Raw genomic sequence first — 115,343 nt, forward strand, 5'->3', positions numbered from 1 at the left:
TCGGCATGATTGAAGCCGGTCGTGGTCTGCACCAGCGAGTCGAAGCCGCGGCGCTCCGCCCACGGACCGGCATGGCCATAGGCCGACAGCGTCACGTAGACGATGCCGGGATTGATGCTGGCCGCCTGTTCCGGCGAAAAACCAAGACCGGCGATCGCGCGCGGCCGGTAGCCTTGCGAAAAAATATCCGCTTCCTTCAACAGATCGCGCAACACGCCGCGGCCCTGCTCGCTCTTCAGGTCGACAAAACCCATCAGCTTGCCGCGTCCGGTATCGATGGTGAGCCACGGGATGGCCGGCAGATCGGGGCCGGAGATCAAGAGCACGTCGCCGCCATGGGCGGCGAGCGTTCGTCCCGCGACCGGCCCCGCGATCACGCGCGACAGATCGAGCACGCGGATGCCTGACAGCGGACGATCGCCCGCGGGCCAGGGCTTTGGCGCCGCCTCGCCGATTTTGGTAATCGAGATCAGCGGCAATTGCGCCAGCGCCTTCGCATGCGGCGTCGCCGACCATGCGTCGTGTGAGCGCATGAAGGCGACGAGGCCGCCGGCGGCATAGGCCGCGGTCTCGAACGCCTCGCCGTCCCATTGCATCAGCGCGGCCTGCACCTCGTCGCGCTCCGGTCTGCAGTTCAGCACCCGGCAGACGGCTTCGCGGTGATGGGGAAAGTTGGTGTGCAGCCGCACAAAGCCGTCGCGTGCCTTGTAGACTCCGGCGATCGCGTCCCAGGCCGGCGGCGGTGGCTTGCCGTCGACGCGCAGATAGCGCTCGCTTCGACACTCGACCACGGCATGGCGCAGATCGACCGCCACGTCCTGGCCCTCGCCGCTGCGCAATTTCCAGATTTCGGCAGCCGCGAGGCCAGTCACGGCAACGCTGACCCCTGCTGCGGCGGCGGCGCGGAACGAGGACGGCAATTGCGCCTCGTCCCCGCTCAGCCTGACCGCGGCGAGCGCGGCCGGATCGCCGCCGGCCGACGTCCAGATATCGGCGAGGATTTCTGTTGTGCTTTGCATCACCGTTCCTCTTTCCTAAGCTGTAGCGTTTTCGAGCGAAGCATGCCCTCGGACTTGATCCGAGGGTGGACGCCGGTTCGCATAGCAATCAAGCTTGCGCAAATTGCGTAGACTTATCTGCGGTAGAAAACGCGTCAAAACAAAACTGAAGCTCTCTGCCCGACCATGGAAGGAACTGCAATGGCTGCCATCGATCCCGTGACGGCCGGGGCCGTCCTGCTTGCAACCGCCGCGACCGACGCGGTCTATGTCATGTTCACCTCGGCGGTGGTGGCGCGCAAGCGCGTGCCGGCGGCGACGTGGAGCAGCGTCTGGTATCTGCTGTCGTCCTATGCAGTGATCAGCTACACCGAAAACTGGGTCTATGTTGCCTTTGCCGCGGTCGGTTCGTGGCTCGGCGCGTTCGCATCGATCACCTTTTTGCACCGCCCGCCGGGCGGCCCGCCGGTGGGTGCGGCGCCGGAGTAGGCCCACCGTCATTGCGTGCCAACGGGTCGCGCGAATGCGCGCCCGATGACAGGCTCCGCGAAGCAATCCATTTCGCCACATAAACAAGTATGGATTGCTTCGTCGCTTCGCTCCTCGCAATGCCGGTGATAGACATCACACGGCAGTTAGAGCTTCCGTCAGCGACGCGATCACCGCTACACTGCGCCGGTCAACAAAGGAAAACAAAATGGATCTGGGATTGAAGGGAAGAAACGCAGTCGTGCTCGGCGGCACCCGTGGCATTGGACGGGCGATTGCGGACACGCTGGCCGGCGAAGGCGCCGGCGTAGCGATTTGCGCGCGCAATGCCGATCAGGTCGCGGGCACGGTTGCCGAACTGAAAGCCAAAGGCGTCAAGGCTACCGGCGCCTCCGTCGACATTACCGACGGCGCGGCGCTGAAGGCGTGGATATCCGCTGTCGCGCAGGAACTCGGCAGCGTCGACATGCTGTTCTGCAATGCCGGCGCCATGGCGCAAGGCGGCGATCCCGCCTCATGGGAACAGAACTTCCGGCTCGACGTGCTCGGTGCCGTCAACGCCTTCGAAGCCGCCCGTCCGTTCCTCGAAGCAAGCGGCGCCAAGACCGGCGATGCCGCTGTCGTGATCATTTCATCGATTTCGGCAGCCATCGCCGACAACACCAGTTCGTATGGCCCGGTCAAGGCGGCCCTGATCCACATGGCCAAGGGATTTGCGCGGCAATACGCGGCCAAGAAAATCCGCGTCAACGTGGTGTCGCCCGGCACGGTCTATTTCAAGGGCGGCGTCTGGCACCTGCGCGAACAAAACCAGCCGAATGTCTATCAGGCCGCACTCGCCCGCAATCCGACCGGCCGCATGGCGACCCCGCAGGATATCGCCAATGCCGCTGTGTTCCTGGCCAGCGCGGTCTCCTCGTTCACGACCGGATCGAACCTCATCGTCGACGGTGCGATTTCGAACCGCGTGAATTTCTAGCGACGGCCGAGAAAACGCAAAGTGGGTGGAGGCGTATTTGCGTCGTGCCCGCCTTGCGGAACTACCGGCAGACCGGCCTCTGGCGAAGCCGCAGATGGCAGGCGGTTCACGTTGGCCCGTCTCGGCCCTGAAATATTTCACAACGCTCTCGAACCCGTTTGCCTCCAGCCTCGTCAAACTTCCGTGCGAGCCATTCCGGTATCGCCGAAAACACGGGAATGGAGAATTCAAATGTCGATGAAGAGGACATTATCTGCAGCCGCGTTGGGCGCCCTCGTAGCGATGAGCGCCGCGGCCGCCAATGCCAATACTGTTTCGCCACATATGTGTGATGGAGCTGTGTCGATGCGGGCGTGCGGGAGCCACTTGGCATATCTTGAAACACTTCGCGTGCGCCGCGGCGACACGACACCGCAGAGCCCGCAGACCCTCGATCCTCAGGCGCTTCGCGATGCCGGCGGAGGCGGTGGAGGCGGCGGCGGTGGTGGTGGTGGCGGCGGCGGTCGCTAAAACAAATTGAGTTCATAGACCGATTGAAACGCCACCGGAATGACCCGGCGGCGTTTCAAGGCGTGATCCATGCTCTTGCGACAGCGGCACTTCACTCGATGGTTTCGTCGGCGCCGAGCATTGAGATCGACCGCCCGAGAGCGCGGAGAAATAAAAGGAAGCCTCAAAATAAAAAGAAGCCCCGGGCTATGCCGGGGCTTCTGGTCCGATTTATACGGTCCAACGAATCTTCAGCAGGCCGCTCAAATCTGACGGGTGAAATTCGGGCAGCAATGATCCATCCCGCCATTGGCCAGGCACTTTTGAATGGCCGAGCTTTTGGCAGCTTCAAAAGTCGGGCCCTTTCCAATGCCTGATGCCTTCGTCATGGGGCACCAGGACTTGATACCGTAATGTCCTTGCCAAAGGCTGCGCCCGAACCAACCAAAAGAACGAAAGAAATCGCAAATAAACGTTTCATGCTTCCCTCCTGGTGCAATAACGTGCGCAAGTTAGACGACACATTTATTCAATACAATCAAAACCGGCATTTATGACGGGATATCCTCGCATCCTCCTGGCGGTGGCACTGGCCGCTCTTCCCTGTTCGGCGAGTGCAGAGCTGCTCTTGCGGAAGGATGGCGTCGCTCTCGCGGTAACCACGCTTGCCGATCGGGTCGTCTTTTGTATCTCTGCGTCCGGCGACCAGAAAGTCTCGTCCGAATACGGGGTCGAATTCAGGTCCGCTGCCCGTGACGCCAGGTTTTGGCTGGACGCCCTGCCCAAGGTCGTTACAGGGGCGCCCTATTACTTCGATCTTCCGCTGCGGATAGAGCTGAAGACGCGCGGCAGTGCGCGTGAACGGCACGTCGATCTCAATCTTGGCGTTTGTTCGGCCGCAGCGAACGCCTGCCTGCCCGTTACATTCGAGGTCAGCACACCGATTGCTGCCCAGGACAAGCCCGCATCGGATTGCTCCGCACCCAACTGATCGTGAGATGCGGACGTCGCCCGATCCGACCCGGATCCGCCAACTGCCAAGTTGAAACAGACTCCGCAAGCATCTTCCTGGCACAAATCGCTAAATTTGAAAGCAATGCGCTAAGGCGCCTTTACGAAATCACCGTCAATCTGCAGCCTGTTTCAACGATTGCCTGAAGCCTGATCGGTTCTCAGAACCAGGCTCCGGTATCTTATTTCGACGCGTCCTGCTCGACGCAAACCGGTATCCATTTCGCTCGAAAACGTCATAGCGATTGGGTCCAACGACGGATGGTCATCATGGCTGTTGATGAACTGCGGACAAAGACACAGCGCGAACCGCGACGCGAGATGAACAAGCGGCCGGCCTGGTTTACGCGCGATGACGGCATAACGAGAGTTGAATGCTTCGTCCTGGACGTCTCGCCGGGCGGCGCCAAGATCATGACCGACGCCGCTATCGACGTCAGGGACAACTTCGTGATGGCTGTCATGCCGGAGCGTCCGAAGCGCCAGTCCTGCGAGGTGGTCTGGCGCCGCGGCCGGACCTACGGCGTAAAATTCCTGAGCTGAGACACCAGATCCCCTTGCTCAGCTGCGCGTCAGACCGGCTTTCGCCGCACATCGTGATGCGCGCCATTTGCGATGGCATTTCGAAAAAGTCGCCTTGCTGCCTTGATGCCCGACGACTTGCCGGAACTTCGCCTGACGCCTGTCAAAGAATCGACACAGCCAAAATCTTCTAATCGACTCCGGTGCTGGTACGCTTTCGGAGTCGGTCGCTTGGACAAACTATTCTTCGCCATCATGGCCGGCAGCCTGGTATTTCTTCTCGCCATGAGCGCATTCGTCATCAGCCTCTAGGGCTGGTTCGACAAACTCCACGAAGCCAATCAGCTCAATGAAAATCCCGGGATGGCGGCAGGATGCGAACGTTGCGCGGGTGGCGGATTTTCTGCGCGGGCGCATCGGGATGGTCGCGGCGGTCGCCGTTGAGAACTCCGTCGTTGAGGGAGCCGTCGTTGAGCGGCTCGATCAGCGCAGGACCGGCCGGCACCGCATGCTTGCGGATGAACGCATCGTCGGCGAACCCGATCAGATCGCCTGAACGGTCGAACATCCGCTGCGCCACCAGGTGCGTCACCTGTTCCGGACTGCTCTGGATATAGCCCTCGACCAGAATCAGGCGTGCGCCCATCACCTCCTTGCGATATTGCTCCATCACCTTGGGCCACACCACGATATTGGCGATGCCGGTTTCATCCTCCAGCGTCATGAAGACGACGCCCTTGGCGCTGCCCGGCCGCTGCCGCACCAGCACGACGCCGGCACAGCGGACCCGGCGACGATCGTTGCGATGGTTGATTTCGTTGCAGGCGACGACGCGCTCCTTCGCAAACATCGCCCGCAGGAATTCCATCGGATGACCTTTCAGCGACAGCCGCATCGTCTGATAATCGGCGACCACCTGCTCCGGCAGCGGCATCTCCGGCAATGGTTTTGCGTTCTCGTCGGGCTGCTCGCGCGCGACAGCGACCTCGAACAGCGGCAGCGGCACGTCATCGGGCAGCCGCCGCACCGCCCACAATGCGGCGCGGCGATCGAGCCCGATGGAACGAAACGCATCGGCATCCGCCAATAATATCAGCGCACGTTTCGGCAACGCGGTGTCGCGGGCGAAATCCTCCAACGAGGTGAAGGGACGGCGCGTGCGGGCGGCGACGATGCGATCGGCCCAGTCGTCGGCACTTTCATCGGGAGCCGTGCCCCGGAATAACGACTGGATGCGCTTCAGGCCCTCCTCATCCGGATCATTCCACCTGAAACCGTCGATCTGCCGAAACCCAAGCCGCACCGCGCAGTATTCATTGCTCCCCTGCTCCAGCGTGTTCTGCGCAAAGCTGTAGGACACATCGATCTCCCGCACCTCGACGCGATTGTCGCGGGCGTCGCCGACGATCTGCGCAGGCGCGTAAAATCCCATCGGCTGTGAATTCAGCAAACCGCAGCAGAATGCGTCGGGATGATAGTGCTTCAGCCAGGACGAGATATAGACGAGCTGGGCAAAGCTCGCCGCGTGACTTTCCGGAAAGCCGTAGGAGCCAAAGCCTTTGATCTGGTTGAAGCAGTTTTTGGCGAATTCGGGATCGTAGCCGCGCGCGATCATGTTACCGATCATCTTGTCTTCGAACTTGCCGATGGTGCCGAGATTGCGGAATGTCGCCATCGAACGCCGCAAGCCGTTGGCTTCCTCCGAGGTGAATTTCGCCGCCTCGATGGCGATCCGCATTGCCTGCTCCTGGAACAGGGGCACGCCGAGCGTCTTGTGCAGCACGCGGCGCAGTTCATCCTTGTCGCCATGTTCCGGCGCTGGCGACGGATAGCTGACCTTGTCGATGCCGTTTCGCCGCCTGAGATACGGATGCACCATGTCGCCCTGGATCGGACCGGGACGCACGATCGCGACCTCGATGACGAGGTCGTAGAACGTGCGCGGCTTCAGCCGCGGCAGCATGTTCATCTGGGCGCGGCTTTCGACCTGGAACACGCCGAGCGATTCACCGCGGCACAGCATGTCATACACACGCTCGTCATCCTGCCGGACGGTGGCGAGTTCCCAGCGCTCGCCCTTGTGGTCCGCGATCAGGTCAAAACATTTGCGGATGCAGGTCAGCATGCCCAGCGCCAGCACGTCGACCTTCATCATGTTGAGCGCGTCGACGTCGTCCTTGTCCCACTCGATGAAGGTGCGGTCGTCCATCGCGGCATTGCCGATCGGCACATAGGTATCGAGCCGGTCCTGGGTCAGCACATAGCCGCCGACATGCTGCGACAAGTGCCGGGGAAATTCGATCAGCTCGGTGGCAAGTTCAACCGCAAGCTCGACCATCGCATTCGCCGGATCAAGCCCGGCCTGCCGGACCTGCATCTCGTTGAGGCCTTTGCCCCAGCTTCCCCACACGGTATCGGCCAGCGCGGCAGTCACGTCCTCCGTCAGCCCCAGCGCCTTGCCGACATCCCGGATCGCCGAGCGCGGCCGATAGTGGATGACGGTCGCAATGATCGCGGCGCGGTGGCGACCATAACGGCGGTAGACATATTGCATCACCTCCTCGCGCCGCGAATGCTCGAAATCGACGTCGATGTCGGGCGGCTCCAGCCGCTCCTTGGAAATGAAGCGCTCGAACAGGAGGTCGACCTTGGTCGGGTCGACCGAGGTAATGCCGAGCACATAGCAGACGGCGGAGTTTGCCGCCGAGCCCCTGCCCTGACAGAGGATGTTCTGGCTGCGCGCATAATGGACGATGTCATGCACGGTGAGAAAATAATGCGCGTATTTGAGTTCGGCGATGAGGGCGAGTTCCTTGCGCAAGGTGGCGCGCAAAGTGTCGTCGATCTTGCCGCCGAAATATTTTTCGACGCCAGCCCAGGTCAGATCTTCCAGATGACGTTGCGCGGTCTTGCCCGGCGGCACCGGCTCGTCCGGATACTGGTATTTGAGCTGGTCCATTGAAAAAGTGATCAGGCTGGCAAAACGCATGGTTTCCGCAATCGCGTCGGGGAGCTCGCGAAACAGCCGCGCCATTTCATGCGCCGGCTTGAGATGGCGCTCGGCATTGGCCTCCAGCCGTTTGCCAATCGCGTCGATGGTGGTCTTCTCGCGGATGCAGGTCAGCACATCCTGCAGCGGGCGGCGGGCGGGATGGTGGTACAGCACCTCGTTGGTGGCGAGCAGCGGCACTTTGGCCTTTGCTGCGAGATGATGCAGCCGCGCCAGCCGGCGCCTGTCGTCGCCGCGATAGAGCAGGCTCGCGGCGAGCCACACGCCATCGGCGGCAGAGCTCTTCAAGCGTGCCAGGATTTTTTCAGCACCCGTCGCATCGAAGCGATGCGGCAGCGTCAGCACCAGAAGCTGGCCCTCGGCAAACTCCAGCAGGTCATCGAGCCTCAGATGGCATTCGCCCTTTTCGATTTTCTTGATGTCGTCGCCGCGCTTGCCGCGGGTCAGCAACTGGCACAGCCGGCCGTAGGCGGCGCGATCGCGCGGATAAACCAGAATATCCGGCGTGCCATCGATGAAGACGATACGCGAACCGATCAGAAGTTTTGGCTTGTTCTCGACTTCGGGATTGCCGAGTTCCTTGTAAGCCCGCACCACGCCGGACAGCGTGTTGTGATCGGCAATGCCGATCACGGGAATGCCGAGCCGGCTCGCCTCATGCACATAGGCGCGCGGGTCCGAACCGCCGCGCAGGAACGAGAAATTGGTGGTGATGCCGATCTCGGCATACGGGATTTTCAAAGGTCCGTTCATGCGAACAGCCCGTGCACGAACCATTTTACCGGAACCGGTTCGCCTTCTTCGCCGGCCAGTTCGCTTTCATAGAGCCCATCGCGAAAGATCCAGAACCGCAGGCCGGCTTCATCCTCGATGCGGAAATAATCCCGCGTCAGCCGCGCGCCGTTCTGCTTCCACCACTCCATGGCGATGCGTTCGGGACCCTCCACCCGCGCCACGGTGTGGGTGACGCGGCGCCAGGTGAATTGATGCGGCGGCCCGTCCGGCACGGTCGCAAACGGCACCTTGATCGGCTCCGGCCTTTCGAACAGCCGCAACGGCCGCAGCGGCGGCTCGCTCTCGATGCGTTCGGGCCACGTAGCCTGAATGGCTGCCGCCAGATGGTGCTGCGCCGGCACCGCCAGGACAGCGTGTTCCGGAATATGGGTGTCCTGCGGCAGATGCACGACGACGCGCTTGCCGCCGATGCGCGCAGCGATGCGGTCGATCAGGGCGGCGAGTTCGTCATTGTCATGGACCGACGCATCGAGGTCGCGCTGCTGCTGCACCATGATTTCGGTGCGGCTCGCGGACAGGCGAATGAGATCGAAACCGAAACCGGGATCGAGGGGATCGTTGAGCGCCTCGAGCCGTTCGCGAAACAGGCGGTCGATCACCTCGCGCTTCGTCACCGGGCGCCCGGTATCGACCGCGATCGTGCGTACCGCGCCGTCGGTGCGGAAGAAGCTCGCTTCCAGCCGCCGCGCACCCTTGCCCTGTTTGTCCATCGCCGCGACCAGCATGGCTGCGAGCGCCGACAAGTTCATCGCGATCACGGTTTCGGTGGCGACCGGTTCGGGAAAGCGTTTCTCGACGATGTAATCCGGCAGCGGTTTGCGCGGACTGATCGGCGCATCGCCCTGCCCCAGCGCATGCTCAAGGTGAGTAGTGAAAGCGGCGCCGAACCTTGCCGCGATCTCGTGGCGTGCGCGCGAGGCAACGTCGCCGATGGTCTTCAGCCCGGCGCGGCGAAGCCCGCCGGCGATGGCCTCGCCCGTACCGAGCGCGGTGACCGGCAGCGGCGCGACGGCTTTGGCCTCCTCGCCGTCGGCTACGATTTTTCCCGACACGTGCCGCGTCAGGGTGCGCGCGCAAACCGAAGTCGAGGCGATCGCGGCGCTGACGGCAAAGCCCCGTTGTGTCAGCGCGCCGGTGACGGCCTGCAGCAGTGCTGCCTCGCCGCCGAACAGATGGGCGCAGCCGGTGATATCGAGGAACAGGCCATGCGGCGGATCGAGCGCCACCAGCGGCGTGAAGCGGTCGCACCAGTCGGCGATGTCGTCCAGTGTCTGGCGATCGGCGGCCTCGTCGGCGTCGAACACCGTCAATTCCGGACAGATCGCGCGGGCATTGGCGAGCGGCAGGCCGATTGAGAGGCCGGAGTGCGCAGCAAGATCGTCGAGGGCGTAGATTATCAGCGCGTTGCTTTGCTTTGCGATGACGACGTGGGGTGTCTCTTGCCTTACCTCTCCCGCTTGCGGGGGTCGAGACGAGCGAAGCTCGCTCTTAGGTCGGATCGCATCGAAAGATGCGATCCGGGTGGGGGAAGCTCTCTCCACACGCACAGTCTGACTCGCGGCGGCACCCCCACCCCAACCCTCCCCCGCAAGCGGGAGAGGGGGCGCACTGTTCGTTTTGTTAGAAATTGCCTCACGCCGTTCGTTTGAAATCGTGAGCGTGAACTTGCGTTTGATGCGGTCGATGGGCAGGCGCGGCAGCCACAGGCTGAGGATACGCCGACGGTTCTCTGGCCGGTTCGCTGAAAAGGCACTCATCACATTTCCATTCCATGATCCACCGCCCGACCGGGCCATGACGGTTACGAACGAGTTGCGCGTCGAACACCGGCGCGCCCCATGCGTTCCAAGGCGCCGCAGGCATTGACGGCGCGCCCGGCGACGAATGCGCCGCACGCACGACCCATCTTGTTTCCGCGGTCGAAGGCTGCGGCGTAGCCGCCACCCGCAGCAGCAAGGCGGTGACGCCGGAGGTTTGCGCCGCCAAGTTAAGTTTGCGGCTGGCGACGAGATCGAGCTGCCGCGCCTCGCCCCAGACTTCCAGCACGACGGCGCCGAGTGCGTCGCAGGCCAGCGCGTCGGCGGCGGTGCGCAACGCGGCATCGGCGTCCGCCGCACGCACCGTCACCAGCAGACGCGGATCGAGGCCGAGTTCGCGAACCCCGCTCATCGACAGCGCGCCGGATTCCAGTTCGGAAAAATCCTGCCGCACCCAGACCAGCGGCCGGCGCGGCGTCAGCCGCCCGGCGAGGCCGGCGATGAAGCCGGTGGCCGCCGCACTCTGGTGCCCCTCGGAAAACACCTCATGCACCGCAGCCATTGCGAGGCCGCCTTGCAGCGTCGCGTCGGCGCCGGCGTGACCTAGCGTTACCTTGTGATGCGCATAGGCATCACCGGGCGCCTCGATGCGCTCGATGCTGCCACGCAAACGCGCAAGCGTGCTGGTGCGTGCGGTGCTCATGCCCCGCTCCTTCAAGAATTTCGCCTTCGACGGTTCTTCGGATGAACCCGCGGCTGGCTCATTTGTTCATGGTATGTTCTAATATAAAGCTAACAGGACCCGCGGAGTCAATGGGATTGGCGTCTCGGGAAATTCATCAATGGAATCAATATGGTGTGGATAGACATGTAGCTCGGCTGGAAATCCAGGAAGAAGTTCAAGAGGAAGCTGATGCACCACATCACCCTCGGCAGCGAAACCGATTTCGACGGCTGGCGCAAAGCTGCCCGCGCGCTGGTCGTGAACCGGGTAAAATCGTCCGAGGTGATTTGGAGCGTGCGCGGCCATGCTGCCAAACCGGTCGAACCATCTGCAACGCCACTCAAACCTGTGCGCGACACCTTCAAGGTGCCAGCCAGGTTCGTCGCGCTGGTGCAATCTGTGATCCTGCATCGCGACAACGAGCGCTTTGCCCTTCTCTATCGCCTGCTGTGGCGGTTGCGGACCAGACACGATCTGCTTGATATCGCGACCGATCCCGACGTTGCACTGGTGCATGCGATGGCGAAGGCCGTGCATCGCGACATGCAGAGGATGCAGGCCTCTCTCCGCTTCCGCGAAATCGGCCGCGAGCAGAAAGCGCACTACGTCGCCTGGTTCGAACCGGAACATCACATCGTCGTGGCTGCAGCACCCTTCTTCGCGCGCCGCTACGCCGACATGCCCTGGTCGATCCTGACGCCTGATATCTGCGCACATTGGAACGGCCATGCCGTCGCGGTGACACCGGGCATCGACAAGACCGAGGACCCGAACCGGCTGGAAGAAATCTGGCGGCGCCACTCCGCCGACATTTTCAATCCCGCACGGCTGAAGACGCAAGGCTGCAGGTGAAGGTCATCCAGGCCGGCGCGGAAATACCCACAGCCGCGATACGCAACCGTCTGCAACCGCCATGTCTCATGAAATATAACGGTGGGAAATTTGACAAATATATGTACAACCTTTAATTGATAAACGAATATCGTATTCTTCAGGAATTTGGAACGTCCTGTTCACGCCATGACGTTCCGCTTCAGGCCGACGCGCTGCGCGGTGCTACCAGCCCCGGCGCCGTGCAGCGCGCGGTCTACTCTGCTCCCCTTCCCCATAATGCTGATCACACAGGCATTCGCTTGGCCGCGCGCCAATCGGCGAAGACGTGCGAAAAGAAGTCCGGCGAAAAATTGTGCAATGCGAGCCGGGCACGGAGCGCATTTCGCGCTGCAGCGCAACTGTCATCCAAACTTCAAATCCATCAGTCAAAAAGTGCCCTCAACGTATAATAGAGGGCGTCAGAATGACCGATATTACACTCAATTCATCGATGGCCGAGGGAGCGCCGATCCAGCCGGCCTCGCGGCCCAATCTCGACAAGGGTTTTAACCCGCTGACGATGATCATCTTCTTCGGCATTCTTGCCGCAGGGTTGCTGTTCGTCTCCTACAGCATTTATTCCGACGTCGACGCGACCGGCACCCGGGTCACGAGCTATCTGCCCTATATCCTGTTGTTCGTGGCGCTTCTGATCGCGCTCGGCTTCGAGTTCGTCAACGGATTCCACGACACCGCCAACGCGGTCGCGACCGTGATCTATACCCACTCGCTGCCGGCCGAAGTCGCCGTGATGTGGTCGGGCCTGTTCAACTTCCTCGGCGTGCTGTTTTCCACGGGCGCGGTCGCCTTCGGTATCGTCTCGCTGCTGCCGGTCGAACTGATCCTTCAGGTCGGAAGCAGCGCCGGCTTTGCGATGGTGTTCGCGCTGTTGATCGCCGCCATCCTGTGGAATCTCGGCACCTGGTATTTCGGCCTGCCGGCCTCCTCGTCCCACACCCTGATCGGTTCGATCATCGGCGTCGGCGTCGCCAACGCGCTGATGCGCGGCCGTGACGGCACCTCCGGCGTAGATTGGGGCAAGGCCACCGAGATCGGCTACGCGCTGCTGCTGTCGCCGCTGGTCGGCTTCGTCTGCGCCGCCGTCCTGCTGCTGCTCTTGAAGATGATCGTCCGCAATCCGGCGCTGTACGCAGCGCCCGAAGGCAACAAGGCGCCGCCGCTCTGGATCCGCGGCCTTTTGATCGCCACCTGCACCGGCGTCAGCTTCGCCCATGGTTCGAACGACGGCCAGAAGGGCATGGGCCTGATCATGCTGATCCTGATCGGCACCGTGCCGACCGCCTACGCGCTGAACCGCGCGCTGCCGGAATCCCAGGTGGCGCAGTTCCAGCAGACCTCGGAAGCCGCTTCCAAGGTGGTCGCCGCCAAGGGCGCCGGCCACAGCATCATCGGCAATCCGCGTCCGGCGGTGACGCTATACGTCGCCGAACACAAGATCAGCGAGGGCACCTACCCCTCGCTGGCGGTGCTGGTGAAGGACGTCGGCGACCAGGTCGCGAAATACGGCTCGCTCAACAAGGTGCCGGCCGAAGTCGTCGGCAACACCCGCAACGACATGTACCTGACTTCGGAAGCGATCCGCTTCCTGATGAAGGACAAGGAAAACGACCTCAACAAGGAAGAGGTCGCGACCCTGAATGCGTATAAGGGCTCGCTCGACCAGGCCACCAAGTTCATTCCGACCTGGGTCAAGGTCGCGGTGGCGATCGCGCTCGGGCTCGGCACCATGATCGGCTGGAAGCGCATCGTCATCACCGTCGGCGAGAAGATCGGCAAGACCCACCTGACCTACGCGCAGGGCGCCTCCGCCGAGCTCGTCGCCGCAGCGACCATCGGCGCCGCCGACATGTTCGGCCTGCCGGTCTCGACCACGCATGTGCTGTCCTCCGGCGTCGCCGGCGCGATGGCGGCGAACGGCTCCGGGCTCCAGATCGCCACCATCCGCAACATGGTGATGGCTTGGGTGTTGACGCTGCCGGCCGCGATCCTGCTGTCGGGCACGCTCTACGTGATCTTCTCACGCGTGTTCTGACGGCGACTGCCCAAGGACGGAAGCCGTCCGTCTTCGCTGCGATGCGATCAAAAAGCCCGCGCTGACAGCGCGGGCTTTTTTACGTCACCATTGCTGACCATCCGCCAGCAAAAGCCGTCGCCCGCGCAAATAGCGCTGCGGCCGGTTCCGGTTTGGGTCTAAGCTCGCCCGGCAACTTCAAAGAATTGCACAAGAACAATCCGGTTCAACCGTTTCTTGAGTGTCTTCTTGGGGGGAAGCATCACCATGACAATTCAGAGAGAGCTTGTATTTGCCGGCTTGCTGCTGACGGCACCCTTGTTGTCGCTGCCGGCTGCGGCGGAAGACAAGAAGAGCACGAGTGCCGCGCCGGCCCGACCGGCGCCTGCGCCCGCCCCGGTCGTGCGTGCCGCACCGCCGCCCGCTCCTGTCGTCCGCGCGCCCGCACCGGCACCCGTCGCTCGCGCCGCACCGACACCGGCGCCCGTGGTTCGCGCGCCGGCGACCGTCACGGCCACCAGGCCGGCGTCGACGGTGGCGACGAAGCCCGCCGTGACGACAACGGCAGTCAAGCCCGCGACCACCACCGCGACCAAGCCTGCAACGACGGCCCCGGTCAAACCGGCGACGACGACGGCGGCGGGCACCACCTCGAACATCGACCGGGCGCGCAACCGGATCCAGAGCCAACTCCCCGCGGATGGCGCGGTGCGGGGAGATACGCAGAAAAAGCCCAGTATGGTCGGGGTTCAGGCCAGCGAATTCAAGCCGACAGTGCACGTCAGACCTTCGGCCGCGCCGCCGTCCCCGGGACAGCCGAATTTCCCGAAGCGGGCACCGAACGATCCCGCCCCGACCAATCCGCTGACCACCCGATAATCCGGTTGAAGCGGCCCATAGCGTTTTCGAGCGAAGTGGTCGCCGGTTCGCGTAAAGAAAACGCGTCAGATCAAAAGACGAGAGCCCGGTTCTGATTCAATCAGAACCGATAAGGCTCTAGCTGAGACGCAAATAAAGAAGGCCCGCATGGGAGATGCGGGCCTTCTTTCACGTGAGATCGAAGTTCAGGCGACTACGCCGCCAGCGTGTTCTCGACCAGCTTGATCCAGTACGAGGTGCCGTACACGATCGCCTCGTCGTTGAAATTGTAGGCGGGGTGATGCAGGCCGGCGCTGTCGCCGTTGCCGCAGAAGATGAACGCACCCGGCCGCGCTTCCAGCATGTAGGAAAAATCTTCCGCGCCCATCATCGGCGGCGATTCATGGACGTTGGCCTCGCCGGCGATCTCCTTCGCCACCCGGGTCGCAAACTCGGTCTGCGACGGATGATTATGGGTGACGGGATAGCCGTGCTCATAGACCAGATCGATCTTGGCGCCGGTGATCTGGGCGACGCCCGCGACCACCTCGTGGACGCGCTTTTCGATCAGATCACGGGTTTCCTGCGTCAGGGTGCGAACGGTGCCGCGCAGTTCGGCGGTCTGCGGGATCACGTTGCGGGCGTTGCCGGCGTGGAATTCGCAGATCGAGATCACCGCCGACTCCAAGGGATCGACGGAGCGCGACACGATTGATTGCAGCGCCGTAATCAACTGCGAGCCGACCAGCACGGAATCGATGCATTTGTGCGGACGCGCGGCATGGCCGCCGAGCCCTTCGATCTTGATGTCGATCGAGGCGGTCGCGGCCATGATCGGACCGGGGCGGATGGCGAAGGAACCGACCGGGAGTCCCGGACCATTATGCATGCCGTAGACCTGCTCGATGCCGAACCGGTCCATCAGCCCGTCCTTGATCATCGCCGCCGCGCCGGCACCGCCCTCTTCGGCGGGCTGGAAAATCACGACCGCATCGCCGGCGAAATTCCGGGTCTCGGCGAGATAGCGGGCCGCGCCCAGCAGCATCGCGGTATGGCCGTCATGGCCGCAGGCGTGCATCAGGCCCGGATTCTTGGAGGCATATGGAAGCTTGGTCGCTTCCTCGATCGGCAGCGCATCCATGTCGGCCCGCAAGCCAATCACCTTGATGTCGCCCTTGCCGGCCGGCTTCTTGCCCTTGATGACGCCGACGACGCCGGTCTTGCCGAGGCCGGTGGCAACCTCGTCGCAGCCAAATTCGCGCAGCCGGTCCGCCACGAATGCTGCGGTGCGGTGCACTTCGTACAGCAATTCGGGGTTTTCATGAATATCGCGGCGCCAGGCCTGGATATCGGGTTGCAGATCGGCGACGCGGTTGACGATGGGCATGGGATTTGGGACCTCAAGTTGAAACGCTGCTGCCTCTGTAGCATGCAAGGGGCGAACCACCCAACAGCCTGCAGGCACCTCACCCCTGCCGTCATGGCCGGGCTTGTCCCGGCCATCCACGTCTGACTATTAGGACGGAAAGGACGTGGATGCCCGGCACAAGGCCGGGCATGACGAAGATCATGAACGGGCGGGAAAATGCCGAAGCGGCTCGAAGGTGATTTCGACTATATCGTCGTCGGTGCGGGCACCGCCGGCTGCATCATGGCCAACCGGCTGTCAGCCGACCCCAAAAACCGGGTGCTGGTCCTGGAGGCCGGCGGCAACGACAACTGGATCTGGTTCCACATCCCGGTCGGCTACCTCTTTGCAATCGGCAATCCCCGTTCCGACTGGATGTTCAAGACCGAACCGGAACCGGGCCTCAACGGCCGGGCGCTGGCCTATCCCCGCGGCAAGGTGATCGGCGGTTCGTCGGCCATCAACGCCATGATCTCGATGCGGGGACAGGCCGCCGATTACGATCACTGGCGCCAGCTCGGCCTGACCGGCTGGGGCTATGACGACGTGCTGCCACTGTTCCGCCGGCTCGAGGATCACTTTCTGGGCGAGAGCGAACATCACGGCACCGGCGGCGGCTGGCGGATCGAGGCGCCGCGGTTGTCCTGGGACATTCTCGATGCGGTCGGCGACGCCGCCGAAGAGATGGGCATCCGCCGCATTCCGGACTTCAACACCGGCGACAATGAGGGCGTCAGCTATTTCCACGTCAACCAGAAGCGCGGCCGCCGCTGGTCGTCGGCGCGAGGTTTCCTCAAGCCGGTGTTGAACCGCCCCAACCTGCGGCTGGAAAAGAACGTGCTGGTCGATCGCCTCATCGTCGAGAACGGCCGCGCCGTCGGCGTGCGCTTCATCCAGGGCGGCGCAGTCGTCGAGGCGCGCACCAAGGGCGAGGTCATCCTCTGCGCGGGATCGATCGGATCGACGCAGGTGTTGCACCGCTCCGGCATCGGTCCGGCCGACTGGCTGTCGCCGCTCGGCATCGACGTCGTGCTCGACCGGCAAGGCGTCGGACGCAATCTGCAGGACCATCTGCAGCAGCGCGCGATCTACCAGGTCGAGGGCGTCCGCACCCTGAACGAGACCTACTACTCGCTGGTCCGTCGCGGCCTGATGGGACTCGATTACGCCTTCCGCCGCCGTGGCCCGCTGACCATGGCGCCGTCGCAGCTCGGCATCTTCACCCGCTCGGATCCGCATCGCGAGCGCGCCAATATCCAGTTCCATGTGCAGCCGCTGTCGCTCGACAAGTTCGGCGATCCCTTGCATCGCTTCCCCGCGATCACCGTCAGCGCCTGCAATCTGCAGCCGACCTCGCGCGGCACCGTGCGTCTCCGTTCCGCGGTGGCTGACCAGGCGCCGATCATCGCGCCGAATTATCTCTCGACCGACGACGACCGCCAGGTCGCGGCCGACGCCATCCGGACCACGCGGCGGCTGATGAAGCAGCGACGGCTGGCCCAGTATCGCCCGCAGGAGTACCTGCCCGGCCCCTCCGTCGGCGACGACGACGCGTCGCTGGCGAAAGCCGCCGGCGATATCGGCACCACGATCTTCCATCCCGTTGGCACCGCCAAGATGGGCACGGCCTCCGATCCCGCCGCCGTCGTCGACGAGCGCCTGCGCTTTTATGGCATTGCCGGACTGCGCGTCGCCGATGCGTCGGTGATGCCGACCATCACCTCGGGCAATACCAACACGCCGACGGCGATGATCGCGGAAAAAGCTGCTGCGATGATCCTTGAGGATGCGCGGTAGCGGATCGCTCTCATGACGAACCCGCATCGCATTTCGGTCGGCCCCGAAGACGAGCGTATCGCGCTGGCGTTATGGGGCGAGGCGAACTCGGGCAAACCGCCCGCGCTGCTGCTGCACGGCACCGGCTTCGTCGCCGAGGTCTGGGACGACGTCGCCCGCGAGTTGGCGTCGCGCTACACCGTCTACGCACTCGACCGCCGCGGCCATGGCGACAGCCACAAGGCGGCGGCCGACCGCTATCACTTCCAGGATTTTGCCGAAGACCTGTGCCGGGTGATCGAGACACTCGACCTGTCGGATATCCATGGCATCGGGCATTCGGCCGGCGCCACCGATCTGCTGCTCGCCGCAAAACTACTGCCTGGGCGGTTCTCACGCCTGTTCGTGATGGAGCCGACGATCATGGATCCGCGCGCGGCGCGCACCGACGTCACCGGCTTGAGTAAATTTGCGACCGGCGCCGTGCAGGGCGTGCTGCGCCGGCAGGCCGAATTCGACAGTGCAGACGTGGCCTTCGCGCGCTATCGGGCGGCGCCCGCCTTCGCCGAATGGACCGAGCCCTCGCTGTGGGCCTACATCCATCACGGCTTCGCCCCGCTGGGGGATGGCCGGGTGCGGCTGCGCTGCACGCCTGAAATCGAGTCCGCGCTGCTGCAGCCGATCTTCGAGGCGATGGAACAGGTCTACACCGGCGATATCAGAGGCAATCCCTTTCCCTGGCTTTCAGAGATCAAATGTCCGGTGCGCATTGCGACCGCGGAAAAATCCTGGCCGATCTACAAGGAAATGGCATCGCGGGCCGTAGCGCTCATTCCCGGCGCCAGCCAATGGTCATTCGACGGTGTCGGCCACTGCGTCGGACAGGAAGCTCCGCACCAGTTGCTCAAAGCCCTCTCGGCATTCGAGGCCCGGCCGGACCGGGGCGCGTACCCATAAAAATATGCGATGACCGCTTTTGGGGCCGGATGTCCACTGGTCACCCCGAAATGTTGCCGGACTTCGACGTTCTCGCGCAGAGTTGCACCCTTTCATTAAGCCTACATTGCATAGCGCAAAATGGCTGCGAGCGATTTGCCGCCTGGAATATCGGCTCTTCGCACGCCAAGAATCCGGCCGCCCGAGCGGATGACACGGTTCGCGATTTCGTCGACTACGCCGTAGTTGCTCGCGTCGGCCGATTTTGAGAAGCTGATGGCGCCATTCGTCTCATCGACCGTACCGGGAACGACCTCGTCTATATCAACCAACATGGTCTCCACCGCACCATAGGTTGCTGCTCGCGCGGCGGATGCGATGTCGGTCGTGGCTCGACCTCGCGTGCCACGAAGGCCGTCTTCCACCGGGCAATCTCATCCCGATTCAAGCCGTCCAGCAAAGCGCGAGCACGATCCGCGAGTTGGGCATCGGTCAGGTATACGGGACTGCCGTCGATCCCCGACTTGGCCAGATGAGCGTAGGTGTTGACCGACCGATAGATGGAAGCGAGCGGTTCGCTCGCGGCCAGCACCAGCGGGACGTCACTGCCAGTCAACAGCCCGCGCAGCGCCTGATCGACCTTGCGGGCGAATTGGCGCAACAAGACCTTCTGACCTTCCGATCCCTGAAGACGGCCGCTCGGCGAGCGGTCGTTGACGGTGGAGCGCCCGACGGCGCTGGCTGCGTCCTTTGGCGCGCCATCGACACTTACGACCGCGGCTGGCAGGTCGGCCGAAACCTGGATAACGCGGACCCCGCCTTCCGCCAGCGCCAGCACGAAGCAAGTATTGGGAAATGCGACGGCGCGCAGCAGCGGCTTGAGATGAAACCGATCGGACACCTCGACGATTGTTGCCAGCGTATTGGGCACACGGAAGGTCCGCGCGTTGTCCGGGGTTGCGAGCACTGCGAGGCTGCGCGCCTGGAACCGCCAGAACTCGTCGTCATCAACCAGGTCATCGAGATGCTCCATCAGCGCGGCGACGCGACGCTTGTCGGCGTTTGCCGTCTCAAGCTGCCGCAAGGCCTGCTTGGCGAGATTCTTCAATTCGATCCGGTCACCCGCCGTTTCCTGGCTCACTGGCGTGGTGGGTAGATAAATCGAGACACAGATGTCGTCGCGGTGGGCCGCCAGCGATTTCAGATCGGCTGGACTCGGGATGTCGACATAAAGCATGACAGTGATACTCCGCTATCTGAGCTGTTCACTGACGGAGGCCCATAGGCCAGTGCCGTGCTCTTGCGCTGTCGATTATGGGCAGAGACTGACCGTAAGTCGAACACGATTGCTGAATAAGTGCCGGTCGTCGGGAACTGTCGCTGGTTTCAGGAGTGACGTGGACATCGCCACGCCGATGGGCAGGAAGACCCCAAACTCCTGTTGCGTGCGCTGCGGGCGTTTGAACAAGCAGGCTGGCATAAGAAATGGCCGCCCCTTGGCAGGGACGGCCGAACGCTACGCGTACCAACTCGACGCGTCCTAAACCGTTTTAGTGCTTGCCGTGGTGCTCGGCGTGATGACGGCTCGCCTCGGCATGATGTTCTTCGGCGTGGCTGGCATGGCCGTGGGCGCTGTGCGCGTGGTGGGCGGCCTTTTCGTGATCGCCGGATTCGTGGTGCTTGGCGGCTTCACGGTGATGCTTGGCGGCATGCTCGTGATGTTCGGCGGCCTTGTGGTGATGTTCGACGGCGTGTTCGCTCATGTCTGCACTCCCGATTCTGGCGGTTAAAGTCCCGCTGATCTACGCAAATCCGCTGACACTTTGCTGACGGCCGCACGACACGTTTGTTAAAGCTGACGCGGCCTCCGGAGCGCCCCCGGGGCTTCCGCTCACGAAAACGTCATCGCCGGCCCCGCCTCGGGCCGGACTGCCGGGAATAAACCCGCCGTACCGCCGATCACGTCCCCGGAAGCCCAATCAAGGGCTCAGGGAGATCTGTCATGAGCAATCACGACCATCACGATGAAGGAAACGGCGTCAGCCGCCGCAAGGTGCTGGAATGCATGACCTGGGCCGGCACCGGCGTGCTCTGGACCGTTACCGGCGGCGTGCCGCACTCGCTCGGCCTGGTCGGATCTGCCGCCGCCGCCGAAGCCACCGGCATGACCTTCCTGCAGATCAGCGACAGCCATGTCGGCTTCGACAAGCCGGCCAATCCGAACGCGATCGGCACCCTCGAGGAGGCCATCAACAAGGTCAAGGCGATGCCGGCCAAACCGTCGTTCATGATCCATACCGGCGACATCACGCATCTGTCGAAGGCCTCCGAATTCGACGACGCCGAACGCATCATCTCGCAGTCCAAGCTCGACGTGCACTACGTGCCGGGCGAGCACGATTTCATCGACGAAGAGGTCAAGCTCTACAAGGAGCGCTATGGCAAGGGCACCAAGGGTGCCGGCTGGTATTCGTTCGATGCCGGCGGCGTTCATTTCGTCGGCCTCGTCAATGTCGTCGATCTCAAGGGCGGTGGCCTCGGCAATCTCGGCAACGAACAGCTTGAATGGCTGGAGAACGACCTCAAGGGCCGTTCAAAATCCGCCCCGGTCGTGCTGTTCGCCCATATCCCGCTGTGGACGGTGTATCCGCAATGGGGCTGGGGCACCGAGGACGGCGCCCGCGCGCTGGAATACGTCAAGGGCTTTGGCTCGGTCACCGTTCTGAACGGCCACATCCACCAGGTGATGCAGAAGGTCGAAGGCAACGTCACCTTCCACACCGCGCGTTCGACCGCCTTCCCGCAGCCGGCGCCAGGGGCAGCCCCCTCACCCGGACCGATGAAGGTCGAGGATGCGAAACTGCGCAGCATGCTCGGCGTCGCCAGCATCAACTTCAAGCAGAACAACCAGCCCCTCGCCATCATCGACACGCCGCTGCAGGGCTAAAGAGGGATACTGAAAATGACTTCGATCAATCGCCGCGACTTCGGCATCGCCGTGGTCGCGACCATGCTCCTGCCAGTCGTCACCGCCCGCTCGGAGGAAGCGGCCGATCCGCTGGCCGTGCATATCGACAACTTCGTGTTTCAGCCGGCCCAGCTCACGGTGAAGGTCGGCCAGACCGTCACCTGGACCAACCGCGACGACATTCCCCACACCGTGGTCTGCCCGGGCAAGTTCAGGTCGAAAACCATGGATACCGACGGCACCTTCGCGTTCACATTCACGGCGGCCGGCGAATACAAGTATTTTTGTTCGCTGCACCCGCACATGACAGGGATCGTGAAGGTTGAATAACGCACCCAACCAAGGCATCACAACGATGCCCGGCCGGTGGATCGACCCCGGCCGGGCAAGAGCGCTTTCTGCTGCAGCCGGACCAGAGGCGATGCCACTTCGAGCATCCGAGGACAATCCCGAGAAGGCACGGCGCTTTCGCGAGGCGGCGCTGCCCTATCTGAACGACGCCTATACGCTGGCGCGCTATTTGCTGCGCGACCCCACCGATGCCGAGGACGCGGTGCAGGAATGTTACCTGCGCGCGTTCAAGCATTTCGACAGCTATCGCGGGCCGGCGATGAAGCCGTGGCTGTTTGCGATCCTGCGCAATGTCTGCCGCGCCGAATATGCCAGGCGCGCCACCACGCCGACCAGCGCGATCGAGGACGTGCCGGAAAGCGCCGAGCAGGCACCGCTCTGGCACGAGGCCCAGGAAACGCCGGAGACGCAACTGGTGCGCGCCAGGGATTCCGACACCGTCCGCCGGATGGTGGCGGCGCTGACCGAACCATTCCGGGAGACTTTCGTCCTGCGTGAAATTGAGAACTTGTCGTACCGCGAGATCGCCAACGTTGCCGAGGTGCCGGTCGGTACCGTGATGTCGCGTCTCGCGCGCGCCCGCGCCATGCTGCGCTCAGCATGGCTTGCGGAACAGGAGCAACCGAAATGACCTGCGACGAAGCAGAAATCCTCCTTCAAGCCCTGATCGACGGCGAACTCGATGCCGGCCATGCCCGCGACGTCGAAAACCATGTCGAGGGTTGCCCGCATTGCGCGGCGATGCTGAAAGATTATCGCGAGATGAGCAAGGCGATGGCCGATGACGGCGTGCGTTACACCGCGCCTCCGGCGCTGCGTGCGCGCATCGAGGCGGCATTGCCGCAACCGCGTCAGCTGCAGAGCCGGCGCGCGGTGCTGCGCGGCTTTGCGATGGGCTCGGCCGTGTCGGCACTGGCGGCAACCGGCCTGGTCGCCATCGTGCTGCGTCACGACGACATGGAGCGGATCCAGTCCGAAGTGGTCTCGGCGCATCTGCGCTCGCTGCAGGCGGGCCACCTCACCGACGTCATCTCGACCGACCAGCACACGGTCAAGCCGTGGTTCAACGGCAGGCTCGACGTCTCGCCGCCGGTGATCGACCTCACCGCGCAAGGCTTTACGCTGATCGGCGGCCGGCTCGATTATGTCGACGCGCGCGCCATCGGCGCGGTGGTCTACCGCCGCCGCCAGCACGTCATCAACCTGTTCGTGTCGCAGACCGCGAGCACCGAGCACCGCCCCGCCAGGATCGAGACGATCCAGGGATTCAACATCCGACACTGGAGCGATCGCGGCCTGAACTACTGGGCGGTCAGCGATCTCGCCAAGGACGAGCTCGCGGATTTCGGCGAGCGGTTCGAGAGCTCGATGCGGAGCGGGACGGCGGGGTGAGAAAAATCAGATCGTCATCAGTCGTCGGCGGACAAGCCCGCAAACCGATGCGCGAGAGTCCGTTTTTCGACCGGCGTCATCGCAGAGGTTTTAAGGCCCGCATACGAACATGATGTGATGTGATGTGAATCTCTACCTGATCGCGCGGATGCCGTCGGTTGGAAGCCTCTGTCGAAAATTCCCTAGTCGGGCTTGTTCTCCTGGTCCTTTGCCGCCAGTGCCGCAATCAGCGCAAACCGCGACTTGTCCACGGCCTCGGCAGGACCCAAGCCGCGCATAGCGTAGTACAGATCGCGGCCCAGCATGACGATATCGGGATTGTAGTCGCTTGCCACTCCTGCCATCCGTACCGCTTCTTCCAGCACCGCGGCGCGCGCGACCGATTTGTTCACCAGATGCAGATCGCATGCCTCCGGCGCGCCGATCAGCCGCGCATTGTAGATAATTTCGAAAAGCAGCTTTTTGGGTAGCGCGTCCCTGACGATGGCGAGCGCCAGAAACGGGAAAAGACCGTTGGCCGCTTCGGGCAAGCCAAGCGTTGCGTCGTCGGCCATCACGGCAAGATCAGCAGCGGCGACAAGACTGAAGCCACCGGCGTGGGCATTGCCGTTCACAGCGGCCACCAGCGGCTTTCCAAGGGCCGCCATCGCCCGATACAGGTCGACGGAGGCGCGGCCGAACTCGGCGCGACCGGCCACCGACGGCCCTGCCCCTTTATAGTCGCCGCCGAGACAAAACACCTCGCCATGACCCGTCATCACACAAGCCCGGACCAACGGATCTCGCCGAGCCGTCTCCAGGGCCGCGGTCAATTCTTCCGCCATCTGCCGGCTGAGGCGATTGCCGTGGTCGGGCCGTTTGAGGGTCAAGACCGACACCCGGTCCACTTGGCTCACTTCCAGTTGCGTCACGGCCGTCCCGTTCCCCTATGCGCCTGCCATTGTCTCGGGAGATCAGATCGCGAGCTTGCCACTCGCCTCCTCGAGCCTGCCCCAGGCATCGTCGCCATACTTGGCTTTCCAGTCGCGGTAGTAGCTTGTCTTGGCCAGCGCGGCGCGAAACGCGTTCTTGTCGACCTCGTGCAGATCCATCCCGTTCTTGATCAGCACCTGACGAAGCGAGGTACTCAGAGCGGCCACATCGGCGCGCTGATCCATACTGGACTTGTCGAACTCGGCGACGACGAGCCGTTGCATGTCCGCCGGCAGCGCTTCCCAGGATTTCCGGTTCGCCAGCGGCCAATAGCCGTCCCAGCTATGGCTGCTCATCGAGCAATATTTCTGAACTTCGTAGAGCTTGGACGTCGCGATGATAGCCAGCGGGTTCTCCTGGCCCTCGATCACCTTGGTCTGCAGCGATGTGTACACCTCGTTGAAATTCAGCGGTGTTGGAGACGCCGCCATCGCCGAAAAAAACGAAGTCAACATCGGCGCCAGCGGTACCCTGATCTTAAACCCCTTGAGATCTTCGGGCGTCCTGATGTCGCGCGAACCCGAGGTGATCTGGCGAAAGCCGTTGTCCCAGATGCGAAACCCGCTCACCAGCCGGCTTTTCTCGATCTGTCCCTGCACATGGTTGCCAAGGCCGCCGTCGAGCGCCTTCCACACCACGTCATAATCGGTGAACGCATAGGCCGTGTTCAGAATGCCCGCAACCGGCACGAATACCGCCAGGATCGAGGTCGAGAGCAACTGGAAATCGATGCCGCCATTGCGAAGCTGGCCGAGGAGATCGGTGTCGGATCCGAGCTGGTTGGCCGGAAACAGCTTGATATCGAGCCGCCCGCCGGACTTTTCCTTGATCCGATTGAGCGCTTCCTGCATCCGCAGATTATTGGGATGGCTGGGATCCTGGCCGGTGCTGAGTTTGTAGTCGAATTCGGCCGCCGATGCGCGGCTCGGAATAAAGGTCGCCAAGGGCAGAACGGCTGCCGCCTTGGCAAAAGCTCTGCGACTTAGCGCGCTGGATCGGCTCTTGGTCATTCCCGAACTCCCCTATTTTGTTTTTTGCATTTGACGTCGATATCGTCGCGCCTACGACGAAAAGCGTTTCTCCCGCGCGGCCATTTCCGGCAGGCCGATGAATTTGTTGAATTCATCGAACGGCGTCAGGCGGTCGGCGACCGCGTTGGTGGAGCCCTCCCGCAGGAATATCTCCATCATTTCCTTGACCGCCTTGTGCATCGCGAACATCGGCTCGATCGGGCACAGCGCGTAGTCGAAGCCGAGTTCATAGACCTCCTTCATCGACAGATACGGGCTCTTGCCGGAACGGGCCATGTTGAACAACAGCGGCTTGCCGAGCGGCTTCAGGCGGCGTGATATCTCCTTGAGATGATCGATGCTTTCAGGCGCATCGACGTAGAGGCCGTCGGCGCCAACCTCCGAATAGGACTTGAGGCGCTCGATCGCATCGTCAAGACCAGAGACCGCAACCGCGTCGGTGCGCGCGACGATGAAGAAGTCTGGATCCTGGCGCGCTTCGAGCATGGCGCGCAGTTTCTGGCGCATTTCCTCGGGCGGAATCAGCTGCTTCCCGGCGAAATGCCCGCACTTCTTCGGCATTGCCTGATCCTCGAGATGCAGCACGGAAGCGCCGGACTCTTCCCACAGTTTCATGGTGCGCTGCGCTTCCAGCACGCCGCCGTAGCCGGTATCCGCATCGGCGAATACCGGGATCGTCGTCACCCGGCAGATCCTGCGGATGTGCTCGAACATTTCGGTCTGGCTCAGCACGCCAAAGTCCGGCTCGCCCGCAACAATCGCGGAGGCCGCAAACCCACTGACGTAGATCGCCTTGGCGCCGGCTTGTTCCGCGAGCTTTGCGGTCACGGCATCATGCGCACCCATGCAGATAAACGGTGGAGTTCTGAGCAATTCGCGAAAACGCGCGGAGCGAGACAAGGCAGTTCCTCCCGAAACTTTTCCGCGGCGGAGCCGCCGCAATCTGTGTTAGCGCTAACATTAAACGGATTGAAGCCTCTTAACAAGACCCCTTCCTCTGAACCGACCATCCCGTTGCCTTGCGGCCCAGGGGTTGTGAGGCCATAAATCTGCAACAGATTCGGAACGATCGGCGCGATGGGCAAGATTGACAATTCAAGGAGGGCCAGGAAAAAGCCGACCGCCGCGAAGGCCGCGGGACCGGCGGCGGCGCGCGGCGCGCGAATGACCGACGTCGCCCGGCTCGCCGAAGTTTCGATTATGACGGTTTCCCGCGCATTACGGCATCCCGCCGTCGTCGATCCCGAAACGTTGAAGCGGATTCACGGCGCCATCAACGCCACCGGCTATCTGCCAAACCGGATTGCCGGCAGCCTGGCATCGCAGCGCTCCAATATCGTGGGGTTGGTGGTCCCGAGCCTGCGCAATTCGCTGTTTGCCGAAACCGTCAAGGGCGTCGCTGATACGCTCGGCGCCGATTTCGACCTGATGATTGCCGACAGCGGATACGTGCTTGACGGCGAAGAGACCGCAGTCGCTGCGTTTCTGAGCCAGAGGGTATGTGGCATCGTCCTGCACAACACCAAGCATACGCCGCGTACCCGACGGCTGATTCAGTCGGCCGGCATTCCCTGCGTCGAGACCGGAAATCTGGTCCGGCGTCCGATCGACATGGTCGCTAGCTTTTCCAATCGCAAGGCTGCCTTTGAAATGACCGCCTTTCTTGTCGGAAAGGGATATCGGCGAATTGCGTTTGTCAGCCTGCCGCTGCGGGACAATGATCGCGCCCGCGAACGGCAATCCGGATATCTCCAAGCGCTGAAGCAGTTCGGCCTGCCTGTCGATCGCAGGATCGTTCTGGAATCGACGCCCGGCCTGCGCGGCGGGGCCCACGCCTTGATCGAACTGATGAAGGTGCGTCCCAAAATTGAAGCAGTGTTCCTGACCGGTGACGTGCTCGCCACCGGCGCGTTACTGGAGGCCAACCGCAATGGCTGGCTGGTGCCCGACACTATTGCGATCGCTGGATCCGACGACAACGAGTTGCAGGAATGCGTCTCGCCTGCCCTCACATCACTGCGATTTCCGCGCTACGACATCGGCTGCACGGCAGCTTCCATGTTGCTGAATCGGATCAGCGGCAATCTGCCGGCGGCTCATATCGTCGATCTCGGCTTCCAGATCATTCCGCGTCAGAGTACTTGACGGCGCCTGCTGCCTTTTGCCTGAGCCGTGGAATCGACCGGACCCCCGCCATCTGGCGCGACATTGCCGGTCAAATCATGCTCAATTCGGCTTGTTGACGGACGATTCATTACGCGCGACGCGACGACGTCGCTTTGCTCATCGCAATGACGGATAGGCTTGGCTACGCCGTCTTGCGCACGGCGTTATCGACCAGGGTCTTGCCGAGCGACCAGATCGCGCCGGGGACCTTGTGGCTGCCGGCAATCACTTCGTCGAAGGATTTTTCGATCCAGCGGCAGTCGTCATCGGTGATGACGAGCGGCGGCAGCAGCTTGATGGTGTGGCTGCCGTGGCCGGAGACCTGGGTCAGGATCTTGTGTTCCTTGAACAGCGGCACCGTGATGAGCTGACAGAACAGGCCCTTGTTGGCGGCCTCCAGCACGTTCCAGGAAGCCCTGAGCCGCAGCGATTTCGGCGGACCGAACTCGATGCCGATCATCAATCCCTTGCCGCGCACTTCCTTCAGCAATTCGTAGCCGGGCACCATCCGGGTCAGCGCCAGCCGCAGCTCGGCGCCGCGCTTGGCGGCCTGCTCGACCAGCTTCTCGGCCTTGATCACCTCGAGCGTGGCGATACCGGCCGCCATCGCCAGATCGTTCTTCGCAAAGGTCGAGCCGTGCACGACGGCACGGTCCATTTGATTGAATATCTTGTCGAAGATGCTCTTGCGCGTCAGCAGCGCGCCGACCGGCACATGACCGCCGGACAGCGCTTTGGCCAGCAACACCATGTCGGGTTCGACATTCCAGTGCTCGACCGCGAGGAATTTTCCGGTGCGGCCGATACCGGTCTGGATCTCGTCGGCGATGAACAGCGCGCCATATTTGCGGCAGAGCGCGGCGGCACCCGGCAGGAACTCATCGGAGGGCATGTTGACGCCCTTGCCTTGAATAGGCTCGACGATGAACGCGGCCACCTGACGCGACGACAGCGCCTGTTCGAGCGCTGCGAGGTCGTTGAAGGGAATCTGCGTGCATCCCGGCAGCAGCGGCTCGAAACCGGAGCGGAAGTTTGGATCGTCCATCAGCGACAACGCGCCGTAGGACAGACCATGGAAAGAGTGGGAACAGGACACGATGCCGGGCCGGCCGGTCGCGCCACGCGCGAACTTGATCGCGGCCTCGACGGTTTCCGCGCCGGAATTGGCGAAGAACACCTTGTCCAGATATGGCACATGCTCAAGCAGACGTTCCGCCAGCACGCCGGCCAGCGTGGAAACATCCAGTTGCACCAGATTGGGCAGATTGCTGTCGAGGACGCTCTTGAGAGCCTCGCGCAGCGCCGGATGATTGCGACCAATCGCAAAAACGCCAAATCCGCTCAGTAGATCGAGATAACGTGCGCCGTCACGATCGAACAGGTATTGGCCTTGACCCTTCTGAAAGCCGACATCGTAGCCGATGGTCTTGAGCACGCGGACGAGCTGCTCGTTCAAATGGCGCGCATGCATGGAACTGCGCTGCGCCTGCCGCTCCACAAACATCTCGGAAACGTCTAGATTGGGACTTAGCATTTGTTACATACGTCGGTTGATGGGCATTTCGTCAACTGAAAACGCTCAATGCGGCTTTTTGACCCCCGCGTTGGGATTCATCCAGATAAGCATAGGTTCGAACCATGTTGCACTGCCCAAAGACTGTCGCGCGCAAAATAGTTTATTCCGCATTTTTTTTAGCCACAGGTCTTAACGCCGCGCTGGCGGCCGATGTCACCGGCGACTGGCGGGTCGCCGACGGCGTCGCCAATATCCGGGTCGCCCAATGTAACGGCAGCATGTGGGGTGTGGTTGCCTGGGAGAAAACCCCGGGCGGACGCGATATCCACAATCCGGACGCCTCCAAGCAGAGCCGGCCGACGCTAGGCATGCCGATCCTGATCGACATGAAGAAGAAGGCCGGTGTCGCCGATACATGGGAAGGCCAAGTCTATAACGCCAAGGACGGCCAGCTCTACAGCTCGACCATCAAACCGGCCGAGACCGACCAGCTCGAGATTCAAGGCTGCGTGCTGGGCTTCCTCTGCGGCGGCGAAACCTGGACCCGCGTGGCGCCGCCGATTCCCTCAAGCCCCGCCAACAGCATGGCCAAGGGCGCGCCGAAGGGCGTCACAGGCGCGTTGCCCAAGAACCCGTCGACCAGCTTGGCAACCACCGCAGCGCCGCCAGTTCCGCCGAAGACCACCGGCGCGGCGGCCCCGGCGCCGAAGCCTGGTCAGAAGCAGGCGGCCGGCCAGCCGGGCGATATCGGCGATATCTGCCTACTCCCCGACATCGCGCGGTTTGCCCATTAAAGCGGGCTGGAACAGCAGCACTGCAGCGAGCGTGGTGACAAGCGACAGCGCCAGCAATTTGCCCATGCTGGCGGTTCCGGGATGACTGGATAGCCAGAGGCTGCCGAATGCCGTCGCGGTCGTCAGCGCCGAGAAAAATATCGCCCGCGTCAGGCTGGTCTGCAGCAGGTTTGTCCTGCCCGACCGCCATGCCGTCACGTAATAGATCTTGAAGGCAACGCCGATGCCGAGCAGCAGCGGCAGGGCTACGATATTGGCAAAGTTGAGCGGCAGTCCGATCAGCACGCAGATCTCCAGCGTTACCGCGCCCGCCACCAGGAGCGGCACCAGCGTCAGCAGCACGTCGGTTATTCGCCGCAGCGCCAGCCAGAGCAGGACGCTGATCACGAGCAGCGCCCAGATGCCGGCATGGACGAACGCCCTGACAACGGTGTCGCCGGATTTGAGGATCGAGACCGGTCCGCCGATCGCGGTCGGTTCGGCCGCCAGCACCGCATCCGCAAATCTACGGAGATTGTCGTTGTCGTTGGAATCGCCCTTCGGCAGCGCTTCGACGCGCATCAGCCCGTCCTTGGCCTTCCAGCCGGCGACCAGTTCCGGCGGCAGCGTGTTCAAGGTGACCGGCGCGGCTTGCAGGGCGTTCTTGAGCTGCTCGAACACGATCTTGAGCGAGCTGACGAAAATGTTCTGCGCCTTGTCGCGCGTCTCCTGATTTGAACCGGCGAGCTTCGACAGCCCGTCCGCCAGCCGCCTTGCTGCGACCGCGCCCGGCCCCTTGCCGTCGCCCGCGGTCTTGCGCAGGCTTTGGACTGTTCCTTTCAGCGCTTCCACGTTCTCCTCGTCGGAGGGCGCGGCATCGACCTGATCGGGATTGAGCGCCGGCCCCAACGCCTTGGCGGCCTGCGCGATCAGCTTCAGTTTCGCCGGTTGATCCTCGGGCACGAAACTGTCGAGCGACATCACGCGAAGGACTTCCGGCACTTTCTCAAGCTTCGCTTCGATCTTCTTGGCGTCGGCTTCGGAATTCGTCATCACGTTGATGGCGTTGGCGCCGGTGTTGGGATCCTTGCGCAGGTCGAGGAAGGTCGCGATCGACTCGGCGTTCTTGTTGCGCAGGTTGATCGGGTTGAAGTCGAACTTCATGAAATAGAGCAGCGGCAGACCGGCGACGGCGACCAGCAGCGTGCCGACGATGATGATGACGCGGTGTTTTTCGAGGAAGTGATCGACCGGCGCCAGGAAGGCGTAACCGACTGGCTCACTTTCTCCGGGCGGATTGATCAGGTCCAGCAGCGCCGGCAGCGTCGTGATGCTGGTCAGGAACGCGACCAGCATGCCGGCGCCGGCAATCTTGCCGAGTTCGGCAATGCCCTTGTAGTCGGTCGGCAGGAAACAGAGGAACCCGGCCGCCGTTGCCATTGCGGCCAGCGAAAGCGGAACCGCCGCGCGGCGCGCCGCTTCTTCCAGCGCCATCGTCAGGTTGTCGTTCTTGAAACGCTCGGAACGGTAACGAACGCTGAACTGAATGCCGAAGTCGACACCGAGGCCGATGAACAGGACGGCGAAGGCAACCGACAGCAGGTTCAGCGAGCCCACCATCATCAGGCCGGCGGCGGTCGTGATCGAAAGACCGACGAACAAATTGACGAACACCGCAAAAATGATCTTCGCCGAATGCAACGCCAGCCAGAGGATGATCAGCACGATGACGGTGGTAACGATGCCGTTGCGGATCGCGCCGTCCTGAACCGTCGCGTATTCCTCGTTCGCCATCGGGACCGGCCCGGTCAGGCGGACGCGCGCGCCATAGGTGCCCGCGAAATTGAGTTCGGTAGCCGCCTGCCGGATCGCGTCGGTTGCGGTCTTGCCGGGTTCCAGTGCCTGATAATCGAGGATCGGCTTGAACTCGATGAAGGCGCGCTTGTCGGCGTCGGTCAGGGGTTTGTCGCTGACCAGTTCGCGCCAGGAGAACGTCGCCGTCCCCTTGGAGAGGATGTTCTCGACCGTCTGCGCGATCAGGTTGAAGGGCCGCTCCGCATTGTCGAGCTTGACCTGTCCGCGCTTGATGCCGGCAAGTCCGGTCTCCAGCGCGCCGGTCAGGCCGCGGATCGACGGGTCGCCGGCCATGATCTCGATCAGGGGCGCGGCCGCTGCGAGCTGGCCGGTGACCTTGCCCACCTCTTCCGGCGGCAGGAACAACAGGCCGTTCTTCTCGAAGAACTCGCCCGAGCCGAGCGGCGTGACCGCCTCGAAGTTCTTCTTGTCCCCGGAAAGCTTTTCCGTGAGCGCCTTGGCCGCGGAACCGGCGAGTTCCGGCGTCGGCGCTTCGACGACGGCCAGAATCAGCGTTTCGCGGTCAAAGGCATGCTCGAACTGGTTGTCGCGCTTGCGCCAGTCCAGATCGGGCGAAATCAGCGTGTTGATGTCGGTGTTGATGGAGAAATTGCGGGCGGTATAGAAGCCGGCGCCGATCGCCAGCAGCAGCGACAAAACGACGACAGGGGTGGCGAAGCGGGTACAGGTTCTGACAATCGCGACGACAATATTGGTCAGCACATCATTTCTTTCTACGTCTCAAGAGCCTGCCGAAAACGCCCGCTGTCTAGCGGAGTTCCATGGGCCGATCTAATGTTGTTTGGTTACTTTCCCGCAGGGTTGAACGAAAGCCACCCAAACCCTCCGGAACGGCGTTGCCGGCCGGTATAGACCGCCGCAGGGGGCGATAAAGTGACGAACAAGTGAGGATGACAGAGGGCCGCAGATCAGATAACTGTATCATAATACCGAATATCCGGTAACCAAGCCCGATGCATCTTTTCTAGTCGTTCTTTTTTTGACACAAAGCCCTGTACTTCCATGTGCTTGGGTAGGGCAAACAAGCAGGACCCGGCCGTGGTGCGGATATTGCAGTTATCCGGCAAGTCCGGCTGCTCGGAGGCTTTCGAGTGATTTTGCCAGTGAATTTGCGAAAGAAGTTGGTGCACCTTGCGTAACGAGCAGCCCATGGAAGTGTATCTGGCGCAGCCGCGCGGATTTTGCGCCGGCGTCGTGCGTGCGATCGAGATCGTCGAGCGCGCACTGGAGAAATACGGCCCCCCGGTCTATGTGCGCCACGAGATCGTGCACAACAAATACGTGGTCGAAAGTCTGCAAAACAAGGGCGCGATCTTCGTCGAGGACCTGTCGGAGGTGCCGCCGCGCGCGGTGACCGTGTTCAGTGCCCACGGCGTGGCCCGCAGCGTCGAGGAAGAGGCCGCCGCCCGCGGCCTGCCGGTGCTCAACGCCACCTGCCCGCTGGTCACCAAGGTCCATAATCAAGGCAAGCGGTATATGTCGAAGGGCCGCGCCCTGATCCTGATCGGCCATGCCGGCCACCCCGAGGTCGAGGGCACCATGGGCCAGGTTCCCGGGCCGGTTCTCCTGGTCCAGAACGTCGACGACGTCGCCGCCCTGACCCTTCCGACCGGTGCCCCGGTGGCCTATATCACCCAGACCACCCTCAGCGTGGACGATACAAAGGACATTATTGCGGCCCTTCAGGCCCGATTTACTGATATTCAAGGCCCGGACATCCGGGATATCTGCTATGCGACACAGAACCGTCAATCTGCGGTAAGGGACCTGAGCAAGCTGGTGGACGTCATTTTGGTGGTTGGGGCCGCCAATAGTTCCAACTCAAACAGACTGCGCGAAATCGGCACCGAGGTCGGGGTCGCGAGTTATCTCATTGCCGATGGCAGGGAGTTGAACCCTGATTGGCTGAAAGACGCGAAGGCCGTCGGCATCACGGCGGGCGCCTCGGCGCCCGAAGTTCTGGTCGACGACGTGATCGAGGCTTTGAGACGTATCGGACCCGTCAAGGTGTCGGTGCTTCCCGGCCGGGAAGAAAATATCGAATTCCGGCTTCCGGCCGAACTGACTGCGGGCTGATCCACACACTCCTTTTCGAGTCCAGAAAGAAACCTTCTCAATGGCAATACCCTTCTTCAAGGAACTGCGTATCGGGGGCTATCTCGTCAAGCAGAAGCTGCTTGGCCGGAAACGCTATCCGCTCGTGTTGATGCTGGAGCCGTTGTTCCGCTGCAACCTCGCCTGCGTCGGCTGCGGCAAGATCGACTATCCCGATGCGATCCTCAATCGCCGCATGTCGGCGCAGGAATGCTGGGACGCGGCCGAAGAATGCGGCGCACCGATGGTGGCGATTCCCGGCGGCGAGCCCCTGATCCACAAGGAGATCGGCGAGATCGTGCGCGGCCTCGTGGCGCGCAAGAAGTTCGTCTCGCTCTGCACCAACGCGCTGCTGCTGGAAAAGAAGCTCGATCTGTTCGAGCCCTCGCCCTACCTGTTCTTCTCGGTGCATCTCGACGGCCTGAAAGACCACCACGACAAGGCGGTCTCGCAGAAGGGCGTGTTCGATCGCGCGGTTTCCGCGATCAAGGCCGCGAAGGCCCGCGGCTTCACCGTCAACGTCAACGCCACCATCTTCGACGGCCATCCGGCGGAAGAGATCGCCAAGTTCCTCGACTTCACCACCGAGCTCGGTGTCGGCGTCTCGATGTCGCCGGGCTACGCCTATGAGCGCGCCCCCGACCAGGAGCACTTCCTCAACCGCACCAAGACCAAGAAGCTGTTCCGTGACGTGTTCGCGCTCGGCAAGGGCAAGAAGTGGAACTTCATGCACTCCGGCCTGTTCCTCGACTTCCTGGCCGGCAACCAGTCCTACGAATGCACCCCGTGGGGCATGCCGGCGCGCAACATCTTCGGCTGGCAGAAGCCCTGCTATCTGCTCGGCGAAGGCTACACCAAGACCTTCAAGGAATTGATGGACACGACCGACTGGGAAACCTACGGCACCGGCAAGTACGAAAAGTGCGCCGACTGCATGGCGCATTGCGGCTACGAGCCGACCGCGGCCAACGCCGCTTTGCTCAATCCGCTGAAGGCGATGTGGGTCGCGCTGCGCGGCATCCGGACATCAGGTCCGATGGCGCCCGAGATCAATCTCGATAACCAGCGTCCGGCGCAGTACATCTTCTCCTCGGAAGTGCAGAAGCGCCTCTCGGAGATCCGCCGCGACGAAGCGGAGGCCGCCACTGCCAAGCAGCAGCAGAAAGCCTCCACGGCCGCATAGAGCCACACTGACGGAAATCAAAAAGCCCCGGTTCTGATGGATCAGAACCGGGGCTTTTCGTTTAAAGCGGTCGCTGGCGGCCGTCAGATATCCACCGTGGCGAGGTCCTCGCCACCGATCAGGAAGCCCCGGCAGCCGCGCAACGAGCGCAGCGCGCGATTGAAGTCGATTCCGGTGGAGACCAGCGCGCGCAGCGTCGTCGGATTGCGCACGAGGCCGCGCAGCACCTTGCGCAGGTCGATATCGCCGTTCGGCTTGATGGCGCTTTTAGCCAGCGCCGGCAGCGACCGGCTGGCGGGATCCGAAATGACGCGCAGCGCCGCGAACGGAATGCCCGCCTCGGCCGCATAGGCCGCCGCGATGTGGCTCTCCATATCGACCGCGGCAGCCCCGGTCTCGGAATGCAGCGCGGCCTTGCAGGCGGTCGCTGCGATCACCTGTTCCACGCCGGCAAGGCCGCCGCGAACCACGCGCCGGCGCTTCAGCGCGGCGCTGGCGATCATTTCCTCGTTCAGCGCCAGACCGGCCAGAAAACGGGTATCGCCCGACAGAACCTCGGTCGCCACCACCACGTCGCCCGACTTCAACGACGGATCGAGCCCGCCGGCAACGCCGAACGAGATCACACCCCTGAATGACGATGGATCAAGCGTCGCAAGCAGTGCGCGCAATTGCTGCGGATCGCTGCTGCTACAGATCACGATCATGCCGGGCCCCGCCGCTATGCGGGCCTCCTGCACCAGACCGGTAACGATCAAAACCGGCCGCGGATCAATCGAATTGAGATCAACCGAACTGTCCACGGTCGCGGTGGCCCCCGCCGCCAAAATCACATCCCGACCCCTACCACCCTGCTATTGGTGCTTCTCAAATTGCGATACCGCGCCAGCGCCCAGAGCGGAAAGAACTTCGAGTAACCATGATACCGCAAGTAAAACACCCGCGGAAAGCCCGTTGCCGTGTAGCGCGCCTCGTCCCACAGCCCTTTTTCGGTCTGTGTGCCTTTTAGGTACTGGACCCCCCGCAGAACGGCCGGGTGTTCCACCTCGCCCGCCGCCATCAGTCCAAGCAAGGCCCATGCCGTTTGCGAGGAAGTCGACGGCGCATCCTCAAATCCCTTGTAATCGAGTCGGTAGCTGACCGCATCCTCGCCCCAGCCGCCGTCCTTGTTCTGGACGGAAACCAGCCAATCCACCGCCTTTCGCATCATCGGGTCCCGGTGGTCGATTCCGGCCGCATTGAGCGCGCAAAGCACCGACCAGGTTCCGTAGATGTAGTTCAGCCCCCAGCGACCGTACCACGAGCCTTCGGCGAGCTGGGTGCGGCGAAGATACGCAACCCCGTCCGCCAGCGGCTTGCTGGACGCCGCGGTCTCGCCGAGCTGCGCCAGCATCGAGATGCAGCGCGCGGTGACGTCCTCGGTCGGCGGGTCGAGCAGCGCGCCGTGGTCCGAGAACGGGATGTTGTTGAGGTAATATTCGAGGTTGTTGGCGTCGAACGCCGCCCAGCCGCCGTCCCGGCTCTGCAAGCCCTCGATCCACTCGCGGCCGCGCGCGATCGCCGTATCGTATTCCTGGCTGCCGAACTGCCGCCGCGCGCGATCCATCGCCATCACGACAACCGCGGTATCGTCGAGATCGGGATAATGCGGGTTGTTGTACTGGAAGGCCCAGCCGCCCGGACGGACATCGGGAGCTTTCGCCGCCCAGTCGCCCTTGAGGTCGAGCACCTGCTTGGGCTTCAGCCAGTCGAGCCCCTGCTTCATCTTGGCCAGCATGTCTTCGCCACCGGCCTCCGCCAGTGCGTGGCAGGTGAGCGCCGTGTCCCACACCGGCGAGACGCAGGGCTGGCAATAGGCCTCGTGCTCGCCGATCACCAGGAGCCTGTCGATGCCCTTGCGGGTAACCGCGCGCGGCGGAAAATCCTCTCCCTTGCCGAGCGCCTCGTACATCATGACGATGTTGGCCATCGGCGGATAGATCGCGCCCATGCCGTCTTCGCCGTTCAGCCGCTCTTCGGTGAAGGCGAGCGCGGCATCGATCGCGCGCTGGCGCAGCTTCTTCGGGAACAGCGGTTCGACTACCCGCAGGATCCTGTCGAGCGTGCTGAACAGCGTGAACCAGCCCCAGCTCTGGTGCGGCGCCTTCTTGGTCATGCCGACCGACTTGGGATCCTGCAGGAACAATTCGTCGATGCCGACGCCTTTGGGATTCTTCGCCAACGGCTTCAACGCCGCCATCACCATCAACGGCACGATCGTGGTGCGCGCCCAGTAGGAAATCCTGCTGAGATGAAACGGCGACCACATCGGCAGCAGCATGATCTCGACCGGCAGCACCGGTACGGCGCGCCAGCTCAACACGCCATAGAACGCCAGCAGAAACCGCGTGAAAACGTTGACGCCGCTGGCGCCGCCGCGCGAGCGGATCGCCTCGCGCGCCCGCACCATATGCGGCGCGTCGACGGAATCGCCGATCATCTTCAGCGCGAAATAGGATTTGACGCTGGCGCTCATGTCGAACGGGCCGTCCTGCACCAGCGGCCAGCCGCCATGACGGCCTTGCGTACGCCGCAGATAGTTCCCGAGCTTGGCTTCGAGCGCGGCGTCGACAGGCTCGGCGAGATAGTGGCGCAGCAGGATGTATTCGGCCGGAATCGTGCTGTCGGCTTCCAGCTCGAACACCCAGTGCCCGTCGGATTGCCGATAGGCGAGCAGCCCTTGTGTCGCCGCGGAGATGCTCTTCTCCAGGGCTTCGGGATCGACTGCAACGGTGTGATCGCCGGACAACATTTCGCTAGACATCCCTCTCTTCGCGACCGGCCGCCGTGAGGCCGGTCACGCAACGTGACCGGTCACGCAACGTCCTGTCAGGCGTGCTGCCTCGACAAAACCAGATCGGCGGCGCGGTCGCCGGACCGCACCGATCCCTCGATGGTTGCCGGCAACCCGGTATCAGTCCAGTCGCCGGCAAGAAACAGGTTCTTGTAAGCCGTCACCGGGCCCGGCCGCAGCGCATTCTGCTCCGGCGTCGCCTCGAAGGTAGCACGGCGTTCGCGCACGATCTGCCACGGCGGCAAGGCCGGTTCTCCCGGCAGGCCGGCGGCCTTGCAGACATCCTGCCAGATCGCCTGCGCCAGTTCCTCACGCGGCAAATCGATCAGCTGGTCGCCATTGCTGATGGTGACCGACAGCCGCTGCGGGAACGCAAACAGCCATTCCACCAGCCCGCCAACGACGCCGACGAGCGGCGGCGCATCCCTTGGCGGATCGAAGCGGAAATGCGCATTGACGATGGCGCGGAATTTCGACGGCGTCTTCAGCCCGGGCAGCAGCGACGCGGCGGGACGCGGCGGTACCGCGAGCACCACGACATCGCCGGCGCCGACCGCCATGCTGTCGCCGCCGAATTTCAGTTCGCCGACCTTGTCGCCGGCGATCGCGAATTCGCGCAGCTCGTGTCCGAGCTGGACCGAGCCGCCCTTGTCCTGCAACAGCTTGATCGCAGGTTCGACCAGCACCGCGCTGAGGCCGTCGCGCGCGATCAGCGGCCGGCAGGCCTGTCCGCCCGCCAGCAGGGTTTCGCGCACGATCGCGCCGGCCAGGCCGGCCGAGCCTTCGGGCGGATCGACATTCAGCGCAGCCAGCAACAGCGGCTGCACCAGCCGCCGGTACAGCGTGCCCTCGCAGGGGATCGCCTTGCCGACAAGCTTGTCGGTCCCTGCCCAGATCAAAGGCATCAATGCCAGATAATCGAGCAGGCCGGTGTCAGGAACGCGGCGCGCCTCGTCGAACACCCACAGCGGCAGGCGGCCCTCGCCGAGGTCGAGCTGCCAGCGCTGGCCGGTCGAGAGGTCGACAAAGGGAAACTGCGCGCGCTTCGGTCCGACCAGCCCCGCCTCGGTCCCGATCGATTTGGCGTAGGCCAGCGCATGGCGGTTGCCGGACAACAGCAGATGGTTGCCGTTGTCGATGGTGAGGTTGGTGGCGGCGTCGAAATAGGACCGGCAGCGGCCACCGGCCTGCTGCGTGGCCTCGTGGACATGCACCGTGTAATTCGCATTCGCCAGCCGCACAGCCGCCGAGAGGCCGGAAATGCCGGCGCCGATGATATGAGCGTTTTTTTGCATCAGATGATCGCGTAACGGAGAAGGATGGCGATCTTCGCCATCTTGTTGACGCGAACCGGCGCGCGCGGAGCGGCAAAGCCCCGGGCAATCAACAGCTCCAGTATCGCACGATAATATTTCGACATGATCCGGGGCGCGCGCACGACGCGCCGCGAATTGCGGCTCATGATCTGGTCGGCCTGGTCGAAATGCGATTTCGCGCGCTCGACCAGCGGCAGGCACACTTTCGGCAGCGTCCGTTCGGCCGAGACCTTCACCGGATCGTCGCTGGTGATGCCGGCGTGCAGCAGGCCCTCGCGCGGCAGATAGAGGCGGCCGAGGCCGGCGTCCTCGTCGATGTCGCGCAGGATGTTGGTGAGTTGCAAGGCGCGGCCGAGATGGTGGGCGAGCAGGATGCCGTCATTCTCGGGCAGGCCGAACACGCGCACCGACAGCCGCCCCACAGCGCTGGCGACGCGGTCGCAATAGAGATCGAGGGTCGCCATGTCGGGCGCCCGGATGTCCTGCGGCACGTCCATCTCCATGCCGTCGATGATGGCCAGGAAATCCTCGCGCTTGAGGCCGAAGCCGCGCACCGACGACACGTAATCCTTCAGCCGCTCCGGCGGACGGCCCTGGTACAGCGCGTCGATGTCGTCGCGCCATTGCTGCAGCGCCGCCAGCCGCTCGGGCCGCGGTCCGTCGGAGTCTGCAATGTCATCGACCTGCCGGCAGAAACTGTAGATCTGGAACATCGCATCGCGCTGTGCGCGCGGCAGGATGCGCATCGCGGCGTAGAACGAACTGCCGGACGCGGTGGTGCCGTAATCTGCGTTGGCCGCCGCCGTGTCCAGCGTCATGCGCCGGCCGCCGGGTTCGACACCGGCCGGCGACCGATCGCGCGGCGGGCCATCTCGCCGGCCATGCCGGCGAAGCTTTGCCCCAGCAATTCGAGCGGCGAAAGATGCACGCGCTCGCTGAGCGGATCGCGCACCTTGAGCATGCCGACGATCCGGTCGGCAAAGGCCTGGATCACGGAAATCTCGAGCCCGAGCCGGAAATCCCGCACTTCGGCGCCAAGCGATTTGCTTTGATCGAGCAGCGCTTCGGTCCGCACCGCGAGCGCCTGCAGGCAGGCCAGCAGCGCCGGCGGCGACTTCGCCTCGCCCAGCATCTCGACGGATGCGCCTGAAGACGCCAGCGCATCGCGCGGCAGGTAGACACGGTTCAGATTCTTGTAGTCCTTGGCGCAGTCCTGCAGATGATTGTTGATCTGCAGGCCGGCACATAACGCATCGGACGCGACCCAGGTCGACGTGCTTTCACCGTGGACGTCGAGCATGAAGCGGCCGACCGGCATCGCCGAATAGCGGCAATAGTGGATGACGTCGTCCCAGTTCTCGTAGCGCAGCTTGGTGACGTCCATCCGGAACGCGACCAGCACGTCGAGCGCGTGACGCGGCGGCATCGTACGATCAGCCAGCGCGCGGCGCAGGTTGACGGCTTCCGGCTGGGTATCGCCGTTGCCGAGCAGTTCCGCTTCCATCAAATCGAGATAGCGCAGCTTTTCGTCCGCAGCCAACGTGGCGTGGTCGGCGATGTCGTCGGCGGTCCTGACGAAATTGTAGAAGCTGAGAATCAGCGCCCGATGACGCGGATGAATGATCCACGACGCGACCGGAAAATTCTCGTCGCGGTGGGTCTTTCCCGATCGCAGTTCGCTCGCGCTGGTCATCAAGAACTGGCTACATTCGTCTGGTTTGGCGGCATGCACCGACGCTTGGCGCATGCGTTTGGATCGCGTCCCCATATAGGGGAATACGCCGCCAAAACCAATGCTATCTGGGCTGATCAGCCCTCCCCGCCGCGCCTGCAATCGGGCCGAAATTGGCCTGACGCAAAGGTTAACGGGTGCAGGCGTCGCTTATTGCCCGTGGTTCTTGAGCACCTGATCGCAGGCCTGGGTGATCTTGGGACGATTCTGCTGCAGGCACGCCAAAATGGTGAAATCGCCCTGGTCGATGACCGGACGGCAGAAACGCTGCACGTCGCGGGCACACGCCTTCTGCTCCTCCGCCGTTCCGCTGCGTTGCTGCTGGGCAAAGGCGTCCGACGAAACCGCAATCGACAGCAGGGAGAGTGCCAGGAGAAATTTACGCATCGTATTCCTTCATTTCGGCAGCAAAAAATCCTGTTCCCGAATTGCGTTTCGGCATCGCCGGGCGGATTTTGTGGGATGGCAGGCGCCGCGTAGCGCAGCAACGAACCAGGGACAAGGACTGCTAAATGCGGCCAAATTTACGACGATGCCAACGCTTTTCATAACCGACTGAAATCTAAAGTGTATTTCTGCTTTAGCTTTCTTTGCAATTGACCGTTGCGGATACACGTAGCGCATAGCTACATGATGCCGGCGCGGTAAGGCCGGGATGTTTTTCGAATCCGTCCGATGAAAATGCCGTTTGCCCTGCGGTGGTTGCCGGCAGCGGCGGTTTTATCAATTGAACCAAACATTCCGCGGGAACACTAAACCTTCGATGCGGCGAGACATATTCTCCAGGGAACGTCTATTTTGATGGGAAAATTCACGATGAAACTGTTCGGTTCCAGCTTGTTCGGTCAGGCACTCACGGCTGCTGGCGTCGGCGCCGCGCTCATGTTGTCGGTCACCGCTGGCCAAACCCAGGCCGGGGGCCCCTTTGCCGGTTTTGACGGATCATGGACCGGCGCAGGCACGGTCGCGCTGTCCGACGGCACCACCGAGAACATCCGCTGCAAGGCCGACTACAAGGTCAACGCCAGCGGGCTCGGCCTGAAGCAGAACCTGCACTGCGCCAGCGACAGCTACAAATTCGATCTCTCCAGCGACGTCACCAGCCAGGGTGACCGCATCTCCGGCAATTGGAGCGAGAAGAGCCGCAACATCTTCGGCAATCTGCAGGGCACCGCGGGCGGCGGCCAGATCAACGTGTTCGTCGAGGCTTCCGGCTTCGCCGCCAACCTGAATTTGCGCACCACCGGCAACAAGCAGGTGGTCCAGATCGACTCCAAGGGTGAAATCCGCGGCGTCAAGATCACGATGACGAGGACCTGACGCACCGCGCCCGCGTCTTCCAGACCGCTTAAAGCAAAGCGCCCTCGGATTTGCTCCGAGGGCGTTTTCTTTTGGGGCGTTTTCGTCTGGCGATCCGACTTGGAAAAGCTACTCCGCCGGCTTCGCCTGGCGCGCAGTGCCGCGCAGCTTTTCCGACAGATTGATCAGGAACATCGACGTCGGCCGCAGGATGAAGAGGTCGGCGACCAGCGCCGCAATCATCGAGAACGCGCTGAGCCAGCCGAACAGGCGCAGCGACGGCAGGTCGGAGAACACCGTCACCACCAGGCCGCAGGCCAGCACCACCGTGGTCAGGATCAGCGCCGGACCGACCAGCACGGTTGCCCGCTCCACCGCCAGTTCCGCGCTGACGCCGGGCTTTCGCTCGAGCCGCAGCCGGTTGAGGAAGTGAATCGTCGCACTCAGGCCGAGGCCGAATGACACCGTCAGCGCCACTACGCTGGCGAATTGCAGCCCCTCGCCCATGATCGCCAACACCGTCCCCGATGCCACCACCGGGAAAATGCCGGGCAGGATGCAGGAAAACATCACCACGACCGAGCGGAACGCCAGCCCGATGAAGACCGCAACCAGCAGGAATTCCACCGTCAGGCCGCGGTTGAGCTTCTCGATCATGTTGGAGCTGTTGCGCGCGGCAATCACCGAAAGGCCGGTGACCGCAATTTCGTAACCCGGATGCTCCGAACGCACCTTGTCGAGCCCCTTGTCGAGCTTGTTCACCACCGGAAGCAGCGCACTTGAATCGATATCGGGTACGCGGCCCGACACCACCACCGCATCCTGGTCGGCCGAGATGAAGCGCCGGACCAGATGTTCGGGGATCACGCTGACATATTCCTTCAGGGTCGCCACGTCGTTGCTCCCCGCCTTCTCGGCGAGCCAGCGGCGCAGCGTTTCCAGCGACCAGACGTTGCCGACGCCGGCCGCGGTTTCGACCATGGAATGAACGTCGGCGATCGTCTTCAGCGTATCCGGCGCGTAGAGCGAGGCGCCCTTGGGAAATTCGATCAGGACGTCGACCGGATTGGCGCCGGTGAGCTTGGCATCGAGACGGCTCGACGCCTCCACCGCCTGCCGCTTGTCCGGCACCTGGTCGGCCAGCCGGTAGCGCGGCTGCAGGTTGGCGTAGACGTAGCCCATGCTGGCGACGACGAGCACCGCGATCAGGCTGAACAGCCCGGGGCGGCCGACCATGCGTACCGCGATCCAGTAGCAGAAGTTGCGCAGCGCCTGCACGCCCGCGTCGGCGCCCTGGAACTTGACCGCCATGACCTTTTCGTTGCGCACAAAAAGCACGCCGAATACCGGCACCAGCGACAGCACCGCGATCAGCGCGATGATAGTGGCCGCAAGGCCGGCCTCGCCGAATTTGCGGATCAGTTCGGAATCGGAGAATTGCAGGGCGATGAACGAGATGCCGGCGGTGCCATGGGTGAGCACGCAGGCGGGACCGACCACCAGCACGGCGTTCTTGAACGCGGTGTACTTGTCCTGGCCCGCGATCAGGCGGTCGCGCGCCGCGAATGTCAGCTGCATCGAGTCGGAGAAGCTGATCACCATGATGAGCGGCGTCATCACGTTGAGGAACATGTTGAGATTGAAGTTGGCCCAGCCGAGGCCGCCGAGCGCGAGCAGGATCGCGATGATCGGCGGGAAGGCGGCGACGACCATGAACGATATCTTGCGGAAGAAGATGATCGCGATGATGCAGCCGGCCAGAATGCCGAGGATGTTGTAAGTCAGCCCGTCGCGCTTCACCGCGTTGCGGATTTCGAGCTGCATGACGGGAACGCCGGAGAGCTGGGCGTTGAGCCCGCTGCCGGCAAGATCTTCCGCCATGATCTTCCTGATGTCGCCGACCGCCTTGGTGAGATCGTTGCTGGCGACGATGTTCGGCTCCAGCGACAGCACGATCAGCGCCAGCGTGCCGTCCTCGCTCAACAGCTTGCCGCGGATGATCTCGTTCGCCTTCACGGTCTCGGCGAACTTGTCGTAGGCAGCACCTTCCGGCAGTTCCGATGGGAACAGCGCCGCCGGCAGCTTGCCGGGTTCCGGCGCCTGGCGTGCCGAGAACAGCGAGACCAGACCGCGCACGCCATCGACCAGTTGCAGGTCGGTGACCATGTCGCGGAGCTTTTCGAGGTTTTCGCGCGCCAGCAGCGTCTTGCCTTCGACCACGACCAGCACGTCGAATTCGGTCGCCGGGAAGCGCTTGGTCACGGCCTCGTATTGCTTGTAGTCCTTGGAATTGGAGCGAAACAGCTGGCTCAGCGAGTCGTCGATCTTGATCCGCTCGATCCCGAACAACGCGGCGATCATCAGTGCGACGAGAACGATGCAGGACATGATCGGCGCCTTGACCGCGATCAGGCCGAGGCGCTCCAGCCCAAAGGCGATGCTCGTACCCTTTACCGGCTCCTCGATCGCTGCGACGTGGACCTGACTTTCGGAATTCTTGTCGAGCATACCCTGTCCAGTTCTCACGTCGGTGTCGGTTGTGAAGCTTGCTTGGGTCGGTGGCGCAATAGCGGCTTCTTCAGCCCTGTCTGATCGGCGCTAGCCCTTGAAATCACGCGGTAAATTAACGCCGCCGTTTTACAGGTCCGAACCCGATCCGGCAAGCGCGCGCGGCGGGGCAAATCGGCGTGCGGATGACGAAAATGCGCGTTAAGTCTCTGATTTGTCACACCGGGCTCGCTCACAGGGCCGAACTGGCCGCGATCTGCGCCGGCGGTCCTCCGCTTTCGTCCTTCAGGGCGACGCCGGTGAGTTGCCGCGCGAGCCCTTCACGAACCAGCCACGCAATCTTGAACGCGGCTTCATCGTAACTCAGGCCGGCGCCGTGGATGTTGGAGATGCAATTGCGTTCGGCGTCGGTCAAGCCGATGCGCGGTCCGAACGTCAGATAGGCCCCGAGACTGTCCGGCGCCGACATGCCTGGCCGCTCGCCGATCAACATCACCACCATGCGCGCGCCGAGCGCAGCACCGATCTCGTCGCCCAGCGCCACGCGCGCGCCCGACGCAACCACGACCGCGCCTACTCCGATGCTGGTCTCCGCCAGCCGTCCAGCAAGGTTGCGAACCAGTTCGACCGCGTGAAGGTTGACCGCAGCCGGCGACAGGCCGTCGCCGATGACGACGGCAAGCTCGCAACGATTGTCGCTCCGGTCGGCCAGCAAACTCCGCGATCCGGCGTCGAGCATGCGGCCAAGGTCGGGACGGCGCAGATAGTCGCGCCGGTCGGGCGCCTGGCTTGCGACCTCAAGCACGTTCAGGCCGAGGCCGGCCAATTCCGCGCTCAGGCGCGGGGCATCGAAGGCGGCATGGACGGCATCGCGCGCGCGTGCGTGGTCGAGCGTGAAAGCGAGCAACGCCTCGGTCGGCATGCTCGCCCCTGCCCGGCCGAGCCCGACGCGGGCCGGCGTCAGTTCGCGCAGACGCTTGATCGAAACGGTCGCAATCGAACCGGGCACCGCCGGCGTTTTCATGACGACTTCCAGGGTTTGCTACTCGGCGGGGACCGAGGCCTCGCGCAGCCGGATCGAATAGTTCGACGCGCTCTGCTGACCGACCGACGCCGCGCGCGCGAACATGATCAGGTGATGTGCGATCATGGACGACGCGATCAGCCCCTCGATGTCGCCACGGCGCAGCCGCCCCAGCGCGAATTTCCAGAACACGCGTCTGTAATCGCCGAGCACACCGACCTTCCAGAAAATGTTCCGGAGCATGATCAAGGCGCGCTTGATGTTGGCCCAGCTCTTCTGCTCGGGGGTTACCGGCACCTTCAACCGCCGCGCATAGGTGTAGTCGCACTGATACTGGTAGCGCGCGAACAGCTTTTCCGGCGCATAGGCGACTGCCATGCATTTGCGCCACGAATCGACCACCTGATCATAGGGCAACAGGAACGCGACGTTGGAGTCGCGGCTTTCGTCTTCCTCGAGCAGACGGCCTTCGCGCTCCAGCCGATCCCACAGCGGCGTCTTCGGCAGCGCCTGCAGCAGATTGATCGTCAACAGCGGAATCCGCGATTCGTCGACGAACGCCAGCAGCGCGTCGCCGGTTTCCGGCTTGTCGGTGTCGAGCCCCATGATGATGCCGGAGACGACTTCCATGCCGTAGGAATTGATGGTGTGAACGCCTTCCAGGATCGGGACCATCATGTTGTGGTCCTTGTGCATCGCCTTCAGTGCCTCGGGATCCGGCGTCTCGATGCCGCAGAAGATCGTGACGAAGAAGGCATCGCGCATCTTTTCCAGAATCTCGGGCCGCTTGGCGATGTTGAGCGTCGCCTCGCAGGCGAGCCGCATCACGTAACCGGTCCGCTTCTGCCATTCGACCAGGTGCGGCAGCAGATCCAGCGCCGCCTTGCGGTTGCCGATGAAATTGTCGTCGACGAAATACACCGAGCCGGTGACGCCGCATTCGCGCAACTTGTCGAGTTCGGCGATGATCTGTTCCGGCGATTTCAGCCGCGGGTTGCGGCCATAGAGGCCGGGGATGTCGCAGAACTCGCACTGGTAGGGACAGCCGCTCGAATACTGGATGCTGCCGAGGAAGTATTTCTTGACCTCGGCGAGTTCGTACGCGGGAATCGGAAAATCCGTCATCGCCACGCGATCGACGGTCTTCAGCACCACCTGCTGTTCGGGGCGAGACGGATCGTGCGCCAGCCGCGCGAACAGCTCATTGGTGGCATCGCCGAGTTCGCCGACATGGAGATAGTCGAACGAGGGGTAGTAATCCGGACATGCGCTCACCGACGGCCCGCCGATCGCAACCGAAAGATCGAACGCATGCGCGCGGCGGCAGATGTCGTTCATCTGCTGGCGCTGGATATGCATACCGCTGACGAACACCGCTTCCGCCCATTCGAAGTCTTCCTTGGTGGCGGGGCGGATGTTCTCGTCGATGAAGCGCACCGGCCAGTTGGCCGGCAGATAGGCCGCGATCAACAGCAGTCCCTGCGGCGGCATGAACGCCTGGACGCCGTCGGTCAGGGGATAGGCATATTCGAAAGTGCCAAAAGAAGACGTATAGCGCGGAAAGACGCACAGGATGCGCCGAACCGTCTCAATGCCTTCAGCTCTCATTCAAACTTCCTCAGCCAAAGCCTTCGCAAATCTAAGCACGACATTGAAAGCTGGGCCAGAATTTCTTCAACATTGTGGCAGTCGGCTTAAACGCGCCATCGGTTCAATGGTTGCACAAAAACCGCCGTCCGCAGCCTCCAGCCGGCCCTCAGGCGATCAGCCGTGAGGCAAATTCGGGCAGCAGGCCCGCATTGCCCGCAATCCGGAAGTCGGCGCCGGCCAGACCGGCCCGCTGCAGCCAGTCGTCGAACTCCGGCGCCCGCTTCAGGCCGAAGAGGTCGCGGACATAGAGCGCGTCGTGGAACGAGGTGGACTGATAGTTCAGCATGACGTCGTCGGCGCCCGGTACCCCCATGATGAAGGTCACGCCGGCGGCCGCCAACAGCGTCAACAGGTTGTCCATGTCGTCCTGGTCGGCTTCGGCGTGGTTGGTGTAGCAGATATCGACACCGAGCGGCAGCCCGAGCAGCTTGCCGCAAAAGTGATCCTCCAGCCCGGCGCGGATGATCTCCTTGCCGTCATAGAGATATTCGGGACCGATGAAGCCGACCACGCTGTTGACCAGCAAGGGATCGAACGCGCGCGCCACCGCATAGGCCCGCGCTTCGCAGGTCTGCTGATCGACCTGGTGGTGGGCATTGGCCGACAGTGCCGAGCCCTGCCCGGTTTCGAAATACATCACATTGTCGCCGACGGTGCCGCGGCGGAGCGACAGTCCCGCCTCCCGCGCCTCCCGCAACAGCGCCAGGTCGACACCGAAGCTGCGGTTGGCGGCTTCCGTTCCCGCAATCGACTGGAACACCAGATCGACCGGGAAACCCTGCCGGATCAATCCGAGCGTGGTGGTGACGTGGGTGAGAACGCAGCCCTGCGTCGGGATCTGCAGCCGCGAAATGATCCCGTCCACGAGCCGCAGCATGCCGCCGATCACGGCCGGGTCGTCGCTCGCCGGATTGATCCCGATACAGGCATCGCCGGATCCCAACAGAATGCCGTCGAGGATCGAGGCGGTAATGCCCTTGGTGTCGTCGAAGGGATGATTGGGCTGCAGCCGCACGCTCATCCGTCCGCGCAAGCCGATGGTGTTGCGAAAGGCTGATGTCACCGCGCATTTTTTGGCGACCAGAATCAGGTCCTGGTTGCGCATCAGCTTCGAGACGGCCGCGGCCATTTCCGGCGTGATCCCGCGCGCCACCTTTTGCAGCGTCTCTGATGTCGCGGCATCGGACAACAGCCAGTCGCGGAAGGCGCCGACCGTCAGCGACGATATCGCTGCAAAGCCCGCGGCATCGTGGGTATCCATGATCAGGCGGGTGACCTCGTCGTCCTCGTAGGGGACGACGGCCTCATTGAGAAATTGCTTGAGCGGAACATCGGCGAGCGCCAGCCGCGCCGCGATCATCCGTTCCGCGCTGTCGGCCGCGAGGCCGGCAAGGCGATCGCCGGAGCGCGGCGGCGTCGCTTTGGCAAGCAGGTCGCGCAAATCATCGAACAGATACGAGGTGGCATCAATGGCTTGGCGATAGACCATGGTGGCTCCAGACCCGCCGGCGCGTCCGTGGGGCGGATAAGGAGTCTAGCATCCCGCCATGACATGCCGGGTGCCTGCATCTTGCCCAGGGCGACACCGGCTGCGCGCTATGGTCGCAGCGCTTGCGGCGTATTCAGCCGACAGAATCCAGATCAAACATTCAAGTATTTGAAAATGCTAGATAATTATAGATAGTTGCAGCTTCATGAATTTCCCGCATTAAGAAATTCTCCATCAAAATTTAGCATAATTTTCAGCGGCCGACTGTGCTCCCCGGCCTGTTTTGGAGTGCCGGTATGGCCGAAATTGCAAAATCCCCTCATTCATTTTCTGGTGGCGCCATGTCATCCCGGTCATCCCGGCTTTCGCTCGCCGCCAAACTCTACGCGATCTTCGCGTTGTTCGCCGTGCTCACCGCCGCCGTCACCGTGTTGTCCGAGTACAACACGCGCAGCAACACCGAGCTCACCGAAGCCGTCGCGACCGCGAGCCGCGCCGCGCTGAACGTCGAGCGGGTCAATTCGCTGGTCTATGCGGTCGTGATGGAATCCCGCGGCATCTACATGTCGACCGACGTGGCGACCGTGAAGAAATACGGCGAAGGCCTGCTGAAGTTCAACGAACGTCTGCTGGCCGTCGTCAAGAACTGGGAGGCGCTGGTCCAGGCCGACGACGCCGAGCAATTCGCCACCTTCAAGAAGCGGATCGACCAATTCGTCGACTTCCGCAAGGAGCTGGTGCGCCGCGGCGTCGAGGTCAGTCCGGCGGCAGGCCGCGAATGGGGCGACAACGATGCCAATCGTGAGGTGCGCTCGGCGCTGAACAAGGATCTCGAGGCGCTTTCCAGGGTCTATGCCGAACGCAGCAAGAAGCTCGCGCAGCAGACCGATGCCAACCACATGCTGGCCTTTGTGCTGACCTGCCTCGGCGGTCTGGCGCTGGTCGTGGTCGTGCTCGGCGTCTTGATCATCGCCCGTTCGATCGCGCGCCCGCTCTCGGCCATTACCGACACCATCAAACGCGTCGCCGAAGGCGCCGAGGGCGTCGAGGTGCCGCATACCGGCCGTGGCGACGAGATCGGCGCGCTGGCGCGGGCGATCCAGATCTTCAAGGAAGCGATGGATCGCAATCGCAACCTCAATTCGCAGGTGCTGCAGGATTCCAAGGCGCGCGACCAGCGCGCCCGCCAGATCGAAGCTTCGGTCGAAGCGTTCCGCGAAGCCATCGGCGGCGTGTTGCGCGCGGTTACCGACAATGCGACCTCTATGCGCAGCACCGCGGAGACCATCGCCAGCGTCTCGTCCGATGCCAGCGGCCGCGCAGTCGCGGCCTCCAGCGCTACCGAACAGGCGTCCAGCAACGTTTCCGCCGTCGCCGGCGCCGCCGAAGAACTGTCCGCTTCCGTCGAGGAAATCGGCCGCCAGGTCCGACAATCCGCCGGCGCCGTCGAGCAGGCGGGCCTGCGCACCGAGAAATCGATCGCCGAAATCGAAGGCCTTGCGGCCGCAACCCAGCGTATCGACGGCGTGCTCAGCCTGATCCAGGCGATCGCCGAACAAACCAACCTGCTGGCACTGAATGCGACCATCGAGGCCGCGCGCGCCGGCGATGCCGGCCGCGGCTTTGCGGTCGTCGCCCACGAGGTCAAGGCGCTGGCCGAGCAGACCGCCAAGGCGACCGCCGAAATCGGCCAGAACGTCGGCCTGATTCAGACATCAACCAAGAATTCCGTCGATGCGGTCCGCGAAATCGGCAACGCCGTGCGCGAAATCAACGAGGTGACGTCGATCATCGCCAGCGCCATCGGGCAACAGGATGCGGCAACTCGCGAGATTTCCGCCAACGCGCAACTGGCAGCGCAGGGCAATGGCACGCTGGTCGTCAATATCGGCTCGCTGAGCGACGCCATCGGCACGACAAGCACGGCGGCAGCCTCGGTCCTGACCGCCTCCAGCGACCTCACCGCCACGGCCGAGACGCTGTCCCGCGAAGTCGAAAAGTTCTTCCGCGACCTGCGCGCCGATTCAGCCGAGCCGCGGCGAACGGGGACCTAGAGGCCGGCATAATTCGCACGCAGCCATACCGTTCAGGACGCGACGGTCGTCAACTCACATCGAATGCTAGGCGGTTTGTTCGGAAGGAACGACCGGATGGCAATCCAGTCAAAGTCGGTAAGTTCATAACGCATGATTCGAAGCCCAGTTTGGGCGCTTGAAGCACTTCCAAACCAATGCCTTCAATCAGCAAACCCGGACAATCGGCATTTCCGAGATCAGCCTCTAACCGGACGTGCTGGGGGCATGCCAGGATCGACGCAAATGACCCATTGCGGAAGTTGAACCCGCTTCCTTAAAAATAGAGCGATTAGTGATGCGAAAGGTTGACGTGATCAGTTTATGCAACCAAGTGTCATAATGTTTCGCTCCCAATATTCGCACCTCCGTCCGTGCAGTCGTGTGTTTTTTCAACCGTCCTAAGTCCACAGCCCAATGAACCACTCGAACCTGGCACCGTTCCTTTTCCTCGCTATGGTTCCCATGGCGCTGAGCTTGCAACTCTTTTATCACTACCTTTTCGACGTCAGATTGGGAGCGACGGCCGTCGAATTTGTCATTTTCAAACGATTTGTTGTTTGGGCGATCCCGCGCGATGAGATCACGAGATTTGATAAGCTTTCTCTTTTGGAGACTGCCTTCACTGGCTTCTGTTTCCCGAGCCGGCCATTCGGGCCGTACGTTCTCCTTCATCGTGACCGAGGCTTTTTTCGGAGGGTCATTGTGACGCCGAGGGATGCGGACGAATTCTGCAATGCGTTTAGAGCGCAATGGGCGTCGGCTAACAGAAGCGCAACGACAGCTTAGGCCACGTAGGCGCTTTGGTCTGCAAATGGCACTTCGCGTCGTTTCGTTGCTATGCAACGATACGTCGGCCAACGGGCGCATAGCGGACGCTGGCAAGGCGTCCGGCCGGCGCGTTTATAGGTTCCCGGCCTAGCTGGAGCGAGATGAGATGAGTTGAGCCGTGACGACGGATCATCTCATTTTGTGCCTATGGACGCTACGCAGCACGGGGGCCGCAAACGGGGCTCATTCTACTTTGCATGGGGTTGTTTTCGCGATTTTGTGGATGTCACTCCACCAGCAGCACATCCACCGCGACGCTGAGCTTCTGCTTGCGCGAGCCGACGATGATGCCGTCGACCGGCGAGACGTCGGAGAAGTCGCGCCCGATCGCCAGAATGATGTGATCGTTCCCGACCAGGAGATCGTTGGTCGGATCGAAACCGATCCAGCCGATATCGAGGCCGCACCACACCGACACCCAGGCGTGGGTGGCGTCGGCGCCCTGCAGACGCGGCTGGCCCGGCGGCGGGATGGTGCGCAGATAGCCGCTGACATAGGCCGCCGGCAGTCCGAGCCCGCGCAGGCCCGCGATCATCACATGGGCAAAGTCCTGGCAGACGCCGTGGCGTTTCTCGAACACTTCCGCGAGCGGCGTCGAGATCACGGTGGCCTTGGGATCGTACCTGAAGTCGGTGCGGATCCGGTGCATCAGGTCGACCGCGCCGGCGACGACCCCGCAGCCTGGCAAAAAGCTTGCCGCGGCATAGGCGGTGACCGGCGCCTGCACCGGCACCAGCGAACTGGCAAAGACGTAGCCGACCGGCGAGGCCGGACCGAGGCTGGTGGCCTCGAACGCCACGTCGCGGACGTCCTCCCATGACGGGCTCGGTGCGGTGCGTTCAAGCACCTGCCGCGACACCGACACACGCGAGCGGGAATCGATCCGCAGGGTGCGATGCGCAGTTTCGATCAGGACGCTCTCGGTATGGGTGCCGAAGAAATCCCGCCTCACCGTGCGCTCGACGGGCCGCGGCCGGATGTCGACGCTGTGGGAGACCAGTTGCTGGCCGTCGCCCGACCGCGGCTCCAGCCGCAGCGAGCAGCGCGCAAAGCTCACCGGGCTCTCGTAGGCGTAGGTCGTGACGTGACGGATGTCGTAGATCACGCGAGGCCCGTGAGCTTCTCCGGCCGGCTCGCATTGGGTCCGTGCGGGAAATAATGCAGACCGATGGCATCGGCGAGGTTGAGCAGGTCCTGCTCCAGCGCGAACAACGCCTTGATATCGAGCGCCGCGGCTTCCGCGGTCGTCAGCATGGCCTGCAGCGCCACCGCAAGGCGTTGCGGCCGCTCGATCAGACCGTGCTCCTTGAGGCTCGGAAGGCTCGCAATATGCTCGTTGAGCGCCGCCACCTGAAACGCCACCGAGCGCGGATTGTAGGGATCGAGCACCGCGAGATCGCGCACCGGCGCCAGCGCCGGGCCGACCAGATAGCGCGAGCGATAGGTGATCTGGCAGTCCACCAGCGTCAGCAGCACGTCGAGATCCTCGTCGCCGGCCTCGTCATAGCCGAACTGCCGGGCGAACCGCGCGGTATTGATGGCGCGCTCGATGCGGCGGCCCATTTCGAGGAAGCGCCAGCCGGCGGCGCGGTTCATGTTCTCCTGGGCCAGACCGGCAAAGCTCGCCAGCTCCTGCAGCGTCAGTTCGGCGGCGCTGACCACCGCGTCGTCGTCATCGACCTGCAAAGCAAGCCGTTCCGTCATCTCGGTGATGACCTGCCAGGCGTCGGGCGAAAGCCGTTCCCGCAAGGAGGTCGCGGTACGCTGCGCCGATTTGAGCAATGACAGCGCCGAGCCGAATTTCTCCGGGTTTTGCAATGCCTCGGCGACGACCTTTGCAGGATTCGCCCGGCTTGCCTGCGTGGCGGCGCCCCAGGTCACCAGCAGCCGCTGAATGCGCTCGACCGATGGCAGCGACGTTGCCGGCCCGCTCGACGCTCCGTTGACCGGATCGCGCGTCGGCGTGCCCAGCACACGGATCAGCCGCAGCGTCGCCTCGGCGCGCTCGAGATAACGGCCGAGCCAGAACAAATTGTCCGCGGCGCGGCTCGGGACCACGCCGGCAATCCGCTTGATCCGCACGGTATCGGCCGCCGGTAACAGCGTCGAGGTGGCAACCGCCTTGTCGGACACGACCCAGACATCGGCCGAACGCGCGCCGTCGCCCATCGACACGGCGCGGGCGTCGGGCTGCTCGGCGATCCGGCAGAAGCCGCCGGGCAGGATGGTCCAGCCGCCGTCGGCGGTCGCCGCCGCGAACACGCGCAGCACGAACGGGCGCGGCGCGATCCGCCCGTCCTCCCACACCGGCGTGGTCGACAGCCGCACCAGTTCCTGGCCGACATAATCGACGCCGCGGTCGGCGATCGCGCTTTTGAGCCGGTCGCGATCTGCCGGCGACAACTCGCCGGCGAGCACGGGGCCGTGACCCGGGAAGCCCGGAACGGACCGGCTATAGGCGCCCTCGATCGCGAAATCGTCGAGCCGGTCCAGCACTTCCTCGCGCGCGGATTTCTGGCCGCACCACCAGGTCGCGATGTGCGGCATACTGAGGTCTTCGCCGAGGAAACGCCGGCTCAGGCTTGGCAGGAAGCCCAGGAGCGCCCTCGCCTCCAGCACGCCCGAACCCGGCATGTTGGCGACCACCACGCCGTTTTTGCGCAGCACGTCGATCAGGCCGGGCACGCCGAGATGCGAGGACGCATCGAGTTCGAGCGGATCGAGAAAATTGGAATCGACCCGGCGCAGCAGCACGTCGAGCCGCTTCAGGCCGGCGACGGTGCGGATATGGATGCGGTCGCCGCTGACGGCGAGATCGTCACCTTCGACCAGCAGGAAGCCGAGATAGCGCGCCAGCGTGGCATGCTCGAAATAGGTTTCGCTGAAGGCGCCCGGCGTCAGCAGACCGATCCGCGGCTCGTCGCGGTCGGCGCCGGCGCGAAGCGACTCGCGAAATGCCTCGAAGAACGGCGCCACGCGTTCGACATTCATCGACTTGTAGAGGTTGGAAAAGGCGCGCGACAGCACCAGGCGGTTTTCCAGCGCGTAGCCTGCGCCCGACGGCGCCTGCGTGCGGTCGCCCAGCACCCACCAGCGCCCGTCGGGGCCACGGCCGACATCGGCGGCATAGAGATGGAGATAGCGCCCGCCTGGCGGTTTGACGCCGCACACCGCGCGCAAATATTCGTTGCTGCCGGCGATGGCGGCAGCGGGTATCGCGCCTTCCGTGACCAGACGGCCCTCGCCGTAGAGATCGCGCAACACCATTTCGAGAAGCTGCGCGCGTTGCGCGATGCCCGCGCTCAATTGCTGCCAGTCGGTCTCGTCGATGATCAGCGGCAGATGGCTCAGCGGCCACAACCGGTCGGCGGTCTCGCCAGGCGCGCGGTAGGTGACGCCGGCTTCGCGCAGGTGCCGGTCGGCGGACGCAAATCGCTTCTCGACATCCGCCGGCGCCATCGCGGCAAAGGCATCGAAAAACCGGGTCCAGACGGCGCGGGGCGCCCCGTCCTGGCCGATATATTCGTCGGGGATACCGGGCAGCCGGGCATAGTCGCGGGTCCACTGCGCCATCCGGCGCTGCCCCGGACGTGCCTTGCTTTCCTGACTGCTGCCCTGACTATTGCCTTGGCCGGCCTGTCCCGCCATTCGAATTTCCCGCCCTCGCCCCTGATGAAATCAGATTCGAGGTCCCGATTTTATGTTTTTGACGCGTTTTCTTAAGCTCATCCCCGGATCGGTCCGGGCGGGCGCCGTTGCCCGAAAACGCCAAGAAACCTCAAGAAAACGTCAAGCCAATCAATGCAGGAGCGGCGTCCTCAAGTCGAGGGTCAATGGGAACTCAATTGTGCGTTCTTCCGGCGGCGGATCGATCCTGCCCGGGGTGTGGCCGTGGTCCTGAAAGCGGGCCAGCCGCCTTGCTTCGGCCTCGTAGGAATTGACCGGCTTGGTATCGTAGCTGCGGCCGCCCGGATGGGCGACGTGATAGACGCAGCCACCGAGCGAGCGGCCGTTCCAGGTGTCAATCAAATCAAATGTCAGCGGCGCGTGCACCGGAATGGTCGGGTGCAGGCCCGACGCCGGTTGCCAGGCCTTAAACCGGACGGCCGCGACCGCCTCACCGGAGCGCCCGGTCGCGGTCATCGGCATCCGCCTGCCGTTGCAGGTCACGACATGGCGGCCCTCGACGAAACCTTCCGCCTTGATCTGCAGCCGTTCCACCGAGGAATCGACATAGCGCACGGTGCCGCCCGCCGAGCCCTCTTCGCCGAGCACATGCCAGGGCTCCAGTGCCTGACGCAGCTCCAGCGCAACGCCGCCATGGTGGACGCGACCGAACACCGGGAAACGAAACTCGAGCTGGGCCGCATACCATTCCGGCGAGAAATCGTAACCGGACTGCCGGAGCTCTGCGAGCACGCCTAGAAAATCCTCCCAGAGGAAATGCGGCAGCATGAAGCGATCGTGCAGCGTGGTGCCCCAGCGCACGAACTTGCCCTGCTGCGGTTCGCGCCAGAGTTTTGCGACCAGCGCGCGGATCAACAATTGCTGCGCCAGCGACATCCGCGGATCGGGCGGCATTTCGAGCGCGCGAAACTCAACCAGCCCGAGACGGCCGGTTGGGCCATCCGGCGAATAGAGCTTGTCGATGCAGATTTCGGCGCGATGGGTGTTGCCGGTTATGTCGACCAGGATGTGGCGGAACAGCCGGTCGACCAGCCACAGCGGGGCCTTCAGCCCTGGCGGCGGCACGTGGGTCAGCGCGACTTCAAGTTCGTAGAGGCCGTCATGACGCGCCTCGTCGAGGCGCGGCGCCTGGCTGGTCGGGCCGATGAACATGCCGGAGAACAGATAGGACAGCGACGGGTGGCGCTGCCAGTACAGTACGAGGCTCTTCAGCAGATCCGGACGGCGCAGGAACGGCGAAGCTTCTGGCGTGCTGCCGCCGACCACGACATGATTGCCGCCGCCGGTACCGGTGTGGCGGCCGTCGACCAGAAAGCGATTGGCGCCGAGCCGGGTTTTGGCGGCATCTTCATACAGGCCGAAGGTGATATCGACCGCCTCGCGCCAGCTCTGCGCCGGCTGGACGTTGACTTCGATCACGCCCGGATCGGGCGTCACCTTGATCACCTCGACGCGCGGATCGTAAGGCGGCGAATATCCCTCGATGTTCAGCCGGATCTGCATTTCCTCGGCTGTGGCTTCGACCACCGCGATCAGCGCCAGATAGTCTTCGATCTTCTCGACCGGCGGCATGAACACGCACAACACGCCGTCGCGGATTTCGACCGACATCGCGGTGCGCACCGGCGTGACCCGGCGCTTCGGCTGCAGCCGCTTTGGCGTCGCGTCGCCGATCTCCGCGTCCTTGTCCTCGACCGCGAGTTCCAGCCGCGGCTCCATCGGATCGCGCTCGACGATGTAGGGATATTCTTCCGGAGGGATATACGGCAACGAACCGATCGGCAGCCGCAGGCCGAGCGGGGAATCGCCGGGCACCAGGAACAGATGGCTGCGCCGCAACTGCCAGTGCTCGCTCATCCAGTCCGCGGCACCACCGTCCACGCGCTGCACCGGCAGCACAAAACCCCTCGGCGTCGTCAGTCCCCGGTCGAACTCCCGCGCCATGCGCGCGCGCTCTTCGGGATCGGCAAGCCTGGAATCGCCGGGATCGACATTGACCGGCAGGGCTGCTTCCTTTTGCAGCCAGTGCATTGGATCTTCATAGGCCGGCATCACGTATTCCGGGCCGAGGCCGAGCCGCTTCGCGATGTTTTTCGTCAGCCATTCGGCGTCGTCGACGTCGGCTTCGCCGGGGCTATCGACCTTGGCGATCAGGTCGGAATTCTTCCAGATCGGCACACCGTCCTTGCGCCAGTAGAGCCCGAACGCCCAGCGCGGCAGGGTTTCGCCCGGATACCATTTGCCCTGCCCGTAATGCAGCAGTCCGCCCGGCGCAAAACGCGCGTGCAATTTCCGAATGAGTTCGTCGGCCAGAGCCCGCTTGGTCGGACCGACGGCGGCGATATTCCACTCCGGCGATTCCAGATCGTCGATGGAAACGAAGGTCGGCTCGCCACCCATGGTCAGCCGCACGTCTTCGGCCTTGAGATCGGCATCGACCTGCTCGCCGAGTTTGTCGAGGCGCGCCCAGGATTCGTCGGAGAACGGCCGGGTGATGCGCGGCGCCTCGCGGATGCGCTTGACGCTCATGTCGAACGCGAACTCGACTTCGGCGAAGCCTGCGGTGCCCGAGATCGGCGCCGCCGAGCGGTAGTGCGGCGTGGCCGCAACGGGAATGTGCCCCTCCCCCGTCAGCATGCCCGAGGTAACGTCGAACCCGATCCAGCCCGCGCCCGGCAGGTAGACCTCGGCCCAGGCATGCAGGTCGGTGAAATCGCTTTCGACCTCGCGCGGGCCTTCGACCGGGTCGATGTCCGGCCGCAACTGGATGAGATAACCGGAGACGAAACGCGCGGCGAGCCCGAGGTGACGGAAGATGTGGATCAGGAGCCACGCCGAGTCGCGGCACGAGCCGGAGCCGCAGGACAGCGTCTCCTCCGGCGTCTGAATGCCTGGCTCCATCCGGATGACGTAACTGATCTTTTTCTGCAGTTGCGCGTTGAGCGCGACCAGGAAGTCGACGGTGCTGTCGGCCTCGCGCGGAATGTCCTTCAGGTAATCCGCGAACTTCGGCCCCTGGTCCGACGTCGCCAGATAGGGCGCCAGCTCGGTCTTGAGATCGCTGGTGTACTGGAACGGAAAACTCGACGCATACGCCTCGACGAAGAAGTCGAAGGGATTGACCACGGTCATCTGCGCGGTGAAATCGACCTCGATCTTGAGCTCGGTGGCCTTCTCCGGAAACACGAACCGCGCCAGCCAGTTGCCTTGCGGGTCCTGCTGCCAGTTCACGAAATGGTTTGCCGGCGTCACCTTGAGCGAATAGCTCAGGATCGGCGTGCGCGTATGCGGCGCCGGGCGCAGGCGAATGGTTTGCGGGCCGAGATCGATCGGACGGTCGTATTTGTAGTGCGTAACGTGATGTAGCGCGACGAAGATCGACACAGACCGAACACTCCAGCAGCTTTTTTAAGCAGAACACTGGTTCCGGTACGGATCAAGCACTAACAACGGGCAGCGGTTGCCTACGGGAAGTGCGGAAGCAGGCTGTCGTCCCGGCGAACGCCGGGACCCATACCGCGTGATCTATCGAAAAAATCGAGATCGCTAACGCCGTCCGCCCAATCAAAGCCGGTGGCTATGGGTCCCGGCGTTCGCCGGGACGACAACATTACATCGTCGCGCCGAGCACCCAGGGCGCGAACTCGGCGCCGCCGAAATCGAAACTTTCGCTCTTGGTCGGCTGGCCCGAGGCGGTCTTCAGCATCAATTCGAAAATGCGCTGGCCGCATTGCTGCACGCTCTCCTCGCCGTCGAGGATGGTGCCGCAATTGACGTCCATGTCGTCCTCCATGCGCTTGTACATCGGCGTGTTGGTCGCGAGCTTGATCGAGGGCGCGGGCTTGCAGCCGAACACGCTGCCGCGGCCGGTGGTGAAGCAGACGAGGTTGGCGCCGCCGGCGACCTGCCCGGTCGCGGCGACCGGGTCGTAGCCGGGCGTGTCCATGAACACAAAACCCTTCTTGGTGACGGCTTCGGCGTAGTTGAGCACGTCGACCAGATTGGTGCTGCCGGCCTTGGCCATCGCGCCCAATGATTTTTCGAGAATGGTGGTGAGGCCGCCGGCCTTGTTGCCGGGGCTCGGATTGGCGTTCATCTCGGCGCCTTCGCGCTGTGTATATTCTTCCCACCAGCGCATCAGCCCGACGAGCTTTTCGCCGACCTCGCGGCTGACCGCGCGTCGCGTCAGCAGATGTTCGGCGCCGTAGGTCTCCGGCGTTTCCGACAGGATCACCGTGCCGCCGTGGCGCACCAGAAGATCGCTCGCCACGCCAAGCGCCGGATTGGCCGACACCCCTGAATAACCATCCGAGCCGCCGCATTGCAGGGCCACGGTCAACTCGCTCGCGGAAACCGGTTCGCGCTTCACTTTGTTGGCATCGGTCAGCGCCTCGCGCACGAAGGCGACGCCGGCCTCGACGGTCTTGCGGGTGCCGCCAACTTCCTGAATGTCCATCGCGCGCAAACGTCCAGCGAGCTTCTGCTCCTGCATCAGGCCACCGATCTGGTTGACCTCGCAGCCCAAACCCAGCACGACGACGGCCGAGAAATTCGCGTGCCGCGCATAGCCGCCGAGCGTCCGCCGCAGCAGCGCCAGCGGCTCGTCCTGCGTCATGCCACAGCCGGTCTTGTGCGTCAGCGCCACCACGCCGTCGACGTTCGGAAAATCCGCCAGCGGATTGTCGCCGGTGAACGGGTTCTTCTTGAAGATGTCGGCGACCATGCCGGCGACATGTGCGCTGCAATTCACCGAGGTGAGGATGCCGATATAGTTGCGGGTCGCGACACGGCCGTCGGAACGGCGGATGCCGTCGAAGGTAGCCGGCAGGTCGAAGTTCGGCGTCGGCGTGACGTCGACGCCATACGCATAATCCTTGGCGAAATCGCCCATGCCGCAGTTCTGGGTGTGGACGTGCTGGCCCGGCGCAATCGGCACCGTGGCAAAGCCGATGATCTGGCCGTAGCGGCGGATCGGTTCGCCCACCGCAATCGGCTTGATCGCGACCTTGTGGCCGGCGGGAATGCGCTCGACGGTCGTGACCCCGTCGGACACCACCATGCCCGGCGGCAGGCTCGAGCGCGCAATCAGCACGCCGTCGTCAGGATGCAGGCGAATGACGGGTGCCGGGGCCATGGGGTATCTCCTCTAAAGTGGGCGAGTAGCGAATAGCGAATGGCGAATAGAAAAACTACCCGCTATTCGCCACTCGCCATTCGCATATCTTACGCCTTGCCGCCGGAATCCTTGCGGGTCTGGTTGACCTGCATCTTGGCGTAGGTCTGCATCAGGCCGCTCTCGTTCGACAGCGTCACGAGCTTGAAGCCCATGTTGATCGCGCGCACCGCGCCCTCGGCGCCCGAGCAATGGATGCCGGGGTGAAGGCCGCGCTTGCCGCATTCCTTGACGATCTTCTCGTAGATCTTGAGGATTTCCGGCTCATCGCGATCGAGCTTCGGTACCAGGCCGTAGGAGAAGCCGAGGTCGGAGGGGCCGACGTAAACGCCGTTGATGCCCTCGACGTCGAGGATCGATTCCATGTTCTCGATCGCCGTCTTGGTCTCCATCATCGGCAGCAGCACGATCTCGTCATTCGCGGTCTGCTGGTAGGAGCCGGCCGAACCGTACATGCCGGAGCGGATCGGGCCGTTCGAGCGGGTGCCCCTTGGCGGATACTTGGCGTACTGGACCAGGTTTTCCGCTTCCTGCTTGGTGTTGATCATCGGGCAGATCACGCCATAGGCGCCGCCGTCGAGCACCTTGCCGATGACGCCGGGCTCGTTCCAGGGAACGCGGACCATCGGCGTCACCGGGTGGCCGTTCATCGCCTGAAAGCACTGCACCATCGAGAGGTAATCCTGCACGCCGTGCTGCATGTCGACGGTGACGCTGTCGAAGCCGCACTGTGCAATTACTTCGGCCGAGAAGCCGGACGGGATCGCGAGCCAGGCATTCACCACGGCCTTGCCCGAGGCCCATACTTTCTTGACGTTGTTGGTAGTCATGGATCGCGTTTCCTCTGTCGTTTCTTTTGATGCCGGACCGGTCTAGCGACCGCCCGCTGGATGCTCACTTCGCTGACGCCGACTTCGCGTGCGGGGCGCACTATCGCCGCCCCGGTATCGTCAGGCAAGGGCAGCGTTCTGCCACGCAGACCCGCATTTTCCGCACGATATCGCCCGGAATTACCACCTGATCGACGTCGCTTCAGGCGTTGACCTTGCCGTGTCCGCCAAGATAGGCGGCGGCGATGGCTTCGTTGCCCCACAATTCGTCGGGCTTGCCGCCCAGCACGATCCGCCCGGTTTCCAGCACGAAGCCGTGGTCGGCGACCGAAAGCCCCATCCGCGCATTCTGCTCGACCAGCAGGACCGTGGTGTCCTTCCTGATCTGCGAGATGATCCGGAACACCGCCTGCACGATGACCGGCGCGAGGCCCAGCGACGGCTCGTCGAGCAGCAACAGCCGCGGCTTCGCCATCAGGCCGCGCGCGACCGCGACCATCTGCAACTGGCCGCCGGACAAGGTCCAGCCCAGCGCATTGGAGAAGGCGCGGATGTCCGGAAACAGGTCGAACATCGCGTCCGCCTCGCGCGACAATTGCGACGTCGCGACCTTGCGGTTCGACGCGCCGAGCATGATGTTTTCCTTCACCGTCAGGCCCGGGAATACCCGCCGTCCTTCCGGCACATGCGAGATGCCCATGCGGACAATCGTTTCCGGTCCGAGGCCGGCGATCGACTTGCCGTCGAACAGGATGTCGCCGGAGGCGGGCTTGGCGAGACCCGAAATCGCGCGCAGCGTGGTCGACTTGCCGGCGCCGTTGGCGCCGAGCAGGGTCACCACCTGCCCCTCGTCGACATTGATGGAGATGCCGCGCAGCGCTTCGATTTCGCCGTAGCGGACAACGAGATCGCGGATTTCGAGCAGCGCCATTATTCGGTTCCGAGATAGGCGGAGACGACGTCGGGATGGCGCAGCACCGCCATGGATTCGCCGTCCGCAATGCGGCGTCCGAAATTGAGCACGGTGATGTGCTGTGCCGCTTCGGAAACCAGCGTCATGTCGTGATCGATGATCAGGATGGTCAGGCCCTGCGCTGCGATCCGTTTCAGCAGTTCATGCAGTTCGAGCTTTTCGGTCGAATTGAGACCGGCCGCGGGTTCATCGAGCAGCAGCAGGGTCGGATTGGCGGCAAGCGCACGCGCAATCTCGATCAGCCGCTGATGGCCGTAGGAAAAGCTCGATATCAACTGGTTGGCGCGGCTGCCGAGACCGACAAAGGTCAACGCCTCCATCGCCCGTTCGGTCAGCGCGGCGTCGCCGCCCTGCCCGATCATGGTATTGCCCGGCCGCTCGGCGCCGATCTCGACATTCTCCAGCGCCGTCATCGTGCGGAACAGGCGAATGTTCTGGAACGTCCGGCCGAGGCCGGCGGCCGTGCGCTGATGCGGCGGCATGGTGGTGATATCGGTGCCGTCGAGCACGATCCTGCCCGCGGTCGCCTTGTAGAGGCCGGACAGCACGTTGAGCGTCGTGGTCTTGCCGGAGCCGTTCGGTCCGATCAGGGCGTGAACCCCGCCGCGCCTCACCTGGATATCGACGCCATCGACCGCCTTGAGGCCGCCGAAGTATTTCGAGAGCCCGGTGACTTCGAGCACGATGTCGCCACCCACCGTTGCCGGTTTCAGTTGCAACGCCGCCGCAGCCGGCGGCGCCTTGGTCTGCGCCCGCCAACGCTCGAAGGCGGTTGCGAAAAAGCCCCAGATGCCGTCAGGCATGAAGCGGATGATCAGAATGACGGCGAGTCCGTAGATCGCAAGATACAATCCGGGAACGCTCTTGAGGAACCGCAGCCACTCTGGGATCAGGATCAAGAGACCCGTGCCGATGGCCGAACCGATCGGCGACGCCACGCCGCCGAGCAAGGACATGGTGAGGAACACCACCGACTCGGCAAACGAGAACTGGTCCGGACTGATATAGGCAAAACCGCCGGCAAAAAGACCGCCGCCCAATCCGCCCAGAACGGCACTCAGGGCAAAAGCGGAAACCTTGGTGCGAAACACGTCGACACCGATGACGCCGGCCGCGAGTTCGTTGTCGCGCACCGCGCGCATCGCCCGCCCGAGCCGGGTATCCGGCAGGTGCCAGACCGCGTAGCCGACGATCGCCAGCACCGCGACGCAGAACGCGAGATAGGCTTGCGCCGACTGAAACAGATCGGGCCGGCCGATGCGCGAGACGCCGTCCGGACCGCGGGTGAGCCAGATCGCATTGATCATGATCAGCGTGACGATCTGCTGGAACGAGATCGTCACCATCGCGAGGTAATGCCCGCCGAGCCGCAGCGTCGACATGCCCAACACCGCACCTGCCACCAGCGCCACCAGGCATCCCGCCACCAGGCAGAGCCAGTAGCTGATGTGGTAGTCCGAGGTTCCGATACCGACGGCGTAGGCGCCAAAGCCGAAGAATGCGGCTTGCGCGAGATTGATCTGCCCGCACAGGCCGAGCACGACCGAGAGGCCGAACACCGCGATCGCAAACGTCGTTGCCTGCATCAGGATGTTGTGGACGTAGCCGTCGAACTGAATCGTGGCGGCAAGCGCCACCGCGACGGCCGCGCCGATGAAATACGGCAAGTGCCGCAACAGCAGCGGCTTCGAACGCGGCACGGACGCGGCGATCGGCATATTTTCGGAAGGCGCGCTCATGCTTTCTCCGCGACACGTTCGCCGAAAATGCCCTGCGGCCGGATGATCAGGAACAGCACCAGCGCCAGGAACGCGAAGGCGTCCTTGTAGGGCACCGAGATATAGGCGGCGCCGAAGGTCTCGATGATGCCGAGCGACAGTCCGCCGATGATGGCGCCGGCGACGTCACCGAAGCCGCCGATGATGGTGGCGGCAAAGGCCTTGAGCGCGATCGTCGAGCCCATCTGGATCGAGACGAACAGCACGGGTGCCACGAGGATGCCGGCAAGGCCGCCGAGCACGGCCGAATAGATGAAGGTGATCATGATCATGGCGGAGACGGAAATGCCGAGCAGCGAGGCCATCTCCTTGTCCTGCGACGTCGCCTGCAGCTTTTTGCCAAGCAAGGTCTTCTCGAAGAACCAGTAATTGAAGATCACGAGCGCGACCGTCACGGCGATGATCAGGAGATACTGGCTGTCGAGATAGACCGGCCCGAGCTGAATGCCAGGTGTTTCGAACCAGCCCTGCAGCACCTGCGGCTGCGGGCCGTAGATCGCAAGCACGGAGTTGGCCATCAGGATCGAGGCGCCGATGGTCGCGATGATGACGGGCAAAAAGCTGCGATGGCGCAGCGGGTAATAGACCCCGAGATTGAAGATAACCCCGAGCAGCGCCATGCCGGCCAGCGCGATCAGGAACGACAGCCAGTAGGGCCAGCCAAGATCGACGGCGAACACCACCATCAGATAGGCGGCGACCATCGAGAACTCGCCTTGCGCGAAGTTCACCACGTTGGTGGCGCGGAAGATCAGGACGATGCCGAGCGCGACCAGCGCATAGACGGCGCCGATGCCGATGCCGGTAAAGAGCAGTTGAAGGACGAGATCCATGACCACGCGTTCGGTAAGAGAAACAGTTCGACGAAAGGCTCGACAAAAAGGGCTCGACAAAAAGGCTTGGGCCTCCCCGGGGGAACCGGAGAGGCCAAACGCTGCGATCAGTCGTTGAACTCGATGTGCTTGTCGAACACGATGTTGCCCTTGTCGTTCTTCACGATGTTGTAGCCGTGAAGCCCGTCGCCGTTCTGGTCGAAATTGTATTCGCCCTCGGCACCCGGGAACTTCTTGGTGGCCAGGATCGCATCGCGGACCTTGGTCGGATCGGTGGAACCGGCCTTGTTGATCGCGGCGGCGAGCACGGACACCGCGTCATAGGGCCAGGAGCTCTGGTTGTCGGGCGCAACCTTGACGGCGTCGCGATAGAGCTTGCCGAAGGCCTTCGATCCCTCGCTGGAATCCTCGGCGTAGTCGGCCACGCCATAGGTGTTGTACAGCGCGGGGCCTGCCAGCTTCAGCGCCGTGATGTTCACGATCGAGGGCGAACCGACCCAGGGAATATTGACGCCGAGCTGGCGCAGCTGCCGGGCAAAGATGCCGAGATCGTTTTCGAAGGTGAAGTAGGAGCCGAGAATGTCGGCGCCGGACTGCTTGATCGCGAGCACGACCGGGGTGAAGTCCTGGCTCTGGTTGGCGTAGCCCTGATCCAGAACCGGGGGTGCGCCGAGCTTTTCCAGCGCTGATGTCAGCGCCTTGCCGCCGGCGGTGCCGAACGCGTCGGTCGAATGCAGCACGGCCCACTTCTTCTTAGCCAGCGTGTTGACGCCGTAATCGGCAATCACACGGCCTGAATAGCTGTCATTCGGGCGAAAACGGAACAGCCACTGATTGCCCATGTGGGTCAGGTTCGGATCGGTGCCGCCGATCATCACCGGCTTGCCGAGCTTGATGACGTCGGGCGCCATGGCGTGAACCTGGGTCGAACGGATCGAACCGAGGAAGGCGACGATGTCGGGCTGGGCTGCCAGCTTGGAGAACGCCAGCACGATGCCGGGATTGGTGGTCTGGTCGTCTTCGACGATCAGTTCGAGCTGTTTGCCGAGAACGCCGCCGGCCTTGTTGACGGCTTCGAGCGCGAGCTTGGCACCCTTGATGGCATATCCGCCGGATTCAGCGGCCGGGCCGGTCACCGGCGCGCACATGCCGATCTTGATGGTGGCGCCCTGCGCCCGTGCGCTCGTCAAAATGTGGGGTGCAGCAATGCCGACAGCAATGCCGGCCGCGAAATCGCGTCTCGTAAGCTTCATCCAATCCTCCCTGAGGCCGGGCTTCATCGTCGGCCTTTCTTGGTTTTGGCAGTCCTCACCGGACGCTAACCGGGTGCGTACTTACGGATTCTCGCGTCCCGAGTAAATTGATATCGCGGTGAGTACGACTAACGGCCGAGTTCCGTCGCTGAATGCGGCTATCAAAGATGATTAACGCCGCCCGAGCCCGGCTATTCCCCTGATTTCTCCACGGTGGCAGCGACTTTTACTGCTCAAAGACAATGCAGCCGGACAAGCTATGCATCCCGGAGCCCAGCATCATGCAAATTTGTCTTCACTCTTCTTCCTCGCCGCGCCCCTCGCCCGCCACTTCCATCTCCGCAAGGCTGCGCTCCAGCACGCCCAGCATGTCCTGCAATTCCGCAAGTTTGCGGGCGCCAAACCGGCTGGTGATTTCGGCATAGATCGCTTCGGAATTCGGCGCCACCGCCTCGATCAGTTTCAGTCCCTTCGGCGAGATCGACACCACGCCACGGCGCAGGTCGGCCTTCGCAGTGCGGCGCTCGATCAGATGCCGCGCTTCGAGGTCGCGCAGGATCCGCGACAGGCTCGGCCCCAACAGGAACGCTGTGCGCGCGAGTTCGGTGACCTCGATGGTTTCCACCGCCGTCAAGGCACGCAGGATCCGCCATTGCTGTTCGGTCAAGCCGTGGTTGCGCAGCGACGGCCGGAACTGCCGCATCACGGCTTCGCGCGCGCGCAGCAACGACATCGGCAGCGACCGGGAGAATTCCCGCATCGGTGCGCGACGGCCCTCCGCCGCTTCGGGCGAATTCGAACGCGATCCGTTCCGCGATTTCTTGTCGGCCATCGCTAGTCGTCCATCATCGGGAATCGTTGATCGAGAGAGAAAAAGTTTTGCGGTGCAGCAAGCATCAAATCAGTTTGCCCGGATACCCTTAACATGTTAATCAAATTCCAGCACCCCTTTTTGCCGAACGCACGGCGGACGCACATGGCCCTTTCCAGAGACGAAATCCGCAGCGCCGCCGAACGGCTCGACAATGCCGAAAAGACCCGCCAGCAGATCCGCCAGATTTCGCTCGAACACCCCGGCATAACGATCGAGGATTCCTACGCGATTCAGAAGGCGTGGGTCGACATGAAGATTGCCCAGGGCCGGACCGTCAAGGGCCACAAGATCGGCCTGACCTCGAAGGCGATGCAGAGCGCGCTCAATATCGACGAGCCGGATTCCGGCATCCTGCTCGACGACATGTTCTTTGCCGATGGCGGGCTGGTACCGACCGAACGCTTTATCGCCACCCGCGTCGAGGCCGAACTGGCGTTCGTGATGAAGTCGCGGTTGTCCGGGCCCGGCTGCACGATGTTCGACGTCCTCAACGCCGCCGACTTCGTGGTGCCGGCGCTGGAAATCCTCGACACAAGGGTCGAGCGGGTCGATCCGCAGACCAAGGCCACCCGAAAGATCTTCGATACCATCGCCGACAATGCAGCCAATGCCGGCATCGTGCTTGGCGGCCGCCCAATCCGCCCCATGGATGCCGACCTGCGCTGGATCGGCGCACTGTGCTATCGCAACGGCCAGTTGGAAGAAACCGGGCTGGCGGCCGGCGTGCTCAATCATCCGGCAACGGCCGTGGCGTGGCTCGCCAACAAGATCGCGCCCAATGGATTGGCGCTGGAAGCCGGCCAAGTGGTGCTGGCGGGGTCGTTCATCCGCCCGATCGAGACCCGCAAGGGCGACACCATCCAGGCCGACTATGGCGCCTACGGCTCGGTGAGCTGCTACTTCGCCTGACGCCCAGACAATCACGGGAGCAACCCCAACATGCCGCACTTCACGATCGAATATTCAGCCAATCTCGATGGCCGCGTCGACATGGGCGCGGTGGTGGAACTGGTTCGCAAGGAAGCGGTTGCGACCGGGATCTTCCCGCTCGGCGGCATCCGGGTCCGCGCCATCAGATGCGAGCACTACGCGATCGCCGACGGCGCCCGGAATTTCGGCTTTCTCGACATGGTGCTGCGGCTCGGCGAGGGTCGCGACCTCGCCACCCGGCAAAAGGCCGGCGAACATATTTTCAAGGCCTTGTCGGCCTATCTTGATCCGGTGTTTGCGAACGGCAAGTTCGCGCTGTCGTTCGACATGCAGATCAACGACAAGGAAACCAGCTGGAAACGCAACAACATCCACGAAGCTCTGAAAGTGGAGACGGCCCATGGATAAAGTGACACCGAAGGTCGCCTTCAAGGCCAACCGTGACCGCGTCGGCCCTCTGCTCGCCAAGTTGAAGGCCGAGGGCATCAACCACATGATCGACGGCAAGAGCGTGCCGTCGGTCTCCGGCCAGACTTTTGAGACCAAATCCCCGGTCGATGGCACCACCGCGCTGGCGTCCGTCGCCCGCGGCAACGCCGAAGACATCGACCGCGCCGCAACCGCCGCCAGCCGCGCCTTCAAGTCCTGGCGCGACATGCCCGCGACCGCGCGCAAGAAATTGCTGCACCGCGTCGCCGATGCCATCGAGGACAATGCCGACGACATCGCGGTGCTCGAATGCATCGACACCGGCCAGGCCCACCGCTTCATGGCCAAGGCCGCGATCCGGGCCGCCGAGAATTTTCGCTTCTTCGCCGACAAATGCGCCGACGCCCGCGACGGCCTCAGCACGCCGAGCGACGGGCACTGGAACATTTCGACCCGGGTGCCGATCGGCCCGGTCGGCGTGATCACGCCGTGGAACACGCCGTTCATGCTGTCGACCTGGAAGATCGCCCCGGCGCTCGCCGCCGGCTGCACCGTCGTCCACAAGCCGGCCGAATGGTCGCCGGTGACCGCGGACCTGCTGACAAAGCTCGCCAGGCAGGCCGGCCTTCCCGACGGCGTGCTCAACACCGTACACGGCTTCGGCGAGGAAGCCGGCAAGGCCTTGACCGAACATCCCGCCATCAAGGCCATCGGCTTCGTCGGCGAGAGCGCGACCGGGTCCGCCATCATGGCGCAGGGCGCGCCGACCTTGAAGCGCGTGCATTTCGAGCTCGGCGGCAAGAATCCCGTCATCGTGTTCGACGACGCCGATCTCGATCGTGCGCTCGATGCGGTCGTTTTCATGATCTACTCGCTGAACGGCGAGCGCTGCACGTCATCCAGCCGATTGCTGGTCCAGCAGGGCATCGCCGAAAAGTTCATCGAAAAGCTCACCGCCCGCGTCAAGGCACTGAAGGTCGGGCATCCGCTGGATCCCGCCACCGAAATCGGACCGCTGATCCACGAGCGGCACCTGGCCAAGGTCTGCAGCTATTTCGACGTCGCCCGCCAGGACGGCGCCACCATCGCCGTCGGCGGCAAGCCGCATGACGGCCCAGGTGGCGGGCACTACGTGCAGCCGACCCTCGTCACCGGCGCACATGCCAACATGCGGGTCGCGCAGGAGGAAGTGTTCGGCCCGTTCCTGACCGTGATCCCGTTCAAGGACGAGAACGACGCGATTGAGATCGCCAACGGCGTGCAATACGGCCTCACCGGCTACGTCTGGACCGGCGACATGGGCCGCGCGCTGCGCGTCGCCGACGCGCTGGAAGCCGGCATGATCTGGCTCAATTCGGAAAACGTCCGCCACCTGCCGACGCCGTTCGGCGGCATGAAGTCGTCAGGCATCGGCCGCGACGGCGGCGACTACTCGTTCGACTTCTACATGGAAACCAAACACGTCTCGCTGGCGCGCGGCACGCACAAGATTCAGAAACTGGGGTTGTAAACGCCGTCGTTCCGGGGCGATGCGAAGCATCGAACCCGGAACCTCGAGATTCCGGGTTCGTGCTTCGCACGCCCCGGAATGACGAAGCCAACAAGGACACCGCATGCCCGTTCCGCAACACATCTTCGATCCGCCCTTCAACATCATCCGCTCGAGCCATGCCGTGCTCGACGTGGTCGATCTGGACAAGAGCCGGGCGTTCTACGAGACCACCGTCGGCCTCCATGTCGAGGATCGCGACGACAAGGCGGTGTACCTGCGCGGCAGCGAGGAACATCAGCATCACTCGCTGGTGCTGCGCAAGGCGCCGGTCGCGGCCTGCAACCGCCTCGGCTTCAAGGTCGGCAGCGACGGCGATCTCGACAAGGCCGCCAGTTTCTTTTCCGAGAACGGCATCACCTACGCCTTCACCGAGCAGCCGTTCCAGGGCCGCACGCTGCAGTTCACCGATCCCTTGGGCTTCCAGCTCGAACTCTATGCGGCGATGGAGAAGCGCCCGCATCTGCTGCGGCGCTACGACCTCTACAAGGGCTGCCACCCGCAGCGGCTCGACCATTTCAACGTGTTCTCGCCTGAAGTGCAGAACACCGTCGACTTCTACGCCCGGCTCGGCTTCCGGCTCACCGAATATGGCGAGGAAGACGGGCCGAACGGGCGCATCGCCGCCGCCTGGATGCACCGCAAGGGCAATGTGCACGACTTCGCCATCACCAACGGCAAGGGCCCTCGCCTGCACCACTTTGCCTATTGGGTGCCGACGGCGATGAACATCCTGCATCTCTGCGACGTCATGGCCTCCAGCGGTTTTCTGAAGAACATCGAGCGCGGTCCCGGCCGCCACGGCATCTCGAACGCGTTCTTTCTTTATATCAGGGATCCCGACGGCCATCGCCTCGAGCTCTACACCAGCGATTACTTCACCGGCGATCACGACCACGAGCCGCTGCGCTGGTCGCTGAAGGACCCGCGCCGGCAGACGCTGTGGGGCGCACCGGCGCCACGCTCCTGGTTCGAGGAGGGCTCGCCCTTCACGGGACAGACGGTGCGCGAGCCGGCGTTTGTCGCCGACGTTACGATTGCGGATTGAGCGAGAGGATCAATGACCTCACCCCCTCTCGCGACATATTCGATCGGCGGCGTCACGCACTACGGCGCCGTGACCGACGCCGGCATCGTCGATCTCTCCCCGCGTTTCGGGAAAGACTATCCGACGCTGCGCGAAGCCATCGCGGCCGGTGCGCTGATGAAGCTCGCCGACGACGCGGCGCGCCGTTCGCCCGACCACGCGCTCGATGCGATCGCCTGGCAGCCGCCGATCCCCGCGCCGGAAAAGATCATCTGCATCGGCGTGAACTATCCGGACCGCAACGCCGAGTACAAGGACGGCCAGGACGCGCCAAAGTATCCGAGCATGTTCATGCGCACGCCGCGCTCCTTTGTCGGCCACAATGCGCCGCTGGTCCGCCCCCGCGCCTCGCCGCAGCTCGATTACGAGGGCGAACTGGTGATCGTGATCGGCAAGGCCGGCCGGCACATCAAGGAGAGCGCCGCGCTGGATCACATCGCCGCCATCACACTCTGCAACGAAGGCACCATCCGCGACTGGGTGCGGCACGCCAAGTTCAACGTCACCCAAGGCAAGAATTTCGATTCCACCGGCAGCCTTGGGCCCTGGCTGGTGCCTTATACCAACGAAGCGCAGATCGCGGACATTCACCTGACCACCAAGGTCAATGGCGAGCCCCGGCAGGACGACCGCACCGGACGGCTGATCTTCGGCTTCCGCTACCTCCTCAGCTATATCTCGACCTTCACCACGCTGGTGCCCGGCGACGTCATCGTGACGGGCACGCCGACCGGGGCCGGCGCGCGGTTCGATCCACCGCGTTACCTCAAGCCCGGCGACGTCATCGAAGTCGAAGCCGAAGGCGTCGGTGTGTTACGCAATGGCGTGGTCGACGAAGCCCAGTAAATCCCGTGAGCGATTGGACAGTACAATGACTTCAACTTCCGGCGGCGAAGCAATCGTCAATGGCCTCGTCGCGCATGGCGTCGACACCGTGTTCGGCCTGCCCGGCGCGCAGATCTACGGCCTGTTCGACGCCTTCCATCAGGCGCAGCTCAAGGTGATCGGCGCCCGTCACGAGCAGGCCTGCGGTTACATGGCCTATGGCTACGCCCGATCCACCGGCCGCCCCGGCGTGTTCAGCGTGGTGCCCGGCCCCGGCGTGCTCAATGCCGGCGCGGCGCTCCTGACCGCGTTCGGATCGAACGAGCCGGTGCTGTGCCTGACCGGCCAGGTGCCGACGCAATTTCTCGGCAAGGGCCGCGGCCATCTGCACGAAATGCCGGACCAATTGGCGACGCTGAAGACTTTTGTGAAATGGGCCGACCGCATCGAATATCCGGATGCCGCGCCCGCGATGGTCTCCCGCGCGTTTCAGGAGATGCTGTCGGGGCGGCGCGGTCCGGTGTCGCTGGAAATGCCGTGGGACGTGTTCACCCAGCGCGCGGAAGTCGGCGCGGCAAAGCCGTTCGATCTGTTCGCGGCGCCAATGCCCGATCCCGACCGGATCAAGGCCGCGGCGGCGCTCGTCAAGGGCAGCAAGGCGCCGATGATCTTTGTCGGCAGCGGCGCCATCCATGCTGCTGAGGAAATCCTCGAACTCGCCGAGATGATCGACGCGCCTGTCGTGGCGTTCCGCAGCGGCCGCGGCATCGTCTCCAATGCCCATGAACTCGGGCTGACCATGGCGGCAGCCTACAAGCTATGGCCGCACACCGACCTGATGATCGGCATCGGCACCCGGCTGGAACTGCCGACGATGTCGCGCTGGCCCTATCGCCCCGACGGCCTGAAATCGATCCGGATCGACATCGATGCGGTCGAGATGCGGCGCTTCACGCCGGATTGCGCCGTGATCGCCGATGCCAGGGCCGGCACCGCCGACCTCGCCGCCGCCGTGAAGAAGGCCGGCTACAGCAAGAGCAGCGGCCGGCGTGTCGCGATCCGTGAGGCGACGGCTGCCTCGCATCAGGAGATCCAGAAGATCCAGCCGCAGATGGCGTATCTGAACATCCTGCGCGAGGTGCTGCCGGCCAACGCGATCGTCACCGATGAGCTGTCGCAGGTCGGCTTTGCCTCCTGGTACGGCTTTCCAATCTATGAGCCGCGCACCTTCATCACCTCGGGCTATCAGGGCACGCTCGGCTCCGGCTTCCCGACCGCGCTCGGTGCCAAGGTCGCCAATCCGGATCGGCCCGTGGTCGCGATCACCGGCGATGGCGGCTTCATGTTCGCGGTGCAGGAACTGGCGACCGCCGTGCAGTTTGGGATCGGCGTGGTGACCCTGATCTTCAACAACAACGCCTATGGCAATGTGCGCCGCGACCAGGTGCAGCGCTTCGAAGGCCGCGTGGTCGCCTCCGACCTCGTCAATCCGGATTTCGTCAAGCTCGCGGAATCCTTCGGCGTCGGCGCCGCGCGCGTCACCTCACCCGATCATTTCCGTCCCGCATTGGAGAAGGCACTCGCCGACGGCGGGCCTTACGTGATTGCCATCGAGGTGCCGACGGATTCGGAAGTTTCACCGTGGGCGTTCATTCACCCGGCGAAGAACAACTAGAGCGTCGCCGCCAACTTGATGGAAAGGCACGCCTCCTTCCTTCTCCCATCGAAGTCGGATCTATCCGACTTCGACAATATAATGATAATGTCCATCTCGGGTAAACCCGAGTTGGGGTGAGAGAAGGAAGGGTCAATCACCGCGCTTTGCGGAACGTGAGATTGATGCGCTGGCGACCCATCACGGCGTGGTCGCCGTCGGCGAGCGGGGCGACGCCGTGAAAGAACAGCCGCGACGGCCCGCCCCATACCACGACGTCGCCGTGCTCCAGCCGGTAGCGCTGCGGCTTGTCGGCGCGCTTGGGGCCGCCGAACAGGAAGGTCGCGGGCAATCCCAGCGACACCGATACGATCGGCGCGCCGAAATCGATTTCGTTCCGGTCCTGATGCAGCGACATCCGCGCGCCCGGCGCGTAGCGGTTGATCAGGCAGGCATCGGGCGAAAAGCCCTCGAAGCCGCCGTCGCTCGCCGCCATCTCGGCCAGCGCGCGAAATACCGGCGGCATCGCTAGCCAGGGCTGGCCGGAGACGGGATCGACGCCGTCATAGCGATAGCCGCTATGGTCGGTGACCCAGCCGGCATTGCCGCAATTGGTCATCGCCACCGACATCTGGTGGCCGCCGGGCGTGAACATGCGCCGGAACGGCGCCTGCGTGACGATCTCGCGCAAGCTCGCGATCAATTCGCTCTCATGGGGCTTTACGAATCCGCGCAGCAGCACCGCGCCATCCGCCATCGCTTCGCGCGGCGGGCGTACATCGGGAACGGCTTCGAACAAATCCGCAGTCAATGCAGAACACACTCACTTTGCATCGTGAAAGATCACGCCGACGGTATGACGATGGCCGGAGCGGATCCGGCTGACGCCATGGCGCAGATTAACGCGGTAGAACCCGCGCGTCCCCTGTACCGGCCGGTGATGCACAGCAAAGGCCACCGCATCGCCCTGCGCCAGCGGAACCACTTCGGGCCGCGACTGCATCCGCGGCCGCTGCTCGGTCAACACGAACTCGCCGCGGCAAAATCGCGGCCGGGTTCCGAGAGCAGGATCGCGACCTGAAGCGGGAACACATGCTCGCCGTAGAGGTCCTGATGCAGGCAATTGTAGTCGCCGGCGCCATATTGCAGCAGCAGCGGCATTGGCCGGGTCTGACCGGCATCATGGCAGCGCTTCAGGAACGCCTCATGGCGATCGGGGTAGCGGATGTCGATCCCCATGGTCTCGTTCCAGCGATTGGCGACGCCGCATAGCCGCGCGTAGAGCGCTGGCCGCAATTGTCCGATCAGGTCGGGCAGCGGGTAGTTGAAATACTTGTATTCGCCGCGGCCAAAGCCGTGCCGGCCCATCACGATCCGGCTGCGGAAGTTTGTGTCGTCGGGATAGAGCGCCGTGATGGCGGCGCACTCATCCGGCGACAACAGTCCCTTCAGGACGGCGCAGCCCTGCGCGTCGAGGTCGGTGGTGGCCTGGGTCCAATCGATGGCATCGATGCGGGCGGCGATATCGGCGGCGGGGCGATCGATGGCTTTTGCGGTTGCTTTCATGGGCGGCAGTCTCGCAAACCGGGCCGGCGAGCGCCACCCGATTTCCGGTAAACTACCTCGTCGTCCCCGCGAACGCGGGGACCCATACGCCGCGGCAGTTGTTGTGCGATTGGTCTCAGCTACCGCGCGTTATCGACAAATCACGCGGTATGGGTCCCGGCGCGCGCTTCGCTTGGCCGGGACGACAATCACCCCAGCACCGGCAGCGCAATCACATCATAGCCGTGGCTGATGTTCCGCTTCAGTACCGGATCCTCCAGTTCGAACTCGAACCGGCTCGCCGGGCGGATGCCGCCCTTGGCCGCAAAGGTTCCGCCGAACATCGCGCAGCCGTCGGGCAGGCCCTTGCCGCCAAAACCGCGCGCGATCAGATCTGTCACCGGCAGCATGCCGTCGAGCGTGCCTTCCTGGTAGAGCACCCGCGCGCCATCGATAACGGCCCAGGAGCGCAGGATCATCTGGTCCCAGTGACCGATGACGTCTTCCAGTTCCCACAGCACCGGGGCAACCGGCTTGTCGCACATCTGCTTGGAGACGGTGACGCTGTAGGCTTCGACCTTGCGGTCGGTATGGTCGGAGCCGCAGCCGACGAAGGTGCGACCCTGCCAGCCGATCAGCACGAACTCGACCTCGCCGGAGGAATCACCGCCGGAGACCTCGATACGATCCGCCATGGTGATCCGGCACGCCGCGACCCGATAATAAATCGGCGTCGATGCCGGGCGCGCGATGCCGATGGCTTCGAGTTCGGCGATATGCTTGTCGCGCGCGACCGGATCGCGTCCGGTCCAGCCGGCGATGACCGCCCGGTCGATCGCAAGCGTCAATGGCGTGCCGGCGCCCTTGTCTTCGATGGTGAAGGTCAGATCAAACACGGATGATGTTCTCCATTCCGGCCGCGAGTTCGAGGATGCGTCGATCCGATCCGCCCGCGGCGGCCAGCATCAGCCCGACCGGCACCTCGCCGTCGCGATGCGCCGGCAGCGAGATTGCGCAGCCGTCGAGCACGTTGATCAGGGTGCAGTTGCGCAGGGCGCGCAAGTTCTGGATCGTAAAGGCCTTGTCATCGGCGAGATCGGCGATGACAGGCGGCGTATTCGCGGTGGTCGGCAACGCCAGCGCGTCGTAAGGCGCGATGCGTTGCTCCGTCCGCGCAATAAACGACCGCCGCGCGTTGACGATATCGATATAATCGGCGGCACTGATGCCTTCGCCGCGCATGATGCGGGCCGCCACGCGGGGATCGTAGATGTCGCCCTTGCTCGTGATCAGGTAGCGATGCCAGGCATAGCTTTCCGCCGCAGCCAAGCCGCCCTTGGCATTCATCACGCCGACATCGTGGAATTCCGGTACCTCGATCCGTTCGATCAGGGCGCCCGCGCGCGACAGGGATTCCAGCGCCCGCTCGAACGTCTTCGCCACCGCCGCGTCGAGGTCGTCGAGCGCTACCGTCGTGGGCACCGCGAGCCGCATGCCCTTTACGGAGCGCGGCTGCAACGGTTGCACTTTCTCATCGGCCAGCACGGCGTCGAGTACCGCGCAGCAGGCGACGCTGCGCGCCAGCGGTCCAAAGCTGTCGAGCGAGAACGACAGCGGCACGCCGCCGTCGAGCGGCACGCGGCGTTGCGTCGGCTTGAAGCCGACAATGCCGTTGAAGGCCGCCGGGATCCGGCAGGACCCGCCGGTATCGGTGCCGAGCGCACCGTAGGCCATTTGATCGGCGATCGAGACCGCAGCACCCGAGGACGAACCTCCGGGCACATGGCCGACGCTGCGGTTCCAGGCGCTCTTCGGCGTGCCGTAATGCGGATTGATGCCGATGCCGGAATACGCGAATTCGGTCATGTTGGTGCGGCCGATCACGATGAAGCCGGCCCGGCGCAACCGCGCCACCACGGTCGCATCGGCTTCCGCGGGCGCCGAATCCTCCAGCGCGCGGGAACCGGCGCGGGTCACCTGCCCCTTGATATCGAAGAGATCCTTGATCGAGACCGGAATGCCCGCAAAGGGCGACGGCGCGGCATTTGCCTTGCGCAGCCGATCCATGGCGTCGGCGGCGGCAAGGGCTGCGTCCCTGTCGACGTGAATGAAGACACGCTGGCCCTCGCCCGCGGGGTCGGCGATTTTGGCGAGGCATTCCTCGGCCAGCTTGCGGGCGGAGGTCGCGCCGGAAACGAGATCGGCGGCCAGGGAGGCAAGTGTCGGCATGTCAGGCATCTTTATTCCATCGCTTCTGTTGGCGCTATTTGTGGTCCGGCGCGGGCGCAATGTCGAGATCGAGCAGCGCCGAACTCAGCGATTTGCCATGCGCATCGAGTGCCAGCGATCGCGTGACGCCGCCGCCGAGCGCCTGGTCCATGACAAAATTCAGCGCAGCCAGATTGGGCAGTTCATAGCGAACCACCTCGCCCGCGACAACGCCGGCGAAATGGGCTTTCACCCGCTCCGCCGTGACCTGTTCGAGCAGGACAGGATAATCCTTCGCGTCATAGGCGATGACGGAGATATTGGAGATATTGCCCTTGTCGCCGGTGCGGGAATGGGCGATCTCGCGCAGCTTCACGTCATGCCCCCACGAAACGGACTTGCGGCTTTGCCAGTTCGCGCGGCAGCAGCACCGAGGCCACTGCGACCACGTCGCGCGCCGATTTCCAGGCGCCGCCGCCGGCCGCAGGCCCATTGGTATAGAGCGTCTCGACCTCGTTGCCGATCCGAACCGCCTCGCGCAGATTTTCGGTACGGCCGCTGACTCGAACACGCACTTCATACGGTTCGTTCGCACGCGCGGAGATTTCCGACCCGTGCAGCGCATCGACGCCGACCAGTTCGAACCTCAATTCGCTCGCCGCAACCCCGTTCAGCTTCAGCCGTTCGCGGACAATCTCCAGCGCCAATCGTCCGCGCGCCAGCGCACCGGGGCCGGCATAGGAAATCTGGCCCTCGCCGATATAGCTGTCGACATAGCCGACCGAGATTTTCAGCGTATCGGTTCGCCTGGTGCCACGACCTCCACTGACGCGCACGCGATCGGGTCCGATCTCCTCGACCGTCACTTCCGAGAAATCTGCGACCACATCCGGCTGGAAATACTTTTTGGGATCGTGCACCTCGTAGAGCAGTTGCTCCTTGCAGGTCCGCGCCGTCACCGCGCCGCCGGAGCCCGCGACCTTGGTGATGACGAGGCTGCCGTCTTCGCCGACCTCGCCGATGGGGAAACCGAGCCGCGCCAGATCAGGCACATCCTTGTAGCCGGGATCGGCAAAATAGCCGCCGGTGATCTGCCCGGCGCATTCCAGCAAATGCCCGGCGACGGTGCCCTGTCCCAGTAGATTCCAGTCGTCCATCGCCCAGCCGAACGCATGAATCATCGGCGCCAGGAACAGCGCCGGATCCGAAGCTCGCCCGGTGATGACGATATCGGCACCCGCGGCAAGCGCCTTTGCCATCGGCTCGGCGCCGAGATAGGCGTTGGCCGACAGCAGCCGGTTTCCGAGCTGCTTGATAGTGCCGTCGAATTCCATGATCGGCAAATCGCCGTCCTTGCAGGCATCGAGCACGTCATCGCCGACGATGGCAGCGACCTTCAGCGCCGACAGCCCGAGCGATTTCGCGATCTCGGCGACTTTCCGCGCAGCCGCTTCCGGATTGGCCGCGCCCATATTGGTGACGATCTTGATGCCCTTGGAAGCACAGACCGGCAGCACCGCGCGCATCCGCTCTTCCAGCAGCGGATCGTAGCCACCGTCTGGATTTTTCATCCGCGCCTGCTGGGCCAGCGCCACAGTGCGTTCGCCGAGGCACTCGAACACGAGGTACTGGATGTCGCCCTTTTCGGCGAGTTCGACCGCGGGCTCGATGCGATCGCCCGAATAGCCGGCACCGGATCCTATTCGAATCGTTCGCACATCGTCTCCATCGCCGGTGCAGGCGTACGCCTCGCAACTACAAATACCCTAGCGCGGGAAATCGCTGGCATACAAGCGCTCTCGTTTGCCGGAATGCGGCCATGCGGCAGCAACGCTGGACCGTTGACGTGGAATGGTCAAATGTCGCATCAAGATCGCAACAATGGGCGCAAGCCCACATCCCACCGGGAGGAATGCCTGATATGGCTGAGCCAGCGCGCGCCAAACCAAAACCGACGCCGGAAACCCAGCATTTCTGGGACGGCACTGCGGCCGGCGAGTTGCGCCTGCAGCGCTGCGACGCCTGCGCCAATGTCTATTTCCCGCCGCGCCCGTTCTGTCCGTCCTGCGCCTCGCGCAAGGTCAGCGTGTTCAAGGCAAGCGGCAAGGGCACGCTCTACAGCTATGTCATCAACCACCGCCCCGCAGCGCCGGGCTTCACCCCGCCTTACGCGATCGCGATCGTCGAACTCGCCGAAGGCCCGCGCCTGATGAGCAACATCATCGATTGTCCGCAGACCCCGGAGGCACTCGAACTCGACATGAAGCTCGAAGTCGCGTTCGAGAAGCTCGACGACAAGATCACCCTTCCCCAGTTCCGTCCGGCGAAGGGCTAAGCACCATGCGCAGAAACGCAGTCGCCGTCGTCGGCGCCGCCGAAACCACCGAACTCGGCGTCATCCCCAACATGTCGCAGATCCAGCTCCACGCGGATGCGGCGCTCAACGCCATCGCCGACGCCGGGCTGAAGCTGTCCGACATCGACGGCATCGCCACCGCGGTCGAAACCCCGCAGCAGATCGCGCATTATCTCGGCATCACGCCGACCTGGGTCGACGGCACCTCGGTCGGCGGCTGTTCGTTCATGCTGCATGTCCGCCACGCCGCGGCGGCGATCGAGGCCGGCCTGTGCAAGACCGTGCTGATCACGCATGCCGAAAGCGGCAAGTCGATGATCGGCAAATTGCCGCGTTCGACGCCATCAGACAGCCTCAACGGCCAGTTCGAATCGCCCTACGGCGTCTACGGGCCGCCCAGCATGTTCCCGATCCCGGTGCTGCGCTACATGAAGACCCACGGCATTACCCACGAGCAGATCGCTTCGGTGGCGGTGGTGCAGCGAGAATGGGCCGCGAAGAATCCGCGCGCCACCATGAAGGACCCGATCACGGTCGCCGACGTCCTGAACTCGCGGATGATCGCCTACCCGTTCCGCATCCTGCAATGCTGCCTCGTCACCGATGGCGGCGGCGCACTGATCCTGACGTCGGCGGACCGCGCCAAGGATTTCCCGAACAAGCCGGTCTATATCCTCGGCACCGGCGAGAGCGTGGAAACGCCGATGGTCAGCCAGATGAAGACGTTCGATAGCTCGCGCGCCTTCAAGGTCGCGGGTCCCACTGCCTTCAGAGAGGCCGGCATCGCCCATAAGGACGTCGATCATCTCATGATCTATGACGCCTTTGCGCATCTGCCGCTCTACGGGCTCGGCGACCTCGGCTTCATGCCGCATGAGGAAACCGGCAAATTCATCGCCGACGGCAACACCCGCCCCGGCGGCAAGCTGCCGCTCAACACCAATGGCGGCGGCCTCAGCTACATGCATTCCGGCATGTATGGCATGTACGCGCTGCAGGAAAGCGTCCGGCAAATGCGCGGCATCGCACCCGCACAGGTCAAGGGCGCCAAGATCTCGGTCTGCCACGGCGTCGGCGGCATGTTCGCCGCGTCGGGCACGATCATTTTCACCAACGAGCGCTGATCTAGCGCGTCAGACTTCAAGGGAGGCCGAAATGGCCAAATCACTTCAAGACAAAGTCATCATCGTCACCGGCGCAGGCCGCGGCATCGGGCGTGAGATCGCGCTGCTCTGCGCGGCCGAAGGCGCCAAGGTCGTGGTCAACGATCCCGGCGGATCGGCCGACGGCGCCGGCTCGTCGGCTTCGCCGGCCGAGGAGGTAGTCGAGGAAATCAAGAAGCGCGGCGGCACCGCAGTTCCGAACTTCGAGTCGGTGGCGGAAGCGATTCCCGCGAGCAAAATCGTCAAGACCGCGACCGACCACTTCGGGCGGCTCGACGGCGTCGTCAACAATGCCGGCATCCTGCGCGACATGATCTTCCACAAGATGAGCGTCGAGGCCTTCGAAGCCGTCATCAAGGTTCACCTGATGGGCTCGTTCTATGTCAGCCACGCCGCGGCGCGGCTGTTCCGCGAACAGGAGAGCGGCTCCTTCGTGCACTTCACCTCGACCTCGGGCCTGGTCGGCAATTTCGGTCAGGCCAACTACGCCGCCGCCAAGCTCGGCATTGTCGGCCTGTCGAAGTCGATCGCGCTCGACATGGGCCGCTTCAACGTGCGCTCGAACTGCGTCTCGCCGTTCGCCTGGACCCGCATGATCGGCACCATCCCGACCGAGACGGATGCGGAGAAGGCTCGGGTCGAGAAAATCAAGCAGATGGGTCCGGAAAAGATCGCTCCGATGTGCGCCTTCCTGCTCTCCGACGCCGCCAAGGACGTCACCGGACAAATCTTCGGCGTGCGCATGAACGAGATTTTCCTGTTCGGTCAGAATCGCCCGCTGCGTTCGGTACAACGCAGCGAGGGCTGGACGCCGCAGACCATCGCGGACCACGCGATTCCGGCGCTGAAATCGTCGTTCTACAAGCTCGACCGCTCGGCGGACATCTTCAGCTGGGATCCGATCTAACGGTCTCGCAAACCCGGGTGGACCACGGCGAAACCCGAAACTTAGGCAACGACGGTTCCGGATAGCGCTTCGCGCCATCCGGGCCCCGCCGCCCTCGGCACCCTTCGGTTGTTTCATCACGACTTGCCCGCTTTATGCCGGATTGCTGGCGCATGGTTGCCTCCCAACAAGAAAACATGGGAGGAAATCATGACAAATCCAGCCAACCTACCCGATACGTCCGTTGACCCGCGATCGGCCGGGCTCGACCGCCGCAACTTGCTGCGCGGCGCAACGGCGCTTGCCGCAACCGCCGTGACGATGAAGACGGCCTCTGCGGCCTCGGTTGCGCCGCTCGGTCAAACAGGCGCTCCCACGTTATCAACGGAGCCGCTGCCCCTAGGCCCGCTTCCGGGAAGCCGTTATCCGGATTCCCATCTGGAGTCCGCCAAACCCAAGCTATCGTTCGGGCCATCGGATTTCCCGGCCTTCGCCGGCACTATGGCGGTTGAGCGCGTCGCGACCGGGTTCCGCTGGGCTGAAGGCCCGGTTTATTTCGCAGCCGGGCGGTACGTGCTGTTCTCCGACATTCCGAACAACCGCATCATGCGGTTTTCAGAAGACGACGGTCATCTCAGTGTCTATCGCCAGCCGTCGATGAACTCCAACGGCAATACGATCGACCGAGAAGGACGTCTGATCACGTGCGAACATTCCGGCCGGCGCATCACCCGGACCGAACTCGACGGCTCGATTACCATCATCGCCGACAAATATAATGGCAAGAAGCTGAACTCGCCGAACGACGCGGTTGTCGCTTCCGATGGTTCGATCTGGTTCACCGATCCAGTCTACGGTATCGGCGGCTATTACGAGGGCATCAAAGCCGAGCCTGAGCAGGAAAAGAAAAACGTCTACCGGATGGATCCGAAATCTGGTGACATCAAGGTTGTCGTCGACGACTTCGTGGAGCCCAACGGCATTACCTTCTCGCCCGACGAGAAGAAGCTCTATGTCATCGACACGGGCTTCACGGACGGGCCAGACAACCCGTCGCATATCCGGGTGTTCGACGTGGATGTCGGGTCCGGAAAAGTTTCGAACGGCAAAGTCTTTGCGGAAATGCCCAAGCCCAGCATTACCGACGGGATGCGCTGTGACACCGCCGGGCGTGTTTGGTGCTCCGTCGGTTGGGGCGATCCGAAGGAGGACGGCGTGCGCTGCTACACGCCTGACGGCGAACTGCTCGGCAAGATCCACATCCCGGAAACTGTCGCCAATCTGTGCTTCGGCGGCCAGCAACGAAACAGACTTTATATCTGTGGCTCGACGTCGCTTTATGCGGTCTATACCGGCGTGCAGGGCGCAATGAAGCCTTGATCAACTCCACGTCATGGCCGGGCTTGACCCGGCCACCCACGTTTGTGATTGCCACGGAGGAAGAAAGCGTGGATGCCCGGCACAAGGCTGGTCAAGCCCGAGCATGACGAGCGGACGCAACGGCGACGGCACCGCGCCTCACCCGCTATTCCGCAATCCCGCCGAAATGCCGTTGATCGTGATCTGAATCCCGCGCAGCACTTGTTCATCGGCATTCTGCGCACGGTGCTCCTTCAGCAGCTCCACCTGCACGTGGTTGAGCGGATCGAGATAGGGGAAACGGTTGCGGATCGAACGCTCCAGCAGCGGGTTGCTCTGCAGCAGCCGCTCCTGGCTCATGATCTTCAGCAGCAAATCGATGCAGTCATGCCATTCGCGGCGGATACGCCCGAAGATCTTTTCGCGCAGTTCAACATCAGGCACCAGTTCGGCATAGCGCGACGCAATCGCGATCGAACTCTTGGCCAGCACCATGTCCATGTTCGACAGAAGCGTGCGGAAGAACGGCCATTCGCGGTAAAGCTCCTGCAGGAACGGCATGCCCTTGTCGGGATGCTCCTTGATCCAGGCCTCGACCGCGCTGGCAAACCCGTACCAGCCCGGCAGCATCAGTCGGCATTGCGCCCAGCTGAACACCCAGGGAATGGCGCGGAGGTCTTCGATCTCGCGGGTTTTCTTGCGCGACGCCGGACGGCTGCCGATGTTCAGCGTCGCAATCTCGGTGATGACGGTCGAGCCCCAGAAATAGTCGGCAAAGCCCTCGGTCTCGTAGACCAGCCCGCGATAGGCCTTGAAGGCCAGCGCCGACAATTGCTCCATCGCCTTCAGATAGTCGTCCGATGGCGCGCTGTGCTTTGGCTGCAGCAGGCTTGCTTCCAGCGTCGCGGCGGCGAGAATTTCCAGATTGTTGCGGCCGACCTCGCTGTTGGAATATTTGCTGGAAATGATTTCGCCCTGCTCGGTGATGCGGATCTGGCCGTTCACCGCGCCGCCCGGCTGCGCGATAATGGCGTCATAGCTCGGGCCGCCGCCACGGCCGACCGAGCCGCCGCGGCCATGGAACAGCCGCAGGCGGACATGGTGGCGTTCGAACACCTCGATCAGGCCGATCTCCGCTTTATAGAGTTCCCAGCCCGACGTGACGAAGCCGCCATCCTTGTTGCTGTCGGAATAGCCGAGCATGACCTCCTGCACCGAGCCACGGCTGTCCACCAGCTTGCGGTAATCGTGAATCGACAGCATCCGGTCCATGATGCCGCTGGAGGCCTGCAGATCCTCGATGGTCTCGAACAGCGGCACGATGTTGATCGAACTGCGGCCCGAGGGATGGATCAGGCCGGCCTCCTTCAGAAGCAGCGCCACCTCCAGCATGTCGGACATCCCCTTGCACATCGAGATGATGCATTGGGGAATCGAGTCTGCGCCAAACTTCGCATGGGCCTCGGCGGCGGCATGGAACAGCGCGAGTTCGCCGAGCGTCTCCTCGCTGTATTTGACGAACGGCGACGTCAGCGGCCGCGAATTACGCAGTTCGCCGGTGAGCAGAGCCACCCGCGCCTCTTCGTTCAGCGCCAGATAGGACATGCCGGGTGTGGCGGCGTCGATCAGTTCGGCGACCGTGCGTTCGTGCACCGCGGAGTTCTGCCTGATGTCGAGGCTCGCGAGGTGGAAGCCGAAGCAATCCACCGCCCGGCGCAACTGCCGCAGTCGGCCGCGCGCGATCACGCCGGAATTGTTCGAGACCAGCGAACGATAGAGAATATCGAGATCGGCCTTGAAGTCCTTTGCGCCGTCATAGGGCGCGGCCTCTCCGACCGGCGGCCGCCTGGTTTCCACATCGAGCTTCAATGCGGTCGCCGCGAGTCGCGCGTAGATACCCGATACCGCGAGCCGATATGGCTCGCCGATCCGGTGCGGCGACGTGTCGGGTGAACGCTCGGCTAGCGCGCGCAGGTCCTTCGAGACATCGGCAAGATGCGCCGCCATCGACAGTTCGCCGCCGAGCAGATGCAGTTCTTCGAGATAGAAGCGCAGTATGCGGCTCGATTGCAGCTTGAAGGTGCCGCGCATCACATCCGCGGTCACGAACGGGTTGCCGTCGCGATCGCCGCCGATCCAGCTTCCCATCCGCAGGAACGAGGCCAGGTCGCCGTGCGCGCCGCCATTGCCGTCGTTCAACCGATCTTCGAGCGCGCAGTGCAGCCGCGGTACCTCGCGCAGGAAGGTGTAGTCGTAGAACGACAGCCCGTTGCCGACTTCGTCGAGCACGGTCAGCTTGGTCCGGCGCAGCAGGTTGGTTTTCCACAGCGTCAGCACCTCACGGCGCAACTGCTCGTCGTCGGCCTCGATCTCCTGCGGCGTCAACTGGACGCGTTCGCGCCGGTCCAGCAGTGCGGCGATCTCCATTTCGCGATCGATGGTGCTCTTGCGGCGCACCTCGGTCGGATGGGCGGTCAGGACCGGACTGACCAGCGCCTCGGCGAAGAACTTCCGCAGATCCGCAGCGCTGAAGCCGGCCGAACGGGCATGCGCCAACGTGCCCGCGAGCGTTCCGGCCGGCGCCCCGCCGGCGGTGGCGCGCGCCCGCATCTGGCGGATGTTGTTCTGGTCCTCGGCGATGTTGGCGAGGTGCGAAAAATAGCTGAAGGCGCGAACGATGCGGACGGTCTGGCCGGGCGACATACTATCGAGGATAGCTTCCAGTTCCCGCCGCGCCTGCTTGTCCTCGTCGCGATGGAACCGGATCGAGGTCTGCCGGATGCGCTCGACCAGGTCGAACACGTCGGCGCCTTCCTGGTCGCGCACGGTATCGCCGAGAATGCGCCCAAGCAGGCGAATATCGGTCCGCAGCCGGGCATCCTCCGCGTCTTCGACGCGATTTGTGCGGATTTCGATCTCGGAAGGCATGGTCTGGGAAGACATTGGCTGGCTACCTCAGAAACTGCCCGGCAGTTCCGAGTGTGCAATTTTTTTGCCGCAGCGCAAGATAAAGATGGAGGCGGTGCAAAATCAGATTTTTCGTCCTGCCCGCTCCCAATAGGGATCGCGCAGCCGGCGCTTGAAGATCTTGCCGGAATCTTCCCGCGGCAGGTTGCCCTGGATTTCGACGTGCTTAGGCACCTTGTAGTCGGCCAACGAGGTCTTGAGCTGGGCCCGGATGGAGGCGATATCGAGCGTCACCCCCGGCTGCGGCTCGACCACCGCCATCAGCGCCTCTCCGAATTCCTCGTCGGGAATGCCGAACACGGCGCAATCATGTACCCCCGGAATGGCGTGCAGCGCCGCCTCGATCTCGGCCGGGTAGATGTTGACGCCGCCCGAAATCACCATGTCGCGCTTGCGGTCGCAGATGAAGACATAGCCATCGGCGTCGATATAGCCGACGTCGCCCGAGGTGATGAACCCCTCGCGATCGATCTCGGAGCGTTTCTCCGGCTTGCTGTGATAGGTGAAGTCGGGATTGCCGACGATGCGCGAATAGATCTCACCAATCTCGCCCTGCGGCAGTTCGCGTCCGTCGTCACCGATGAAGCGCAGCTCCGCGCCGGGCGATATCTTGCCGACGGTGCCGGGCTTCTTCAGCGCGTCCTCGGAATTGGCAAAGGTGACCGCGCCCGATTCGGTCGAGCCGTAAAATTCGTAGATCACCGGTCCCCACCATTCGATCATCGCGCGCTTGACGTCGGCCGGACACGGTGCGGCGGCGTGAATGATGTGACGCAGCGACGACATGTCGTACTTGTTGCGCACGGCCTCCGGCAACTTCATGAGCCGGATGAACATGGTCGGCACCATGAAGATGGTGTCGATCTTCTCAGCCTCGACGATGCGCAGGAATTCCTCCGGCTCGAACCGCGGCAGGATCACCAGCGCGCCACCGAGCCGGCCGGCGCGCAGGCCGAACGAGTTCGGCGCGGAGTGATAGAGCGGCCCCGGCAGCAGCGCGCGGGCATTCGGCTTGAGGCCGTAGATCATCGCCCGCATCCGCTCGGCGTTGGCGCTCTGCTCCGGCGTCGGTGCAAAACGTCGTACGCCCTTGGGGTGGCCCGTGGTGCCCGAGGTGTAGATCATGTTCTGCGGCTGCGGCACCGCCGGCCCGTCGTAGCGCGGGAATTGCTTCAGCCAGGATTCGAAATCGACCGCGAAATCCGGCGTGCCGAGATGATCGGGGTTGATCTTGTAGTTGGCGAGAATTTCCGGCGGCGTCGGCACACTGAGGGCGGTGACGCCTGACGGGATCGCATCGCGCAACTGATGCAGCATGTCGGCATGCGCGATCAGCACCGACGAGCCGGAATCCTTCAACACATAATTGATCTCTTCCGGCTTGAAGTGCCAGTTGACCGGCACGCCATAGGCGCCGAGCCGCATCGCGGCGTAGGCCGCCTCGATGAAGGCGATGTCGTTGCGCATCAGCATGCAGACGCTGTCGCCCTGCTTGACACCGAGCTTCTGCAGGCCGCTGGCGATGCGGTCGACACGCTCGGCGACCTCGTCATGGCTGCGCCGACGCTGGCCGCTGATGATGCCGTGGAAGAGTGGTGAGGTTGTCATTGTCGTATTCCGATCTCGTGCCGGGTATTAAGTAGGGCCTCATGGTGAGGAGCGCGTCTTCGCGCGTCTCGAACCATGGGCCACGGGCCTCATCCTTCGAGACGCGCTACGCGCTCCTCAGGATGAGGGACTAACGTTCAGCCCGCCTCCGCAAACCGTGGCGCGCGCTTTTCCATGTTGGCGCGAACGGCTTCGGTCTGGTTCGGACTGCCCAGCAGCTTCTGTTGCTCGACGGATTCGGCGAGCAGCGCCGGACCGGGATCGACCGACAGCTTGTTGAGCATGCGCTTGCAGGCGCGGATCGCATCGGGGCTCTTGCCGGCGATCTCGCGCGCAAGCTCCAGCGCCGCCGCGCGCGGATCATCGCAGATGCGCGTCGCGAGGCCGTAGCTCATCGCTTCCTGGGCGGAGAAGATGCGGCCGGTATAGGTCAGCTCGCGCAGGATATCGTCGCGCACCAGGCTGGCGAGGATCGGCGTGCCGGCCATGTCGGGCACCAGGCCCCATTTGATTTCCATGATCGACATCCGCGCATCCGGGGTGAGGAAACGCATGTCGGCGCCGAGCGCGAGCTGGAAGCCGCCGCCGAACGCCACACCCTGGATCGCGGCAATCACCGGCACCGGAAGCTGCCGCCAGCCCCACACCGCCTGCTGGGGAAAATTCGCCAGCCCGTGGGTACGCACCGACAGGTCGCGTTTCTCACCGCCAGCTACCCCGTTACCGCCGCTCTCCTTCATCGCAGCGAAGCGTCCCATATCGAGACCGGCGCAGAACGCACGCCCCTCGCCGGACAATACTACCGCTCGCACACCCTTTTCATGCGCCAGCCGCTCCGTAGCGGCCACCAGCGCGTCAAACATCGCGGCATCGAGCGCGTTCATCTTGTCCGCCCGCACCAGTCGGACGTCGGCGATGCCGTCCGAAATCGATATCGAGACGCGTTGCTCCATGAGAATTTTCCTCCGCAGTTTTTCTTTGTTGCCGCTTTACAGAACGGCGTTGTCCGGATTTAGTCAATCGACCAATTAACAGACAATCCCTTTAGGTGGAAACGATGTTCAACGATCAGCTTCTCGCCGGGCGGCGCATTCTCGTGACCGGAGGCGGAACCGGCCTCGGCAAGTCGATGGCCGCGCGCTTTCTCAGCCTTGGTGCCGAGGTTCATATCTGCGGCCGCCGCAAGAGCGTGTGCGACGAGACTGCAACCGAATTGATGGACCTGCACGGCGGACGTGTGGTCAGCCACGGCGTCGACATCCGCAACGCGATGGCCGTCGACGAGATGATCGAGCAGATCTGGACTGCCGCCGGTCCCCTCACCGATCTCATCAACAACGCCGCCGGCAATTTCGTCTCGCGCACGCAGGACCTGACACCGCGCGGCTTCGACGCGATCGCCAATATCGTCATGCACGGCACCTTCTACGTGACGCACGCCGTCGGCCGGCGCTGGATCGCCGACAAGCTGCCCGGCAACGTGGTGTCGATTACCGTGACCTGGGTACGCAACGGTTCGCCCTATGTGGTGCCGTCGGCGATGAGCAAGTCCGCAATCCACGCCATGACGATGTCGCTGGCGATGGAGTGGGGCAAATACGGCATTCGCCTGAACACCATCGCCCCCGGCGAGATTCCGACCGAAGGCATGAGCAAGCGCCTCAATCCCAACGATGCGCCTGGCGCACGTACCATTGCCAGGAATCCGATGGGCCGGGTCGGCTCGATGGAGGAATTGCAGAACCTGGCCGTGTTCCTGATTTCGGGCGGCTGCGACTGGATCAACGGCGAGACCATCGCGATGGACGGCGCGCAGGGACTGGCGACGGGCGGCAATTTCTACGAGTTGCGCGACTGGAGCGACGCCGACTGGAACACGGCGCGCGATTCGATCAAGGCGCAGAACGAAAAGGACCGCGCCGCGCGGGGTTGAGTCACTCCCGTATTGTCTTTGTTGCCGGATGACGCCAAACTCCGCGCAACGAAAATAAGACGCCACGGGAGCGACATGTCCACACAGCAACCGGCCAACCTGGCCGACATGGTGCGCGAGCGCGCCAGGAGCCGCGGCAACGCGCTGGTCTATGAATTCGAAGGGCGCCACACGAGCTTCGCCGAATTCGACATCAAGACCAACCGCGTCGCCAACGCACTGATCGCGCTCGGCGTCAAACCGCGCGAGCGCATCGCCTATCTCGGCAAGAACAGCGACATCTATTTCGAGCTGCTGCTCGGCGCCATGAAGGCCAACGTGGTGATGGCGCCGGTGAACTGGCGCCTCGCCGGTCCCGAGGTCGCCTTCATCGTCGCCGACTGCAAGGCGCCGGTGCTGTTCGTCGGGCCGGAATTCATTGCCCAGGCCCGCAACCTCAAACCGCAATTGCCTGATGTGCGGCACATCATCACCACCGAGGGCGGCGCGCCGGAATGGCAGGATTTTACGGCATGGCGGGATGCCGCCAGCGGCGACGATCCCAAGGTGCCGATCAGCCCGAAGGAGATCGCGATCCAGCTCTATACTTCCGGCACGACAGGCAAGCCCAAGGGCGCGATGCTGTCGCACGCCAACTTCCTCAACCTGGTGCAGACCGGCAACGAGGCCGAGAAGCCCGAATGGAACCGGTGGACCACCAACGACGTCTCGCTGGTGGCGATGCCGATTTTCCACATCGGCGGCAGCGGCTGGGGCGTGATGGGCCTCTATCACGGCGCCAAGGGTGTCATCGCGCGCGAGTTCGATCCGACCAAGGTGCTGGATTTCTTCGAGCAGTCCGGGATCACCAAACTGTTCATGGTGCCGGCCGCGATGCAGTTCGTGGTGCGGCAGCCGCGGGCGCGGCAGGTCGATTTCTCGCGGCTGAAATACATGCTGTACGGCGCTTCGCCGATTCCGGCGGCGCTGTTGAAGGAATGCATCGAGGTCTTCAAATGCGGCTTCGTGCAGATGTACGGCATGACCGAGACGACAGGCACTATCGTCGCCCTCCCGCCCGAGGATCATATCGAGGGACTGGACCGCATGCGCTCGGCCGGCAAGGCGCTGCCCGGCATTGAGCTTGCGATCCTCGACGCCGACGGCAAGCCGCTGCCGCCGGGCGAAGTCGGCGAGATCGCCACCCGCTCCGGCTCCAACATGGTCGGCTACTGGAACCTGCCGGAGGCCACCGCCAAGACGCTCGGCGCCGACGGCTGGCTGCGCACCGGCGATGCCGGCTACATGGACAGTGACGGCTACCTCTATATCCACGACCGCATCAAGGACATGATCATCTCCGGCGGCGAGAACATCTACCCCGCCGAAGTCGAGAGCGCGATCTGCGACCACCCCGATGTCGCCGAAGCCGCCGTGATCGGTATCCCCGACGACAAATGGGGCGAAGCGGTCAAGGCCGTCGTGGTGATGAAGCCGGGCAAGTCCGCGACCGCAACCGACATCATCAACTTCGCCCGCGAGCGCATCGCCGGCTTCAAGACGCCGAAGTCGGTCGACTTCCTCGAAGCGCTGCCGCGCAATCCCTCCGGCAAGATTCTGCGACGGAATTTGCGCGATCCGTATTGGGCGGGCAAGGATCGTCAGGTGAATTGATTTCGTCCGCGCGAAGTGCGCGGCATATCCAGATCGTCGTCCCCGCGAACGCGGGGACCCATACGCCGTGCCATCAATAGTTTTGCGCAGTGTCGGTTGCCTTTGACTTAACTAGCGTGCCTCGCACTCTATCCTGTGGTTATGGGTCCCCGCGTTCGCGGGGACGACATGTTGAGAGTGCTCGCCATCTCTCAATGCTTCCCTGCCCCCATATACCCAAACAGGAATCCCGCCACCTTGCGCTTCTGGATTTCCTCGCTGCCTTCGGTGATGCGGTAGCGGCGGTGGTGGCGGTAGATGTGTTCGAACGGTTTATGGCGTGAATAGCCCATGCCGCCATGTACCTGCATGGCGCGGTCGGCGGCTTCGCAGCACAGGCGGTTGGCCCAGAAGTTACACATCGAGACCTTGTCGGACAGCGTGTGTTCGACCTGGGCCTGGGTGAGCTGGTCCATCTCCCACGCGGTCTTGCGGATCAGAAGCCGCAGCATCTCGGCCTGCGTCGCCAGTTCCACCAGCGGCCACTGGATCGCCTGGTTCTCGGCTAGCGCCTTGCCGAACGGTTTGCGCTCGCGCGCGTACTTCACACTTTCATTGATGCAGTAGACCGCGGCACCCAGTGAACTCGCCGCCTGCCGGATGCGGTTCTCGTGCACAAAGCACTGCGCCAGCGACAGGCCGCGGCCGACCTCGCCGAACAGCGCATCGTCAGGCACGAACACGTCGGTAAAGCTGACACGCGGATGGTCGGTCGGCATGTTGAAGGTCCACATGTACTCCTCGACCTTCACGCCCTCAGCCTTCGCTGGCACCAGCAGGCAGGTGATGCCCCGCGCATCGCCGTCTTCGCCGGACGTGCGGGCAAACAGCGCGCAATGCGTCGCGACATGCATGCCGGTGGTCCACATCTTCTGGCCGTTGACGACCCAGCCCTTGACGTTGTCGCGCGTCGCCGGCACCGCCCTTGTTTCCATGTGGGTCGCATCGGAGCCGTGCTCGGGTTCGGTCAAGCCAAAGGTGATGCGGTATTTGCCGGTGATCGAGCCGTCGATCATCGCCTTCTGCTCGTCGGTACCGTAACGGTCCAGCATGGTCACGATCGGCAGATTGCCGACGATCGAATGCTCGTTCTGCAGGTCGTTGTGCAGGCCGAGGCCCTTCGATGCAAAATGCTCGCGGATCACGGCCATCCAGAGGTTGGAACCGTCCTTGCCGCCGTAGCGCTTCGGGATCGCAAAGCGCAAATAGCCGGCGGCGTCGGCGAGATTCTTGGCCTTGCGCAGCAGCGCTTCCCATTCATGGCGCGGCAGGCCGCCATTGTCGAAATCGGTGCGCGCCCATTCGCGGCGGTGATCGAAGAAGCGGATGTTGTCATCGGCCTCTTCCAGCGGCTTGATCTCGCGTGCGATGAAGCGGTCAAGTTCGTCGAGATAGGCGACGAGGTCGGCGGGTAAGGCGAAATCCAAGGCGGTCTCTCCCGGAACTGTTGATTTTATGATTTGCGTTTAGGCGCTACGGGGCGCTCCTGCTCGGATCGAATAAGGTTGGAATACCCGGCCCAAGTCAAGGACAAGTCAAGCGAGGGAATAACGCTTGGCACGCGCGGGCGCGTTGCGTAATTGGATGGCATCATCAGCCGCGCAGGCGCTAGTATCGCGGCCAATATTCTTTGCTGCAGAAAATCAACACGGGAGCGAACATGGATCTGAAATTCTCCAAGGTCACGCGCAAGGGACCGATCACGATCATCACACTGTCGCGCCCCGAAGTGTACAACGCGCTGCATATCGACGCGCATTTCGAGCTCAACAAGGTGTTCGACGATTTCTCGGCCGATCCCGACCAGTGGGTCGCGATCGTCACCGGCGCCGGCGATAAGGCGTTCTGCGCCGGCAACGACCTGAAATGGCAGGCCGCGGGCGGCAAGCGCGGCTGGGACAAGGGCGGCTTCGCCGGCCTCACCTCGCGCTTCGACTGCGACAAGCCGATCATCGCCGCCGTCAACGGCGTGGCGATGGGCGGCGGCTTTGAAATCGCGCTGGCCTGCGACCTCATCATCGCTTCCGACAACGCCACCTTCGCGCTGCCCGAGCCGCGCGTCGGCCTCGCCGCTTTGGCCGGTGGCGTGCACCGGCTGCCGCGCCAGATCGGCCTGAAGCGCGCCATGGGCATGATCCTGACCGCGCGCCACGTTTCGGCCAAGGAGGGGCTCGAACTCGGCTTCGTCAACGAAGTGGTTCCGCAGGCCGAACTGATGGCGGCCGCCGAGCGCTGGGCCGAGACCATCTGCAAGAATTCGCCGATGTCGATCCGCGCCTCCAAGCAGGCGATCCAGAAGGGCCTGGAAGTTTCGCTGGAACAGGCGATTGCCGAGCAGCGCGAATACCCCGCGGTGAAGGCGATGGCGGCCTCGCAGGACTACATCGAGGGGCCGAAGGCGTTTTCGGAGAAGCGCCCGCCGAAGTGGCTGGGGCGTTAATCGTACTTGCTCCGTCATGGCCGGGCTTAACCCGGCCATCCACGTCTTTGCCTCGGCAAGTAAGTCGTGGATGCCCGGGACAAGCCCGGGCATGACGATAGAGTTGTGATCGTCCTACTTCTTCCCCAGCTCCCGCTTGTACGACCCGTAGTTCGGCTGATCGACCGCGAGCTTGTCCATCGTGGTCTGCCACAAATGCTCGGCCAATCCCGGCGTCTGCAGATCGACCTCGCCCTTTGCAATTTTGTCCGACAGCGCGCGATTGAGTTCGATCAGCGGGCCGTCGGTACCCAGCAGCTGCTTCAGCCTGATGTGCTCGGCCGCATCGCCGCTGTCCGCCAGTGTCAGTTGCCGCGTGACGAGATCGAGCGCGTTGATGCCGACGCGGAGCTTGAAGGCGTTGTGGCCCTTGATCGCGGGCGTGATTTCGTTGCGCAGGAAATCGGCAACCGCCTTGATCAGTTCGATGGGTGTCGGTTCGTCCTGCATTTTCATTTCCCCCGCGGGGCTAGCAATCTAAGCAAATCGATTTCGGTTTCCGACGAGCGCCGCCCGATCATGGCACGCTCCATCGAATGATCCGGCCCTGAGCGAAACCGCTGCATCATGCCGCAGCACATGATGCCCCAGCGCAGCGTGCCCATCACTTCCCAGAACATCACGCGCTCCGGATCGGCCTTGCGGCCGGTTTCCTCATAGCCCGCGAACAGGTCCTCGCGCGAACCGAAGCCGCCGACCGGTTTGTCGATCTCGCCGAAGCGCCAGGAATTGACGCAGATCCAACCCAGGTCCTCCATCGGATCGCCGAAATGCGCGAGCTCCCAGTCAAGCACCGCGCGGACGCCGTCGGGACCGATGATGAGATTGCCGTTGCGGAAATCGCCATGCACCAGCGTCACCTCTTTCGATGGCCCGGGATCGCGCGCACGCAGCCAGCGCAAGGCCAGTTCGAACACCGGCCGCGGCCAGCCGAAACTGCGGTATTCCCGTTCGAGATCGGCGATCTCCCTGGTCGCCGTCATCTCGCGCAGCTTCGGCAGTTTCGCCGCCGGCAGTCCATGAATGCCGGCCACGACCTTGCCGAGTTGCCGCGCCAGCAGCGGCCGCGCCTTGTCAAATTCCTCATCGCGCAGAATCTTGCGCGCGATGGTTTCGCCCTCGATCCGCTGCATGATGAAGCCGGTTCCGAGTTCGTCTTCGGGAACAAGCACATGCATCACGCGCGGCGACGGCAGGCCGGCGTCATGCGCGAGTTGCATCAACGTCGCCTCGGCGTCGAGCCCGGCGGCGCGCCCCGGCGAGGCGCCATAGCCCGGCGGCGCGCGACGCAGGATCGCGCCTGAGGTGCCGCCCGCATGGACGATGTCGAAGCTCCAGGTCTCCTGGCTGGCGCCGCCGGAGAGTTTTGCGGCGCCAGTGACGCCGGTCGCCCCCGGATACCAGGAGGCGACGCAGCGTCCGAGTTGCTGTTCGATCATGTTCTCTGGATCATTTGCCTTAAATCATTTTCCTCGGAACTTGGCGGGGCGCTTTTCGAGGAAGGCGGTCACGCCTTCCTTGAAGTCTTCCGCGGAACCCGCGATGCGCTGCGATTCGAATTCGAGGTTGAGCTGTTCCTCGTAGGAATTTTCCGGGCTGTCCCAATAGAGTTTTCGGATCAGCGACAGCGCGATCGTCGGCCCGTTCGCCAGATCATGCGCCAGCTTCATGGTCTCTTCCATCAGCGTGGCGTCGTCATGGACGCGGTTGACGAGGCCCCATTCCAGCGCCTTTTCGGCCGGCAGCCGTTCGCCCATCAGCGACAGTTCGACCGATCGCGCCTTGCCGATCATGCGCGGCAACAGCCAGGTCGAGCCGCAATCCGGCACCAGGCCGATGCGGCGGAACGCCTGCAGGAAATAGGACGAGCGCGCGCACAGGATCATGTCGCCCATCAGCGCGAAACTCATGCCGGCGCCGGCGGCCGGACCGTTGACCGCGGTCACGATCGGGCAATGCAGGTTGCGCAGGCGGCGCAGGAACGGGTGGAACGCGGTTTCCAGCGCGGCGCCGGCATTGACCTTGCCGGGCTTGGCGTTGCTGCGGCCCTGCAGGTTGGCGCCGGTGCAGAACGCGCGGCCGGCGCCCGTGATGACAAGGCAGCGCACCTCGGCGCGCTTCTCTTCGATCGCATCCAGCGCCTCGGCGAGGCCGCCCAGCATGTCGATCGAGACCGCGTTCATGACCTCCTGATGGTCGAGCTTAAGGATGGCCACCGAACCATCGAAATCGAGCGTGACGTGCTTGAACTGCATTGTTTCCTCGTGAGTTGTGTTTACGCGCTATTTTTGTGCGCGATGGCAGATTTGATGTCTCGACCCATATTTGATTTTCCGGACGGCCTTGTCCATGGTTGCCCTTGAACGTCTATCCATCATCGGACGCGTATCTAAAACGCGCCGCACCAAATGGAAACACCCAAAGGATACCAATATGAGCATCTTCGACCTCACCGGCCGCACCGCGGTCATCACCGGAGGAAATGGCGGCATCGGCCTCGGCATCGCGCAGGCGCTGCACGCCGAAGGCTGCAACGTCTCGATCTGGGGCCGCAACGCCGGCAAGAACAAGAACGCGGCGGCCAGCATGGCTTCCGGTAAAGGCAAGGTCCACACGCAGATCTGCGACGTCTCCGATCCCGCGTCGGTGAAGGCCGCGATGAAGGCCACGCTGGATACATTCGGCCGGGTCGACGGCTGCTTTGCCAATGCCGGCATCGGCGGCGGCGGACGGCGCGCCTTCATCGACCGCACCGAGGAAGAGTGGCGCAAGATGTTCGCAACCAATCTCGACGGCGTGTTTCATGTGTTCCAGGCCGCCGCCCGCCACATGACCGAGCGCGCGGAGGCCGGCGACAAGTTCGGCCGGCTGGTCGCAACCTCCAGCCTCGCGTCGCTGTTCGGCACCGCGCGCAACGAGCACTACGCCGGCACCAAGGCCGCGTTGAATGCGCTGTGCCGCGCGCTCGCCGTCGAGCTGGCGCGCTACGGCGTCACCGCCAATGCGATCCTGCCGGGCTGGATCAAGAGCGACATGACCGCCAACATCATGGCCAACGACAAATTCGTCGCCAACGTAATGCCGCGCATCCCGGTGCGCCGCTTCGGCGAGCCCACGGATTTCGGCGGCATCGCGGTCTACATCATGAGCAAGGCATCGTCGTATCATACGGCGGATACTTTTGTGATCGACGGTGGGTACACGGCGTTTTGAGGTTGGTTGCACTTCGTAGGGTGGGCAAAGGCGCTCTTGCGCCGTGCCCACCATTTGCGTGCCGCGTGTTCTGCATGGTGGGCACGCTACGCTTTGCCCACGCTACGAAGCCGACGCCGTCATTGCGAGCCAACGGGTCGCGCAAATGCGCGCCCGATGACAGGCTCCGCGAAGCAATCCATCGCGCGGCTCTTCCTGTTTCACCCTCCCCTGGAGGGGGAGGGTCGGCACGGATCGAGCGAAGCGAGATCCGTGCCGGGGTGGGGTGATCTCTCCACTCGGGCACTGTTTGCGAGGAGAGACCGTCACCCCACCCCGCCGCTTCGCGTCGACCCTCCCCCTCCAGGGGAGGGTAAGCGAGAGCATTCTCGCGGCGCTTTGCGCCCGGAGTTTTGCTGGAAACCTTACCCTCCAAAACGGAGGGCGCAGGGAAGACCGGGTGCGCGCCGCACCCGCGGTCTTGCGTGCCATGTGCATCAACAAAGGCGCGCACGAGCATACAGGTTCAGCGGAAACACTCCGGCCTTCCCCGCGCAATGGCTTTAAGGCTTATAAGAGCTCGCCCTGGTGACCGGCTTTCTTGCCACCATCGGCCGCTACTTGATGACGAACTGGTGCGGCCTGAACAGCCGCCCCTTTTCGACCATCAGCACGACGCCGAGCGCGGCCAGTGTGCAGAGAAAGAAGCCGGTCGTGAACGGCACCAGCGTGCCGTCATAGTCCTGGCCGATGGTAGCGCCGATACCGATGCCGAGCAGCGTCGTGATCGAACCGTACAGCGACGACGCGGTGCCGGCGATATGGCCCTGCGGCTCCATCGCGAGCGCGGTGAAGTTCGCCATCATCAGGCCGAAGGCGAACATCATCAGCGCCGCCAGCGGCATGAACAGTCCGAGCGGCAGCATGTGCAGTCTGGTCGCCGCGAACATGGTCCCGGCCACGGCCACGAAAATCACCAGCGCGGTATGCGACATCACGCGCATGCCGACCCGGCCGACAATCTTGGCGTTGAGAAAGCCTGCGATGGCGACGCCGACCGCGATGGCCGCGAAGGCCAGCGGGAAATAATGTCCGAGATGATAGATCTCGGTAAAAATCTGCTGCGACGAGAATACGAACGCAAACAGCGAGCCCATCACGCCACCGGCGGCGAGTGCATAGCCGAAGGTCTGGCGGTTGGTGACGGTCTGGCGGAATGCGCCCAGCACATCGCGAATGGCGATCGATTTGCGTTCGGAAACCGGCAGCGTCTCCGGCATCCGCAGCGCGCTCCAGATCAGGGCCGCCACGCCATACAGCATCAGCACGATGAAGATGCCGCGCCATTGCGCCAGCAGCATCACCGCCTGGCCGAACGAAGGCGCAATGACGGGAACGGCGATGAACACCATCATCGCCAGCGACATCACGCTCGCCATTTTGCGACCGGCATAGCAGTCGCGCACGATCGAGACCGCGATGACCCGGGTGGCCGATGTTCCCAACCCCTGCAGCGCGCGCGCCAGCAGCAGGGTCTCGAACGAGGGTGCGGCGATCGCGAGCAGGCTCGCAATGCAATAGACCGCCATGCCGCCGAGCAGCACCGGGCGGCGGCCGAAGCGGTCGGACAGCGGTCCCATCACGAACTGGCCGACGCCGAAGCCGAGCAGGAAGATCGACAGCACCATCTGCGGACGGTTGGCAACTTCGAGGTGGAACGCCGAGCCGATGTTCGGCAATGCCGGCAGCATCATGTCCATCGCCAGCGGATTGAGTGCCATGATCGAGGCGATGACGACGACGAATTCGGGAAAGCCCATCGGGCGGTGGCCTGAGGATACCCAGGCGTCGGCATTGATATCGGACACTTAAATTCCTTTGCGAGTCGGCCTCCGTTGTACGATTTTTGCTGCATTGCACAAGCGCCGTTCGGGAATGGCAGCCCGACGAAAACTGCTTGGTCAACAAGGTGTTACCGTCATATTGCCGTTGCTTCAGGCGGTTTGCCCTGCTTGCAGGCAAAATCCGACAACGTGGGATGCAGGCCCCCGCCAGGGGCAGCGCGGGAGCAAAATCTGCTACGCCTCGCGCTTCCGAAAGCCGATCGGTGCTGTTAGCGTCGAATTGCGGCGCCGCTGAAGGGCCGTTTACCCGGCCAACCCTAAACGTCCGGGATAACTTAGGGATACTTGGGGAGGAGACCGAAGAATGTTTTCGCATGTCATGATCGGCACCAACGACCTGGAAAAGGCCAAGACGTTTTATGACGCGCTGCTCGGCACGCTCGACGTCCGGCCCGCCAAGGTGGACCGCCACCGTATTTTCTACTTCACCAAAACAGGCACGTTTTCGGTGTCGAAGCCGATCAACGGCGAGCCCGCGACCTGTGCCAATGGCGGCACTATCGGCTTTGCCGCCAACTCGCCCGAGCAGGCCGACGCCTGGCACGCGGCCGGTGTCGCCCATGGCGCGACGCCTTGCGAGGATCCGCCCGGCGTGCGCGAAGGTCCCGCGGGCAAACTCTATCTCGCCTACCTGCGCGATCCCGACGGCAACAAGATCTGCGCGATGCACCGGATGGTGTGAGAAGAGAATCGTGGAGTCGTAGGGTGGGTCAGGCGGATGCCGTAACCCACCTCTTCTCTGCCCGCGCAAAAAAAGGTGGGTTACGCTTCGCTAACCCACCCTTGTAATAGCGCAATCAGTTATCGTCGGCTTGTTCCGTGAGGAATGGCCTGCCGCGGTTTGCACCCCGCGGCAGGCCGCTGGCGATCGGATCGAACCCACCCAGAGCAGTTTGTGGCTGCCCCGTAGCTTGATCGCGTCAGCACCTTCATCGGACCCGGATGGTTGCCGGAACAACTTGGTTCGCTTCACAAGGCAGGGTCGAGGAAGATGACAAAGTCTAACATAACGACGGCTGGAATCGATACGTCCAAAGCTAAACTCGATATCGCGGTTCACGACCGGGCCGAACGTTGGCAGGTCACCAACGATTTAGCTGGCTGGCGGTCCCTTGTGGCTAGCCTCGCCAAGTCCGGCGTGACGCGTGTCGGCATCGAAGCGACGGGCGGCTATGAACGCGGCGTGGTAGAGCATCTGCGGGCGGCAGGCTTTATCGTGCTGTTGCTGCAGCCACTACAGGTCAAAGCCTTCGGCCGGGTACATTTGCGCCGTGCCAAGAATGATGCACTCGACGCGATATTGATCGCAGCCTGCGCTGCAGCGGTTGATCCACCGGAGATCGCACCGGATCCGCGGTTGACGGAATTGGCCGATTATCTGACCTTCCTCGAGCAGATCGAGGAAGACATCAAGCGGTTCAAGAACCGGCTCGAGCACATTGACGAGCCTGCGCTGCGGCGCATCGTCAACAGCGATATAGCCCGGCTGAAAGCACGCAAGGCGGCGCAGATACGCGACATTGCCAAGCGTCTTCGCGGCCACGGCGATCTGGCCAAGCGGCTAAAGCTGGTGCTGAGCATTCCAGGTATCGGCGAACGCACAGCGCTGGCGATCGTCATCCGCATGCCCGAGCTCGGTTGCGTCAGCCGTGAAGAAGCCGCAGCCTTGGCCGGGCTGGCTCCGTTCGCCGCCGATAGCGGACAGCACAGAGGTCAGCGCAAAATCGCTGGAGGCCGCAGCCGGCTGCGGCGCTCACTGTTTGCCGCAGCCCTCCCGGCGGCCTTCCGATGGAACAAGGCTCTGGTTGCCCTCTATGGCCGCCTCACTGCAAAGGGCAAAGCCCACAACGCAGCGCTAATCGCCTGCGCGCGAAAGCTCCTCATCTACGCAAATACCGTCGTCCAGCGCGGCACCCCGTGGACTGAAAATGCCGCTTAGCTTTAATGGTTGCTACAGACCACGGATAGTTCCCGGCAATCTGCAAGCTTTCGCAAATTTAATGCTGCGCAAAACACATCCAGATCTGCTGCCCCGCGTTAAACACCATATCTTGAAATCAATTGATTTGGGACGGAGACGATGAGGCGCGGATTAACGGTTCTGGCGTGCCTGTGCACCGTGGTCGGCGCGCAATACTTTGCCATCAGCAAATGGGGTATTCGGCACGAGTCCATTGACCTGTTCGACGCGGCGCGACAGCGGCCGGTCTCGGTCGATGTCGCCGTGCGCCGGGATTACGAGTGGAAGGCCGATGCCGGCTACTGGAAGCTTCCGGTCGCCATCATCTCGAACGGCAACACCGTCAAGAACACCGAGTATTCGTTTCTGGCCAACGTGTTCGCGGCCCGCGGCTACATGGTCGTCAGCATCCAGCAGGATAACCCAGGCGATCCGCCGCTGGTGACCAAGGTGGGCCAGCCCTATGTCGGCCGGCTCGACGTCTACAAGAAGGGTGAAGCCAACATCCTGTTTGCGATCGATCAGCTCAAGAAGCGCGATCCGAACGCGAATTACGATCAGCTGACGCTGGTCGGCCACTCGAACGGCGGCGACACCGCGATGTATTTTGCCAAGCAGCATCCGGACCTGACGGCCAAGGTCGTCACGCTGGACAATCTGCGCGTGCCCTTCGTGCTCAACGACAGGATGAAGATCTTGTCGTTCCGCTCGGATGATCCGCACTTCCAGACCGATCCCGGCGTGCTGCCGACGCCCGCGCAGGCCAAGGCTGACGGCATCGACATCGTACACACCAAATATCAGCACACCTGGATGAGCGATCGTGGCCCGGAGAACGCCAAGGAAGCGATCCAGTCCGCGCTCGACGCGTTCCTCGGCGACAGCACGGTCAGCGATCTCCGGCCGGTCGATACCAGCAACCTGATCGGCTTCAACAAGGGAATGCCGCTGCCGTAGTTCGGCGGTGGAATTGCTACTCACCCGAAGAATCGTAGGGTGGGTTAGCCGAAGGCGTAACCCACCTCTTCTCTTTCCAACATCTCACGACAAAATGGTGGGTTACGCTGCGCTAACCCACCCTACGCTGCTGTTCTTCGAACGCTCAGGCCGCTTTCTTCGATGGCGCGTCGCCGTCGAGAAAGCCGGTCAGACGGCTGCGGATCAGTTGCTCCGCTTCCGTCATGATGCGATCGATCAGTTCCTTGACGGTTGGAATGTCATGGATCAATCCGGCGACCATGCCGCAGCTCCAGGCACCGGCATCCATCTGGCCGTCGATCATGACCTTCGGATAGACGCCCGCGACCTGGTCGTGAATGTCGTCGATCTTCAGCTTGGCGCCCTTTTCGCGCTCGATCTCGAGCAAATGGTCGACGGCGGGGTTCTTCAACACCCGTTCGGTATTGCGGATCGCGCGCATGATCAACCGCGTGTCGAGCTCGGACGCCGCCACCAGCGCCTTCTTGACGTTGTCGTGGATCGGCGCCTCCTTGGTGGCCATGAAGCGCGTGCCCATGTTCATGCCCTGCGCACCCATCGCAAGTGCCGCGACCAGGCTGCGTGCATCGGCCATGCCGCCCGACGCCACGAACGGGATCTTCAATTCATCCGCGGCGCGCGGCAGCAGGATCATGTTCGGGATGTCGTCTTCGCCGGGGTGACCGCCGCATTCGAAACCGTCGACGCTGACGGCGTCACAGCCGATCTGCTCGGCCTTGAGCGAGTGACGGACCGAGGTGCATTTGTGAATGACCTTGATGCCGGCAGCCTTCAGCGCCGGCATGTACTGCTCGGGGCTGCGGCCGGCGGTTTCGACCGCCTTGATCCCGCCCTCCTTGATCGCGGCGATATATTCCGGATAGGGCGGCGTGGTGAACGCGGGCAGAAAGGTCAGGTTCACGCCGAACGGCTTGTCGGTCATGTCGTGACACTTGGCAATTTCCTTGGCGAGCAATTCGGGGGTGCGCTGCGTCAACCCGGTGATGATGCCGAGGCCGCCGGCATTGGCGACCGCGGCGGCGAGCTCGGCGAAGCCGACATAGTGCATTCCACCCTGAATGATCGGATGCTTGATGTTGAACAATTCGGTGATGGCCGTCTTCATCAAAAATCTCTCCCGTTGCAGTTTCTGTTGTCAGCATCGCTTCACAGCCGACCCTTCATGCGCCAGCCGGTCGGCGAGGGCCAGGTTCCGCGCACGGCGCGGGCGATGTTTTTTGGATCGTTCCCGATGCGTTCAGCGGCCGTCCGGAAGCCTCGTTTGACCGGGATCGGCAGTGATATTCCCCCAGGAGAAAAATGCGCCGCGGCGCAAGCTTGTACAAGCCCCTCCCCGGCGTCTACATTGCGGCCAACGAGCCAAGCGCGCGCCCGCAGACAAACGATCTGCGCAAATGGGAGGAATAATCCATGAAACACGCCTATATCCCGCGAACCACGACCTACAACCTCAATCCCGGCGAGGAACTGAACGATCTGCGCATGTCGGAGGAGGTTCGTCCGCTGTACGAACACGTCAAGAAATTCATCCGCGAAACCGTCGACCCGATGTCGGTCGAATTCATCAAGCTCGGCGAAGGCAAGAAGGACCGCTGGAGCTTTACGCCGGAGCAGCTTGCGGTGCTGCAGAAGGCCAAGGACAAGGCGAAGGAAGTAGGCCTCTGGAACTTCTTCCTGCCCGACGACGAGACCGGCCAGGGCCTGAAAAACCTCGACTACGCCTATATCGCGGTCGAGCTTGCGAAGAATCCAATGGCCTCCGAGACCATGAACTGCTCGGCACCCGATACCGGCAACATGGAAGTGCTAGAGCGCGTCGGCACCAAGGCGCAGAAGGAGGAGTGGCTGAAGCCGCTGTTGGCCGGCGAGATCCGCTCGGCCTACGCGATGACCGAACCCAATGTCGCCTCGTCGGATGCCAAGAACATTTCGACCTCGGCAAAACTGGTCGGCGATGAGTGGGTCATCAACGGCGAGAAGTATTACATCTCCGGCGCCGGCGACCCGCGCTGCAAGATCATGATCGTGATGGTGAAGACCAACCCGGACGCGCCGCCGAGCAAGCAGCAGTCGCAGATCCTGGTGCCGATCGACACCCCCGGCGTCGAGATTTTGGGCCCGATGCACGTGTTCGGCCACGACCACGCGCCGCGCGGCCACATGCACCTGCGCTTCAACAATTGCCGGGTGCCGAAGGAAAACATGCTGCTCGGCGAAGGCCGCGGCTTTGAAATCTCGCAGGTCCGGCTCGGACCGGGCCGCATCCATCACTGCATGCGCACCATCGGCAAGGCGGAGAAGGCGCTCGACCTGATGGTGTCGCGCGGCCTCACCCGCGAAGCCTTCGGCAAGAAGATCGCCCATCTCGGCGGCAACCTGCAGATCATCGCGCAGGCGCGCTGCGAGATCGAGGCGATGCGGTTGATGGTGCTGAAGGCGGCGAAGGCCATGGACGTGCTCGGCAACAAGGAAGCGCGGATCTGGGTCAGCATGGTCAAGGCCATGGTGCCGGAACGCACCTGCAAGATCATCGACCAGGCGATCCAGATGCACGGCGCCACCGGCATTTCGCAATGGAGCCCGCTCGGCGAGATGTACCAGGACGTCCGCCATCTGCGCTTCGCCGACGGTCCGGATGAAGTGCACTGGATGGTGGTCGGCCGCCATGAACTGAGCATGCCGTAGGCTCAACATTCGTCATGCCCGGCCTTGTGCCGGGCATCCACGTCTTTTGTCCCCGCAAGCAAGACGTGGATGGCCGGGACGTAGGCGGAAGTGTGCCGACCACCCGACGCGGAGCCCCCCATGCAATACACTCCGTCCGATCTAAAGCCCCGCGAGCGCTACAAGATGCTGGCGTCGTTCGTGCTGCCGCGGCCGATCGCGTGGGTGACGACGACGGGTCCGACCGGCGTGGTCAACGCGGCGCCGTTCAGTTTCTTCAACGTGTTCTGCGAGGATCCGCCGCTCTGCATGTTCGCCGCCAACCGGCGCACCGACGGCCGCGCCAAGGACACGCAGATCAACATCGAACGAACAGGCGAATTCGTGGTCAACATGACCGACGAGCCGCTGGCGCACGCGATGCACGAAAGCAGCGGCGACTTTCCCCCTGACATCGGCGAGCCGGATTATCTCAATCTGAAACTGGCGCCCTCGACCAGGATCGCGGTGCCGCGGCTCGCCGACGCGCCGTTTGCGATGGAGTGCAAGACCTGGAAGACCATCGACGTCAACGGCGACCGCATTCTGATCATGGGCGAAGGCATCCAGTTCCACATCCGCGACGACCTGTGGGACCACGACGCCATGCGCGTGCACATGGAACGCTATCACCCGATCGGCCGCATGTTCGCCGACCGCTATTGCCGCACCGACGACCGCGTGGTGTTTCCGCCGGCCGCGGGCGCGAATAAGGCCCCGGCTTGAACCCGCGGGAACAGGAGCCATCATGAGCAGCGATTTCCGTGACAACGAGGAACGCCACCGGTTCGAACTGGATGTCGAGGGATCGACCGCCTTCGTCAGCTACCGGAAAACCCCGGATACGATCACGCTGGTTCATACCGTGGTGCCGCCGGAGCTCGGCGGCAAGGGCGTCGGCTCCAGACTCGCCCGCGCCACGCTCGACGCGGTGCGGGCGCAGGGGCGCAAGCTCATCGTCGAATGCGAGTTCATCCGCGGCTACATGTCGAAGCACCCCGAAGATAACGACCTGCTGGCCTAGCGCTACGGGATGGGTTGAACCAGGCGAAACAATCCTACATCAAACCGCCCCCGGCCGGTGCGCGCGCAGGAATGAGCGGATCTGGCGCACCGCGAGCGGAATTCGCTCCTTCGGCTCCTTCCACGGAAACAGGCTGACTTCCGCGTTCGGCGCCAGCATCGCGGTCTCCATCGCGACGTCATAGGGATGCGCCGGGACGTCATCGGGCAGAACCAGCACCGGCGTGTGGCAGTTGCGGACGAAATCCCGAGTCACGGTGAAGACGAAGTCGGGATCGTTGCGGTACATTTTGGTCAGGAATTTTTCGGCCTGCTCCATCGTCAGATCAGGCCGTTGCGCAATCAACTGCGGCGCCCAGCCCTTGATGTTGTTCTGGTAGAACAGGTCGCGCATTTCGGGACGCGAGCCCGAAGGCTGCACCAGCACGCCGGCGACAACGCGGTCCGGCGCCCGCTTGAGCAGATTCCAGATCAGCGGGCCGCCGATGCAGAAACCCAGCACCATGAACTTGTCGATGCCGAGGTGATCCATCAGCGCCAATTGGTCGTCAGTATGGGAGTCCCAGGGCCGGTCGATCTCGAGCGGGCCGGTCGATTTGCCGGGAGGCGCGTTGCGCAGGTCGAAGGCGACGCAGCGGTGCTCGGCCTTGAACTCCGCCATGGCGTTGAACGGCGGATAGGCGCCGATGATGCCGTCAATGGTCGAGTTCAACCCTCCGCCCGCGATCAGCAGCAGCGGGAAGCCGGACCCGGCCTCCAGATAGTGAATGCGAACGGCGCCGTTTTCGAAAAAGCCCATAGCGGATTCTTCCCTGCTTGTTTTTGTTTTTCGGGGCTCCGACTTGTAGTCCCCGTGGAGCGCCCCCACCCCAGCCCTCCCCCGCAAGCGGGAGAGGGAGCAGAGCACGTCACTTGGCAAACACCTTAGTCGACAAGACAGACGTTGGCCAACAAGACGGTCGTTGTTGAAACCATCTCGTTCGGCGAATGCCGAAGCTCCCCCTCTCCCGCTTGCGGGGGAGGGTTGGGGTGGGGGTGCCTCTGCGCATTCGGACTCGCGGAGAGTCCCCCTCACCCGAAGCCTTCGCGCCGTAGCCGAGGCTTCGCCTCGGCGTCTTCAAGTACGGCCGCCGAAGGCGGCCTATGCTCTCACCGCAAGCGGGGCGAGGTAAGAAAGCCCGTTCACGCCTTGGCGGCGGCGGGCTCTAACTTGTCCTGCGTCTTGGTGTCGAAATCGGACGCATCATGGCGCTCGTGCAACTGGCTGGCGGGATCGCCGAACGGGCGGTTGACCATGCGGCCGCGCTGCACCGCCGGGCGTTTGGCAATCGCGTCGGTCCAGCGCTGCACGTTCTTGTAGTCGTCGACGGAAAGAAATTCGCCGGCGCCATACAGCAGACCCTTGGCGAGACTGCCGTACCAGGGCCAGGTCGCCATGTCCGCGATGGTGTATTCGTTGCCTGCGAGATATTCGTGATCGGCGAAATGGCGGTCGAGCACGTCGAGCTGACGCTTCACCTCCATGGCGTAGCGGTCGATCGCGTATTCGATCTTGGTCGGCGCGTAGGCATAGAAATGACCAAAGCCGCCGCCGAGAAACGGCGCGCTGCCCATCTGCCAGAACAGCCACGACAGGCATTCGGCACGGGCCTGGCCGCTGGTCGGCAGGAACGCGCCGAATTTTTCGGCAAGATGCACCAGGATGGCGCCGGACTCGAACAGCCGGATCGGCGTCGGTCCGCTGCGGTCCATCAGCGCCGGGATCTTCGAGTTCGGATTGACCGACACGAACCCGCTGCCGAACTGGTTGCCGTCGATCCGGATCAGCCAGGCATCGTATTCGGCGCCGCTAAAGCCCGCCGCCAGCAGCTCCTCGAACATCACGGTGACCTTGACGCCGTTCGGCGTCGCCAGCGAATAGAGCTGGAACGGATGCTTGCCGACCGGCAGCTCCTTGTCATGCGTGGGACCTGCGATCGGGCGGTTGATGCTGGCGAAGCGGCCGCCGCTCCCCTTGTTCCAGGTCCAGACTTTGGGCGGAGTATACTCGGACGGGTCGGTGACGGGGGCGTCGGTCATTGTTTTTGGCTCCAGGCTCTTTCGGCCGTGTCTGGGAATAGACGATCCTGCCGCAAGGCGGAATTATGTTGCGTGTGCGGGGCGCACAAGAGGGAGGCACCGTCGCCGGACAAATCGTTGTGGCGGCCGGCGCAGTCTCCATGTTACGGTTTCGTCCAAGCACCGCAACAAAAACAATAAAGCGGGCAAACATCAGGGGAGAGATGCACCATGCTGCGAGGCAAGTGGTTAGCCGTGTTCTCTGGAATCGTGATGGCGATCGCAAGCTGCGGTCATGCCAGCGCCCAAGCCACCATCAAGGTCGCCTACACCGACCCGCTTTCAGGACCTTTCGCCCAGGTCGGCGACGCCAACCTGAAGCAGATGCAATACATCATCGACTACATCAATTCGAAGGGCGGCGCGCTCGGCAAGAAGTTCGAGCTGGTGCCGTTCGACAACAAGTCGCAGCCTTCGGACGCGCTGATCGCGCTGAAGAGCGCCACCGACCAGAACATGCCCTTCATCATGCAGTGCAGCGGCTCCAACATCGCCGCCGCCCTGATCGATGCGACCAACAAGCACAACGAGCGCAACCCCGATAACCGCATCATCTACCTGAACTGCGGTGCGGTGGCGCCGGAGCTCACCAACGAGCAGTGCAGCTTCTGGCATTTCCGCTTCGACCTGCACGCCGGCATGAAGGCCGAGGTGATGGTCCGCGCGTTGCCGAAGGACACCACCAAGGTCTACCTGATCAACCAGGATTACCTGTTCGGACAATCGGTGCAGCGCGAGGTGAAGAACTACCTCACCAAGCTCAGACCCGACGTCCAGGTCGTCGGTGACGAACTGATCCCGCTCGGCAAGATCAAGGACTTCTCGCCCTACATCACCAAGATCAAGGCCTCGGGCGCGCAGGCGCTGCTGACCGGCAACTGGGGCCCGGACATGAACCTCCTGATCAAGGCCGGCGTCGATGCCGGCGCCGACCTGCACTACTACACCTTCTATGCGCATCTTGCCGGCGGCCCGACCGCGATCGGCGCCGGCGGTGACAACCGCGTGCTGGCGGTGATGTCGTTCGGCGAAAACGTGGCGCCCGCCATCGGCAACAAGGAAGCCGAAGCCTTTGCCGAAGGTTTTCGCGAAAAGCACAAGTTCGACTTCTCCGCCGCCGGCTTCCGCACCATCTTCGAATACCTGCAGGCGGCCGTGAACAAGGCGGGCTCGGTCGATGCGACCAAGATCGCAACCGCGATGGAAGACCTGTCGCTCAAGGACTTCCTCGGCTTCGATACCAAGATGCGCAAGGATGATCACCAGATCATCAGCGAGTACTTCGTCGGTACCTTCAAGAAGGGCGTGAAATACGACGCCGAAGGCACCGGCCTCGGCTGGGAGAACACGGCGACCATCCTCGCCAAGGATATCGACCAGCCCAACACCTGCAAGATGAAGCGCCCGAGCGGAGCCTGACCGACATACCAGCCGCCCGCTTCCATGATGGAAGCGGGCGTCGCGCTTTGCGGGTGGGCCCTGTGTGATGGAAGTCTTTGTCGTCTCGCTTTTGAATGGCCTCGTTTACGGCATGCTGTTGTTCATGCTCGCGAGCGGGCTGACGCTCATCCTCAGCATGATGGGCGTGCTCAACTTCGCGCATGCCAGCGCCTACATGCTCGGCGCGTATTTCGCCTACACGATCAGCGTCTATATCGGCTTCTGGCCGGCGCTGGTCATCGCCCCCCTGCTCTGCGGACTGATCGGCGCCGGCATCGAAATGTTCGGGCTGCGGCGCGTCCACCGCAACGGCCACATCGCCGAACTGCTGTTCACCTTCGGTCTCGCGCTGCTGATTGAAAAGGGCGTGCAGATGACCTGGGGCCTGCTGCCGGTGCCCTACCGGGTGCCGGAGCTGCTGGATTTCCCGCTGTTCAGGGTCTACGGCACGCAATTCCCGGCCTACCGCGCCTTTATGTTGGTGATATCCGCGCTGATGTTCGGCGCGATCTGGCTCGGGCTGACACGTACGCGCATTGGCCTCGTGATCCAGGCCGCCCTCACCCATCCCGACATGGCCTCGGCGCTGGGCCATAACGTGCCGCGCATCTTTACCCTCGTCTTTGCCGCCGGCACGGCGCTGGCCGGCCTCGCCGGCGTGATCGGCGGCAACTACCAGGTCACGGAGCCTGCGATGGCCTTTACGATGGGGCCAATCGTGTTCGTCGTGGTGGTGTTCGGCGGGCTCGGTTCGCTGGCCGGCTGCTTTATCGCCTCAATATTGATGGGGCTGATCCAGACCTTTGCCGTCGTGTTCGACGTCTCGCTGGCGGATTTGCTGGCCAAGTTTGGATACACGGTGACGTCGAGCACGCCGTTCGCCGAGGTCCTCAACGTGACCCTGCCGCGGGTCGGCGCGCTGTTGCCGTTCCTGATGATGGTGCTGATCCTGGTGTTCCGGCCGCGTGGACTGATGGGGACGCGCGATACATGACCATGCTGCGCCGCCATTGGCCTTCATATCTTCCCTGGATTCTCGCCTTCGTCATCCTGCTCGCGATCCCGTTCCTGTTCTACGACTGGGGCAAGGGCCGTCATTCCGGCTTCGTGCTGACCCTGATGAGCGAGATCGGCGTGATGGCGATCTTCGCGCTGTCCTACAACATGCTGATGGGCCAGGCCGGCCTGCTGTCGTTCGGACACGCCGTGCTGCTCGGGATGGGCGCCTACTGTGCCGCGCATGTCGTCCTTCTCGTCAAGGCGGGCACGATCTGGCTGCCGACCGAACTGGTGCCGCTGGCCGGCGGGCTCGGCGGGCTGTTCTTCGGCTTCGTGTTCGGCTGGCTGGTGACCAAGCAGCGCGCCACGGCGTTCGCGATGATCACGATGGGGCTCGGCGAACTGGTCTCGGCCGCGGCGCTGATGTTCATGGGATTCTTTGGCGGCGAAGGCGGCATCAGCGTCGACCGCGTGATGGACACCAGCCTGTTCGGCCTCAGTTACTCCTCGCCGTGGCAGGTTTACTGCCTGGTGCTGGTCTGGGCCTTCATCGCCGCCGTGCTGATGAAGCTGCAAACCCAGACCCCGCTCGGCAGCATCGCCAACGCCACCCGCGACAATTTCGAGCGCGCCCAGTTCGTCGGCTACGATCCGCGGATGGTGCGGCTCTATCAATTCGCGCTATCCGGCTTCTTCGCCGGCATCGGCGGCGGGCTCTATGTGCTGATCTACGAGATCGTCACCTTCGATACGGTGTCGGCGGGGAAATCCGCCAACGCGCTGCTCGCGGTCTATATCGGCGGCGCCGGCGGCTTCTTCGGACCGATCCTCGGCACCATCGTGGTGGTGCTGCTGCAGAGCGGCGTCAGCCTGCTCAGCAATGCCTGGCTGCTCTATGTCGGCATTCTCTTCATCGTCATGGTGATGTACGCGCCGGGCGGGCTGATCGGGCTGATCTTCATGCACATGCCGATCTGGCGCGCCGGGCGGATGCGCGAGCTGCTGCTGCCCTATGCGCGGGCGTTTCCCGCGGCGCTCCTGGTCATGCTGGGCTTCGTGCTGCTGGTGGAGCTCGCCTCCTTCACCACCATCGGCGCCGCGCAGGGCAAGAAATTCTCGATCGGCGGCCACCTCATCGACACCACGGCGCCGCTACCCTGGGTGATCGCGCTCGCAGCGCTGGTGCTCGGCACGCTATGGCTGCGCCGCGAAGCCCGCGGTTTCCGCAAGCGCTGGGACGCCGTGACCGAAGATATCAAGCTACGGGGGGCGATGTCGTGAGCACAATTGCCCTCCAGGCGCCTGCCATCGAACTGCGCGACGTCTGCAAGCGTTTCGGGCGAACCGAAATCATCCGCGGCGTCAACCTCTCGATTTCGCGCGGCGAACGTCATGCCATCATCGGTCCCAACGGCGCCGGCAAGACCACGCTGTTCAACCTGATCTCGGGACGCTTTCCGATCAGCTCCGGTTCGATCACGGTCGACGGCAAGTCGACCGCCAATCTGGCGCCGCAGGAAATCAACCGGCTCGGCCTGTCGCGCAGCTTTCAGATCACCTCGATCTTCCCGCGCATGACCGTGTTCGAGAACATCCGCTGCGGCCTGTTGTGGTCGCAAGGCTATCGCTACTCGTTCTGGAACCTGTTGGGCCGGCAGAAGGCGCTGAACGAAGCCGCCGACCAATTGCTCGAACGGCTCAAGCTTTCCGACCGGCGCAACCTTCAGGCCGGGCTGTTGTCCTATGCCGAGCAGCGCGCGCTGGAGATCGGCATCACCATCGCCGGCGGGGCCGAAATCATCCTGCTGGACGAGCCGACCGCCGGCATGAGCCACAGCGAGACCGACAGCGCCGTCGCGCTGATCCGCAGCGTTTCGGAAGGCAAGACGCTGATCATGGTCGAGCACGACATGAGCGTGGTGTTCGGCCTCGCCGACCGCATCACGGTGCTGGTTTACGGCGAAGTGATCGCGTCCGACGCGCCGGCCGCCATCCGCGGCAATGCCGCCGTGCAGGAAGCCTATCTCGGGACGGTGGCGGCATGATGCTCGAGGTCCGCGATCTCCACGCCTATTACGGCAAGAGCCACATCCTGCAAGGCGTCGACCTCTCCGTCGATCAGGGCGAGATCGTCAGCCTGCTCGGCCGCAACGGGGTCGGCCGCTCGACCGCCTGCAAGACCATCATGGGGCTGCTGCCGCCGGTCGGAAGTGTTGCCTTCAAGGGCCGCTCGATCGCGGGGCTCAGGCCCGACCAGATCGCCCATCTCGGGATCGGCTACGTGCCCGAAGACCGCCAGGTGTTTCCCGGCCTCACCGTGAAACAGAACCTCGAGCTCGGGATGAAGCGCGCCGGCGTCGAAGGGCGCTGGAAGTTCGCCGACGTGTTCGCGCTGTTTCCCAACCTCGCCGCGCGCCAGGACAATCCCGCCGGCGTGCTGTCGGGCGGCGAGCAGCAAATGTTGACGATGTGCCGTACCCTGATGGGCGACCCTGATCTGGTCATCATCGACGAGCCGACCGAGGGCCTCGCGCCCAAACTGGTCGAGCAGGTCGGCACCCTGCTGGACGAAATCGCCAAGCGCGGCACGGCGATTCTTTTGGTGGAGCAGAAGCTCACCATCGCGCTACGGATTTCCCGCCGCCTCTACGTCATGGGCCACGGCCGCATCGTGTTCGAGGGCACGCCGGCGGCGCTCGCCGCCAACGCCGGCGTGCGCAAGGAGTGGCTGGAGGTTTAGGCCTCGTGTCCCGGACGCGGTGCAGCGTGTAACGCTGCTCCGCAGCGCCGGGACCCACCGCCGTAGTATGTGGACCCCGGATCAGCAGCGCACCACGCCGTAAGCACGGCGCGCTGCGCAGCATCCGGGGAACAGCGTCCCTGCGGCATTTACTCACCGTCATTGCGAGGAGCGAAGCGACGAAGCAATCCATTCTTTCTTGGCGCGGCCAGATGGATTGCTTCGCTTCGCTCGCAATGACGGCGGCGGTTACGACGCTGCGCGTTTTTTCTGTTCCGCCGCCGCCATCACGAACCCCTCATAGCCCTTCGCCGCGACGTCGTTGCAGATCTGCCGGTACGGCCCGACGCCGCCGATATAGGGCATGAAGATCCGGGGCTTGCCGGGGACGTTGGCGCCCATGTACCAGGAATTGGCTTGCGGATAGAGGGTGGCGTAGGCGACCTCGTTGACATGGGCCACCCATTTGTCCTCCGCGTCGACTGCGGCTTCCATGGTGTCGAGGCCGCGGTCGCGCATATAGGAGATGCAATCGGCGATCCAGTCGACATGCTGCTCGATCGAAACGATCATGTTCGACAGCACCGACGGACTGCCCGGTCCGGTGATGACAAAGAGGTTGGGAAAGCCTGAACTCATCAGGCCGAGATAGGTGCGCGGACCCGCGGCCCATTTGTCGTTCAGCGTCTGGCCGCCGCGGCCGTGAATGTCGATCTTGGCCACGGAACCCGTCATGGCGTCGAAGCCGGTGGCAAGAACCAGCGCATCGACCTCGTAGTCCTTAGCCCCGGTGCGCACCGCGTTTTCGGTGATTTCCTCGATCGGGTTCGACTTGATGTCGACCAGGGTAACGTTCGCCCGGTTGAAGGTCTTGAAATAATCGGTATCGATGCAGATGCGCTTGGAGCCGATCGGATGGTTGTTCGGCTGCAGCAGTTTTGCAGTCTGGGGATCCTCGACGATCTCGGCGATCTTCTCGCGGACAAAATTGGCGGCGGTGTCGTTGGCCGCCTGCTCCAGCGCGAGGTTGTTGTAGACCGACATGAAGGTGAGCCCGCCGCTGGTCCAGCGCGCCTCGTATTTCGCGCGGCGTTCGTTGTCGCCATCGTCGAGTGCGCCGCGGTCGGGCATTTCGGTATAGATGCCGTTGCGTGCGATCTCGCGCGCGAACTGCCGGATTTCCGGATAGCGCGAGCGAAACGATTGCCGCTCCTGTTCGGTGAGCTCGGCATTGCGGGCGGGAATCGAGAAATTCGCGGTGCGCTGAAACACGGTCAACTGGCTCGCCTGCTCGGCGATGATGGGCACCGACTGGATCGCCGACGACCCGGTTCCGATCACGCCGACGCGCAGGCCGGTGAAGGCGACCTCCTCGTGCGGCCAGTGCCCGGTGTGATAGACCTTGCCCTTGAAGCCATCGAGCCCCCTGATGTCGGGCATTTTTGCGTTCGACAGGCAGCCGGTGGCGAGCACGAAAAACTTGGCCATCACGGTATTGCCGTCGGACGTCGCGACCGACCAGAGATTCGCCGCCTCGTCGAACACGGCCCGCTCGACCCTGGTATTGAACTGGATGTCCGGCCGCAGATTGAAACGGTCGGCGACATGGTTGGCGTATTTCAGGATTTCGGGTTGCGGCGCGTAGCGCTCGCTCCAATCCCATTCCTGCTGCAGCTCTTCCGAGAACGAATAGGAATATTGCATGCTCTCGACGTCGCAGCGCGCACCGGGATAGCGGTTCCAGTACCAGGTGCCGCCGACGCCATCGCCCTGCTCATAGACCCGCGCCGTCATGCCCTGCTGGCGCAACCGGTGCAGCATGTACATGCCGGCAAAGCCCGCACCGACCACGACGACATCGTAGGACGTGGCGGGTTTGCCGGAGACGGATGGTGAGGCGGGCATGGATCTGGACTCCCAAGATTCTTGTTTATTTGCCTGACAGCATTCTATCCGCAGCGTGAAAGCGCAAGAGACAAATCGCCCCGTCTGGTTTGCATATTTTGCGGCGTGGAATGCGTAGAAATACCTGCCGGAAACCCGCTTGGCTTTCCCGCCCCCGATGCGCTAGCGTCGGCCGACACCGCACGTCAAAGTCAAGAATTGAGCGGCCGCCCAATGGCCGACAGGGAGCGAAACCGCTATGAAATCGCCGATCTGCGACATGCTGGGAATTGAGTTCCCGCTGCTGGCCTTCAGCCACTGCCGCGACGTGGTTGCAGCCGTCAGTCGCGCCGGCGGCTTTGGCGTGCTGGGCGCTACCGCGCACTCCCCGGAATCGCTCGAGCAGGAACTGAAATGGATCGACGATCATTGCGACGGCAAGCCCTACGGGCTCGACGTGCTGATCCCCGAGAACATTTCAACCGCCGGTGAAAAGGACGTCACCTGGAAGAGCCTGGAGGCGCGGATTTCGCCGCAGCATCGCGACTTCACTCGCGGGTTGCTGAAGAAATACGGCA

The 115,343-nt window shown here is 63.3% G+C and carries 94 protein-coding genes and 2 pseudogenes (2 of these 96 cut by a window edge); 46 read left to right on the forward strand and 50 right to left on the reverse strand.

Going from position 1 to position 115,343, the window contains the following annotated elements; all coding sequences use genetic code 11:
* Positions 1-1,019, reverse strand: partial view of a CoA transferase gene (locus BLR13_RS05480; RefSeq protein ID WP_074826827.1) — the 5' portion only. It extends 376 nt beyond the left edge of the window; only the first 1,019 of its 1,395 coding nucleotides appear in the window; the start codon lies at positions 1,017-1,019; its stop codon lies off the left edge, out of view.
* A gap of 180 nt (positions 1,020-1,199) precedes the next feature.
* Between BLR13_RS05480 and BLR13_RS05485 the strand changes: the two genes are divergently transcribed.
* The 4 genes from BLR13_RS05485 to BLR13_RS05505 all read left to right on the forward strand — a co-directional run bounded on the left by BLR13_RS05485 (position 1,200) and on the right by BLR13_RS05505 (position 4,509).
* The gene (locus tag BLR13_RS05485; RefSeq protein WP_074826823.1) at positions 1,200-1,487 is read left to right on the forward strand and encodes a hypothetical protein; all 288 of its coding nucleotides are present in this window, start codon (positions 1,200-1,202) and stop codon (positions 1,485-1,487) included.
* Positions 1,488-1,695: 208 nt separating this feature from the next.
* The gene (locus BLR13_RS05490) at positions 1,696-2,466 is read left to right on the forward strand and encodes an SDR family NAD(P)-dependent oxidoreductase (protein ID WP_074826820.1); all 771 of its coding nucleotides are present in this window, start codon (positions 1,696-1,698) and stop codon (positions 2,464-2,466) included.
* Between the two features lie 1,117 nt (positions 2,467-3,583).
* Positions 3,584-3,946 carry a hypothetical protein gene (locus tag BLR13_RS05500; RefSeq protein ID WP_143039787.1) on the forward strand — a complete coding sequence of 121 codons (363 nt, stop codon included), beginning with the start codon at positions 3,584-3,586 and terminating at the stop codon, positions 3,944-3,946.
* A gap of 290 nt (positions 3,947-4,236) precedes the next feature.
* Positions 4,237-4,509 carry a PilZ domain-containing protein gene (locus tag BLR13_RS05505; RefSeq protein ID WP_074831865.1) on the forward strand — a complete coding sequence of 91 codons (273 nt, stop codon included), beginning with the start codon at positions 4,237-4,239 and terminating at the stop codon, positions 4,507-4,509.
* Between the two features lie 325 nt (positions 4,510-4,834).
* On the opposite strand, the gene BLR13_RS05515 is transcribed toward BLR13_RS05505, so the two are convergent.
* The 3 genes from BLR13_RS05515 to BLR13_RS05525 form a co-directional block, all read right to left on the reverse strand.
* The gene (locus BLR13_RS05515; protein ID WP_074826813.1) at positions 4,835-8,251 is read right to left on the reverse strand and encodes an error-prone DNA polymerase; all 3,417 of its coding nucleotides are present in this window, start codon (positions 8,249-8,251) and stop codon (positions 4,835-4,837) included.
* Entirely contained in the window at positions 8,248-9,714 is a 1,467-nt protein-coding gene (locus tag BLR13_RS05520) for a Y-family DNA polymerase (RefSeq protein ID WP_244525219.1), read from the reverse strand. The genes BLR13_RS05515 and BLR13_RS05520 overlap by 4 nt, the downstream gene beginning before the upstream one ends.
* Before the next feature lie 211 nt (positions 9,715-9,925).
* Complete coding sequence (locus tag BLR13_RS05525) at positions 9,926-10,753, reverse strand: ImuA family protein (protein ID WP_074826809.1); 828 nt, start codon at positions 10,751-10,753, stop codon at positions 9,926-9,928.
* 210 nt (positions 10,754-10,963) lie between these two features.
* On the opposite strand from BLR13_RS05525, the pseudogene BLR13_RS05530 reads away from it, so the two are divergent.
* The 3 genes and pseudogenes from BLR13_RS05530 to BLR13_RS39945 all read left to right on the forward strand — a co-directional run.
* A pseudogene (locus tag BLR13_RS05530) lies at positions 10,964-11,614 on the forward strand (TIGR03915 family putative DNA repair protein); the annotation flags it as partial.
* A 457-nt stretch (positions 11,615-12,071) separates the two neighbouring features.
* Positions 12,072-13,700, forward strand: a complete 1,629-nt coding sequence (locus BLR13_RS05535; RefSeq protein ID WP_074826803.1) for an inorganic phosphate transporter — start codon at positions 12,072-12,074, stop codon at positions 13,698-13,700.
* Positions 13,701-13,946: 246 nt separating this feature from the next.
* Positions 13,947-14,558 (forward strand): hypothetical protein, encoded by a 612-nt coding sequence (locus BLR13_RS39945; protein WP_154070866.1) that lies wholly within the window; start codon positions 13,947-13,949, stop codon positions 14,556-14,558.
* A 193-nt stretch (positions 14,559-14,751) separates the two neighbouring features.
* On the opposite strand, the gene BLR13_RS05545 is transcribed toward BLR13_RS39945, so the two are convergent.
* A complete protein-coding gene (locus tag BLR13_RS05545; protein ID WP_074826798.1) occupies positions 14,752-15,924 on the reverse strand; it encodes a M20 aminoacylase family protein in 1,173 nt (390 codons plus the stop codon).
* 198 nt (positions 15,925-16,122) lie between these two features.
* Here BLR13_RS05545 and BLR13_RS05550 point away from each other — a divergent pair, with 198 nt between their 5' ends.
* Positions 16,123-17,742, forward strand: coding sequence for a GMC family oxidoreductase (locus BLR13_RS05550; protein WP_074826797.1), 1,620 nt, complete (start codon positions 16,123-16,125; stop codon positions 17,740-17,742).
* A gap of 12 nt (positions 17,743-17,754) precedes the next feature.
* Positions 17,755-18,678: an alpha/beta fold hydrolase gene (locus BLR13_RS05555; RefSeq protein ID WP_074826794.1), complete on the forward strand. Its 924-nt coding sequence runs from the start codon at positions 17,755-17,757 to the stop codon at positions 18,676-18,678.
* Between the two features lie 101 nt (positions 18,679-18,779).
* On the opposite strand, the gene BLR13_RS41605 is transcribed toward BLR13_RS05555, so the two are convergent.
* Positions 18,780-18,989, reverse strand: coding sequence for a hypothetical protein (locus tag BLR13_RS41605; RefSeq protein WP_244525100.1), 210 nt, complete (start codon positions 18,987-18,989; stop codon positions 18,780-18,782).
* Complete coding sequence (locus BLR13_RS05560) at positions 18,977-19,894, reverse strand: hypothetical protein (protein ID WP_244525101.1); 918 nt, start codon at positions 19,892-19,894, stop codon at positions 18,977-18,979. Before BLR13_RS05560 ends, BLR13_RS41605 begins: the two co-directional genes overlap by 13 nt.
* 325 nt (positions 19,895-20,219) lie before the next feature.
* Here BLR13_RS05560 and BLR13_RS39950 point away from each other — a divergent pair, with 325 nt between their 5' ends.
* From BLR13_RS39950 to BLR13_RS05585, 5 genes are all read left to right on the forward strand, one after another.
* Positions 20,220-20,447 carry a hypothetical protein gene (locus BLR13_RS39950; RefSeq protein ID WP_157793687.1) on the forward strand — a complete coding sequence of 76 codons (228 nt, stop codon included), beginning with the start codon at positions 20,220-20,222 and terminating at the stop codon, positions 20,445-20,447.
* Between the two features lie 212 nt (positions 20,448-20,659).
* A complete protein-coding gene (locus BLR13_RS05570) occupies positions 20,660-21,604 on the forward strand; it encodes a metallophosphoesterase family protein (protein WP_074826786.1) in 945 nt (314 codons plus the stop codon).
* Between the two features lie 15 nt (positions 21,605-21,619).
* Positions 21,620-21,955, forward strand: a complete 336-nt coding sequence (locus tag BLR13_RS05575) for a cupredoxin domain-containing protein (protein ID WP_074826783.1) — start codon at positions 21,620-21,622, stop codon at positions 21,953-21,955.
* Between the two features lie 91 nt (positions 21,956-22,046).
* Positions 22,047-22,607 (forward strand): sigma-70 family RNA polymerase sigma factor, encoded by a 561-nt coding sequence (locus BLR13_RS05580; protein ID WP_074826780.1) that lies wholly within the window; start codon positions 22,047-22,049, stop codon positions 22,605-22,607.
* Entirely contained in the window at positions 22,604-23,368 is a 765-nt protein-coding gene (locus BLR13_RS05585; protein ID WP_074826776.1) for an anti-sigma factor family protein, read from the forward strand. The genes BLR13_RS05580 and BLR13_RS05585 overlap by 4 nt, the downstream gene beginning before the upstream one ends.
* A 182-nt stretch (positions 23,369-23,550) precedes the next feature.
* Here BLR13_RS05585 and BLR13_RS05590 read toward each other — a convergent pair whose 3' ends face one another.
* Genes BLR13_RS05590 through BLR13_RS05600 form a run of 3 tightly spaced genes read right to left on the reverse strand, consistent with a single transcriptional unit; the run spans position 23,551 to position 26,313 of the window.
* On the reverse strand, positions 23,551-24,279 hold the full coding sequence (locus tag BLR13_RS05590; RefSeq protein ID WP_083387642.1) for an enoyl-CoA hydratase/isomerase family protein: 729 nt from the start codon (positions 24,277-24,279) through the stop codon (positions 23,551-23,553).
* 42 nt (positions 24,280-24,321) lie between these two features.
* A complete protein-coding gene (locus tag BLR13_RS05595; RefSeq protein WP_074826770.1) occupies positions 24,322-25,350 on the reverse strand; it encodes a TRAP transporter substrate-binding protein in 1,029 nt (342 codons plus the stop codon).
* Between the two features lie 51 nt (positions 25,351-25,401).
* A complete protein-coding gene (locus BLR13_RS05600; RefSeq protein ID WP_349532612.1) occupies positions 25,402-26,313 on the reverse strand; it encodes an isocitrate lyase/PEP mutase family protein in 912 nt (303 codons plus the stop codon).
* Positions 26,314-26,448: 135 nt separating this feature from the next.
* Between BLR13_RS05600 and BLR13_RS05605 the strand changes: the two genes are divergently transcribed.
* Positions 26,449-27,516, forward strand: a complete 1,068-nt coding sequence (locus tag BLR13_RS05605; protein ID WP_083387641.1) for a LacI family DNA-binding transcriptional regulator — start codon at positions 26,449-26,451, stop codon at positions 27,514-27,516.
* A 163-nt stretch (positions 27,517-27,679) separates the two neighbouring features.
* Here BLR13_RS05605 and hpnO read toward each other — a convergent pair whose 3' ends face one another.
* Positions 27,680-29,071, reverse strand: coding sequence for an aminobacteriohopanetriol synthase HpnO (gene hpnO, locus BLR13_RS05610; protein WP_074826765.1), 1,392 nt, complete (start codon positions 29,069-29,071; stop codon positions 27,680-27,682).
* 104 nt (positions 29,072-29,175) lie between these two features.
* Here hpnO and BLR13_RS05615 point away from each other — a divergent pair, with 104 nt between their 5' ends.
* On the forward strand, positions 29,176-29,847 hold the full coding sequence (locus BLR13_RS05615) for a DUF2147 domain-containing protein (protein WP_074826763.1): 672 nt from the start codon (positions 29,176-29,178) through the stop codon (positions 29,845-29,847).
* Here the strand turns inward: BLR13_RS05615 and BLR13_RS05620 are convergent.
* Positions 29,815-32,403 carry an MMPL family transporter gene (locus BLR13_RS05620; protein ID WP_074826761.1) on the reverse strand — a complete coding sequence of 863 codons (2,589 nt, stop codon included), beginning with the start codon at positions 32,401-32,403 and terminating at the stop codon, positions 29,815-29,817. The two genes, BLR13_RS05615 and BLR13_RS05620, sit on opposite strands and share 33 nt — an antisense overlap.
* A 447-nt stretch (positions 32,404-32,850) precedes the next feature.
* Between BLR13_RS05620 and ispH the strand changes: the two genes are divergently transcribed.
* Together ispH and hpnH are read left to right on the forward strand one after the other, a co-directional pair.
* Entirely contained in the window at positions 32,851-33,777 is a 927-nt protein-coding gene (ispH, locus tag BLR13_RS05625) for a 4-hydroxy-3-methylbut-2-enyl diphosphate reductase (protein ID WP_074826757.1), read from the forward strand.
* 40 nt (positions 33,778-33,817) lie between these two features.
* A complete protein-coding gene (hpnH, locus tag BLR13_RS05630; RefSeq protein ID WP_074826756.1) occupies positions 33,818-34,978 on the forward strand; it encodes an adenosyl-hopene transferase HpnH in 1,161 nt (386 codons plus the stop codon).
* A gap of 83 nt (positions 34,979-35,061) precedes the next feature.
* On the opposite strand, the gene BLR13_RS05635 is transcribed toward hpnH, so the two are convergent.
* The 6 genes from BLR13_RS05635 to BLR13_RS05660 form a co-directional block, all read right to left on the reverse strand.
* The gene (locus BLR13_RS05635; RefSeq protein ID WP_074831862.1) at positions 35,062-35,781 is read right to left on the reverse strand and encodes a phosphorylase; all 720 of its coding nucleotides are present in this window, start codon (positions 35,779-35,781) and stop codon (positions 35,062-35,064) included.
* 26 nt (positions 35,782-35,807) lie between these two features.
* Positions 35,808-37,781, reverse strand: coding sequence for a squalene--hopene cyclase (shc, locus tag BLR13_RS05640; RefSeq protein WP_244525103.1), 1,974 nt, complete (start codon positions 37,779-37,781; stop codon positions 35,808-35,810).
* 65 nt (positions 37,782-37,846) lie between these two features.
* Positions 37,847-39,106 carry a hydroxysqualene dehydroxylase HpnE gene (hpnE, locus tag BLR13_RS05645; RefSeq protein WP_074826754.1) on the reverse strand — a complete coding sequence of 420 codons (1,260 nt, stop codon included), beginning with the start codon at positions 39,104-39,106 and terminating at the stop codon, positions 37,847-37,849.
* Positions 39,106-39,945 (reverse strand): presqualene diphosphate synthase HpnD, encoded by an 840-nt coding sequence (hpnD, locus tag BLR13_RS05650; protein ID WP_074826752.1) that lies wholly within the window; start codon positions 39,943-39,945, stop codon positions 39,106-39,108. Before hpnD ends, hpnE begins: the two co-directional genes overlap by 1 nt.
* Entirely contained in the window at positions 39,942-40,820 is an 879-nt protein-coding gene (gene hpnC, locus BLR13_RS05655) for a squalene synthase HpnC (RefSeq protein ID WP_074831861.1), read from the reverse strand. The genes hpnD and hpnC overlap by 4 nt, the downstream gene beginning before the upstream one ends.
* Before the next feature lie 189 nt (positions 40,821-41,009).
* On the reverse strand, positions 41,010-41,246 hold the full coding sequence (locus BLR13_RS05660) for a hypothetical protein (protein WP_074826751.1): 237 nt from the start codon (positions 41,244-41,246) through the stop codon (positions 41,010-41,012).
* A gap of 429 nt (positions 41,247-41,675) precedes the next feature.
* Here BLR13_RS05660 and BLR13_RS05665 point away from each other — a divergent pair, with 429 nt between their 5' ends.
* Positions 41,676-42,179 carry a hypothetical protein gene (locus BLR13_RS05665; protein WP_074831859.1) on the forward strand — a complete coding sequence of 168 codons (504 nt, stop codon included), beginning with the start codon at positions 41,676-41,678 and terminating at the stop codon, positions 42,177-42,179.
* A gap of 108 nt (positions 42,180-42,287) precedes the next feature.
* Here BLR13_RS05665 and BLR13_RS05670 read toward each other — a convergent pair whose 3' ends face one another.
* The 4 genes from BLR13_RS05670 to BLR13_RS05685 form a co-directional block, all read right to left on the reverse strand.
* Positions 42,288-44,666: an efflux RND transporter permease subunit gene (locus BLR13_RS05670; RefSeq protein WP_074826748.1), complete on the reverse strand. Its 2,379-nt coding sequence runs from the start codon at positions 44,664-44,666 to the stop codon at positions 42,288-42,290.
* A 232-nt stretch (positions 44,667-44,898) separates the two neighbouring features.
* Complete coding sequence (gene eutC, locus BLR13_RS05675) at positions 44,899-45,690, reverse strand: ethanolamine ammonia-lyase subunit EutC (protein WP_074826745.1); 792 nt, start codon at positions 45,688-45,690, stop codon at positions 44,899-44,901.
* A gap of 18 nt (positions 45,691-45,708) precedes the next feature.
* Positions 45,709-47,298 (reverse strand): B12-binding domain-containing radical SAM protein, encoded by a 1,590-nt coding sequence (locus BLR13_RS05680; RefSeq protein ID WP_074826743.1) that lies wholly within the window; start codon positions 47,296-47,298, stop codon positions 45,709-45,711.
* A 148-nt stretch (positions 47,299-47,446) separates the two neighbouring features.
* Positions 47,447-48,829, reverse strand: a complete 1,383-nt coding sequence (locus tag BLR13_RS05685; RefSeq protein WP_074826738.1) for an ethanolamine ammonia-lyase subunit EutB — start codon at positions 48,827-48,829, stop codon at positions 47,447-47,449.
* 341 nt (positions 48,830-49,170) lie between these two features.
* On the opposite strand from BLR13_RS05685, the gene BLR13_RS05690 reads away from it, so the two are divergent.
* The gene (locus BLR13_RS05690; RefSeq protein WP_074826735.1) at positions 49,171-50,883 is read left to right on the forward strand and encodes a methyl-accepting chemotaxis protein; all 1,713 of its coding nucleotides are present in this window, start codon (positions 49,171-49,173) and stop codon (positions 50,881-50,883) included.
* Positions 50,884-51,958: 1,075 nt separating this feature from the next.
* On the opposite strand, the gene BLR13_RS05700 is transcribed toward BLR13_RS05690, so the two are convergent.
* The 10 genes from BLR13_RS05700 to hpaR all read right to left on the reverse strand — a co-directional run bounded on the left by BLR13_RS05700 (position 51,959) and on the right by hpaR (position 67,091).
* A complete protein-coding gene (locus BLR13_RS05700; RefSeq protein WP_074826728.1) occupies positions 51,959-52,837 on the reverse strand; it encodes a transglutaminase family protein in 879 nt (292 codons plus the stop codon).
* The gene (locus BLR13_RS05705) at positions 52,834-55,380 is read right to left on the reverse strand and encodes a circularly permuted type 2 ATP-grasp protein (RefSeq protein WP_074826725.1); all 2,547 of its coding nucleotides are present in this window, start codon (positions 55,378-55,380) and stop codon (positions 52,834-52,836) included. Before BLR13_RS05705 ends, BLR13_RS05700 begins: the two co-directional genes overlap by 4 nt.
* A gap of 150 nt (positions 55,381-55,530) precedes the next feature.
* Positions 55,531-58,803, reverse strand: coding sequence for a DUF2126 domain-containing protein (locus tag BLR13_RS05710; RefSeq protein ID WP_074826723.1), 3,273 nt, complete (start codon positions 58,801-58,803; stop codon positions 55,531-55,533).
* Between the two features lie 226 nt (positions 58,804-59,029).
* A complete protein-coding gene (locus tag BLR13_RS05715; RefSeq protein ID WP_074826719.1) occupies positions 59,030-60,553 on the reverse strand; it encodes a UxaA family hydrolase in 1,524 nt (507 codons plus the stop codon).
* 89 nt (positions 60,554-60,642) lie between these two features.
* The gene (locus BLR13_RS05720) at positions 60,643-61,422 is read right to left on the reverse strand and encodes an HpcH/HpaI aldolase family protein (protein WP_074826716.1); all 780 of its coding nucleotides are present in this window, start codon (positions 61,420-61,422) and stop codon (positions 60,643-60,645) included.
* A gap of 202 nt (positions 61,423-61,624) precedes the next feature.
* Positions 61,625-62,353, reverse strand: coding sequence for an ABC transporter ATP-binding protein (locus BLR13_RS05730; protein WP_074826713.1), 729 nt, complete (start codon positions 62,351-62,353; stop codon positions 61,625-61,627).
* The gene (locus BLR13_RS05735) at positions 62,353-64,134 is read right to left on the reverse strand and encodes a branched-chain amino acid ABC transporter ATP-binding protein/permease (protein ID WP_074826710.1); all 1,782 of its coding nucleotides are present in this window, start codon (positions 64,132-64,134) and stop codon (positions 62,353-62,355) included. The genes BLR13_RS05730 and BLR13_RS05735 overlap by 1 nt, the downstream gene beginning before the upstream one ends.
* Entirely contained in the window at positions 64,131-65,006 is an 876-nt protein-coding gene (locus BLR13_RS05740) for a branched-chain amino acid ABC transporter permease (RefSeq protein ID WP_074826705.1), read from the reverse strand. The genes BLR13_RS05735 and BLR13_RS05740 overlap by 4 nt, the downstream gene beginning before the upstream one ends.
* Before the next feature lie 107 nt (positions 65,007-65,113).
* Entirely contained in the window at positions 65,114-66,259 is a 1,146-nt protein-coding gene (locus BLR13_RS05745) for an ABC transporter substrate-binding protein (protein WP_074831858.1), read from the reverse strand.
* A gap of 295 nt (positions 66,260-66,554) precedes the next feature.
* Entirely contained in the window at positions 66,555-67,091 is a 537-nt protein-coding gene (hpaR, locus tag BLR13_RS05750) for a homoprotocatechuate degradation operon regulator HpaR (protein ID WP_074826702.1), read from the reverse strand.
* A 144-nt stretch (positions 67,092-67,235) separates the two neighbouring features.
* On the opposite strand from hpaR, the gene hpaH reads away from it, so the two are divergent.
* The 6 genes from hpaH to BLR13_RS05780 all read left to right on the forward strand — a co-directional run bounded on the left by hpaH (position 67,236) and on the right by BLR13_RS05780 (position 73,628).
* Entirely contained in the window at positions 67,236-68,042 is an 807-nt protein-coding gene (gene hpaH, locus BLR13_RS05755; protein WP_074826699.1) for a 2-oxo-hept-4-ene-1,7-dioate hydratase, read from the forward strand.
* A 30-nt stretch (positions 68,043-68,072) separates the two neighbouring features.
* Positions 68,073-68,471, forward strand: coding sequence for a 5-carboxymethyl-2-hydroxymuconate Delta-isomerase (locus BLR13_RS05760; RefSeq protein WP_074826695.1), 399 nt, complete (start codon positions 68,073-68,075; stop codon positions 68,469-68,471).
* Positions 68,464-70,002: a 5-carboxymethyl-2-hydroxymuconate semialdehyde dehydrogenase gene (hpaE, locus tag BLR13_RS05765; RefSeq protein ID WP_074826692.1), complete on the forward strand. Its 1,539-nt coding sequence runs from the start codon at positions 68,464-68,466 to the stop codon at positions 70,000-70,002. The genes BLR13_RS05760 and hpaE overlap by 8 nt, the downstream gene beginning before the upstream one ends.
* 103 nt (positions 70,003-70,105) lie before the next feature.
* Positions 70,106-71,089 (forward strand): 3,4-dihydroxyphenylacetate 2,3-dioxygenase, encoded by a 984-nt coding sequence (hpaD, locus tag BLR13_RS05770; RefSeq protein ID WP_074826690.1) that lies wholly within the window; start codon positions 70,106-70,108, stop codon positions 71,087-71,089.
* Positions 71,090-71,101: 12 nt separating this feature from the next.
* Positions 71,102-71,974, forward strand: a complete 873-nt coding sequence (locus BLR13_RS05775) for a fumarylacetoacetate hydrolase family protein (protein ID WP_074826687.1) — start codon at positions 71,102-71,104, stop codon at positions 71,972-71,974.
* A gap of 25 nt (positions 71,975-71,999) precedes the next feature.
* Positions 72,000-73,628: a thiamine pyrophosphate-dependent enzyme gene (locus tag BLR13_RS05780; protein WP_074826684.1), complete on the forward strand. Its 1,629-nt coding sequence runs from the start codon at positions 72,000-72,002 to the stop codon at positions 73,626-73,628.
* Positions 73,629-73,764: 136 nt separating this feature from the next.
* Here BLR13_RS05780 and alkB read toward each other — a convergent pair whose 3' ends face one another.
* The 6 genes and pseudogenes from alkB to BLR13_RS05810 form a co-directional block, all read right to left on the reverse strand.
* Positions 73,765-74,418 (reverse strand): DNA oxidative demethylase AlkB, encoded by a 654-nt coding sequence (gene alkB, locus BLR13_RS05785; protein WP_074826680.1) that lies wholly within the window; start codon positions 74,416-74,418, stop codon positions 73,765-73,767.
* A gap of 12 nt (positions 74,419-74,430) precedes the next feature.
* Positions 74,431-75,173, reverse strand: a pseudogene (locus tag BLR13_RS05790) (2OG-Fe(II) oxygenase).
* Positions 75,174-75,361: 188 nt separating this feature from the next.
* Positions 75,362-76,048, reverse strand: coding sequence for a DUF2848 domain-containing protein (locus BLR13_RS05795; RefSeq protein ID WP_074826678.1), 687 nt, complete (start codon positions 76,046-76,048; stop codon positions 75,362-75,364).
* Positions 76,041-77,390, reverse strand: a complete 1,350-nt coding sequence (locus BLR13_RS05800; protein WP_074826675.1) for an amidase — start codon at positions 77,388-77,390, stop codon at positions 76,041-76,043. The genes BLR13_RS05795 and BLR13_RS05800 overlap by 8 nt, the downstream gene beginning before the upstream one ends.
* Before the next feature lie 25 nt (positions 77,391-77,415).
* Positions 77,416-77,736, reverse strand: a complete 321-nt coding sequence (locus BLR13_RS05805; protein ID WP_074826671.1) for an AtuA-related protein — start codon at positions 77,734-77,736, stop codon at positions 77,416-77,418.
* A 1-nt stretch (position 77,737) separates the two neighbouring features.
* The gene (locus BLR13_RS05810; protein WP_074826668.1) at positions 77,738-79,078 is read right to left on the reverse strand and encodes an acyclic terpene utilization AtuA family protein; all 1,341 of its coding nucleotides are present in this window, start codon (positions 79,076-79,078) and stop codon (positions 77,738-77,740) included.
* Positions 79,079-79,281: 203 nt separating this feature from the next.
* Here BLR13_RS05810 and BLR13_RS05815 point away from each other — a divergent pair, with 203 nt between their 5' ends.
* From BLR13_RS05815 to BLR13_RS05830, 4 genes are all read left to right on the forward strand, one after another.
* Complete coding sequence (locus tag BLR13_RS05815; RefSeq protein ID WP_027538065.1) at positions 79,282-79,695, forward strand: Zn-ribbon domain-containing OB-fold protein; 414 nt, start codon at positions 79,282-79,284, stop codon at positions 79,693-79,695.
* A gap of 5 nt (positions 79,696-79,700) precedes the next feature.
* Positions 79,701-80,840 carry a thiolase C-terminal domain-containing protein gene (locus BLR13_RS05820; protein ID WP_074826665.1) on the forward strand — a complete coding sequence of 380 codons (1,140 nt, stop codon included), beginning with the start codon at positions 79,701-79,703 and terminating at the stop codon, positions 80,838-80,840.
* A 31-nt stretch (positions 80,841-80,871) separates the two neighbouring features.
* The gene (locus BLR13_RS05825) at positions 80,872-81,786 is read left to right on the forward strand and encodes an SDR family oxidoreductase (RefSeq protein ID WP_074826663.1); all 915 of its coding nucleotides are present in this window, start codon (positions 80,872-80,874) and stop codon (positions 81,784-81,786) included.
* Positions 81,787-82,266: 480 nt separating this feature from the next.
* Entirely contained in the window at positions 82,267-83,145 is an 879-nt protein-coding gene (locus BLR13_RS05830) for an SMP-30/gluconolactonase/LRE family protein (protein WP_079587972.1), read from the forward strand.
* Between the two features lie 138 nt (positions 83,146-83,283).
* On the opposite strand, the gene ppc is transcribed toward BLR13_RS05830, so the two are convergent.
* The 3 genes from ppc to BLR13_RS05845 form a co-directional block, all read right to left on the reverse strand.
* Positions 83,284-86,067, reverse strand: a complete 2,784-nt coding sequence (gene ppc, locus BLR13_RS05835) for a phosphoenolpyruvate carboxylase (RefSeq protein ID WP_074826655.1) — start codon at positions 86,065-86,067, stop codon at positions 83,284-83,286.
* A gap of 87 nt (positions 86,068-86,154) precedes the next feature.
* The gene (locus BLR13_RS05840; protein ID WP_074826651.1) at positions 86,155-87,699 is read right to left on the reverse strand and encodes an acyl-CoA synthetase; all 1,545 of its coding nucleotides are present in this window, start codon (positions 87,697-87,699) and stop codon (positions 86,155-86,157) included.
* 137 nt (positions 87,700-87,836) lie between these two features.
* Positions 87,837-88,652: a crotonase/enoyl-CoA hydratase family protein gene (locus tag BLR13_RS05845; protein ID WP_074826647.1), complete on the reverse strand. Its 816-nt coding sequence runs from the start codon at positions 88,650-88,652 to the stop codon at positions 87,837-87,839.
* A gap of 104 nt (positions 88,653-88,756) precedes the next feature.
* On the opposite strand from BLR13_RS05845, the gene BLR13_RS05850 reads away from it, so the two are divergent.
* Positions 88,757-89,632, forward strand: coding sequence for an SDR family oxidoreductase (locus BLR13_RS05850; protein WP_074826644.1), 876 nt, complete (start codon positions 88,757-88,759; stop codon positions 89,630-89,632).
* A 75-nt stretch (positions 89,633-89,707) separates the two neighbouring features.
* Positions 89,708-91,285, forward strand: coding sequence for a fatty acid--CoA ligase (locus BLR13_RS05855; protein WP_074826641.1), 1,578 nt, complete (start codon positions 89,708-89,710; stop codon positions 91,283-91,285).
* Between the two features lie 191 nt (positions 91,286-91,476).
* Here BLR13_RS05855 and BLR13_RS05860 read toward each other — a convergent pair whose 3' ends face one another.
* Complete coding sequence (locus tag BLR13_RS05860; RefSeq protein ID WP_074826639.1) at positions 91,477-92,751, reverse strand: acyl-CoA dehydrogenase family protein; 1,275 nt, start codon at positions 92,749-92,751, stop codon at positions 91,477-91,479.
* 233 nt (positions 92,752-92,984) lie between these two features.
* On the opposite strand from BLR13_RS05860, the gene BLR13_RS05865 reads away from it, so the two are divergent.
* On the forward strand, positions 92,985-93,764 hold the full coding sequence (locus tag BLR13_RS05865; RefSeq protein WP_074826636.1) for an enoyl-CoA hydratase-related protein: 780 nt from the start codon (positions 92,985-92,987) through the stop codon (positions 93,762-93,764).
* Positions 93,765-93,878: 114 nt separating this feature from the next.
* Here BLR13_RS05865 and BLR13_RS05870 read toward each other — a convergent pair whose 3' ends face one another.
* The 3 genes from BLR13_RS05870 to BLR13_RS05880 are packed head-to-tail and all read right to left on the reverse strand — an operon-like array spanning position 93,879 to position 96,058.
* Positions 93,879-94,253, reverse strand: coding sequence for a DUF6285 domain-containing protein (locus BLR13_RS05870; protein ID WP_074831856.1), 375 nt, complete (start codon positions 94,251-94,253; stop codon positions 93,879-93,881).
* Between the two features lie 2 nt (positions 94,254-94,255).
* Positions 94,256-95,242, reverse strand: a complete 987-nt coding sequence (locus BLR13_RS05875; RefSeq protein WP_074826634.1) for a phosphotransferase family protein — start codon at positions 95,240-95,242, stop codon at positions 94,256-94,258.
* 24 nt (positions 95,243-95,266) lie between these two features.
* Positions 95,267-96,058, reverse strand: coding sequence for an enoyl-CoA hydratase/isomerase (locus tag BLR13_RS05880; RefSeq protein WP_074826631.1), 792 nt, complete (start codon positions 96,056-96,058; stop codon positions 95,267-95,269).
* 178 nt (positions 96,059-96,236) lie between these two features.
* Between BLR13_RS05880 and BLR13_RS05885 the strand changes: the two genes are divergently transcribed.
* Complete coding sequence (locus BLR13_RS05885) at positions 96,237-97,016, forward strand: SDR family NAD(P)-dependent oxidoreductase (protein ID WP_074826628.1); 780 nt, start codon at positions 96,237-96,239, stop codon at positions 97,014-97,016.
* Between the two features lie 596 nt (positions 97,017-97,612).
* On the opposite strand, the gene BLR13_RS05890 is transcribed toward BLR13_RS05885, so the two are convergent.
* Positions 97,613-98,863 (reverse strand): multidrug effflux MFS transporter, encoded by a 1,251-nt coding sequence (locus tag BLR13_RS05890; protein ID WP_074826627.1) that lies wholly within the window; start codon positions 98,861-98,863, stop codon positions 97,613-97,615.
* Positions 98,864-99,203: 340 nt separating this feature from the next.
* Here BLR13_RS05890 and BLR13_RS05895 point away from each other — a divergent pair, with 340 nt between their 5' ends.
* The 3 genes from BLR13_RS05895 (at position 99,204) to BLR13_RS05905 (ending at position 101,816) form a co-directional block, all read left to right on the forward strand.
* Positions 99,204-99,581: a VOC family protein gene (locus BLR13_RS05895; RefSeq protein WP_074826624.1), complete on the forward strand. Its 378-nt coding sequence runs from the start codon at positions 99,204-99,206 to the stop codon at positions 99,579-99,581.
* A 309-nt stretch (positions 99,582-99,890) separates the two neighbouring features.
* A complete protein-coding gene (locus BLR13_RS05900) occupies positions 99,891-100,838 on the forward strand; it encodes an IS110 family transposase (protein WP_074826621.1) in 948 nt (315 codons plus the stop codon).
* 141 nt (positions 100,839-100,979) lie between these two features.
* A complete protein-coding gene (locus BLR13_RS05905; RefSeq protein ID WP_074826617.1) occupies positions 100,980-101,816 on the forward strand; it encodes an alpha/beta hydrolase in 837 nt (278 codons plus the stop codon).
* Positions 101,817-101,961: 145 nt separating this feature from the next.
* On the opposite strand, the gene BLR13_RS05910 is transcribed toward BLR13_RS05905, so the two are convergent.
* Positions 101,962-102,963, reverse strand: coding sequence for an NAD(P)H-dependent flavin oxidoreductase (locus BLR13_RS05910; protein WP_074826613.1), 1,002 nt, complete (start codon positions 102,961-102,963; stop codon positions 101,962-101,964).
* A gap of 305 nt (positions 102,964-103,268) precedes the next feature.
* Here BLR13_RS05910 and BLR13_RS05915 point away from each other — a divergent pair, with 305 nt between their 5' ends.
* The 3 genes from BLR13_RS05915 to BLR13_RS05925 all read left to right on the forward strand — a co-directional run bounded on the left by BLR13_RS05915 (position 103,269) and on the right by BLR13_RS05925 (position 105,585).
* Positions 103,269-104,543 (forward strand): acyl-CoA dehydrogenase family protein, encoded by a 1,275-nt coding sequence (locus BLR13_RS05915; RefSeq protein ID WP_074826609.1) that lies wholly within the window; start codon positions 103,269-103,271, stop codon positions 104,541-104,543.
* Between the two features lie 120 nt (positions 104,544-104,663).
* Positions 104,664-105,287 (forward strand): flavin reductase family protein, encoded by a 624-nt coding sequence (locus tag BLR13_RS05920; protein ID WP_074826606.1) that lies wholly within the window; start codon positions 104,664-104,666, stop codon positions 105,285-105,287.
* A 22-nt stretch (positions 105,288-105,309) separates the two neighbouring features.
* Positions 105,310-105,585 carry a GNAT family N-acetyltransferase gene (locus BLR13_RS05925; RefSeq protein ID WP_074826604.1) on the forward strand — a complete coding sequence of 92 codons (276 nt, stop codon included), beginning with the start codon at positions 105,310-105,312 and terminating at the stop codon, positions 105,583-105,585.
* Between the two features lie 39 nt (positions 105,586-105,624).
* Here BLR13_RS05925 and BLR13_RS05930 read toward each other — a convergent pair whose 3' ends face one another.
* Positions 105,625-106,383, reverse strand: a complete 759-nt coding sequence (locus tag BLR13_RS05930) for an alpha/beta fold hydrolase (RefSeq protein ID WP_074826602.1) — start codon at positions 106,381-106,383, stop codon at positions 105,625-105,627.
* A 383-nt stretch (positions 106,384-106,766) separates the two neighbouring features.
* Complete coding sequence (gene yghU, locus BLR13_RS05935) at positions 106,767-107,663, reverse strand: glutathione-dependent disulfide-bond oxidoreductase (RefSeq protein ID WP_074826600.1); 897 nt, start codon at positions 107,661-107,663, stop codon at positions 106,767-106,769.
* A 210-nt stretch (positions 107,664-107,873) separates the two neighbouring features.
* Between yghU and BLR13_RS05940 the strand changes: the two genes are divergently transcribed.
* The 5 genes from BLR13_RS05940 (at position 107,874) to BLR13_RS05960 (ending at position 112,881) form a co-directional block, all read left to right on the forward strand.
* Positions 107,874-109,121: a branched-chain amino acid ABC transporter substrate-binding protein gene (locus tag BLR13_RS05940; RefSeq protein ID WP_074826596.1), complete on the forward strand. Its 1,248-nt coding sequence runs from the start codon at positions 107,874-107,876 to the stop codon at positions 109,119-109,121.
* Positions 109,122-109,185: 64 nt separating this feature from the next.
* Positions 109,186-110,136: a branched-chain amino acid ABC transporter permease gene (locus BLR13_RS05945; RefSeq protein ID WP_197679522.1), complete on the forward strand. Its 951-nt coding sequence runs from the start codon at positions 109,186-109,188 to the stop codon at positions 110,134-110,136.
* Positions 110,133-111,422, forward strand: a complete 1,290-nt coding sequence (locus tag BLR13_RS05950; protein WP_074826591.1) for a branched-chain amino acid ABC transporter permease — start codon at positions 110,133-110,135, stop codon at positions 111,420-111,422. The genes BLR13_RS05945 and BLR13_RS05950 overlap by 4 nt, the downstream gene beginning before the upstream one ends.
* Positions 111,419-112,186, forward strand: coding sequence for an ABC transporter ATP-binding protein (locus BLR13_RS05955; protein WP_244525104.1), 768 nt, complete (start codon positions 111,419-111,421; stop codon positions 112,184-112,186). The genes BLR13_RS05950 and BLR13_RS05955 overlap by 4 nt, the downstream gene beginning before the upstream one ends.
* Entirely contained in the window at positions 112,186-112,881 is a 696-nt protein-coding gene (locus BLR13_RS05960) for an ABC transporter ATP-binding protein (RefSeq protein ID WP_074831853.1), read from the forward strand. Before BLR13_RS05955 ends, BLR13_RS05960 begins: the two co-directional genes overlap by 1 nt.
* 249 nt (positions 112,882-113,130) lie before the next feature.
* Here the strand turns inward: BLR13_RS05960 and BLR13_RS05965 are convergent, their stop codons facing one another.
* Positions 113,131-114,786, reverse strand: coding sequence for a flavin-containing monooxygenase (locus BLR13_RS05965; RefSeq protein ID WP_074826588.1), 1,656 nt, complete (start codon positions 114,784-114,786; stop codon positions 113,131-113,133).
* Positions 114,787-115,024: 238 nt separating this feature from the next.
* Between BLR13_RS05965 and BLR13_RS05970 the strand changes: the two genes are divergently transcribed.
* On the forward strand, positions 115,025-115,343 hold the start of the coding sequence (locus tag BLR13_RS05970) for a nitronate monooxygenase (RefSeq protein ID WP_074826587.1). It continues 815 nt past the right edge of the window; only the first 319 of its 1,134 coding nucleotides appear in the window; the start codon lies at positions 115,025-115,027; the stop codon falls past the right edge of the window.

This window comes from Bradyrhizobium ottawaense (assembly GCF_900099825.1).
GTDB lineage: Bacteria > Pseudomonadota > Alphaproteobacteria > Rhizobiales > Xanthobacteraceae > Bradyrhizobium > Bradyrhizobium ottawaense_A.

Excerpts from the sequence above, each read along its gene's own strand:
- hpaE (WP_074826692.1), top strand. The coding sequence starts at position 68,464 with ATGGATAAAGTGACACCGAAGGTCGCCTTCAAGGCCAACCGTGACCGC.
- BLR13_RS05715 (WP_074826719.1), bottom strand. The coding sequence starts at position 60,553 with ATGGCCCCGGCACCCGTCATTCGCCTGCATCCTGACGACGGCGTGCTG.
- BLR13_RS05965 (WP_074826588.1), bottom strand. The coding sequence starts at position 114,786 with ATGCCCGCCTCACCATCCGTCTCCGGCAAACCCGCCACGTCCTACGAT.
- BLR13_RS05685 (WP_074826738.1), bottom strand. The coding sequence starts at position 48,829 with ATGGTCTATCGCCAAGCCATTGATGCCACCTCGTATCTGTTCGATGAT.
- BLR13_RS05580 (WP_074826780.1), top strand. The coding sequence starts at position 22,047 with ATGCCACTTCGAGCATCCGAGGACAATCCCGAGAAGGCACGGCGCTTT.
- ppc (WP_074826655.1), bottom strand. The coding sequence starts at position 86,067 with ATGTCTTCCCAGACCATGCCTTCCGAGATCGAAATCCGCACAAATCGC.
- BLR13_RS05705 (WP_074826725.1), bottom strand. The coding sequence starts at position 55,380 with ATGGCGGGACAGGCCGGCCAAGGCAATAGTCAGGGCAGCAGTCAGGAA.
- BLR13_RS05485 (WP_074826823.1), top strand. The coding sequence starts at position 1,200 with ATGGCTGCCATCGATCCCGTGACGGCCGGGGCCGTCCTGCTTGCAACC.
- BLR13_RS05885 (WP_074826628.1), top strand. The coding sequence starts at position 96,237 with ATGAGCATCTTCGACCTCACCGGCCGCACCGCGGTCATCACCGGAGGA.
- BLR13_RS05930 (WP_074826602.1), bottom strand. The coding sequence starts at position 106,383 with ATGGGCTTTTTCGAAAACGGCGCCGTTCGCATTCACTATCTGGAGGCC.
- BLR13_RS05550 (WP_074826797.1), top strand. The coding sequence starts at position 16,123 with ATGCCGAAGCGGCTCGAAGGTGATTTCGACTATATCGTCGTCGGTGCG.
- BLR13_RS05660 (WP_074826751.1), bottom strand. The coding sequence starts at position 41,246 with ATGCGTAAATTTCTCCTGGCACTCTCCCTGCTGTCGATTGCGGTTTCG.
- BLR13_RS05950 (WP_074826591.1), top strand. The coding sequence starts at position 110,133 with ATGACCATGCTGCGCCGCCATTGGCCTTCATATCTTCCCTGGATTCTC.
- hpaD (WP_074826690.1), top strand. The coding sequence starts at position 70,106 with ATGCCCGTTCCGCAACACATCTTCGATCCGCCCTTCAACATCATCCGC.
- BLR13_RS05830 (WP_079587972.1), top strand. The coding sequence starts at position 82,267 with ATGGCGGTTGAGCGCGTCGCGACCGGGTTCCGCTGGGCTGAAGGCCCG.
- hpaR (WP_074826702.1), bottom strand. The coding sequence starts at position 67,091 with ATGGCCGACAAGAAATCGCGGAACGGATCGCGTTCGAATTCGCCCGAA.
- shc (WP_244525103.1), bottom strand. The coding sequence starts at position 37,781 with ATGTCTAGCGAAATGTTGTCCGGCGATCACACCGTTGCAGTCGATCCC.
- BLR13_RS05570 (WP_074826786.1), top strand. The coding sequence starts at position 20,660 with ATGAGCAATCACGACCATCACGATGAAGGAAACGGCGTCAGCCGCCGC.
- hpnC (WP_074831861.1), bottom strand. The coding sequence starts at position 40,820 with ATGACCAGCGCGAGCGAACTGCGATCGGGAAAGACCCACCGCGACGAG.
- BLR13_RS05825 (WP_074826663.1), top strand. The coding sequence starts at position 80,872 with ATGGCCAAATCACTTCAAGACAAAGTCATCATCGTCACCGGCGCAGGC.
- BLR13_RS05775 (WP_074826687.1), top strand. The coding sequence starts at position 71,102 with ATGACCTCACCCCCTCTCGCGACATATTCGATCGGCGGCGTCACGCAC.
- BLR13_RS05845 (WP_074826647.1), bottom strand. The coding sequence starts at position 88,652 with ATGGAGCAACGCGTCTCGATATCGATTTCGGACGGCATCGCCGACGTC.
- eutC (WP_074826745.1), bottom strand. The coding sequence starts at position 45,690 with ATGAAAACGCCGGCGGTGCCCGGTTCGATTGCGACCGTTTCGATCAAG.
- yghU (WP_074826600.1), bottom strand. The coding sequence starts at position 107,663 with ATGACCGACGCCCCCGTCACCGACCCGTCCGAGTATACTCCGCCCAAA.
- BLR13_RS05730 (WP_074826713.1), bottom strand. The coding sequence starts at position 62,353 with ATGGCGCTGCTCGAAATCCGCGATCTCGTTGTCCGCTACGGCGAAATC.
- BLR13_RS05525 (WP_074826809.1), bottom strand. The coding sequence starts at position 10,753 with ATGAGCACCGCACGCACCAGCACGCTTGCGCGTTTGCGTGGCAGCATC.
- BLR13_RS05960 (WP_074831853.1), top strand. The coding sequence starts at position 112,186 with ATGCTCGAGGTCCGCGATCTCCACGCCTATTACGGCAAGAGCCACATC.
- BLR13_RS05815 (WP_027538065.1), top strand. The coding sequence starts at position 79,282 with ATGGCTGAGCCAGCGCGCGCCAAACCAAAACCGACGCCGGAAACCCAG.
- BLR13_RS05900 (WP_074826621.1), top strand. The coding sequence starts at position 99,891 with ATGACAAAGTCTAACATAACGACGGCTGGAATCGATACGTCCAAAGCT.
- BLR13_RS05910 (WP_074826613.1), bottom strand. The coding sequence starts at position 102,963 with ATGAAGACGGCCATCACCGAATTGTTCAACATCAAGCATCCGATCATT.
- BLR13_RS05840 (WP_074826651.1), bottom strand. The coding sequence starts at position 87,699 with ATGACAACCTCACCACTCTTCCACGGCATCATCAGCGGCCAGCGTCGG.
- BLR13_RS05865 (WP_074826636.1), top strand. The coding sequence starts at position 92,985 with ATGGATCTGAAATTCTCCAAGGTCACGCGCAAGGGACCGATCACGATC.
- BLR13_RS05515 (WP_074826813.1), bottom strand. The coding sequence starts at position 8,251 with ATGAACGGACCTTTGAAAATCCCGTATGCCGAGATCGGCATCACCACC.
- BLR13_RS05875 (WP_074826634.1), bottom strand. The coding sequence starts at position 95,242 with ATGATCGAACAGCAACTCGGACGCTGCGTCGCCTCCTGGTATCCGGGG.
- BLR13_RS05780 (WP_074826684.1), top strand. The coding sequence starts at position 72,000 with ATGACTTCAACTTCCGGCGGCGAAGCAATCGTCAATGGCCTCGTCGCG.
- BLR13_RS05560 (WP_244525101.1), bottom strand. The coding sequence starts at position 19,894 with ATGCTTTATGTCGACATCCCGAGTCCAGCCGATCTGAAATCGCTGGCG.
- BLR13_RS05920 (WP_074826606.1), top strand. The coding sequence starts at position 104,664 with ATGCAATACACTCCGTCCGATCTAAAGCCCCGCGAGCGCTACAAGATG.
- ispH (WP_074826757.1), top strand. The coding sequence starts at position 32,851 with ATGGAAGTGTATCTGGCGCAGCCGCGCGGATTTTGCGCCGGCGTCGTG.
- BLR13_RS05880 (WP_074826631.1), bottom strand. The coding sequence starts at position 96,058 with ATGCAGTTCAAGCACGTCACGCTCGATTTCGATGGTTCGGTGGCCATC.
- BLR13_RS39945 (WP_154070866.1), top strand. The coding sequence starts at position 13,947 with ATGACAATTCAGAGAGAGCTTGTATTTGCCGGCTTGCTGCTGACGGCA.
- BLR13_RS05615 (WP_074826763.1), top strand. The coding sequence starts at position 29,176 with ATGTTGCACTGCCCAAAGACTGTCGCGCGCAAAATAGTTTATTCCGCA.
- BLR13_RS05555 (WP_074826794.1), top strand. The coding sequence starts at position 17,755 with ATGACGAACCCGCATCGCATTTCGGTCGGCCCCGAAGACGAGCGTATC.
- BLR13_RS05605 (WP_083387641.1), top strand. The coding sequence starts at position 26,449 with ATGGGCAAGATTGACAATTCAAGGAGGGCCAGGAAAAAGCCGACCGCC.
- BLR13_RS05690 (WP_074826735.1), top strand. The coding sequence starts at position 49,171 with ATGTCATCCCGGTCATCCCGGCTTTCGCTCGCCGCCAAACTCTACGCG.
- BLR13_RS05595 (WP_074826770.1), bottom strand. The coding sequence starts at position 25,350 with ATGACCAAGAGCCGATCCAGCGCGCTAAGTCGCAGAGCTTTTGCCAAG.
- BLR13_RS05915 (WP_074826609.1), top strand. The coding sequence starts at position 103,269 with ATGAAACACGCCTATATCCCGCGAACCACGACCTACAACCTCAATCCC.
- BLR13_RS05670 (WP_074826748.1), bottom strand. The coding sequence starts at position 44,666 with ATGCTCGACAAGAATTCCGAAAGTCAGGTCCACGTCGCAGCGATCGAG.
- hpnH (WP_074826756.1), top strand. The coding sequence starts at position 33,818 with ATGGCAATACCCTTCTTCAAGGAACTGCGTATCGGGGGCTATCTCGTC.
- BLR13_RS05745 (WP_074831858.1), bottom strand. The coding sequence starts at position 66,259 with ATGAAGCTTACGAGACGCGATTTCGCGGCCGGCATTGCTGTCGGCATT.
- BLR13_RS05720 (WP_074826716.1), bottom strand. The coding sequence starts at position 61,422 with ATGACTACCAACAACGTCAAGAAAGTATGGGCCTCGGGCAAGGCCGTG.
- BLR13_RS05855 (WP_074826641.1), top strand. The coding sequence starts at position 89,708 with ATGTCCACACAGCAACCGGCCAACCTGGCCGACATGGTGCGCGAGCGC.
- hpnO (WP_074826765.1), bottom strand. The coding sequence starts at position 29,071 with ATGCTAAGTCCCAATCTAGACGTTTCCGAGATGTTTGTGGAGCGGCAG.
- BLR13_RS05505 (WP_074831865.1), top strand. The coding sequence starts at position 4,237 with ATGGCTGTTGATGAACTGCGGACAAAGACACAGCGCGAACCGCGACGC.
- BLR13_RS05800 (WP_074826675.1), bottom strand. The coding sequence starts at position 77,390 with ATGCCTGACATGCCGACACTTGCCTCCCTGGCCGCCGATCTCGTTTCC.
- BLR13_RS05760 (WP_074826695.1), top strand. The coding sequence starts at position 68,073 with ATGCCGCACTTCACGATCGAATATTCAGCCAATCTCGATGGCCGCGTC.
- BLR13_RS05680 (WP_074826743.1), bottom strand. The coding sequence starts at position 47,298 with ATGAGAGCTGAAGGCATTGAGACGGTTCGGCGCATCCTGTGCGTCTTT.
- BLR13_RS05545 (WP_074826798.1), bottom strand. The coding sequence starts at position 15,924 with ATGCCCATCGTCAACCGCGTCGCCGATCTGCAACCCGATATCCAGGCC.
- BLR13_RS05535 (WP_074826803.1), top strand. The coding sequence starts at position 12,072 with ATGACCGATATTACACTCAATTCATCGATGGCCGAGGGAGCGCCGATC.
- BLR13_RS05940 (WP_074826596.1), top strand. The coding sequence starts at position 107,874 with ATGCTGCGAGGCAAGTGGTTAGCCGTGTTCTCTGGAATCGTGATGGCG.
- BLR13_RS05905 (WP_074826617.1), top strand. The coding sequence starts at position 100,980 with ATGAGGCGCGGATTAACGGTTCTGGCGTGCCTGTGCACCGTGGTCGGC.
- hpnE (WP_074826754.1), bottom strand. The coding sequence starts at position 39,106 with ATGCAAAAAAACGCTCATATCATCGGCGCCGGCATTTCCGGCCTCTCG.
- BLR13_RS05575 (WP_074826783.1), top strand. The coding sequence starts at position 21,620 with ATGACTTCGATCAATCGCCGCGACTTCGGCATCGCCGTGGTCGCGACC.
- BLR13_RS05895 (WP_074826624.1), top strand. The coding sequence starts at position 99,204 with ATGTTTTCGCATGTCATGATCGGCACCAACGACCTGGAAAAGGCCAAG.
- BLR13_RS05870 (WP_074831856.1), bottom strand. The coding sequence starts at position 94,253 with ATGCAGGACGAACCGACACCCATCGAACTGATCAAGGCGGTTGCCGAT.
- hpnD (WP_074826752.1), bottom strand. The coding sequence starts at position 39,945 with ATGACGCTGGACACGGCGGCGGCCAACGCAGATTACGGCACCACCGCG.
- BLR13_RS05735 (WP_074826710.1), bottom strand. The coding sequence starts at position 64,134 with ATGAGCGCGCCTTCCGAAAATATGCCGATCGCCGCGTCCGTGCCGCGT.
- BLR13_RS05665 (WP_074831859.1), top strand. The coding sequence starts at position 41,676 with ATGAAACTGTTCGGTTCCAGCTTGTTCGGTCAGGCACTCACGGCTGCT.
- BLR13_RS05820 (WP_074826665.1), top strand. The coding sequence starts at position 79,701 with ATGCGCAGAAACGCAGTCGCCGTCGTCGGCGCCGCCGAAACCACCGAA.
- BLR13_RS05850 (WP_074826644.1), top strand. The coding sequence starts at position 88,757 with ATGTTCAACGATCAGCTTCTCGCCGGGCGGCGCATTCTCGTGACCGGA.
- BLR13_RS05585 (WP_074826776.1), top strand. The coding sequence starts at position 22,604 with ATGACCTGCGACGAAGCAGAAATCCTCCTTCAAGCCCTGATCGACGGC.
- BLR13_RS05925 (WP_074826604.1), top strand. The coding sequence starts at position 105,310 with ATGAGCAGCGATTTCCGTGACAACGAGGAACGCCACCGGTTCGAACTG.
- BLR13_RS05490 (WP_074826820.1), top strand. The coding sequence starts at position 1,696 with ATGGATCTGGGATTGAAGGGAAGAAACGCAGTCGTGCTCGGCGGCACC.
- BLR13_RS05740 (WP_074826705.1), bottom strand. The coding sequence starts at position 65,006 with ATGGATCTCGTCCTTCAACTGCTCTTTACCGGCATCGGCATCGGCGCC.
- hpaH (WP_074826699.1), top strand. The coding sequence starts at position 67,236 with ATGGCCCTTTCCAGAGACGAAATCCGCAGCGCCGCCGAACGGCTCGAC.